Source organism: Bradyrhizobium sp. USDA 4461, from assembly GCF_054055655.1.
In genome coordinates this window covers 1,067,106-1,179,848 of record NZ_JBSRXM010000001.1, presented here as the reverse complement: position 1 = coordinate 1,179,848, position 112,743 = coordinate 1,067,106, and the positions used below count along the sequence as shown (strand labels likewise).

Annotated in this window: 100 protein-coding genes, 1 tRNA gene and 1 pseudogene (1 of these 102 cut by a window edge); 68 read left to right on the top strand and 34 right to left on the bottom strand. The window is 64.7% G+C overall.

Annotated features, from left to right (window positions below; genetic code table 11):
• Positions 1-610, bottom strand: partial view of an SDR family oxidoreductase gene (locus ACVINW_RS05615; RefSeq protein WP_456750378.1) — the 5' portion only. The gene continues 173 nt to the left of window position 1, outside the view; the window shows 610 of its 783 coding nt (coding positions 1-610); its start codon is at positions 608-610; the stop codon falls past the left edge of the window.
• A gap of 136 nt (positions 611-746) precedes the next feature.
• The gene (locus tag ACVINW_RS05610) at positions 747-1,262 is read right to left on the bottom strand and encodes a CvpA family protein (RefSeq protein WP_456750377.1); all 516 of its coding nucleotides are present in this window, start codon (positions 1,260-1,262) and stop codon (positions 747-749) included.
• Positions 1,263-1,384: 122 nt separating this feature from the next.
• Here ACVINW_RS05610 and ACVINW_RS05605 point away from each other — a divergent pair, with 122 nt between their 5' ends.
• Positions 1,385-1,765, top strand: coding sequence for a hypothetical protein (locus ACVINW_RS05605; RefSeq protein ID WP_456750376.1), 381 nt, complete (start codon positions 1,385-1,387; stop codon positions 1,763-1,765).
• Here ACVINW_RS05605 and ACVINW_RS05600 read toward each other — a convergent pair.
• Positions 1,714-3,147: a coniferyl aldehyde dehydrogenase gene (locus tag ACVINW_RS05600; RefSeq protein WP_456750375.1), complete on the bottom strand. Its 1,434-nt coding sequence runs from the start codon at positions 3,145-3,147 to the stop codon at positions 1,714-1,716. The genes ACVINW_RS05605 and ACVINW_RS05600 overlap by 52 nt on opposite strands.
• A gap of 315 nt (positions 3,148-3,462) precedes the next feature.
• On the opposite strand from ACVINW_RS05600, the gene ACVINW_RS05595 reads away from it, so the two are divergent.
• The 5 genes from ACVINW_RS05595 to ACVINW_RS05575 all read left to right on the top strand — a co-directional run bounded on the left by ACVINW_RS05595 (position 3,463) and on the right by ACVINW_RS05575 (position 5,879).
• Positions 3,463-3,539, top strand: a tRNA-Met gene (locus ACVINW_RS05595).
• A gap of 520 nt (positions 3,540-4,059) precedes the next feature.
• Positions 4,060-5,088: a hypothetical protein gene (locus ACVINW_RS05590; RefSeq protein ID WP_456750374.1), complete on the top strand. Its 1,029-nt coding sequence runs from the start codon at positions 4,060-4,062 to the stop codon at positions 5,086-5,088.
• Positions 5,089-5,110: 22 nt separating this feature from the next.
• Positions 5,111-5,290 (top strand): hypothetical protein, encoded by a 180-nt coding sequence (locus ACVINW_RS05585; RefSeq protein ID WP_456750373.1) that lies wholly within the window; start codon positions 5,111-5,113, stop codon positions 5,288-5,290.
• A gap of 44 nt (positions 5,291-5,334) precedes the next feature.
• Positions 5,335-5,466, top strand: a complete 132-nt coding sequence (locus tag ACVINW_RS05580; protein ID WP_456750372.1) for a hypothetical protein — start codon at positions 5,335-5,337, stop codon at positions 5,464-5,466.
• A 95-nt stretch (positions 5,467-5,561) separates the two neighbouring features.
• On the top strand, positions 5,562-5,879 hold the full coding sequence (locus tag ACVINW_RS05575; RefSeq protein WP_456750371.1) for a hypothetical protein: 318 nt from the start codon (positions 5,562-5,564) through the stop codon (positions 5,877-5,879).
• A 27-nt stretch (positions 5,880-5,906) separates the two neighbouring features.
• Here ACVINW_RS05575 and ACVINW_RS05570 read toward each other — a convergent pair whose 3' ends face one another.
• Entirely contained in the window at positions 5,907-6,305 is a 399-nt protein-coding gene (locus ACVINW_RS05570) for a hypothetical protein (protein ID WP_456750370.1), read from the bottom strand.
• Between the two features lie 193 nt (positions 6,306-6,498).
• Here ACVINW_RS05570 and ACVINW_RS05565 point away from each other — a divergent pair, with 193 nt between their 5' ends.
• On the top strand, positions 6,499-7,578 hold the full coding sequence (locus ACVINW_RS05565; RefSeq protein WP_456750369.1) for an AI-2E family transporter: 1,080 nt from the start codon (positions 6,499-6,501) through the stop codon (positions 7,576-7,578).
• The gene (locus ACVINW_RS05560) at positions 7,578-8,015 is read left to right on the top strand and encodes an ion channel (protein ID WP_456750368.1); all 438 of its coding nucleotides are present in this window, start codon (positions 7,578-7,580) and stop codon (positions 8,013-8,015) included. Before ACVINW_RS05565 ends, ACVINW_RS05560 begins: the two co-directional genes overlap by 1 nt.
• An 8-nt stretch (positions 8,016-8,023) precedes the next feature.
• Here the strand turns inward: ACVINW_RS05560 and ACVINW_RS05555 are convergent, their stop codons facing one another.
• The gene (locus ACVINW_RS05555) at positions 8,024-8,692 is read right to left on the bottom strand and encodes a helix-turn-helix domain-containing protein (protein ID WP_456750367.1); all 669 of its coding nucleotides are present in this window, start codon (positions 8,690-8,692) and stop codon (positions 8,024-8,026) included.
• Positions 8,693-8,941: 249 nt separating this feature from the next.
• On the opposite strand from ACVINW_RS05555, the gene ACVINW_RS05550 reads away from it, so the two are divergent.
• The 3 genes from ACVINW_RS05550 to ACVINW_RS05540 all read left to right on the top strand — a co-directional run bounded on the left by ACVINW_RS05550 (position 8,942) and on the right by ACVINW_RS05540 (position 12,082).
• Complete coding sequence (locus ACVINW_RS05550; RefSeq protein WP_456750366.1) at positions 8,942-10,786, top strand: sensor histidine kinase; 1,845 nt, start codon at positions 8,942-8,944, stop codon at positions 10,784-10,786.
• 119 nt (positions 10,787-10,905) lie between these two features.
• The gene (locus ACVINW_RS05545; protein ID WP_456750365.1) at positions 10,906-11,538 is read left to right on the top strand and encodes a response regulator transcription factor; all 633 of its coding nucleotides are present in this window, start codon (positions 10,906-10,908) and stop codon (positions 11,536-11,538) included.
• Between the two features lie 169 nt (positions 11,539-11,707).
• Complete coding sequence (locus ACVINW_RS05540) at positions 11,708-12,082, top strand: response regulator transcription factor (RefSeq protein ID WP_456750364.1); 375 nt, start codon at positions 11,708-11,710, stop codon at positions 12,080-12,082.
• Between the two features lie 15 nt (positions 12,083-12,097).
• Here ACVINW_RS05540 and ACVINW_RS05535 read toward each other — a convergent pair whose 3' ends face one another.
• Both ACVINW_RS05535 and ACVINW_RS05530 read right to left on the bottom strand, forming a co-directional pair.
• Positions 12,098-12,679, bottom strand: coding sequence for an invasion associated locus B family protein (locus ACVINW_RS05535; protein ID WP_456750363.1), 582 nt, complete (start codon positions 12,677-12,679; stop codon positions 12,098-12,100).
• A gap of 28 nt (positions 12,680-12,707) precedes the next feature.
• Positions 12,708-13,595, bottom strand: a complete 888-nt coding sequence (locus ACVINW_RS05530; RefSeq protein ID WP_456750362.1) for an alpha/beta hydrolase family protein — start codon at positions 13,593-13,595, stop codon at positions 12,708-12,710.
• A gap of 297 nt (positions 13,596-13,892) precedes the next feature.
• Here ACVINW_RS05530 and ACVINW_RS05525 point away from each other — a divergent pair, with 297 nt between their 5' ends.
• Positions 13,893-16,643 carry a decarboxylase gene (locus tag ACVINW_RS05525; RefSeq protein ID WP_456750361.1) on the top strand — a complete coding sequence of 917 codons (2,751 nt, stop codon included), beginning with the start codon at positions 13,893-13,895 and terminating at the stop codon, positions 16,641-16,643.
• Between the two features lie 29 nt (positions 16,644-16,672).
• Positions 16,673-17,107 carry a hypothetical protein gene (locus ACVINW_RS05520; RefSeq protein WP_456750360.1) on the top strand — a complete coding sequence of 145 codons (435 nt, stop codon included), beginning with the start codon at positions 16,673-16,675 and terminating at the stop codon, positions 17,105-17,107.
• A gap of 42 nt (positions 17,108-17,149) precedes the next feature.
• Here the strand turns inward: ACVINW_RS05520 and ppk2 are convergent, their stop codons facing one another.
• Both ppk2 and ACVINW_RS05510 read right to left on the bottom strand, forming a co-directional pair.
• The gene (gene ppk2, locus ACVINW_RS05515; RefSeq protein WP_456750359.1) at positions 17,150-17,950 is read right to left on the bottom strand and encodes a polyphosphate kinase 2; all 801 of its coding nucleotides are present in this window, start codon (positions 17,948-17,950) and stop codon (positions 17,150-17,152) included.
• Between the two features lie 23 nt (positions 17,951-17,973).
• The gene (locus tag ACVINW_RS05510; RefSeq protein WP_456750358.1) at positions 17,974-18,429 is read right to left on the bottom strand and encodes a hypothetical protein; all 456 of its coding nucleotides are present in this window, start codon (positions 18,427-18,429) and stop codon (positions 17,974-17,976) included.
• A 155-nt stretch (positions 18,430-18,584) separates the two neighbouring features.
• Here ACVINW_RS05510 and ACVINW_RS05505 point away from each other — a divergent pair, with 155 nt between their 5' ends.
• The 7 genes from ACVINW_RS05505 (at position 18,585) to ACVINW_RS05475 (ending at position 25,254) form a co-directional block, all read left to right on the top strand.
• The gene (locus ACVINW_RS05505; protein ID WP_456756310.1) at positions 18,585-19,025 is read left to right on the top strand and encodes a hypothetical protein; all 441 of its coding nucleotides are present in this window, start codon (positions 18,585-18,587) and stop codon (positions 19,023-19,025) included.
• Positions 19,018-20,250, top strand: a complete 1,233-nt coding sequence (locus ACVINW_RS05500) for an HlyD family secretion protein (protein WP_456756309.1) — start codon at positions 19,018-19,020, stop codon at positions 20,248-20,250. The genes ACVINW_RS05505 and ACVINW_RS05500 overlap by 8 nt, the downstream gene beginning before the upstream one ends.
• A gap of 24 nt (positions 20,251-20,274) precedes the next feature.
• The gene (locus ACVINW_RS05495) at positions 20,275-20,688 is read left to right on the top strand and encodes a hypothetical protein (RefSeq protein WP_456750357.1); all 414 of its coding nucleotides are present in this window, start codon (positions 20,275-20,277) and stop codon (positions 20,686-20,688) included.
• Between the two features lie 75 nt (positions 20,689-20,763).
• Positions 20,764-22,089, top strand: a complete 1,326-nt coding sequence (locus ACVINW_RS05490) for a TAXI family TRAP transporter solute-binding subunit (protein ID WP_456756308.1) — start codon at positions 20,764-20,766, stop codon at positions 22,087-22,089.
• A gap of 86 nt (positions 22,090-22,175) precedes the next feature.
• Positions 22,176-23,879, top strand: coding sequence for a DUF3300 domain-containing protein (locus ACVINW_RS05485; RefSeq protein ID WP_456750356.1), 1,704 nt, complete (start codon positions 22,176-22,178; stop codon positions 23,877-23,879).
• The gene (locus ACVINW_RS05480; RefSeq protein ID WP_456750355.1) at positions 23,876-24,802 is read left to right on the top strand and encodes a DUF2950 domain-containing protein; all 927 of its coding nucleotides are present in this window, start codon (positions 23,876-23,878) and stop codon (positions 24,800-24,802) included. The genes ACVINW_RS05485 and ACVINW_RS05480 overlap by 4 nt, the downstream gene beginning before the upstream one ends.
• Positions 24,803-24,831: 29 nt before the next feature.
• Positions 24,832-25,254, top strand: a complete 423-nt coding sequence (locus ACVINW_RS05475; protein WP_456750354.1) for a hypothetical protein — start codon at positions 24,832-24,834, stop codon at positions 25,252-25,254.
• A 222-nt stretch (positions 25,255-25,476) separates the two neighbouring features.
• On the opposite strand, the gene aspD is transcribed toward ACVINW_RS05475, so the two are convergent.
• Positions 25,477-27,102 carry an aspartate 4-decarboxylase gene (gene aspD, locus ACVINW_RS05470; RefSeq protein ID WP_456750353.1) on the bottom strand — a complete coding sequence of 542 codons (1,626 nt, stop codon included), beginning with the start codon at positions 27,100-27,102 and terminating at the stop codon, positions 25,477-25,479.
• A 362-nt stretch (positions 27,103-27,464) separates the two neighbouring features.
• Here aspD and aspT (ACVINW_RS05465) point away from each other — a divergent pair, with 362 nt between their 5' ends.
• Together aspT (ACVINW_RS05465) and aspT (ACVINW_RS05460) are read left to right on the top strand one after the other, a co-directional pair.
• Positions 27,465-29,156 (top strand): aspartate-alanine antiporter, encoded by a 1,692-nt coding sequence (gene aspT, locus ACVINW_RS05465; RefSeq protein ID WP_456750352.1) that lies wholly within the window; start codon positions 27,465-27,467, stop codon positions 29,154-29,156.
• A gap of 13 nt (positions 29,157-29,169) precedes the next feature.
• Positions 29,170-30,864: an aspartate-alanine antiporter gene (aspT, locus tag ACVINW_RS05460; RefSeq protein WP_456750351.1), complete on the top strand. Its 1,695-nt coding sequence runs from the start codon at positions 29,170-29,172 to the stop codon at positions 30,862-30,864.
• Between the two features lie 81 nt (positions 30,865-30,945).
• Here the strand turns inward: aspT (ACVINW_RS05460) and ACVINW_RS05455 are convergent, their stop codons facing one another.
• The 3 genes from ACVINW_RS05455 to ACVINW_RS05445 form a co-directional block, all read right to left on the bottom strand.
• Positions 30,946-32,655: a SulP family inorganic anion transporter gene (locus tag ACVINW_RS05455; protein ID WP_456756307.1), complete on the bottom strand. Its 1,710-nt coding sequence runs from the start codon at positions 32,653-32,655 to the stop codon at positions 30,946-30,948.
• Positions 32,656-32,966: 311 nt separating this feature from the next.
• Positions 32,967-33,488, bottom strand: coding sequence for an N-acetyltransferase family protein (locus ACVINW_RS05450; RefSeq protein WP_456750350.1), 522 nt, complete (start codon positions 33,486-33,488; stop codon positions 32,967-32,969).
• A gap of 378 nt (positions 33,489-33,866) precedes the next feature.
• Entirely contained in the window at positions 33,867-35,381 is a 1,515-nt protein-coding gene (locus ACVINW_RS05445; RefSeq protein WP_456750349.1) for a helicase HerA domain-containing protein, read from the bottom strand.
• Between the two features lie 194 nt (positions 35,382-35,575).
• On the opposite strand from ACVINW_RS05445, the pseudogene ACVINW_RS05440 reads away from it, so the two are divergent.
• Positions 35,576-36,760: pseudogene (locus ACVINW_RS05440) on the top strand (MFS transporter); the annotation flags it as partial.
• 238 nt (positions 36,761-36,998) lie between these two features.
• Here the strand turns inward: ACVINW_RS05440 and ACVINW_RS05435 are convergent.
• From ACVINW_RS05435 to ACVINW_RS05425, 3 genes are all read right to left on the bottom strand, one after another.
• Positions 36,999-38,171: an OpgC domain-containing protein gene (locus tag ACVINW_RS05435; RefSeq protein WP_456750348.1), complete on the bottom strand. Its 1,173-nt coding sequence runs from the start codon at positions 38,169-38,171 to the stop codon at positions 36,999-37,001.
• A 152-nt stretch (positions 38,172-38,323) separates the two neighbouring features.
• Positions 38,324-38,938 (bottom strand): TetR/AcrR family transcriptional regulator, encoded by a 615-nt coding sequence (locus tag ACVINW_RS05430; RefSeq protein WP_456750347.1) that lies wholly within the window; start codon positions 38,936-38,938, stop codon positions 38,324-38,326.
• Positions 38,939-38,997: 59 nt separating this feature from the next.
• Positions 38,998-39,249: an acyl-CoA dehydrogenase family protein gene (locus tag ACVINW_RS05425; RefSeq protein WP_456756306.1), complete on the bottom strand. Its 252-nt coding sequence runs from the start codon at positions 39,247-39,249 to the stop codon at positions 38,998-39,000.
• Positions 39,250-39,425: 176 nt separating this feature from the next.
• Here ACVINW_RS05425 and ACVINW_RS05420 point away from each other — a divergent pair, with 176 nt between their 5' ends.
• The 10 genes from ACVINW_RS05420 to ACVINW_RS05375 all read left to right on the top strand — a co-directional run bounded on the left by ACVINW_RS05420 (position 39,426) and on the right by ACVINW_RS05375 (position 53,034).
• Positions 39,426-40,529: an asparaginase gene (locus ACVINW_RS05420; protein ID WP_456750346.1), complete on the top strand. Its 1,104-nt coding sequence runs from the start codon at positions 39,426-39,428 to the stop codon at positions 40,527-40,529.
• Positions 40,530-40,660: 131 nt separating this feature from the next.
• Positions 40,661-42,109, top strand: coding sequence for a xylulokinase (gene xylB / locus ACVINW_RS05415; protein WP_456750345.1), 1,449 nt, complete (start codon positions 40,661-40,663; stop codon positions 42,107-42,109).
• Between the two features lie 174 nt (positions 42,110-42,283).
• Positions 42,284-43,807 (top strand): sugar ABC transporter ATP-binding protein, encoded by a 1,524-nt coding sequence (locus tag ACVINW_RS05410; RefSeq protein WP_456750344.1) that lies wholly within the window; start codon positions 42,284-42,286, stop codon positions 43,805-43,807.
• Positions 43,800-44,837: an ABC transporter permease subunit gene (locus tag ACVINW_RS05405; protein ID WP_456750343.1), complete on the top strand. Its 1,038-nt coding sequence runs from the start codon at positions 43,800-43,802 to the stop codon at positions 44,835-44,837. Before ACVINW_RS05410 ends, ACVINW_RS05405 begins: the two co-directional genes overlap by 8 nt.
• A 70-nt stretch (positions 44,838-44,907) precedes the next feature.
• Positions 44,908-45,855 carry an ABC transporter substrate-binding protein gene (locus tag ACVINW_RS05400; RefSeq protein ID WP_456750342.1) on the top strand — a complete coding sequence of 316 codons (948 nt, stop codon included), beginning with the start codon at positions 44,908-44,910 and terminating at the stop codon, positions 45,853-45,855.
• Between the two features lie 21 nt (positions 45,856-45,876).
• The gene (locus ACVINW_RS05395) at positions 45,877-46,683 is read left to right on the top strand and encodes an MBL fold metallo-hydrolase (protein ID WP_456750341.1); all 807 of its coding nucleotides are present in this window, start codon (positions 45,877-45,879) and stop codon (positions 46,681-46,683) included.
• An 85-nt stretch (positions 46,684-46,768) separates the two neighbouring features.
• Positions 46,769-48,634, top strand: a complete 1,866-nt coding sequence (gene htpG / locus ACVINW_RS05390) for a molecular chaperone HtpG (protein WP_456750340.1) — start codon at positions 46,769-46,771, stop codon at positions 48,632-48,634.
• A 238-nt stretch (positions 48,635-48,872) separates the two neighbouring features.
• Positions 48,873-50,078, top strand: coding sequence for a zinc metallochaperone GTPase ZigA (gene zigA, locus ACVINW_RS05385; protein ID WP_456750339.1), 1,206 nt, complete (start codon positions 48,873-48,875; stop codon positions 50,076-50,078).
• 270 nt (positions 50,079-50,348) lie between these two features.
• A complete protein-coding gene (locus ACVINW_RS05380; RefSeq protein WP_456756305.1) occupies positions 50,349-51,680 on the top strand; it encodes an IS1182 family transposase in 1,332 nt (443 codons plus the stop codon).
• Between the two features lie 205 nt (positions 51,681-51,885).
• Positions 51,886-53,034: a DUF3095 domain-containing protein gene (locus ACVINW_RS05375; protein ID WP_456750338.1), complete on the top strand. Its 1,149-nt coding sequence runs from the start codon at positions 51,886-51,888 to the stop codon at positions 53,032-53,034.
• Between the two features lie 51 nt (positions 53,035-53,085).
• Here ACVINW_RS05375 and ACVINW_RS05370 read toward each other — a convergent pair whose 3' ends face one another.
• From ACVINW_RS05370 to ACVINW_RS05360, 3 genes are all read right to left on the bottom strand, one after another.
• Positions 53,086-53,529 (bottom strand): DUF2147 domain-containing protein, encoded by a 444-nt coding sequence (locus tag ACVINW_RS05370; RefSeq protein ID WP_456750337.1) that lies wholly within the window; start codon positions 53,527-53,529, stop codon positions 53,086-53,088.
• Between the two features lie 143 nt (positions 53,530-53,672).
• Positions 53,673-55,058, bottom strand: coding sequence for an MATE family efflux transporter (locus ACVINW_RS05365; RefSeq protein WP_456750336.1), 1,386 nt, complete (start codon positions 55,056-55,058; stop codon positions 53,673-53,675).
• Positions 55,059-55,193: 135 nt separating this feature from the next.
• Entirely contained in the window at positions 55,194-55,724 is a 531-nt protein-coding gene (locus tag ACVINW_RS05360) for a GNAT family N-acetyltransferase (protein ID WP_456750335.1), read from the bottom strand.
• Between the two features lie 150 nt (positions 55,725-55,874).
• Here ACVINW_RS05360 and ACVINW_RS05355 point away from each other — a divergent pair, with 150 nt between their 5' ends.
• The 14 genes from ACVINW_RS05355 (at position 55,875) to ACVINW_RS05290 (ending at position 72,239) form a co-directional block, all read left to right on the top strand.
• Positions 55,875-56,474, top strand: a complete 600-nt coding sequence (locus ACVINW_RS05355) for a superoxide dismutase (RefSeq protein WP_163152911.1) — start codon at positions 55,875-55,877, stop codon at positions 56,472-56,474.
• A 205-nt stretch (positions 56,475-56,679) separates the two neighbouring features.
• A complete protein-coding gene (gene crcB, locus ACVINW_RS05350) occupies positions 56,680-57,066 on the top strand; it encodes a fluoride efflux transporter CrcB (RefSeq protein WP_456756304.1) in 387 nt (128 codons plus the stop codon).
• 1,104 nt (positions 57,067-58,170) lie between these two features.
• Complete coding sequence (gene tolQ, locus ACVINW_RS05345; protein WP_456750334.1) at positions 58,171-58,884, top strand: protein TolQ; 714 nt, start codon at positions 58,171-58,173, stop codon at positions 58,882-58,884.
• Positions 58,885-58,927: 43 nt separating this feature from the next.
• Positions 58,928-59,395: a biopolymer transporter ExbD gene (locus ACVINW_RS05340; protein ID WP_028340645.1), complete on the top strand. Its 468-nt coding sequence runs from the start codon at positions 58,928-58,930 to the stop codon at positions 59,393-59,395.
• Between the two features lie 36 nt (positions 59,396-59,431).
• Positions 59,432-60,367 (top strand): protein TolA, encoded by a 936-nt coding sequence (locus tag ACVINW_RS05335; RefSeq protein ID WP_456750333.1) that lies wholly within the window; start codon positions 59,432-59,434, stop codon positions 60,365-60,367.
• Between the two features lie 73 nt (positions 60,368-60,440).
• Positions 60,441-61,784, top strand: a complete 1,344-nt coding sequence (tolB, locus tag ACVINW_RS05330; RefSeq protein ID WP_456750332.1) for a Tol-Pal system beta propeller repeat protein TolB — start codon at positions 60,441-60,443, stop codon at positions 61,782-61,784.
• A gap of 182 nt (positions 61,785-61,966) precedes the next feature.
• Entirely contained in the window at positions 61,967-64,291 is a 2,325-nt protein-coding gene (locus ACVINW_RS05325; RefSeq protein ID WP_456750331.1) for an EAL domain-containing protein, read from the top strand.
• Between the two features lie 172 nt (positions 64,292-64,463).
• Positions 64,464-65,198 carry an N-acyl amino acid synthase FeeM domain-containing protein gene (locus ACVINW_RS05320; protein WP_456750330.1) on the top strand — a complete coding sequence of 245 codons (735 nt, stop codon included), beginning with the start codon at positions 64,464-64,466 and terminating at the stop codon, positions 65,196-65,198.
• Positions 65,199-65,469: 271 nt separating this feature from the next.
• Positions 65,470-65,952 (top strand): peptidoglycan-associated lipoprotein Pal, encoded by a 483-nt coding sequence (gene pal, locus ACVINW_RS05315; protein ID WP_456750329.1) that lies wholly within the window; start codon positions 65,470-65,472, stop codon positions 65,950-65,952.
• A 253-nt stretch (positions 65,953-66,205) separates the two neighbouring features.
• Entirely contained in the window at positions 66,206-67,228 is a 1,023-nt protein-coding gene (gene ybgF, locus ACVINW_RS05310; protein WP_456750328.1) for a tol-pal system protein YbgF, read from the top strand.
• 50 nt (positions 67,229-67,278) lie between these two features.
• On the top strand, positions 67,279-68,313 hold the full coding sequence (gene tilS / locus ACVINW_RS05305) for a tRNA lysidine(34) synthetase TilS (RefSeq protein WP_456750327.1): 1,035 nt from the start codon (positions 67,279-67,281) through the stop codon (positions 68,311-68,313).
• Positions 68,314-68,570: 257 nt separating this feature from the next.
• Positions 68,571-70,493: an ATP-dependent zinc metalloprotease FtsH gene (gene ftsH / locus ACVINW_RS05300; RefSeq protein ID WP_456750326.1), complete on the top strand. Its 1,923-nt coding sequence runs from the start codon at positions 68,571-68,573 to the stop codon at positions 70,491-70,493.
• A 12-nt stretch (positions 70,494-70,505) separates the two neighbouring features.
• Positions 70,506-70,919 (top strand): DUF3052 domain-containing protein, encoded by a 414-nt coding sequence (locus tag ACVINW_RS05295; RefSeq protein ID WP_456750325.1) that lies wholly within the window; start codon positions 70,506-70,508, stop codon positions 70,917-70,919.
• Positions 70,920-71,039: 120 nt separating this feature from the next.
• Entirely contained in the window at positions 71,040-72,239 is a 1,200-nt protein-coding gene (locus ACVINW_RS05290) for an ABC transporter substrate-binding protein (protein WP_456750324.1), read from the top strand.
• 187 nt (positions 72,240-72,426) lie between these two features.
• On the opposite strand, the gene ACVINW_RS05285 is transcribed toward ACVINW_RS05290, so the two are convergent.
• The gene (locus tag ACVINW_RS05285) at positions 72,427-73,926 is read right to left on the bottom strand and encodes a hypothetical protein (protein WP_456750323.1); all 1,500 of its coding nucleotides are present in this window, start codon (positions 73,924-73,926) and stop codon (positions 72,427-72,429) included.
• Positions 73,927-74,326: 400 nt separating this feature from the next.
• Here ACVINW_RS05285 and ACVINW_RS05280 point away from each other — a divergent pair, with 400 nt between their 5' ends.
• Together ACVINW_RS05280 and ACVINW_RS05275 are read left to right on the top strand one after the other, a co-directional pair.
• Entirely contained in the window at positions 74,327-75,001 is a 675-nt protein-coding gene (locus ACVINW_RS05280; RefSeq protein WP_456750322.1) for a TetR/AcrR family transcriptional regulator, read from the top strand.
• Positions 75,002-75,085: 84 nt separating this feature from the next.
• The gene (locus ACVINW_RS05275; RefSeq protein WP_128971061.1) at positions 75,086-75,514 is read left to right on the top strand and encodes an OsmC family protein; all 429 of its coding nucleotides are present in this window, start codon (positions 75,086-75,088) and stop codon (positions 75,512-75,514) included.
• Positions 75,515-75,539: 25 nt separating this feature from the next.
• Here the strand turns inward: ACVINW_RS05275 and pyk are convergent, their stop codons facing one another.
• Both pyk and ACVINW_RS05265 read right to left on the bottom strand, forming a co-directional pair.
• Entirely contained in the window at positions 75,540-76,976 is a 1,437-nt protein-coding gene (pyk, locus tag ACVINW_RS05270) for a pyruvate kinase (protein WP_456750321.1), read from the bottom strand.
• Positions 76,973-77,581 carry a DUF1036 domain-containing protein gene (locus ACVINW_RS05265; protein ID WP_456750320.1) on the bottom strand — a complete coding sequence of 203 codons (609 nt, stop codon included), beginning with the start codon at positions 77,579-77,581 and terminating at the stop codon, positions 76,973-76,975. Before ACVINW_RS05265 ends, pyk begins: the two co-directional genes overlap by 4 nt.
• A gap of 197 nt (positions 77,582-77,778) precedes the next feature.
• Between ACVINW_RS05265 and ACVINW_RS05260 the strand changes: the two genes are divergently transcribed.
• The 3 genes from ACVINW_RS05260 to ACVINW_RS05250 all read left to right on the top strand — a co-directional run bounded on the left by ACVINW_RS05260 (position 77,779) and on the right by ACVINW_RS05250 (position 80,496).
• Entirely contained in the window at positions 77,779-78,081 is a 303-nt protein-coding gene (locus tag ACVINW_RS05260) for a DUF1244 domain-containing protein (protein WP_456750319.1), read from the top strand.
• Positions 78,082-78,351: 270 nt separating this feature from the next.
• Entirely contained in the window at positions 78,352-78,624 is a 273-nt protein-coding gene (locus ACVINW_RS05255; RefSeq protein ID WP_212016808.1) for a DUF2312 domain-containing protein, read from the top strand.
• A gap of 105 nt (positions 78,625-78,729) precedes the next feature.
• Positions 78,730-80,496 carry an adenylate/guanylate cyclase domain-containing protein gene (locus ACVINW_RS05250; protein ID WP_456750318.1) on the top strand — a complete coding sequence of 589 codons (1,767 nt, stop codon included), beginning with the start codon at positions 78,730-78,732 and terminating at the stop codon, positions 80,494-80,496.
• Positions 80,497-80,526: 30 nt separating this feature from the next.
• Here ACVINW_RS05250 and ACVINW_RS05245 read toward each other — a convergent pair whose 3' ends face one another.
• From ACVINW_RS05245 to ACVINW_RS05235, 3 genes are all read right to left on the bottom strand, one after another.
• On the bottom strand, positions 80,527-82,134 hold the full coding sequence (locus ACVINW_RS05245; protein WP_456750317.1) for a DUF882 domain-containing protein: 1,608 nt from the start codon (positions 82,132-82,134) through the stop codon (positions 80,527-80,529).
• Positions 82,135-82,398: 264 nt separating this feature from the next.
• On the bottom strand, positions 82,399-84,729 hold the full coding sequence (locus tag ACVINW_RS05240; protein ID WP_456750316.1) for a L,D-transpeptidase scaffold domain-containing protein: 2,331 nt from the start codon (positions 84,727-84,729) through the stop codon (positions 82,399-82,401).
• A gap of 315 nt (positions 84,730-85,044) precedes the next feature.
• On the bottom strand, positions 85,045-86,535 hold the full coding sequence (locus tag ACVINW_RS05235; RefSeq protein WP_456750315.1) for a sigma-54-dependent transcriptional regulator: 1,491 nt from the start codon (positions 86,533-86,535) through the stop codon (positions 85,045-85,047).
• A gap of 142 nt (positions 86,536-86,677) precedes the next feature.
• Between ACVINW_RS05235 and ACVINW_RS05230 the strand changes: the two genes are divergently transcribed.
• The 9 genes from ACVINW_RS05230 to ACVINW_RS05190 all read left to right on the top strand — a co-directional run bounded on the left by ACVINW_RS05230 (position 86,678) and on the right by ACVINW_RS05190 (position 95,873).
• Complete coding sequence (locus ACVINW_RS05230; protein WP_456750314.1) at positions 86,678-88,594, top strand: M3 family oligoendopeptidase; 1,917 nt, start codon at positions 86,678-86,680, stop codon at positions 88,592-88,594.
• Positions 88,595-88,854: 260 nt separating this feature from the next.
• A complete protein-coding gene (locus tag ACVINW_RS05225; RefSeq protein ID WP_456750313.1) occupies positions 88,855-89,007 on the top strand; it encodes an aa3-type cytochrome c oxidase subunit IV in 153 nt (50 codons plus the stop codon).
• A 145-nt stretch (positions 89,008-89,152) separates the two neighbouring features.
• Positions 89,153-90,277: a Re/Si-specific NAD(P)(+) transhydrogenase subunit alpha gene (locus ACVINW_RS05220; RefSeq protein WP_456750312.1), complete on the top strand. Its 1,125-nt coding sequence runs from the start codon at positions 89,153-89,155 to the stop codon at positions 90,275-90,277.
• An 11-nt stretch (positions 90,278-90,288) separates the two neighbouring features.
• Positions 90,289-90,606, top strand: a complete 318-nt coding sequence (locus tag ACVINW_RS05215) for a proton-translocating transhydrogenase family protein (protein WP_016841609.1) — start codon at positions 90,289-90,291, stop codon at positions 90,604-90,606.
• A 43-nt stretch (positions 90,607-90,649) separates the two neighbouring features.
• Positions 90,650-92,050 (top strand): NAD(P)(+) transhydrogenase (Re/Si-specific) subunit beta, encoded by a 1,401-nt coding sequence (locus ACVINW_RS05210; protein ID WP_456750311.1) that lies wholly within the window; start codon positions 90,650-90,652, stop codon positions 92,048-92,050.
• Between the two features lie 317 nt (positions 92,051-92,367).
• Positions 92,368-93,174 carry an alpha/beta hydrolase gene (locus tag ACVINW_RS05205; protein ID WP_456756303.1) on the top strand — a complete coding sequence of 269 codons (807 nt, stop codon included), beginning with the start codon at positions 92,368-92,370 and terminating at the stop codon, positions 93,172-93,174.
• Positions 93,175-93,228: 54 nt separating this feature from the next.
• Complete coding sequence (locus ACVINW_RS05200) at positions 93,229-94,326, top strand: calcium:proton antiporter (protein WP_456750310.1); 1,098 nt, start codon at positions 93,229-93,231, stop codon at positions 94,324-94,326.
• 151 nt (positions 94,327-94,477) lie between these two features.
• Positions 94,478-94,762 carry a cupin domain-containing protein gene (locus tag ACVINW_RS05195; protein WP_456750309.1) on the top strand — a complete coding sequence of 95 codons (285 nt, stop codon included), beginning with the start codon at positions 94,478-94,480 and terminating at the stop codon, positions 94,760-94,762.
• 250 nt (positions 94,763-95,012) lie between these two features.
• Positions 95,013-95,873: a hypothetical protein gene (locus tag ACVINW_RS05190; RefSeq protein ID WP_456750308.1), complete on the top strand. Its 861-nt coding sequence runs from the start codon at positions 95,013-95,015 to the stop codon at positions 95,871-95,873.
• 604 nt (positions 95,874-96,477) lie between these two features.
• Here the strand turns inward: ACVINW_RS05190 and ACVINW_RS05185 are convergent.
• The gene (locus ACVINW_RS05185; protein WP_456750307.1) at positions 96,478-97,137 is read right to left on the bottom strand and encodes a tetratricopeptide repeat protein; all 660 of its coding nucleotides are present in this window, start codon (positions 97,135-97,137) and stop codon (positions 96,478-96,480) included.
• A 114-nt stretch (positions 97,138-97,251) separates the two neighbouring features.
• Positions 97,252-97,548 (bottom strand): 30S ribosomal protein S21, encoded by a 297-nt coding sequence (gene rpsU, locus ACVINW_RS05180; protein WP_021078544.1) that lies wholly within the window; start codon positions 97,546-97,548, stop codon positions 97,252-97,254.
• Positions 97,549-97,812: 264 nt separating this feature from the next.
• Here rpsU and aqpZ point away from each other — a divergent pair, with 264 nt between their 5' ends.
• On the top strand, positions 97,813-98,535 hold the full coding sequence (aqpZ, locus tag ACVINW_RS05175; RefSeq protein WP_456750306.1) for an aquaporin Z: 723 nt from the start codon (positions 97,813-97,815) through the stop codon (positions 98,533-98,535).
• A gap of 71 nt (positions 98,536-98,606) precedes the next feature.
• On the opposite strand, the gene ACVINW_RS05170 is transcribed toward aqpZ, so the two are convergent.
• Together ACVINW_RS05170 and purE are read right to left on the bottom strand one after the other, a co-directional pair.
• Positions 98,607-99,710 carry a 5-(carboxyamino)imidazole ribonucleotide synthase gene (locus ACVINW_RS05170; protein WP_456750305.1) on the bottom strand — a complete coding sequence of 368 codons (1,104 nt, stop codon included), beginning with the start codon at positions 99,708-99,710 and terminating at the stop codon, positions 98,607-98,609.
• The gene (gene purE, locus ACVINW_RS05165) at positions 99,707-100,195 is read right to left on the bottom strand and encodes a 5-(carboxyamino)imidazole ribonucleotide mutase (protein WP_456750304.1); all 489 of its coding nucleotides are present in this window, start codon (positions 100,193-100,195) and stop codon (positions 99,707-99,709) included. Before purE ends, ACVINW_RS05170 begins: the two co-directional genes overlap by 4 nt.
• Positions 100,196-100,340: 145 nt before the next feature.
• Here purE and ACVINW_RS05160 point away from each other — a divergent pair, with 145 nt between their 5' ends.
• Complete coding sequence (locus tag ACVINW_RS05160; protein WP_456750303.1) at positions 100,341-101,087, top strand: GGDEF domain-containing protein; 747 nt, start codon at positions 100,341-100,343, stop codon at positions 101,085-101,087.
• A gap of 21 nt (positions 101,088-101,108) precedes the next feature.
• On the opposite strand, the gene ACVINW_RS05155 is transcribed toward ACVINW_RS05160, so the two are convergent.
• The 3 genes from ACVINW_RS05155 to ACVINW_RS05145 form a co-directional block, all read right to left on the bottom strand.
• Positions 101,109-101,360, bottom strand: a complete 252-nt coding sequence (locus tag ACVINW_RS05155; RefSeq protein WP_456750302.1) for a hypothetical protein — start codon at positions 101,358-101,360, stop codon at positions 101,109-101,111.
• Positions 101,361-101,399: 39 nt separating this feature from the next.
• A complete protein-coding gene (locus ACVINW_RS05150; protein ID WP_456750301.1) occupies positions 101,400-101,624 on the bottom strand; it encodes a hypothetical protein in 225 nt (74 codons plus the stop codon).
• A 182-nt stretch (positions 101,625-101,806) separates the two neighbouring features.
• Complete coding sequence (locus ACVINW_RS05145; protein ID WP_024583705.1) at positions 101,807-102,013, bottom strand: YdcH family protein; 207 nt, start codon at positions 102,011-102,013, stop codon at positions 101,807-101,809.
• A gap of 240 nt (positions 102,014-102,253) precedes the next feature.
• On the opposite strand from ACVINW_RS05145, the gene ACVINW_RS05140 reads away from it, so the two are divergent.
• Complete coding sequence (locus ACVINW_RS05140) at positions 102,254-102,439, top strand: YdcH family protein (protein ID WP_050422666.1); 186 nt, start codon at positions 102,254-102,256, stop codon at positions 102,437-102,439.
• A 121-nt stretch (positions 102,440-102,560) separates the two neighbouring features.
• On the opposite strand, the gene ACVINW_RS05135 is transcribed toward ACVINW_RS05140, so the two are convergent.
• A complete protein-coding gene (locus ACVINW_RS05135; protein ID WP_456750300.1) occupies positions 102,561-103,664 on the bottom strand; it encodes an NAD(P)/FAD-dependent oxidoreductase in 1,104 nt (367 codons plus the stop codon).
• Between the two features lie 274 nt (positions 103,665-103,938).
• Here ACVINW_RS05135 and ACVINW_RS05130 point away from each other — a divergent pair, with 274 nt between their 5' ends.
• From ACVINW_RS05130 to ACVINW_RS05120, 3 genes are all read left to right on the top strand, one after another.
• Positions 103,939-106,626 (top strand): sensor domain-containing protein, encoded by a 2,688-nt coding sequence (locus tag ACVINW_RS05130; RefSeq protein ID WP_456750299.1) that lies wholly within the window; start codon positions 103,939-103,941, stop codon positions 106,624-106,626.
• A 290-nt stretch (positions 106,627-106,916) separates the two neighbouring features.
• Positions 106,917-108,497, top strand: coding sequence for an ABC-F family ATP-binding cassette domain-containing protein (locus ACVINW_RS05125; RefSeq protein ID WP_456750298.1), 1,581 nt, complete (start codon positions 106,917-106,919; stop codon positions 108,495-108,497).
• A gap of 57 nt (positions 108,498-108,554) precedes the next feature.
• Positions 108,555-110,009 (top strand): glycerol-3-phosphate dehydrogenase, encoded by a 1,455-nt coding sequence (locus tag ACVINW_RS05120; RefSeq protein ID WP_456750297.1) that lies wholly within the window; start codon positions 108,555-108,557, stop codon positions 110,007-110,009.
• A gap of 186 nt (positions 110,010-110,195) precedes the next feature.
• Here the strand turns inward: ACVINW_RS05120 and ACVINW_RS05115 are convergent, their stop codons facing one another.
• Positions 110,196-111,425 carry a tetratricopeptide repeat protein gene (locus ACVINW_RS05115; protein WP_456756302.1) on the bottom strand — a complete coding sequence of 410 codons (1,230 nt, stop codon included), beginning with the start codon at positions 111,423-111,425 and terminating at the stop codon, positions 110,196-110,198.
• A gap of 412 nt (positions 111,426-111,837) precedes the next feature.
• Here ACVINW_RS05115 and ACVINW_RS05110 point away from each other — a divergent pair, with 412 nt between their 5' ends.
• Positions 111,838-112,497 carry a hypothetical protein gene (locus tag ACVINW_RS05110; protein WP_456750296.1) on the top strand — a complete coding sequence of 220 codons (660 nt, stop codon included), beginning with the start codon at positions 111,838-111,840 and terminating at the stop codon, positions 112,495-112,497.
• Positions 112,498-112,743: the final 246 nt, after the last annotated feature.

The following is a 112,743-nucleotide window of genomic DNA, read 5'->3' as shown; positions in this document are numbered from 1 at the left end:
CGCGCTTCTCGGCCTCGGGCTTGGCGGTGCCGCGCAGGCGGTCGGTGTCGAACGGGCCCGGCAGCAGGCCGTTGATGGTGACATTGTTGATCACGGTCTTGCGCGACAGGCCGGCGACGAAGCCGGTGAGGCCGGCGCGGGCGCCGTTGGAGAGGCCGAGGATCTCGATCGGCGCCTTCACGGCGGCCGAGGTGATGTTGACGATGCGGCCGAACTTGCGCGCCATCATGCCGTCGACGGTTGCCTTGATCAGCTCGATCGGCGTCAGCATGTTGGCATCGATCGCCTTGATCCAGTCGTCGCGGGTCCAGTTGCGGAAATCGCCGGGCGGCGGGCCGCCGGCATTGTTGATCAGGATGTCCGGTTCGGGGCAGGCCCTGAGCACGGCCTCGCGTCCGGCCGCCGTCGTGATGTCGCCGACGATCTCGGTCACCGTGACGGACGGATGGGCCTTGCGGATGTCGTCGGCGGTCTGCTTCAGCGCCTCGGCGCCGCGCGCCGTCAGGGTGACGTGCACCCCTTCATTGGCGAGCGCGATCGCGCAGGCACGGCCTAGTCCCTTGCTCGATGCGCAGACGATGGCCCGGCGGCCTTTGATTCCAAGATCCACGAGTTCACTCCCTGTGATGTCGGGTCGGTTTGTAAGGTTTCGATGGCGCCAGTCTAGCCAGGCTCGGCCGCGGCGATAAGGGAGGTGCAATGCATAAGTGCATGCCGGGCCGGAGCGGCCGGGCCAGCGCAACGGGCTAGATGCGCTGCTCCCGCCGCAGCCGCTCGATCGCCATGGTAGCTTCGGGCGGCAGCGAGCGGAATCCGGCCTGACCCGCCGCGGAGAACAGCGGCCGCAATTGCGATCCGTTGAGGAATTGCGGCTGCTTCGCCAGCGGCACCAGCTGGTCGAACACCAGCACCAGCGTGGTCACCACAAGGCCGACCCTGACCGCGCCGAGCAGCGCGCCGCCCAGCCGGTCGCCGATCCCGATCTCCGCGCCGATGGTGTCGTCGAGCATCGTCCGCGCCATCTTTCCGAGGATGACGCCGGTCAGCAGGAACAGGCCGAACAGCAGCACCCCGTTGGGCGGAAACGGCGACGACGGCAGCGTCGCGATGTGTGGCCCGATCATCGCCAGCACCGCGACCGCAATCGGCATGGCGACCAGATAGGCCAGGATGGTGACCGCGCTGCGCAGCAGGCCGGTGGTGAAGCCGGTGACGACTGCGAACAGCAGCCCGAGGATCACGACGATGTCGAAGAGGTTCATGGATGACGATTTCCTGCCCCGATCTCCTACGGTTCCCAGGTTGATGAAACCGGTTTGCATCGAGGACAATTGTAGCAATCAATCGTCCGTGTTCCGCAACCTGTCGATGTCCGGCCTATGCGATGCCGGTAAAGAAATCATCCTCCTCGCCCGCCACAGGCGTCATTCCGGGCGCGACGAACGTGCGAGTTCGTAGCCCGGATGGAGCGCAGCGCAATCCGGGGAGCCTGTGCGCGAAATCCCGGATTACGCTTCGCTTCATCCGGGCTACGATGTCTCGTATTGGCCGCGATCGTTACCGCGCCCGCATCTCCGCCCTGGTCATATCGGCCGCCTTCCGCCGGCGTGTCGAGCAGCCGCCTGGTCATCTTGAAGCCCGCGACCATGGTCTCGACGTCGCTGTCCTCGCCGTGTCAGTCACGTATGTTTCCCCCACTCTCTTGCCGTTCGGCTACGACAACATCCGCATCAGCTTCTCCAGTCGCGCGACCTTCGCGCCATAGGGCGGATAGAGATCGGCGAGCCGGTTGAAGCGCGAGCGGTAGAACACCGGCTTCAGCTTGGTCAGCGTCTTGAATCCCCATTCGCCGTGATAGGCGCCGGTGCCGGACGCGCCGACGCCGCCCATCGGCTGATAGGCCTGCGCGAAATGGAACAGGCAGTCGTTGACGGTGACGCCGCCGGACACCGTGCGCGCCAGCACCGCGTCGCGGGCGGCATTGTCGGTGCCGAACCAGTACAGCGCCAGCGGGCGGTCGCGCTTGTTGATGAAGGCGATCGCCTCATCGGTGTCGCGGGTGCCGATGATCGGCAGCAGCGGTCCGAAGATCTCCTCCTGCATCACGGTCATCTCGGGCGTCGCATCGACGATGACGGTGGGCGGAAATTTGCGCACTCCCTTCCATTCGGGATCGTTCGGCGCCGCCGGCTGCATGATGGTCGCACCCTTTGCGGCGGCGTCGGCGACGAGGCGTTCGAGCCGGGCGTAGTGCCGGTCCGAGACGATCGAGGTGTAGTCGGGATTTTTCGGATTGGTACCGAACATGTGCTGCATATGGCCCAGCAGCCGCATCGCGAACGGCTGCACCGCGGCTTGCGGCAGCAGCACGTAATCGGGCGCGATGCAGGTCTGCCCGGCATTGAGCAGCTTGCCATAGGCGATGCGCTGCGCGGCCTCGTCGATGTCGGCGGAGCCGTCGACGATCGCGGGCGACTTGCCGCCGAGCTCGAGCGTCACCGGCGTCAGATTGCGGCCACAGGCTTCCGCGACCAGCCGGCCGATCCGGGTCGAGCCGGTGAAGATCAGATGGTCGAACGGCAGCGCGGCGAAGGCCTTTGCAACGTCGTCGTCGATCGCGGTGACCGCGAGCTCGGTGGGGTCGAATTTCTTTTCAATCGCCTCGGCCAGCAGTTCGGCGAAGCGCGGCACCAGCTCGCTCGGCTTGATGATGGCGCGGTTGCCGGCCGCGATCGCGGCGACCGCAGGCGCCAGCGTCAGTTGCAGCGGATAATTCCACGGTGCGATGATCCCGACCACGCCGAGCGGCTGCGGCATCAGCCGGTTCTTTGCCGGCGCGAACTGCATGGTGGTCGGCACCTTTTGCGGCGCCATCCACGACTTGAGGTGCTTGGCCGCGTGCTTGATCTCGCCGAGCACCAGCATGGTCTCGGCGATCGCGGTCTCGACGGTGGAGCGGTGGCCGAAATCGGCCGAGATCGCCGCCTCGAATCGCGCCTCGTTCTCGGTCAGGGCGGCGCGCAGGCGGCGCAGCCGGTCGAGCCGCGCCTGCAATGTCGGCGCCGGCTCGCTCCGTGACAGCTCGATCTGGCGGTGAAAGGTCTCCTCAAGCGCGTACAGCCCCGGGCTCTTCAACAGCCGGTCCATGGCGTTCCCCCTCGGATGACATTTCCTTGACGGATTTTGTTGGCGCCAAGCTCCGCTTTTGCGGGCGGTCTGGCAAGCCCCGGTTCCCGGCGGTCATTTTGTCAGGAAAACCGGTGATCTGGACGTCACAAAATCCTCAAAAACCCGCATCCGGGGCTTTCCAAACCCACTTCACATTGATACATACGCCCCGCACCCGACGGCTTCGGCCCGGGTCGCCTTCTCAGGAAGCCCTCCGGACGGATCGATCGGCGCCGTTAGACGCGTTGGCCGGCAGGTTCGGGCACTCTTTCTGCAAGGCACGCAACGGTTTAACGCGGGGTGGAGCAGCCCGGTAGCTCGTCAGGCTCATAACCTGAAGGTCATAGGTTCAAATCCTATCCCCGCAACCAAGTCGGTCAAAAGCCCCAGCAACCTCAATGGTTTGCTGGGGCTTTGTTTTGCCGTCCAATCGAGCGTAACAGTCTCAGTGACTTAGCTCGTAGGTTCAAATCACCCCGCAACCATCAGCCGACGAGCCATAGCGCGGAGCCCCTTTTACCTCGGCTGTTTTGTCGTGTGTGGCGCGTGCTGAATCAACCTGAGTCGGCAGCCGCGTCGATCACGAGGGCCGTTGCATGCGAGGCGCGATGCGTCGCCTCGCAGGTCAGCAATTGCATTCATCCGACGGGCTTCCCGCGCGTTTGCCCCTTCGTCAAGCCCCCAGCATTGTGCCGAGTGTCTGCAGACGCCTGCGAACGGCACCGTCGTCGCCGCGCGACAAGAAGCTACCGGCGACCTGCTGACCTTCAGGACTCAATGGCATCGTCGTGGACCCTGCCTGCGAAGTTGTTGGTTTGATTCAGATCAAGCTACGGCGGGCTTCCATGTTCTGTCTTTCGTGCGAGATCCAGGGTCAAATGGGGGAGCGCCGTGGAAGCCAAGACGCACGCTTTGAGAGTCCTCAGCGCGCTATTTTCCGATGCCTACGTAAAGAGCCGGAATGCCTCGCAGTGCTGTCTGGATCTGCTCGGATTGGCGATGCGACCTTGTCGTGGTCGCTCGATGCCGGCTACCGCCCTCGTCTTGAACATCGCGGTCGCATTGTTCGCGACGACCTGTCTCGCGATGGAATTTTCCCGTGTCCCCGGGTGCTTCGGCGATGTCTTGAAACTCAGGGATGACATTCGGGATGGGGACTTTGTCCGTTTCCGCGGTTACCTTGGTGCAGAGCGACGGATCGTCGGCCTGGATCTCGATTCCGGCGGAGGCTCTCTCTACGAGGGTTTCCGGATCGCCATGCTTGTACACCAGAAACAGTTCGCCACTTACGTTTCCGGAGAATGCGACTCGGCATGCGCTTTTATCTTCCTGGCGGGCGCGAAGCGTTACGTGGCGCCGGACGGCAAGATCGGCGTCCATTCGGTTTCCAACATGCATGGCAACGAAGACCTTGGTACGCTTCGCGACACGATCAAGCTGGCAAGGCTATCGGCCAAGCTCCGTGTTCCTCCGTCGGTGATTGGAAAGATGGTGATGACCCCGCCAGGAAGGATGGCGTATTTGAATAGGGAAGAGCTCGCTTCGCTGAAGGTTGTGGAGCGGAACCCGTTTGATCGCGTCGCTCGCACGGCGACCTCTGGATCAAAGAGCTCCATATGTGGCGCGATGCCCTCGAAGAGCGCGTCGGAAGAGGAACGTCCGATTCGGATTACCGCAGACTCGAAAGGAAGCTTAGAGACGGACCTCCGCCAAGCGAGAAGCGAACGTCAGGCGAGGTGTCCCGAGATATGTCGTTCCGGCTTGAGCGATCCGGCTCTGGTGGTGGGCCGCCAAGCCGCTAATGCATTGTCTCAGCATGTTGCGGCGGCACCGGGCAGGCCGCATAGCCAAATTGGGTCATCGAATCTGCCGCATCTGGGTTTGATGGATTGGCACAAGCTGCACTGGTCATCCTGTTGAACCATGATCCACAGTGGCAATCATGGGGTACGACCGCCATAAGTTTTGGCAAGTGCATGGCGCAGGCCGGCAGGCTGGCGTTCGCAATCGGCTGCGTGCTTGGTTCGACGTGGTCGACGGTGATATTGCCTTCAGGGTCGTAGTCATGACCGCCGGGATGCTGTCGAGTGTGGCGATCGCCTTTGGATTGCTGTCATCCTGAACGGCACCTTATTTGAAGTTGAGCGATCTGATGTCAGCGACGACATGCGCATCCTCGCCGATCTGGTCAATCATCGGGGCGATCATGCCGATCAGGATGTCGACGGGCCGGCGCTTGCTGCGATCGCCTCATCGATGACCGCTTCGCTTCACAAGCTGCGCATAATCCGTGCGTGATGCTGAAATCGCCGTATTCAGGTGCGTCGCCCGCGAAGCTCAGGCAATATGAGCAGGATTTTCAGCACGACACGGATCACTCCCGGCGGCAATGAATGCGCTTCAGATTAGCTGCAAATTCGATCGGACGTCGAGATTGCCCGATCGCAAGTTTAGGCGTCGGGGCTTGGGCCGCAATCGTCCTGCTTTGCTGCGCACAACAGGCGATTGCGCTGCCGCTGACGCCTTTCCGGTATGAGGCTCAGGCCCAGCGGCATTGCCCCGGCGATAGCGTGGTCTGGCTCGATTTTCACCGTGGCCGTTATTACCTCAAAGAGCAGCGACGCTATGCCAAGGGCTTTAGTGGCAGCTTCGTGTGCAGGAATGAAGCGCGCGAGAGCGGCTATCGGCGTTCGCTCCTCGGCCTTCGGTGACATCACCGAAGGGCCGGATGCGCTGGCCTACCAGCCGTAGTAATGCGGTTGGTAGTAGCCGTAGCCTCCGCCGGGCGGGCAATAGCCGTATCCGGAGCCATAGCCGTAACCATATCCGGTGCCGTAATAGGGATATCCACCGTAATAGGCCGAGCTTGTGATGGCTCCGCCGACGATTGCGCCAGCAGCAGCCGCGCCCCAACCGCGATAACCCCATCCTCGATATCCGCCCCAGCCGCCATAGCCGCGCCAATCGCGGTAGCCCCAGCCGCCGCCCCAGCCACCCCACCGAACCTGAACGGTGGCATTGTCGACCGCGCCCTTCATCGCGGCGATGCTGGTCGGTAGTGGGGCTGCCTGGCCGGCGTCAATACCGATCGTGCTCGCAAGCAGGGTCAGGGCCAGCAAGGTTCTGGTGTTCATCATGACGTCCTCCACATCGGGTGACACAGGCAGTCGTGATCGCATGGCAGCCGAAAGGGAAGCCGGCTTTTCGATCGTGCGCAGCCAAGCTTCGCAGCCTGGGGCGAGCCGGCGCTTGATCTGGATCAAGCCGTGCGTTCCAGGGCGATGGCACCGATTCCTGCGTGCCTGCTGACGCTCAATCGAAAGCACGCCCTTGAAAACCCTTCGCCAGCTCGTGGCCGGAGACGAGTTCATTCAGCTCGCAATTCGCCTCGGATTGCTGGCGCTGTTAATCGCCTGGTCGTTCGTTCTGGTTCGGCCGTTCGTGCCGATCCTGGCCTGGAGCGTGGTGCTGGCGGTCGCGCTCCATCCCGTCTTCAATTGGCTTTTGGGCATGCTCGGCGGCCGCGCCGGCATCGCGGCTCTCGTCTTGACCTTGGCCTCGCTGGGCGTCGTCATCGGGCCGGCGACCTGGCTGGGGATTGGAGCCGTCGAGGGGGTGAGGGAGCTCGCCGGGCAATTGAGCGCCGGCAACGTGGTTGTGCCGTCGCCGCCGCCGGAGGTGAAGGATTGGCCGCTGGTCGGCGGGCCGCTCTATGAGGTCTGGGATCGGGCGTCGACCAATCTGCGCGCCGTGCTGCGCGAGGTCGTTCCGCATCTGAAGCCGTTAGGCGGGACCTTGTTTGCGTTTGCGAGCAATGCCGGGGTTGGGATGCTGAAGTTTCTGCTGGCGGTCGTGCTCGCAGGGTTTCTGTTTCCGCATGGCTTGCAGCTTGCCGCGGTGTGCCGAAGCTTCCTGTCCCGCATCGTGCCGGAACAGAGCGAGCACTTCCTCGGCCTTGCAGGCACAACCATTCGGGCGGTCTCCCGGGGCGTCATTGGCATCGCCGTTCTGCAGTCCCTGCTGGCCGGCATCGGCTTCAAGCTGGCTGGAATTCCGAGTGCGGGGCTCGTGGCGTTTGTCGTGATGCTGCTGGCGATCGTGCAGGTCGGGGCCGCGATCGTGCTCGTTCCAATTATCATCTGGCTCTGGTCGGCCAAGGACTTCACGACGGCGCTTGCGTTGACGTTGTTCTTCCTGGTTGTCGGTGTCCTCGACAATGTGCTGAAGCCGCTGGTGATGGGGCGGGGCCTGACCACACCGGCACCCGTCATCCTCGTCGGGGTGATCGGCGGCACACTGGCCCATGGCATGGTCGGCCTGTTCATAGGTCCAATCATTCTCGCGGTCGCCTGGGAGTTGGTCACGGCGTGGATACGGGACGATCGCGCGCGGCTGCTGGGAGAGCGATGATGTTGCTTCAGCTCCTCGTAGGATCGGCGGTCAGTGCGATCAACATCGTGATCCATTCGCTGTGGACTGTTGCGGCCATCGGGTGGCTTCGCAACATCGGCTTGACTACGTCCGGCCGGGCGTGGCTAGAACTCAGCGGCGTGATGGTCGCAACCGCGCTTGCGCTGATGCTGGCTCACACGCTTGAGATCGTGGTCTGGACTTTGGCCTACTGGCTGCTCGGCGCAGCATCCGGCGGCAGCAATCTGCTCTATTTCGCTTTCGTGAATTACACCACGCTCGGCTATGGCGACATCACCCCGGTCAAGCAGTGGCTGCTGGTCGGGCCGATGGCGGCCATGAATGGCATCCTGATGTTCGGCTGGTCGACGGCGGTCCTGTTCGAAGTGCTGCAAAAGACCATCGAACGCCAGGGGATGCTCGCGAAATCCTCGTAACGCCGCGCTCAGTTGTCCAGCCTGGCCAGCTGGTCACGGTCGACCAGCATGATTTCGCGCTGGTTCGAGCCGAGGAAGTCGAGTGCTCCATAGCTGTGCAACTTGGACAGCGCACGCGATACCGTCTCGAGGGTGAGCCCGAGGTAATCGGCGATATCGCGCCGGCACATCGGCAAGGCGACGACGCCGACCCCGGTCAGCCGGCGATCCATTTCGAGCAGGAACGCGGCGACCCGCTCCAACGCGGTTTTGCGGCCGAGCAGCAGCATGTGATCCTCGGCGTGCCGCAGGTTGCTGGTGGTCATGATCAGCAGGTTGCGAGCCAGGGCGAAATCGGAATCAGCCACCCGTTCGAGGCTGGTCCGCCTGATCAGGCGCACATCAGTGTCGACGATGGCCTCGGCCGTGAACCGGTGTGTTTCGGCATTCTCTAGGCCGAAAATGTCTCCGACGAGGTGAAAGGCGCCGATCTGACGGCGTCCGTCGGACAGGAGCTTGTAGCTACGGACTGCCCCTGAAACGACCTGGTAGACGTACTCCGCCGGCTCCTTCTCTCCGTAGATCTCGGTGCCTTTCCGGTAATGGAATTCGCTGGTGATGCAGTTGGTATGCTGGGCGGTCAGCCCGCCGAGGATGCTCGGTATATTGGCCGGTCTGACATTGACGCGAGCGAACATGGACCAACTCTCTTGGATAACGACTGTTGCAGCGTCCGTGGCGGCTCGAAATGCTTGTCCGCGCGCAATCTCTACGACAGGGCCCGGTCAGTCTCTATTGGTCCTGAGGGCATTGTCCCAAAGGACAGGGTGCGCGAAATGCGGCAATTTGTTCGTAATTGATGCGCACCGTCTTAGATTACTTTTCAATTTTCACGACGATAACCGGGTGCTAGGTTTTCAACTTGTTGGTCTCCGGCTCCGAACGCCATGGGCAGTGCAATTCGGCTCTCTGGACTGATCATCCTGCTGGCTGTGTTGTTGGCGCCGGCTGGTCTGCGGGCGCAACAGATGCGCCCCCATTCCATGCTGGTGCTGGACCAGTCCGATCGGCGTGGGCCGTTCTATTACCAGGTGTTCGTTGGGCTGAGGGACGCTGTGAGCGCCCACGGTCACGCGCCGACCACCGTCTACACCGAGAGCCTCGACCTCAATCGCTTCGGCGGTGAAGCCTATCAGGAGGATTTCCGGCGGTTTCTCGAGGCGAAGTATCGCGATCGGCCGATCGGCGTCGTGGTTACGGTTGGGGCGGCTGCGCTGGAGCTTGCACTCCGCTGGCGCCCGCAGCTTTGGCCCGACACGCCAATCGTGTTCGCACTGGTCGAAGAGGCCGATTTCAAGCGATTGCGTCCGCCGGCCTATGTCACCGGCGGGATCGTGACCTCGAAGCTCAGGGACGCCGTCACCGTCGCCCGCGCCGTGGTGCCAGGTCTCAGGTCTGTGGTGTTTATTGGTGCGGAATGGGATAGGCAGGTTCTATTCCGGAATTGGAAGGACGAGGCTACGGCTGGCATTCCGGGTCTCGACATCATCGAGATTGTCGGCCATCCGATGTCTGACGTCGTTGAGCGCGTCAAGGCGCTCCCCGATCATAGCGCGATCATCTACACGGGCCTCTATAGCGACGGCAAAGGCAATTACTATCCGCCCTCGGACGCCCTCGCGTTTGTCGCGGCAAGAGCAAATCGGCCGATCATCGTTGCGTCGGAAACTTTCCTCGACGCCGGCGGCATCGGCGGATTCACCATTGTCCCCTCGCTGATCGGCGCCGAGGCGGCGCGGCGGTCGCTGCGAATTCTGGATGGCGAGGCGCCGGAAAGCCTGCCCCCGTCGGTGGTCGATGCCGTGAAGCCGATCTTCAACTGGCGGCAGATGCAGCGCTGGAATGTCAGCGAAGCGAAGCTGCCGAAAGGCAGCGAAATTCGCTTTCGTGAGCCGACCTTCCTGGAAAAATACCGCTGGCGGGCGATCGCCCTTACCACGGCGCTCGTGGTTCAAACCACACTGATTGCATTCCTGCTGCACGAGCGGTTCATGCGGCGCAAGGCCGAGGTCGAATCCCGCAATCGTCTGTCTGACCTTGCCCATATCAACCGACAGGCGACTGCGGGAGAACTCTCGTCCTCGATTGCCCATGAGCTGAACCAGCCGCTGGGCTCGATCCTGACCAATGCCGAGAGCGCGGAGTTGATCCTGGCCTCGCCAGCTCCCGACCTCCATGAGGTGCGGGAGATCATTTCCGACATCAAGCGCGACGATCTCCGTGCAAGCGAGGTGATCCGCAGGATGCGCAGCCTGCTGAAGCGTGCGCCATTTGAGAAAAAGGAGATCGATCTCAACCAAATCATGCGGGAAGCGTTTGACTTCCTCAAGCTGCAGGCGTCCGCGCGCAACGTCGCAATCTATTTGCAGGCCTCACCGCAGACTCTGCCGGTGAAAGGTGATCCGGTGCAGCTGCAGCAGGTGATCCTCAACCTTGTGGTCAATAGCATGGATGCGATGGCCAAAATGCCCTACGGACGCACGATCATCGGCCGGACCGAGGTCAACGGCGATGCGTCGGCGGTGATTTCGATCTGCGATTCCGGTCCTGGAATTCCGCAGGACAGCCTGAACGATATTTTCGATCCGTTTTTCACCACGAAGGAGCAGGGGATGGGCATCGGCCTGTCCATCGCACGGACGATCGTTCTGGCGCATAGCGGCCAGCTCTGGGCTGAGAATCAGTCCGGCGGAGGAGCGGTATTTCACCTCTCGCTGCCACTGGCGGCTTAGCGCGTTTGGGTCTTGCTTGCCGAAACGTAAGGTCGGATTTACGACGAACGCAGCATTTTTCAGATTGCCGCTGATCATCATTCTACAGATAGCGGCGATCATCCGGCGGTGGAGCGATAATGCACGCTTACGTGCACATAGTCGACGACGACCCCTCGTTTCGCGCAGCTCTTGAGCGCCGGCTGAAGCTCGCAGGCTATTGCGTTGCCACATATGCATCGGCGCGGGAGTTGCTCGATCGATCGCCCGACGACGAGAAGACCGGCTGTATCCTGCTCGACGTCCGCATTCCCGGAATCAGTGGCCCGGAGTTGCAGCGTCGTTTGAACGAGCTGGGGTCGACGCTTCCGATCGTATTCCTGACCGGACATGCCGACACCGCGACGACTGTCCAGGCCATCAAGGCCGGTGCCGAGGATTTCCTGACCAAGCCGATCGCCTCCGACCAGCTGATCGAGGCAATCAATCGTGCCGTCGCGCGGCATGAACGAGCCCTTGGCCAGCGAAACAGGCTCGATTCACTCCGCGCGCTGCTGGCGAAGCTGACCCCGCGCGAGCGGCAGGTGTTCGATCTGATCGTGTGCGGCCGGATCAACAAGCAGGTTGCGCACGAGCTTGGCACCACCGAACGCACGATCAAAGCGCATCGTCACCAGGTCATGGAGAAGATGCAGGTGCAGTCACTCGCCGAGCTGGTTTCGATCGCGGAGCGGCTCGGCACGCGCGCATCCGGTGATGAAATCAAGGCTTGATCCACCGGGAGCTCTGCTCGTCCTGTCCCATGGTACAATATGAAAGCTCTGTGACGGAGCGTATCTCCGCCATTGGCTGCGACGATGTTGCACGCCGATAGCCGCTTGACATGTCCCTCGTCTACAGGCGGATGAAGGTCATTCAGCGATCAGGACGAGGCCTCAGGATTTGCCGACCGCGAAATTCGTCTTCGTCGTGGATGATAATCCCTCGATGCTCCGTGGGATCGGACGGCTTCTGCGGCAGTATGGATTTGCATCCAGGCTGTTTGAGACCGGGAGCGCCTTGCTGAGGGATGGCAGCTTTGAAAGCGTGGTGTGCCTGGTCCTGGACATCAATCTCAGCGATGGTTCCGGAATCGAGTTGCGCAATCGCCTCGCGGATCTGGGCATCGACGTCCCGGTCATCTACATCACCGGAAACGACAACCCGGCGACTCGCATGGCCGCGATGGCATCGGGATGCGTGGCCTATCTGACCAAGCCGTTCACCGCCGATTCGCTGATTCAGCCGATCGAGCGGCTGTTGGAAGGCGTCGCCTAGCGATTGCGGTCCCGATTATTCATCAATGGCCTGATCGAGCGTCAGCGCCGGGACGCCCTTGCGCACGGCCGCAAAGCGGTCAAGAGGCACCGAGGTCGTCATCGTCAGAATGCTGCTATCGACAACCTCGACTGAGAGCGCTTTCCCGCCATCCATGTCCTCGAGCAGCTTGGGATCGGCGACATCTGCCGCAATGCACATGTTAGTCACGCACCAGGTATAGGGCAGGCGATGAACGGCCTTCTGGTCGACCGATAGCTTGACCCCTGCCTGCAGATACATCCCGACCGGGAGGAAGAGCTGGACGCGGTCGCTGCCGTCCTCGCGTTCGACCAGATCGACGCGAACCGCGGTCTGGCCGGTAGCGAAGGTGCCGGTGATCGTCGTTCGGCACAATGTCTTGGCGCCGGCGGCGTTGAAGCAGAGCTTTCGCCACTCGCCATACTTGATGTCCCGGACCAGCGAGCGCGCCCCCCGCGGGGCTACCTCGCCGCCGTGCTTGACCGCGGCGGGCGGTGAAGGCGCCTGTTGGCCGTGGGCCGCACTGATGCCGGCCGCGAACAGCATCAACTTGGCCAAGACTTCATATCGGACCATGGATGCTCCTCCAGCGGGGCGTGATTACCTAGCGAACGTTGCCCAGAAATCGTTCGACCAATGGCGACCAGGTGGGAATGGAATCGGGAGAACCGATGAGGAAGTGCCCTTCGTCGCCGAACGGCGGCAACAGATGGTACTCGGCACGGCCGCCAGCGGTGGTGAAGGCCTCGTGCATTCGTTTCGATAGAACCGGCCCGAAGAACGTGTCGTTCTGGATGTAGAGCCACAGCATCGGCACCCGCGAGGTGTGCCCGAACGCGCCCGTCGCTTCGACCAGTTTGTCGGGATTGCAATTGTTGTTAGGCTTGCCATCGACACGGCCGCCCCGGCCTGCCGCGAAGGTAATGATGGCCTTGACTTGGGGTGGATTGAGGCTCGACAGCGCGATCGCCGCCCAGCCGCCGGCCGATTGTCCGACCACGATGACGTCTTTCGGCACGATGCGCTGCTCGGCCGCTAAATAGTCGATGATCCAGAGATCGACCTGCGCGACGGCGAGGCCCGGATCGAGGAAATTCGGATTAGTGCATTTGCCGATCTTGGAGAAGAACGGGCCGTAAATCCCGCGTTCGGGAATATCGATCGCTGCCGCGCCATAGCCGGTCCCGACCGGCGCTACCACGAGATAGCCGCGCCGTGCGAACCACATCGCGGCATCGCGGAATTCGACCAGCGGGAAGAAGCTGCGATCCCTGGGTTTGAGCGAGACGCCATGGTTCATGATGACCAGCGGCAACGGGCCGTCGCCGACCGGACGAACCAGATAAGCGAACATCGGCAGTGGAAGCGGCAACACCCAGATCTCTTCCTGGAGGCGCTCGGGCGAGCCCTTGTCGTCGACGCGCGCAGGTGAGGTCAGGCCGAGCAGTAGAAGCGCACAGATTGTGAAGGCCCGTAAGCGGTGCTGACGCATGCAACCTCATCCAACGGTCATCGAGCTGGGCACGACAGCAGCCACGTCACCGACCGCGAGGCCTTGATCTGAATCAACGCGTATCGGCTTCGTCGGCGCAACCGCATGCAGTCACTGCGGCTTTATACGGCGGGCTTGAATGTCGATCCGGGGGAAGGCGAGTGGGTGCGCTAGTTTCCGCCGGCGAACTAGCTCGTTAACCGGCCCGATTGGGCTGCGGTTTGACTTGGATCAAAGAGGACGATGATCGCGGTTCTTACGATTGGACAGCACCAGCGCTAAGATCGGGAGACAATAATGGCAAACGAGGCGAAGCCGGCACAGCAGCGCATCGACCAGTTCTTCTCGGGACCCGGCGGGCGAGCCGACAATTGGCGCGATCTCGTCGAGGCGGCCAAGATGTGGAGCAGCGGTGGCGACCTTGCGGCATATGAGGCCGCGCTGTCGGCGCTTGCGGTGACGGAGGAATTTCACGGCTACCCGGGCTTGCGTTTGATGGCCGCGCTGAAGGAAGCCGCGGTAGCAGGCGACGCCGCTACCTCGCATATGCTCGTGGCGCGGATCGCCCAAGCGCTTCAGACCAAATCCTTCCGCCAGCACGCCAGCGACTGGAGCACGCAGGATGAGGGCAATGGCGATGTTCCCGATCTTCTCCCGCCGACTCTCGGACTATCGGCGGCGCGCCGTCCCTACTTCGAAACGTTGATCGTGACCGGTGTGCCGGCCGGAAACTGGCCGGGGCTCCTGTCGGAGTGGCGCAAGCTGCGGCGTCCGGTCGACGCCTTCATCTATGAGCCTGTCGTGGTGGGCAATCTCGAGGACGCCTTCTGTGCGGCCATGCTCAACCCCAATATTGCGGCGGTCGTGATCAACGAAGGCTTTGGACTGCGCTCGCGACACGATGCGCCTGTGCTTCGTGCCATGACTGGCGCCATGGGCCTCAACGACGAGTCGGATGCGTCCGCACTGCGGCTCGCCCATATCCTGAAGCGGGTCCGTCCCGAGCTTGACCTCTACCTCATGTCCAATCGCGACGTCGAGGAGCTGGCAGGCAATCCCGAGGCCGACGTTGTGCGCCGAGTGTTCTACTCGGTCGAGGACATTCTCGAACTGCATCTTTCAATTCTGGAAGGCGTGCAGGACCGCTTCGACACGCCGTTCTTCGACAATCTGAAAAAGTACGCGCAGCGGCCGATCGGTACCTTCCACGCGCTGCCGATCGCGCGCGGCAAGTCCGTGTTCAAGTCGGACTGGATCCGCGACATGGGGGAATTCTACGGGCTGAACCTGTTCCTAGCGGAGAGTAGCGCTACCACCGGCGGCCTCGACAGCATGCTCGAGCCGACCGGCAACATCAAGAAGGCGCAAGAGAAGGCCGCGCGTGCCCTCGGCGCCGACCGCGTCTACTTCGTAACCAACGGCACCTCGACATCGAACAAGATGGCGGTGCAGGCACTGCTCGGCCCCGGCGACATCGCGATCGTCGATCGCAACTGCCACAAGTCGCACCACTACGGCATGGTGCTGGCCGGCGCGCAGCCGCTCTATGTCGAGGCATTTCCGATGACGGAATACTCGATGTACGGCGCGGTGCCGCTGAACACGATCAAGCAGGCGCTTCTGAACGCCAAGGCCGATGGCCGCCTCGACCGGGTCAAAATGATCGACCTGACCAATTGCACGTTCGACGGTCACATCTACAACACGCGGCGGGTAATGGAGGAATGCCTCGCCATCAAGCCGGACCTGATCTTCCTGTGGGACGAGGCCTGGTTCGGCTTCGCGCGGTTCTCACCGTTCCTGCGGCGGCGAACCGCGATGGGGGCGGCAAACCAGATCGAGGCCTGGATCCGCGATCCCAAATCGGTCGCCGCCTACGAGAAGCAGCAGGCCGAGCTCGGCAAGAACCCTTCCGATGAGGTTCTGCTCAAGACCAGATTGATCCCCGATCCGCGCAAAATCCGACTGCGGGTCTATCAGACCAACTCGACGCACAAGTCGATGTCGGCGATCCGGCAGGGCTCGATGCTGGCCGTCAAGGACATCGAATTCCAAACCGTCGAGGCGCAGTTCAAGGAGGCGGTATTCACCCACGCCTCGACCAGTCCGAACCAGCAGCTGATCGCGAGCCTCGACGTCTCGCGCCGGCAGATGGAACTCGAGGGCTATGGACTGGTCGCTAATGCCATGGAGATCGCGTTCGCGATCCGCAATGCGGTCAACACCAACCCGCTGATCTCCCGGTATTTCCGCGTGCTCGGCGCCGATGCCATGGTGCCGAAGCAATATCGCCAGAGCGGGTTCACGGATTATCTGGCTGATGGCACGAACTGGGCGAGCGCGCTGAAGAGCTTGAACGACGACGAGTTCTGTCTCGATCCGACCCGCATGACGCTGGTCTGCGGCACGGCCGGGTACGACGGTACGCAGTTCAAGGGACTGCTCGCTAGCCGCTATAACATCCAGGTCAACAAAACCTCGCGCAACTCGGTCCTGATCCAGTCCAACATCAACAACACGCGGAGCGATGTCGCGCATCTCGTCCGGGTGCTGGCAGAAATTGCCGGTGAGATCGATCGCGGGCTCGCCAAGGCCGGCGCGACCGCCAGGGTCGATTTCGACATGCGTGTCAACAGCCTGATGAAGGACGTGCCCGACCTGCCGAACTTCTCGCATTTCCACGCCGCCTATCGCAGCGACGCCGGCACCAAGACAAACGAGGGCGACATCCGCGGCGGGTTCTACTCGGCCTATGACGCCGCGGGATGCGAATATATTCGCCTGAACGATCCCGAGATCGACCGGCGTCTGAAGGATGGGCCCGATCTCGTCTCGGCGAATTTTGTCATCCCCTATCCGCCTGGCTTCCCGATTATGGTGCCCGGCCAGGTGATCACACAGGAAACCATCGATTTCATGCGCAAGCTGGATGTGAAGGAGATCCATGGCTACGACGCGGCCGAGGGCTTGAAGCTCGTGACGGCCGAGGCGCTCGCCAGGAAAGGCAGGCCGAAGACGGCAGCGCCGAAGCTGAAGGCTGCTTCATAGTATTCGACACAACAGGTCCTGGAGGGAACATGAGGAAGGCGGGTTTGATCGGAGCTCTTGCTGCACTGGCGATCGGCGTGGCCGGATTCAGCGCGCCATCGTTGGCTGAAACCGGCTCGGTGGCTGTCATCTTCACCAAGGGTGGTTTCATCGTCGGCGTCGGAGGCGGCGAGGGCGTCCTAACGCTGCGCGGCAAGCATTATCCGTTCACGGTGTCGGGTATGAGCGTCGGCTTCACGATCGGTGCTTCGACCACCAAGCTTGTCGGGCGTGCCATCAACCTCAGGGGACCCGCCTCGATCGAAGGCTCCTACAGCGTCGCAGGCGCCGGCGGAGCAATTGCCGCGGGCGCCGGTGGGGTGCAACTGCAAAACGCTAACGGCGTGATCCTGCAGCTCAGCGGCCCGAAGGTCGGCGCCGAGGTCTCGGCCGCTGTGGGCGGCGTTTCCATCCGCTTGAAGTAGGTTCGAGAGACCCAGGTCGCACGCTCGCCGCGGCCTGGCCTTTCAGTAGCGCTCCTCGACGAACTTCATCCCGCGGAGACCGGCCTGATCATTGTAGCGGCCCTTGGTTGAGCGCTTGGGCAGCTTGACCTTGTCGCGCTTGATCCGTCCGTGGGGAATGTTCTTCAGCAGGAACGAGATGCAGTTCAGCCGTGCCCGCCGCTTGTCGTCGGATCGGATCACGTTCCAGGGCGCGTGCTTCGAGCTCGTGGCCTTGAACATCAGGTCGCGCGCGCGCGAGTAATCGTACCAGCGCCGGTAGGATTCCGTGTCCATCGGGCTCAGTTTCCACTGCCGCATCGGATCGTCGATCCGCGCCCGAAAGCGCCGTTCCTGCTCGTCCATCCCGACTTCGAGCCACAGCTTGATCAGGATGATGCCGCCCTCGATGATGTATTGCTCCATCTGCGGACAAAGCGACAGAAACCGCTTGTGCTCCTCCGGCGTGCAGAACCCCATCACATATTCGACGCCGGCGCGGTTGTACCAGCTGCGATCGAAGATCACGATTTCCCCGCCAGCCGGAAAATGCTGCATGTAGCGCTGGATGAACAGCTGGGACTTCTCGCGATCGGACGGGGCGGGGAGGGCGACCACGCGAAACACACGCGGGCTGACCTTCTCGGTGAGGGCCTTGATCGTTCCGCCCTTGCCAGCAGCGTCGCGTCCCTCGAACAGGATGATGACCCTGAGCTTGTTCGCCTGCACCCAATCCTGGAGACGGCAGAGCTCGACCTGTAGCTTCTGCAGCTCTTCTTCATAATCCTTGCGCTTCATCTTATCGGCGGGTTTGTCTTTCGCCATGGATACCCCGTCTATCGTTTGAGCTAGTCGCCCCAGGCAATGACGATGCCGATGTCGCCAGGCATGCCGCCGGGGTAATCGACGACCTGATAGAGGATGCGGTAGCCGCGCGGCTGCAGGTAGTCGGACCAGAGCTGGTATATCTCCCTGGGTATACCTGTCAGCGTCTTCTCCCAGCCGGCCTCCATCTGATTGATGGCCCGCCCCTTGTCGGTGCACAGCGAGTTCGGGAAACGATAGACCTGAACTTCGCTCAAGCCGTTGCGCACCGCGCGCTGAATCACCGTCGACGCCAGCTTGACCTTCTCGTCCTCGGTGAGCCCGGAGGGCTTGCTGAGCCGCTCGATCAAGGCGAGTTTCTCAGCTTCGATGGCGGCCGCACGCTTCGCATGCTCCTCGGCCTTTTCGGCTTCCTTGGACGCGGCCTGCTTCTGGATCTCGTGCGCGTTCGGGATCAGGTCATCGATCTTGTCTCGCATGGCTGGGGACTCCTAAGGCCCGATCTTCCACCTTGCGCTTCAAAGGTAGGGACCAGCCAACCGCCATCCTTGATCCAGATCAAATCGGGGCGATAGGAGGGCACCCAATGTCGTTCGAGGGTCGCGGCGATTTGATCGCCGCAGGGAGGCTTGGCTTGAGCGAACAGATGCATCCGCTGGCTCCGCACCATCTGCCGTTCTTCATGCCCGGCGCCGACGGCTCGGACACCCTGACGGTCGTGATGGGCATTTTCCTTGTCGGCACGGTCCTATGGGTTGGCACCCTCTACTGGAAGCTGCACAGTTTGCCGGAGCGCATGGCGCACAAGTCCCAGAAGCTTCAGTTCGAGATCGTCGGCGTTCTCGGCCTGATTTCGCTTTTCACCCATATGCATATCTTCTGGGTCGCCGGCCTGCTGCTGGCGCTCATCGACCTGCCGGATTTCGGCACGCCGATCCGCAGCATAGCCGACTCCGTCGAGCGCATTGCCGACGCCGCACCGGGCACGCCCGCTGCCGAAGCCGAGGCCGAGGTACCCGGCGGCAGCTCCGACGTCCAGGCCGCGGCGAAGCTGGAGGTGCTCAACCATGCTTGAGCTCATGATCTGCTCGCTGGTGACGATCCTGCCGGATTACCTCTACCGTCGCTATCGGCAGGGCAAGCGGTTCGGCAAGGAGATCACGTTCTTCTCCGTCTGGTACGAACTTCGGTGGGGTATCACCGGCTGCCTGATGCTCACGATCTCCCTGATCACGATGATCTTCTACTTCCATCCCTCGACCACCAACGCAGCGATCTATTTCAGGACCGTGCCGATCTTGCCTGAGGGTTCCGGCCGTGTCGTCGAAGTCAACGTCGACTTCACCGCGGCGGTGAAGAAGGGAGACGTTCTGTTCCGGCTCGACAGTTCGAAGCAAGAGGCTGCACTCGAGACCGCCAAGCGAAAGATCGCCGAAGTGGATGCGTCGTTGATCGCGGCGCAGGCCGACGTCGTGAAGGCGGACGCTCAGATCGGCGAGGCGAAAGCCTCCCTGCAGCAGGCCAAGGACGAACTGGACGTGAAGAGCGATTTGCAGCGCCGCAATCCCGGCATCGTGCCGCAACGTGACATCGAGAAGCTGCAGGTTCTGGTTGATCAGCGGCAAGCCGGCGTCGATGCCGCCAGCGCGGCCAAGGAGTCGGCGACATTGCGCATCTCCACACTGCTGCCGGCCGAGAAGGCGAGCGCCGAGGCCGCGCGCGCACAGGCGCAGGTCGATCTCGACAAGACCTTCGTCCGTGCCGGCGTTGACGGCCGCGTCGAGCAATTCCTCGTTCGTCCCGGAGATCTCGTCGCCCAGATCATGCGGCCGGCCGGAGTCATGATACCCGAGGAAGCAGGTCGCAACAGGCTGCAGGCGGGGTTCGGGCAGATCGAGGCCCAGGTGATGAAACCCGGTATGGTCGCGGAAGCCACTTGCATGTCGAAGCCCTGGGTTATCATTCCGCTGGTCGTCACCAGCGTGCAAGATTTCATCGCCACGGGCCAGTTTCGGGCCAGCGAGCTGTTGATCGACCCGAAGAATCTGGACCAGCCGGGTTCGATCCTCGTGTTCCTCGAGCCGCTCTACAAGAACGGCCTCGACGGCGTGACGCCGGGCAGCACTTGCATCGTCAATGCCTACACGAGCAACCACGACCAGATTGCCGATCCGAAAACCGGCGCGTTGAAGGGCTTCGCCCTGCACGCCGTCGATGCGACAGCCCTCGTTCATGCATTGCTTCTTCGGATCCAGGCTCTGCTGCTGCCGATCAAGACGCTAGTGCTCAGTGGTCACTGACGGGCGAGAACAGGGAGACGCCGGATGAAGCCGGGCCGCAAGCTTCGCGCAATCGTGGCGACGGGCATGACCTTCGCAGTGCCAGATCATGCGCTGGCGTTCGATCTTACAGGGGCCTGGGCGACGAGTGCGGCCCAATGCGGGAAGGTGTTCGTCCGCAAGGGCAGGGCGAACCAACTGACCTTCTCGAACTTTTCGGGCGTGTATGGCGGAGGATTCATCGCCGAGGCTGATCGCCTCAGGGGCAAGTTCGAGAACTGCAAGATCAAATCGCGCAAGGACGACGGCCAGAACATCAACATCATCGTCGGCTGCGCGTCTGGAATCATGGTATCGAATGTGCAGTTCTTCCTGAAGGCTGTCGACGACGATACGATCACGCGCCAGTTCCCGGGCATCGAGGGGATGGAGGTCAACTATCACCGGTGCAAGTTCTAGAAACGTCCGGCCCCCGCACCGACTCAGTCTATAAGACCGTTGTTGGCTGACACCGAACCGATGGGGTGGTGCGACATGGATCCGAGCAGGTTGCCGAGGTCATTGCGCATCGCCCTTGTGGTTGGGCTTGTTCTTTTGGCAGCCGGCGCCGGCCTCCTTGGCTATCGCTGGTATGAGCAGCCGACCACCCTGACGATCGCGGTGGGGTCGCTGGATGGCGAAGCGGGCAGGCTGGTGTCGGCGATCGCTGCAAAATTCGCACAGTCGAAAGCGCCTGTTCGACTCAGCCTGGTCCAGACCCCGGGACCGCTCGAATCCGCCGCAGCCTTCGCGTCCGGAAAGGTCGACCTTGCCGTCGTCCGCGGCGATGTCGGTGATCTCTCGCAGGCTCAGGCCGTCATCGTGTTGGCGCACGCCACCGTGCTGATGGTCGCGCCGCCCGGCGCGTCGATGTCCGATGTGGCGGAGCTTAAGCGCACCACGATCGGCGTGATCGGGGCCGAGGCCAGTCAGAAGCTGATCAAGGTGCTGACCGATGAGTACGACCTGACGCGCGCGGGCGTGACGTTCAAGCCGCTGGCCCCCGCGGACGCGCGCCGGGCGCTCGAGACCAAGGAGGTGCGGGCGATCCTGCTCGTGATGCCTTTGACCGAGAAATACCTCGCGCTGCTGCGCAATTTCTTCCCGCACACCGGGAAAGCCGGCCCGGTCATGATCGCGATCGAGTCCGCGGGTGCGATCGCCGAAAAGGAGCGCGCTTATGAGAGCTTCGATGTACCGAAGGGAACCCTGCGCGGCTCGCCGCCGATTCCTGCTGACGATCTGACAACACTACGGACGTCGTTCTATCTGGTGGCGCAGAAGAAGCTCGGTAACGACGTGATCGGCGACCTCACGCAGTCGATCATGAATGCGCGGCGGGACTTGCTTGCCGAACTGCCGGCGCTTTCCCAAATCGCCACGCCCGATACCGACGCGGGTGCGTACATCCCCGTGCATCCCGGGGCGGCCGCGGTCTACGAGGGGACCAGGGAGAGTTTTCTCGACCAATGGGGCAACGCGATCTTCCTGGCGCCGATGATCGCAGGCGCCCTTGCGTCTGTGCTCGCGGCGGCGTGGAAATTTCTCCACTCGAGCGAGACACCGAGCCGGAAGGAGGCGCTCGACGCACTTTATGCATTGGCGGCCCGGATTCGGGTCGCTGGGCAGGAAGCGGAACTGACAGAGATCGAGCGCGAAATCGACCAGGTATTGCGGACGCAGCGCGAGGAGCCGGTCGCTGACGACAACGCCGAGCGCACAGTGACGGCGGTCAACGTTGCCGCTCACCGGCTCGAGAACCTGATCCACGATCGCCGCATCCACCTCGCGTCGCAGCAGCCGGGCCAGATCGGAAGCTGAGCGGACGACATTTTCCTTGATCTCGATCAAAGAGGGCGCATGGCCGTGGCCGATGGTGTCGACCGTTGGTGTCGATGGAGGTCGCGATGGTCCGTTGGGGCAAGACTTTGATCGCGGTTGTGCTGGTCTCGATGACGTCAGTCGCCGCATTCGCGGAGACGGCTGACAAACCGACCGCCCAAACCAGTCAGCCCGTTCAGGCCAACCAGCCGGCCGCGGCGGCACAACCGGCCGACCAGCTGTTGAAGCCTGAACAGGTGGAAGCGCTGGTCGCACCCATCGCGCTCTATCCGGACTCGCTGCTGGCCAATGTGCTCGCGGCATCGACCTATCCGCTCGAGGTGGTGCAGGCCGATCGCTGGCTGAAGGAGCGCAAGAGCCTGAAAGGAGACGCGCTGAAGACCGAGGTCGACAAGCAGGCCTGGGACGACAGCGTCAAGGCACTCGCAAGCACCGCCGACGTGCTCGCGATGATGAGTGACAAGGTCGATTGGACCAAGAATCTCGGCGATGCCGTGCTGGCCCAGCAGGCCGACGTCATGGATGCGATCCAGCGGCTGCGCAGCAAGGCGCAGGCCAACAACAAGCTGGTGACGACCAAGCAGCAGAAGGTCAGCGTCCAGACCCAGGAGAACAAGCAGGTCATCGTCATCGAGCAGACCGATCCGAACACGATCTACGTTCCCTATTACGATCCGGCCACGGTCTATGGCACGTGGCCCTATGCGGCTTACCCGCCGTACTATTTTGGCTATCCGTCCTATATCGGGGCGGGAGTCGTCGCGGCAGGCCTCGCTTTCGGCGCCGGATGGGCGATCGGACGCTGGGGCAATTACTGGGGCGGCGGCTGCAACTGGGGCAATCGCAACGTCTATGTCAATCACCGGACCACCAACGTCGGAAATGGCTGGCAGCACAATCCCACGCATCGCCAGGGCGTTCGCTACAACAACAGCAACGTGCAGCGGCGCTTCGGCGGCAACAACAACCGGGCCGGTGTCAGCGACCGGATGAATTATCGTGGCCGCGACGGTCAACAGGTCCTCAATCCGGGCGGCGATCGCCAAGGTGCGGATCGTGCAGGTGACCGGGCGGGAGACCGCGCGGGTGATCGCGGCGGAGATCGTGCCGGCGATCGTGGAGGCAACCGCGCCGCCGATCGCGGCAGAGATGGCGACCGGGCCGGTGCGGGCGATCGCGCCAAGGGTGGCGACCGCGCGGGTGCGGGCAACAGGGGCGGTGGCGATCGCGCAAAGGCCGCCAACCGCGGCAATACGGGTAACCGCGCGGCGGCGGCTAATCGTGGCGGCGGCAATCGCGGTGGCGCGATGAATGTGTCATCCGGGCGGGCAGCCGCGGCGGCATCGGCGCGCGGGCGATCGAGTATGGCCAGCATGCCGCGCGGCGGCGGCGGCAGTTTCGCCGGCCGTGGTGGCGGTGGCTTCGGTGGAGGCGGCGGTGGCTTCCGCGGCGGAGGCGGAGGTGGTGGTTTCCGTGGTGGCGGCGGCGGTGGCCGACGTTCCGACATCGCGCTCAAGCACGACATCGAGCTGCTTGGGTATCTCGCCAACGGTCTCGGCTATTACCGCTTCAGCTATCTCGGCAGCAGCAAAGCCTATGTCGGCGTGATGGCGCAGGAGGTCGCGCAGGTCATGCCGGCGGCGGTGACACGCGGTGGCGATGGCTATCTCAGGGTCTATTACGACAAGCTCGGGATCAAGTTCCGCAGTTATCACGACTGGCAGGCGGCCGGCGCGAAGATTCCGTCCTCGTCGGAGGCATCACGATGACAAACTATTCGCGATTGAACCATATTGCTTCCATCAGCTTGGCTGCAGTCACGGCGCTTGCCGTGCTGCTGTCTCCGGCTCGTGCCCAGCAGGGCTTCCCCAACCCTGAAGCCGCGGCGTCTGCCCTAGCAGCCGCTGTCAAGGCAGGCACGAGCCGGGCCATGCTGAAAGTGCTGGGCCGCGACGCTACCGACATCATCGAGTCCGGCGACGATGTTGCCGACGCCAATGCGCGAGAGAGCTTTCTTTCAGCCTACGACGCGAGGCATTCGATCAAGGCCGAAGGCAACAAGAGGGCTATCCTGATTCTGGGTACGGACGATTTCCCGTTCCCGATCCCACTCGTCAACAACGCCGACGGCTGGAGTTTCGACGCCGATGCAGGTCGGCGCGAAATCCTCTACCGCAGGATCGGCCGCAACGAGCTGGCCGCGATCCAGACCTGCCTGGCCTATGTCGACGCGCAGAACGAATACGCCGAGAAGGATCGCGGGGACGGCGTCGGCGCCTATGCCCAGCGCATCGTCAGCAGGCCGGGTAAGACGGACGGATTGTTCTGGCGCGACGACAAGGATCCGAGCCCGCTCGGTGCGTTGGCGGCCCAGGCCGCGGCGGAAGGCTACAAGGTCGGCGAACAGCCCGAGCCTTACCACGGATACTACTATCGCATCCTGAAGGCCCAGGGCTCCGATGCCCCGGGCGGTGCGCTGAACTATGTTGTCAAGGGCAAGATGATCGGCGGCTTTGCCCTGGTGGCCTGGCCTGCCGAATACGGCAATTCCGGCGTTATGACCTTCCTGGTCAATCACGCAGGCACGGTCTACCAGAAGGATCTCGGCTCACGCACCGACTTCCTCGCCAAGCGCATGATCGTGTTCGATCCGGATCACACCTGGAAGAAAGTTGAGCCGACAAATCCTTGAGCAAAGAGGGGGCCGCAGCGATGCATGGCATGATCCGTTCCGCCATATTGACGCTTGTTGCAATGGTTCTGCTGACCGCGCCATGCATGGCCCAGGCGACCGGCCACGTTCAGGTCAAATTCGTGAAGGCGGCTCTCGTCGTGGGTGGCGGCGGAGGGACCGGCACGCTCACTTACCGCGGGCGGCACTATCGGTTCACCGCGTCCGGCTTCAGCCTCGGCGCAAGCGCGGGCACCTCCGTGAGCTGGCTGGAAGGGACCGCCTCCGGCATCAAGGACGTCCACGATTTCGCCGGCAGTTACACGCTGGTCGGAGGAGGCGGCGCATGGGGGGCCGGCGCAGGAGGGGTGTCGCTGCGCAATGAAAATGGCGTGGTTCTCATGCTCAAAGGGCCGAAAGCAGGACTGGAGTTCGCCGCCAATGTTGGCGGCCTCACGATTACGCTGCGGTGAGCCGCAGCCGGCTCTCATCGGCATCGTGCAAACAAGATGCTGACGCAGCCGAGAACTCCGGTGCTCGTCGGTCCGAGCCGCTCGACAAAGCGTTCGCTTGCGGAATTCCAAGTATCGGGCGCCTTGACCAGGATCAAGGCACCACCGGGGCCGGGATAGTGCAGCCGGACGCAGTAAGTACACGGCGCGATGCCGTCACCTTGCCGAAGTCTCAGGCGGCCGTCACCGCTTCGCGGCTCCGCCCTTCGCGGCGTCGTAGGCGTCGCGATAGCCCCTGGCGATGGTCCGGACACCGCGTCCGATATCGTCATAGACATCGTCAGGCAGGTTCGCGAGCGACACGCGAAGCGACCATTCTGGCGCGTCGAATCCGCCTCCGTTCAGCAGCACGATCCCGTGGGCTTCGGCCAGCCTGAACGCGAGGTCCAGCGGGTGAACGTTCTTCTTCAGGTATTCGACGGCATCGTCGCCGATGTTCTTGCGGGCCCAGAATTCGAAATCGATCAGGGCGTAATAGGCATCATAGTTCGGATTCGGGCTCAGCTTGTCGGCCAGCCCGAGACCGTCGAGCATCGACCACAGGCGCTTGTTGACGATTTCCATGCAGGCTGCCTGATAGGCCTTGTTCACGTCCATCATCTCCGCGAGCGAAAACAGGCTCATCATCACCTGCTGCGGCAACGACAATCCGGCGGTGTGATTGAGCGCCACGTCGCGGCTGTCGGCGACGATGCGGTCGATCAGCTTCAGCTTGCGCGGCTCGAGCGTGAGCGGCCCGTAGCGCTTGTCGAGCGCCTTCACGGCCTCGTCCGGGAGATTGGCGATCTTCTTGTCGAAGATGTTGTCTTCGTGGATCGCAATGGCCCCTAACCGCCATCCCGTGCAGCCGAAATACTTCGAATAGGAGTAGACGCCGATGGTGTTGTGCGGCAGCTCGCCGAGCAGCGAACGGAAATTGTGCACGAAGGTTCCGTAGACGTCGTCGGTGAGGATCATCAGGTCGGGACGCTTGGTCCTGACCAGATTGGCCAGCTTGGCAACCGTCTCCTTACTCAACGCCATCCCCGGCGGGTTGGACGGATTGACGACGAAGAAGGCCTTGATCTTCGGGTCTTCCAGCTTCCTGATTTCCTCGTCGGTGAATTGGAATTTGTTTTCCTGCGGCGCCCTGATCTGAACGACCTTCAGGTCGTAGTCCTCAAGGTGCGTCATCTCGATGTAGGGCGTGAATATCGGCGTCGCCAGCGCAATCGTATCGCCGGGCACCAGCAGCCGATTGGCCTTCAGCGACTTGAACAGGTAGCACATCGCCGCTGTGCCGCCCTCGACCGCATAGATGTCGAACTTCCCGGCCGGCCGGGGCTCGCCGCAAACCGCCCACATCAGGTATTCGTGCACGATCCTCTCGTTGTGCACCAGCATGCGGTCCGGCACCGGGTAATTGTCGCCGATGATCGAATCGACAAGTTCATGGACGAAGGCATCGGGATCGAAGCCAAATTTCCTGACCGTAAAGGCCAGCATCTCGGTCAGGAAGCTCGCGCCGGGCATGTCGTGGTGCTGCTTGAGCCAAGCCTCGAACCGTCCGGCGATGCCTTTTGCCTGAGGCATGCCGCCGATGCCCGCGGGGTGTCCCATCACCCGCTTGCTCTCGGTGATGGCGAATTGTCCCAGCAAGAAGAAGCCTTCGCGCGGCGTCGTGGCGACCCAGTTCGGATTGCCGCGCCCGGCGTTCAGGAAGGGCATCTGACTTCGCTTTGAATTGGTCTTGGCGAGGTTGATCAGCTCGTCCTTGATCTCGAAGGGGCTCAGCGCCTCGAATTTCTTTAAGGTCAGAAGATCGGCCATTTTGACACTCCCGGGGCGATGCAGGCTGCTGGACTGGACGCGACAGGCTCTGTTGCCTGCGCGATCGCGCGCAGCATGATCGGCAGCCGGTAACGGCCCTTGATCTATGTCAACGGTCTCGCGAGCGTCATGCACGCACCGAAGGACGGTCGCGTCGGGCTGCATGTGCGAATCCATGCCCTTGACAGACGATGGAGCTGCAAGGCAATCGCCCGTTGTGATTGACATAGATCAACATCCGTCTTGCCGACCGTTGCCTGATGTCCCCGACACATGATCGCTTCGCCCTGCTTCGGCGCGCCCCGCGCTGGATCGAAGCGGGCGCAAGCCGAGGCTCCGGGACAGCATCAACGGGTGACATCATGATCGATTGGCTTTTCCAGACTCTCCGCACCTATCCCGAAATCGCGATCTTCCTGTCGCTCGCGCTGGGCTATTATTTCGGATCCTTCACCTATAAAGGCCTCGGACTCGGCGCGGTCACCGCGACGCTGATCGCTGCCGTCATTATCGGCCAGATCGGAATCACGATTTCAGGTCCGCTGAAGCCGTTCTTCTTTCTGATGTTCCTGTTCGCCATCGGTTATGGCGTCGGACCGCAATTCGTGCGGGGCATCGCGCAGGACGGCGTTCCGCAGGCGATTTTCGCGGCCGTAGTCTGCGTCTTCTGTCTGCTGTCCGCCTATCTCGGCGCCAAGATCGCCGGCTACGACGTTGGATCAGCGATCGGGCTCTACGCCGGCTCGCAGACGATCTCCGCGTCGATGGGTCTCGCAACCGACGCCATCAACCGTCTTGGTCTGCCGGCGGATGAAGCCAAGAAGCTGCTCGATGCCATGCCGGTCGCCTATGCCGTGACCTATATCTTCGGCACGGTCGGCTCGGCGATCGTCCTGGCCCTGCTCGGACCGGTGCTGCTCGGGATCGATCTCGAGAGCGCTTGCAAGAAATATGAGGAGGAGCATGGCGGCAAGAAACAGCTGGGCGGCCCCGGCACGGCCTGGCACCAGTTTGATGTGCGCGCCTATCGCGTTCATGAGCGCGGACCCGTCGCCGGCAAGACGGTCGGGCAGGCCGAGGCGCTGCTTCCCGACCATCGCACCTTCGTCCTCCGGCTGAGGCAAGGTGGCAAAATCGTTGAGGCAACCTCGGACACCGTGATTCATGCCGGCGACATCGTCGCCGTTGCAGGCCGCCGCGACGTGCTCGTGCAATTGATCGGCGAACAGGCCGAGGAAGTCGACGATCGCGAGCTATTGGCGGTGCCGATCGAGGGCGTCGATGTCTACGTGACCAGCAAGGACGTCGATGGCAAGACGCTCGAGGAGCTGGCGAAGGAGCCGGCCTCCCGCGGCGTCTTCCTGCGCAAGATCGCCCGCGGCGCGATCGCGGTCGAGATTCCGATCCTGCCGAACACTAAGATCAACCGGGGCGACATTGTCACCCTGGTGGGCCGCACGTCCGATGTCGCTGCCACCACGAAGATGCTGGGCCGGCCGGACCGCGCGACCGACGTTGCCGACGTCGCCTTCATCGGGGCCGCCATTGCGATCGGCGCCCTAGTCGGCGCCTTCGTCTACAAGATCGGAAGCGTGCCGCTCACGCTGTCCACCTCCGGCGGCGCGCTGATTTCCGGCCTGTTCTTCGGCTGGCTCCGATCGGTGCACCCGACCTTCGGCCGCATTCCGTCGCCCACCGTGTGGTTCATGAACTCGGTCGGCCTGAATGTCTTTATTGCCATTGTCGGCATCTCCTCGGGCCCGGGATTTGTCGCCGGCCTGCAGAAACTCGGCTTCAGCCTATTCCTCTGGGGCGTCGTCGTGACCACGGTGCCTTTGATCCTGGCGATGTTCGTCGGCAAGTACGTATTTAGATTCCACGACGCGATCCTGCTGGGATGCTGTTCCGGCGCGCGCACGACGACTGCTTCGCTCGGCATGATCAACGACCGCGCGAAAAGCCAGATTCCCGGCCTCGGTTATACCGTCACCTACGCGGTCGGGAACACGTTGCTGACGATCTGGGGCATGGTGCTGGTCATGATGATGACATAGCCGCGGCTCGACGATGTTGGCGTGGCTGCAGCAGTTTCTCGTCCGCTATCCGGAGCTCGCGCTGTTCCTGGTGATCGCGGCGGGCTACTGGATCGGAAGCTTCAGGATCGGCGCTTTCAGCCTTGGCCCGGTGACGGGATCTCTGTTCGCGGGGCTCGCGGTCGGCGATTTCGCGCACGTCCCCGTCTCCGGCATGACCAAATCGTTCCTGTTCCTGCTGTTCCTGTTCGGCGTAGGCTATTCGGTCGGCCCGCAGTTCGTGCTGGCGATGAAGCGCGATGGGCTGAAGCCGATGCTGATGGCCATTGTCGTGAGCCTCACCGGTCTTGCGGCAGCGATCGTCGTAGCACGCGTACTGCAGCTTGACGCCGGCTTTGCGGCCGGGCTCCTGTCGGGGGCGCTCAGCCAGAGTGCCGCGATGGGTACGGCGACCGACGCGGTCAATGGGCTGGCCGTTCCCGAAGCACAGCGCGCGTTGCTTGTCTCGCATATCGCGGTGGCGGATGCGGTTTGCTACATCTTCGGCTATGCCGGCGTGATCACGTTCTGCACGATCGTCGTTCCAGCGCTGCTGAAGATCGATCTGAAGGCGGAAGCGCTCAAGCTGGAACAGGCGTTGGGCATCACGCGTGCGAAGCCCGGCCTGGCATCCGCCTGGCGCAAATTCGAGCTGCGCGCCTACCGGCTGGACGATCACGCGGCGCTCGCGGGACTGACGGTTGCCGCCGCCGAAGCCCGGGTGCCCGGCCAACGCGTGTTCATCCACCGCATTCGTCGCGGCGAGCGTGTCCTCGAGGCGGAACCTGGAACGGTCCTCTCGGCCGGCGACGTCATCGCGCTGTCGGCGCCGCGCCAGATCATCGTCGAGCTGGTCGGACAGCGAGGCGAGGAAGTGGAGGACAAGGAGCTGCTCGATATCCCCGTGGTCTCGACCGACGTTTTCCTGATCAACGCGAAGCTCGCAGGCAGCAGTCTTCAGCAGGCGTCGGAACAAGATTGGGCGCGCGGTCTCTATTTGCGCTCGGTGAGCCGGGGCGGTGAAGCTCTCCCCATCCCGGCCGGAGTGGTCCTTGAGCGCGGCGACTTGCTTCGCATCGTCGGACCCGAAGCCGTCGTGCAGAATGCGGCCAAGAACATCGGCGTCATAGTCGCACCGAGCACCAGCATCGATTTCGTGGTATTGGGGCTCGCGATTTTCTTCGGCGGTCTCGTTGGAGTTTTCGTGAGCTTCTCCGTTAGCGGTGTGACGATCTCGTTGAGCACCAGCGTCGGCACGCTGCTCGCCGGACTGCTGGTCGGCTATCTTCGCACCCATTTACCGTATTTCGGCCGGATCCCCGACGGCGCCATCAGCCTGATGACGTCACTCGGACTGGCTGCCTTCGTCGGTCTGACCGGAATTCATGCCGGGCCGATCTTCCTTTCCGCGATACGGGAGTCTGGCATCGGCCTGCTTCTGGGCGGCGTGATCGTCACGCTGCTGCCGCAGATCGTCGGCTTCTGCTTCGGCCATTTCGTGCTGCGTATGAGCCCGATCCTCTTGCTTGGCGCATTGACCGGAGCACAGACGGTAACGGCCGCGATGGCCGCCATCCAGGAGCGCTCGGGCAGCTCCGTGGTGGTGCTCGGGTATACGCCCGCCTATCCGGTCTCGAACATTCTGCTGACGACCTGGGGATCCGTCATGGTCGTCGTCTTCGCTGGTTGAAGCGCCAGGCATGCCCTCTGCAGGCCAAACCAAAATTCAGCCGCCTCCGTCTCCCGACGGACGACCCCTGAGATTCGGTACCTAGTCCTCCCAATCTTCCCATTCGACCTTGTTGATTTCCAAATAGCCGGAAACCGCCGAGCCGATCGTCGGGAAGAAGTAGCCTTCGCCGAGCTGCGCGAACAGTCCAAATCGCTTCAGCTTGTCTTTGACCGGGTCCTTGAGTTCAGCAAAGCAGAGTTCGATCCCTTTCTCGTGCAAAGCTTCGTCCAGTTCAGCAACGGTATCGCAGGCCGTGACGTCGACGCTGGTGACTGGCTCTGCCGCGACGACCAGCCAGCGAACCGGCGTGGGCGACGTCGCCACCGCGTGCAGGACGCGTTCCTTGAAGAACTCGGCGTTGGCAAAGAACAGCGGCGCGTCCCACCGGAATAGGACCAGCCCCGGGATCTGGCGCGCATCGGGGTATCGCGTGATGTCGTGATAGCCCTTGACGCCGTGGGCACGGCCCAGCACCGCGGAGTGCGGTCGCCATCCGTCCCACAGGAACTCCGCGATGGCCACGGCGATTGCAAGACCGATTCCTGGAATCGCGCCGAACACAGCCACGCCGACGAAGCACAGCACGATCAACCAGAATTCCCATCTCTGGATGCGATAAATTCGCTTGAGGTCGGTGATCTCGAACAGGCCGATCGCCGCGGCGATGACGACGGCGGCCAATGCAGCGTTGGGCAAATGCTGCAGAAGGTTTGGCGCCACGACGAGAAGGAATGCGATGGCGAGCGCGCCGACGATGCTGGTCAGTTGTGTGCGAGCACCGGCGGCCTCCGCCACCGGAGTGCGCGAAGAGCTGCTGCTGATCGGGAAGCCCTGAAAAAAGCCGGTTGCTAGGTTGGCGGCCCCGAGCCCCACCATCTCCTGGTTCGGATCGACCTTGTCGCCCAGTCGCGCGGCGTAGGTTCGCGACAGCACACTGGTGTCGGCAAATGAGACGAGCGCGACGGCGCTTCCGCCGATTAGTACCGGAACCAGATCGCCATAGCTGATCCAGGGAACGGCAAGCGCCGGCAGACCCTGAGGAAGGGGGCCCAGGACCTTCACGCCGTAGCTGGCCCCCAGATCGAGCGCACCGACGACGAGAGTTGCCCCGACAACGGCAATCAGAATACCCGGCAGCCGCTTGTTGTCCTTGAGCAGCAGGATGACGATCAGCGTTGCGAGCCCAACCGCGAAAGCAACCCAGTTTGTCCTGCCGGCGAGGATCGCGCCGCCGATTTTCCACAGGTCCCGCAATGGTCCTTCGTTCTCAATCGAGAATCCGAGGAGCTTTGGCAGTTGGCTGATCAATACTGTCAGCGCAATTCCGTTCATGTAGCCGTAGCGGATCGGCTTGGAAAGAAGCTCGGTCACGAAACCGAGCCTCGCGAAGCCTGTCAGCATGAGCACTGTTCCCGAAACGAGGGCCATCATGGCGCCGAGTGTCGCCGCGCGAAGGGGATCGCCACCGGACAGTGGGGCGACCACACCGAGAATGACAGCTGCGAGGGCCGAGTCCGGTCCGAGCACGATGATGCGGCTTGGGCCGAACACCGCGTAGGCCAGGAGCGGGATGATGGTTGCGTAGAGACCGTGGATGCCCGGCAGGCCCGATGCCGCCGCATAGGCGATACCAACCGGGACCAGCATTGTTGCAAGGACTAGGCCGGCAAAGATGTCGTGCGGTAGCCACGCCGCCTCGTATCGGCGGAGGGTGCCGACGCCGGGCGTCCAGCGTATCCAACGGCTCATTTGGCGAGCACTCCCGGGCTCGGTCGAGCGCATGGCAAACACTCCCAGTCCGGCCAGAGCAATCGGCCGACGAATTGACCGGAAGCCAATTTGCACTAGCGTTTGCCAGGCTGAGCGTTGATCTATCTCAAGCCGGCTCGCAACGATGGCCAGTTCCCTGGGTGGCGCATCGTCAGTATGGAACAAGTGGGCTCTGTGAACGGAAGCTTGGTGTGCCGCAACGCGGCGCGCAGCGGCGGCTATCGGCTTCGTTGATCGCGACGCCAAGAGTGCCTGCCGTCCCCGGGCCAGGGACACGTGCTTTGTCCCGTTCAGGAAAGCTTCAACGTCAAGTGTCTGACTTGCCGGTCGCCGCCGGCGCTCGAACGGAACCCGAAGCGGCTGAATATGCTGAGCATCGCCACGTTCTCGGGCAGGACTTCCGCGGTTAGTTCTTTCAGCCCTGCATGGCGCGCGATCACCAGCAAATGGCGCATGAGCGCCGTGCCGATACCCTTGCTCTGATAGGCATCTATCACGACGAAGGCCAACTCAGCCTGGCCAGGCTGCGCGACGATGTAGCGGCCGCCGCCTGCGACGACCGGTCGGCCGTCCTCGTCGATCTGCGCAACCAGCGCGACATGATCGGCGAAATCGATATTCATGAAAAACGCGATCTCTTTGTCGGAGAAGCTGCGCTTCGGGGCGAAAAAGCGGCGCTGTCGCGATTGGACGCTGGTGCGGCCGACCGCCGCGAGCATGTCGTCCCGGTCGTCCGGCCGGAGCGCCCGAACTTCGATCCTGCTGCCGTCACGCAAATGCTCGATCGCAGAATAATCGGCTGCACCTGGCATCGTTGTCCTCGCAAAGATCGTTGCCGGCGATACAACCTTGCGAACTTAGGGGAGTGGTCGTCCTCGCCGAGAGAGACCCGCATTCCGACAAAGAAGGAAGCGATTGTTGCGTCAATGTAGGCTTTCGACCCAATTTCCGGAATGGCCACTGATTTTCCGAGAGAATGATACGTCTCTTAATCGCGAGCCCTGACTGAGCGCCTTCGGGACGCGAGGATGCCCACGCTCAGATCGCAACCTGAACCGAATGTCGGTATCGGTGGTTGCGCCTCCCCGCAACCAAATCTCTTAACCGGCAGAGATGAAAAGCCCGCCTTTCGGCGGGCTTTTTCGTGCGGGGCTGTATCTCTATCGTGCGCTTCGCTGCTCCAGCTCCAATCACAGTGGTGAGCAGCTCGCGGCTGTCTCCCCCGGCACATCATCCGCATTCGGATCGGCCGCCGCGGTCGCCCAGGCGAGTTCGACGAGGGTCACGATCCGCCGGCCGGCGCCGTCGAGCTGGCAGACGATCAGGCCTTGCTCCTCGATGTAGGTCAAAAGGTGCCGGGCGCGACGCAGCGAGTGGGTGCCGTAGGCGCGGGCGATGGCGGCATCGCCCGGGCAGGGCCAGCCCTCCTTCGCGGCGCGCGCGATCATCATGAAGACACCCTGCATGTCCTCGGGCAGGATGGCGGCACGCAGCGCGACGTCCTGCCAGGCATCGTCTTCCGCCATGTCGGCGCCGAGCCCGGCGCGGGCGCGCGTCAGCATGCGGCGGAAATCGGTCAGCTCCGGCACCACGGCACCGAGCCCCTCGATCCGGCAGCGCACCACGAATTCCTGATAGAGCACGCCGATGGCGCGGAAGCCGGCGTCGGGCTCGGCAAGAATGGCGCGTAGGATGCGGTCCAGCCGCTCACGCCGCTCGGCCAATTGCTCGGCGCTCGGCGGTGGCTCCGCGCTTTCTGGATCCGGCTCCGGTGCCGCCGGTTTGGCGGCCATCAATTGGCTGAGCAGGTCCGGCGCCGGCGCCCGGCGTGGTGGCCGCGTTGTCTCGGGCGGCGGCGCGGCCAGGATGATGGCGCGTGCGTCCTCCAGTGCCGCCTCCGGCAGTGGCATCAGCCGCGGCGCTGCGTTGCGCGGCTGAGTGTCGGTTGGACCGATGCGCAGGCGGAGCGGACGGCGCGAGAGCGCCGGTCCCAGCGCCATGAACTGTCCGCGTTCGAGATCGCGGAAGGCCTCCGCCTGCCGCCGCTCCATGCCGAGCAGGTCGGCGGCGCGCGCCATGTCGATATCGAGGAAGGTGCGGCCCATCAGGAAGTTCGACGCTTCGGCGGCGACATTCTTGGCGAGCTTCGCCAGCCGCTGGGTTGCGATGATGCCGGCAAGGCCGCGCTTGCGGCCGCGGCACATCAAATTGGTCATCGCGCCGAGCGAGAGCTTGCGCGCCTCGTCGGTGACTTCGCCTGCGACCGCCGGCGCGAACAGCTGCGCCTCGTCCACCACCACCAGCATCGGATACCAGTGGTCGCGGGGCACCTCGAACATTCCGCCGAGGAACGCCGCCGCGCGCCGCATCTGGTTCTCGGCGTCCAGCCCCTCGAGATTGAGCACGGTGGAGACGCGATGGATGCGCACGCGCTCGCCGGCGACCTGCAGGCTGCGCTCGGTGTGGTCCTCGGCGTCGATCACGAGGTGGCCGAAGCGTTCGGCCAGGGTGACGAAGTCGCCTTCGGGATCGATGATGGCCTGCTGCACCCAGGGGGCGCTCTGCTCCAGCAGCCGCCGCAGCAGATGGGACTTGCCGGAACCCGAATTGCCCTGCACCAGCAGGCGCGTGGCCAGCAGCTCCTCGAGGTCGATGGCCGCCGAAGCGCCGGCCGTCGTCTGTCCCATCTCGATCGCTACGGTCATCTGCCCCGACTCAAATTGTCCTTGCGGAGACGCGGCTTAACAAGCCGATCGCGCCCCGTCGAGCCGACCGCAACATCATCCCCAGACACGGCGCGGGACAATCTGGACATCATTCACCGTGAAGCGCCGCCGAATCTGCGAGCAACGTTCGCGCCGCGCAGGAATGTCGAAGCTAAAACGATGCCGCTATTCTGATGCCGGATACCTCCGTCCCGTTTGCCGGTGGTGTCTCCTCGCGCAAACCCCGTCATAGTCCTCAGCACAAAAGAAACGTGCGAGGAAACATGACTGAGAGCATCGTTGATGCCGTCGCGCCGTCGGTCGCGACGCCTGGTGCGGTGTCGCCGCGAAAAGTGTTTTGGGCGACCTGGTTCGGCTGGATGCTCGATGGCTTCGATTCCTCGATGTACAGCTACATCCTGGTCAGCGCACTGAGCGAACTATTGCCCGCGAGCGGCATCGAGCCGAGCAAGGCCAATATCGGCATCTATGGTGGGCTGTTGTTCTCGATCTTCATGCTGGGCTGGGCCTGCTCGATGGTCTGGGGCTGGGCCGCCGATCGTTACGGGCGGGTCAGGATCATGTGCTGGACGGTGCTGGTCTACTCGCTGTTCACGGCGTTGTGCGGGCTTGCGACCGGGATCGTGATGTTCGCCTTGTTTCGGTTCGTTGCCGGTTTCGGCATCGGCGGCGAATGGGCCGCGGGCACGCCGTTGCTCCAGGAATCCGTGCCGGAGGCCACGCGGGTACGGCTCGCCGGCTGGCTGCATACGGCCACGCCGACCGGGCTCTTCCTCGCCGCCGCCGTGACGCTCGCGATCGGCAGCACGCTCGGCTGGCGCGGCATGTTCCTGCTCGGCATCCTGCCCGCGCTCTTGATTGCGTATCTGCGCAGCAACATTCCCGAGCCGGAACACGGCGCGTCGCGCCCGCAGCCGCGGGTCTCGGCCTTGTTCGCCGGCGACCAGGCGCGCACCACCTGGGCGGCCGCGCTGATGATGGCCTGCATCATCTTCGGCCTGTGGTCGTCGAACTTCTGGGCGCCCACCGTGATTGCGACCAAGCTGGTCGCCGCCGGCGCGACGCCTGCGCATGCGCAGGAGATGGGCGCAGTGGCGGGCTTGATCACCAATGTCGGCACCTTGATCGGCTGCCTCCTTGTCCCATGGCTCACCGGCTGGCTCGGCAGCCGGCGCCGCACCGCGGTGCTGTTCTTCATCGGCGGGCTGGTCTCCGTCGTGGCCTGCTACGAGGTCGCGATCGAATGGCTGGATAGTCTGGTGCTGTTCATGGTGCTGCTGCCGGTGCTCGGCTTCTTCACCAATGGCGTGTTCGGCCTGTTCACGATCTGGCTGCCGGAGATGTTTCCGTCCGCCCTGCGCGGTTCGGGCTCCGGCTTTGCCTTCAGCATGGGCCGGGTGCTCGGTGCAGCCGGCCCGTCGCTGATCGGCGCGCTCGCGGCCCCGCACCGGCAGTTTTCCGCTGGCGATCTCGATGCTGTCGCTGATCTATGTGATCGGCTTGCCGTTGATCCGGCTCGCGCCGGAGACCGCTGGCAAGCCGCTCGCGAAATAGCGAGCGCGTCGGCCACCCGGCGGCGCTCGTACACGGAAAGGGCTATTCCGCCGGCTTCACGGCCACCGCCGCCGGCGCAGCCGCCGCTGTCCTCGGGGGCGCCTTGTCGACCTTCTTCGACCACGAGCGGTAATAGGCCAGCACGGTCATCAGCACGATGCCGACCACGCTGACCATGATCTGCATCCACAGGCTGCCGGAGACCTCGACCAGCACCACATGTGCGACCACGGCGAGGAACACGCCCGAGCAGAACACCTCGAGCGACTGCTGGCCGCATTTGATGATCGGCTGGAAGATCGGCCATTCATATCCCGGCCATTCGCGCGGCAGGAAGCGGGTGACGAAGAAGGCCAGCACGACGAAGTGCAGCACGCGATAGGGCGCGAGGTTGGTCTTGTCGTTCGGATTGAACGCATCATAGAGCCAGCCCGGCATCGCCTGCCCGAGCTCCGGGAAGCGGCCCGCCAGCGTCATCACCAGAGCGAACAGCAGATAGGCGCCGCCGAGCCAAAGGAAGGCGCGCGAGCGGATGAAATTGATCGACTCGCTGGCGCCGCCGAGCGCGAACCAGCCGCCGAACACGAACAGGAACTGCCAGCAGAACGGATTGAAGTACCATGTGCCGGACGGATAGGCCGGCAGATTCCAGCCGAAATGACGTGCGGCGAGATAGAGCAGGAACGAGGCCAGCAGCGTCAGATTGAGCTTGCGCAGCATCGCCCACAGCACCACGGGATAGACCAGCATCAGCGCGATATAGAGCGGCAGCACGTCCATGTTGACCGGCTTGAACGCCAGGATCAGGCCCTGATAGAGCGTCTCGGCCGGGTTCTGCATGAAGCCCGCGACGTTGAACTCGTTCTGCAGATTGGGGTCGTGATAGCGCTGGGCGAGATAGCCGATCTCGGCGATGTAGATCACGAACAGCAGAACGTGCGCGACGTAGATCTGCCAGGCCCGCTTGATCAAGCGGGTGGCGCCGATCACGGTGCCGCGCTCGAGCATCATTCGCGCATAGACGAAGGATGCGGTGTAGCCGGAGATGAAGACGAACAGATCGGCGGCGTCGCTGAAGCCGAAATTCTTCTGCGTGATCCAGTTCACCGCATTGTTCGGGATATGATCGAGATAGATCGCCCAGTTGGCGAAGCCGCGCAGCAGATCGAGGCGGTAGTCGCGGCCACGCGGCGGCAGAACAGCCTTGACGTCCATCGGTTCGCTCCCATCCCCATTTCCCGCGTCCGGCCGCGGGTTCGCGACGTCATACTAGAACAGGATTTCGACGGCTGTGTATCGGTTTTCCGGGAAAGGATCGTCTCAACCGCGGGACAAACAACGCTGAATTTGGATCAAATCGTTCGCAGCTAGTGCTGCACGAACCCGTTATGCAGCGTGGTGAACAGCGTCCGGCCCTTCTTCACCAGATCATATTTGCGGCCATAGAGCAGCCACACCGCGGTGAGGTGGCACATGCCGCCCATCATCAGCGACATCGCAGTGTAGGGATCGAGATTGCGGCGATAGATGCCGGCGCGGCTCGCCTGCCTGATCAGCTGCACATAGCGCAGCGCGTATTTGTCGACCGCTTTCTTGATCCGGGGTTCGGCGGCAAGCACGCTTGGCCAGATCTCCAGGAAGAACACGCGGCCCCATCCCGGATTGTCCTTGATGTATTGGAAGTTGGTCAGGAAGATGATGCGAAGCTGCTCGACCGGATCGCCACCCTTGAGCAGCAGCGGCTCGGTCTTCTGATATAGCGCTTCGAAATTGCCCTCGGGCACATCGAGGACCAGCGCGCGCTTGTCCTCGAAATAGTCGTAGAGGCTGGAGAGCGGCACCTTGGCCGCCGCGGCGATGTCGGTGAGCGAGGTGCCGTCGATGCCCCTCTGGCCGAACAGCCTGGTCGCCGCCGACAGGATCTGCTCGCGCCGGTCGCGACTGCGTTGTTGCTTGAGCTTGAGCGTCGTCCCCGAAGCCACGATCGTCTCCAAGAGCGTTTGCGCGCGAAGTGGATACCGGTTCGCGCAAGGAGAACGCGTCAAAACAAGAATCTCGTCCCGCAAAAACAGTAAGGCAGCGGGATCGGAACACAAGCGCTCCTGCTGCGGCATACAGCGTAAGATTGTCGGCTAGATCGGCGCGTTCCGCCGTCCCGATTGCCGAACGCGTTGCGGGCGATGATCTGGCGCATGATCTCGGATGTGCCGTCGAGAATGCGGACCACACGCGTTTCCCGCCAGATACATGGGCCCGTAAATTCGAACAATAACCGAAAAATGTGTGACGTCATTCCGGCGCTGTCGAGATTTCGGGCAGGCGCTGAAAAATCGCGGCACTCGCCTGATGACGCGACCCACGCGGGATCGGCGGGAAATATTGCCGCCGGCGTTTCCGCCGCAAGTTTGTCCATTTCTTACGCGACAAAACCATGAGTTGTGGGTAGATAGCTTGTCACTGAGGGAAGAAATGATGCAGCAGTACTCGCTTCGATCGACCCGCTCCGGACGCACGATCTTCGGGCTCGCCGCAGCCCTCATGATCGGGCTTGCGTCGTCGGCTATCGCACAGCAGTCGCCCGGCGGCAGCACACTGGCCAAGGTGCTCGTGCTCGGCACCGGCGGCACCATCGCGGGCCAGGCCAACGCGCGTGCCGGCAATGCCTACGATTCGGGCAAGGTCAGCGCGGCAAACCTGATCGCGGCGATTCCGGGCATCGACCAACTCGCCCAGATCTCGGCCGAGCAGATCTCCTCGATCGGATCGCAGGACATGAACGACAAGGTCTGGTTCGACCTCGTCAGGCGCATCCGCGCCGCCATCGACAACAAGGAAGTCGACGGCATCGTCATCACCCACGGCACCGACACGATGGAGGAGACCGCGTTCTTCCTGCAAAACGTGCTGGACACCGACATGCCGGTGGTGCTGGTCGGCTCGATGCGGCCCTCGACCGCGATCGGCGCCGACGGGCCGGCCAATCTTTACGACGCGATGCGGGTTGCATCGGCGCCGGAATCCCGCGGCCGCGGCGTGCTCGTGGTGCTCAACGACACCATCCACGGCGCGCGCTGGGTGCAGAAGACCAATACGACCAGCGTCCAGACCTTCCGCTCGCCCGATGCCGGGCCGGTCGGTTACGTCGACACCGGCTCCCTGCGCTTCCTGGCGGCGGCCCCAGCCAACGGCGCCAAGCTGAAGCTGCCGGACGCACCGCCGCTGCCCCGGGTCGACATCATCTACTCGCACGCCAACATGGACGCCGCCGAGGTCGAGGATGCGGTCAAGCGCGGCGCCAAGGGCATCGTGCTGGCCGGCGTCGGCGACGGCAATTCGTCGAAGGGCGCAATCGATGCGCTGGCGGCGGCGGCAAAGCAGGGCGTCGTCGTGGTGCGTTCGACCCGCGTCGGCTCGGGCTATGTCAACCGCAACGTCGAGGTCGAGGACGACAAGCTCGGCTTTGCGGTCTCGCTCGATCTCAATCCGCAGAAGGCGCGCGTCCTGCTCGAACTCCTGATCGCCAACGGCATCACCGATCCCAAGGCGGTGCAGCAGGCCTTCGCCCAGCCGTGATCGCACGACGTGAGGTGAGCACGGTCGTCAGGCTCCCTCTCCCGCTTGCGGGGGAGGGCTGGGGTGGGGGTCTCTCCACGAGTCGCCTTGCGGAAGCAGCCCTCACCCGGATCGCGTAGACACGAGGCGTCATGTATCTCGGGATCGATCTCGGTACCTCGGCGGTCAAGACCGTACTGGTCGACGCAGGCCAGCGCGTGGTGGCGAGCCGCAGTCAATCGCTGACTGTGGCCTCGCCGTATCCGGGCCATAGCGAGCAGGATCCGGCGCAGTGGATCGACGCCGCGTTCGCGACGCTCGACGCGCTGAAGGCGGATCATCCGGCCGAGCTGGCTGCAGTCGACGGCATCGGCCTGTCCGGCCAGATGCACGGCGCGACGCTGCTGGACGCGAATTGGAAGCCGTTGCGGCCCTGCATTCTCTGGAACGACGGGCGCTCGGCTGCGGAATGCGGCGAGCTGGAGCGGCGCTGGCCGGCGCTGCGCGCGACCACCGGCAACAAGGCGATGCCGGGCTTCACCGCGCCCAAGCTGTTGTGGGTCGCCAAGCACGAACCGGAGGTCTTCGCGGCCACCCGGCTGGTGCTGCTGCCGAAGGCCTACCTGCGCCTGGTGCTGACCGGCGAGGCGATCGAGGATATCTCGGACGCCTCGGGCACGCTGTGGCTCGATGCGGCGCGGCGGGACTGGTCGGATGCGGCGCTCGACGCGACCGGCCTGTCGCGCCGGCATATGCCGCGTCTCGTCGAGGGCTGCGCGCCGTCGGCGCGGCTGTTGAGCGAACTCGCGCAGCGCTGGGGCATGACCAGGCGGCCGATGATAGCCGGCGGCGCCGGCGACAATCCGGCAGGCGCCATCGGCATCGGTGCGATTACCCATGGCTCGACCTTCGTCTCGCTCGGAACCTCCGGCGCGCTGCTGGCGCCGACCGGTGCGATCGCCAGCAACCCCGAACGCGCCGTGCACACCTTCTGTCATGCCATTCCAGGAATGTGGATCCAGGCCGGCGCAATCCTGTCGGCGGCGTCGTGCCTGGCCTGGATCGCGCGGCTGCTGCAGACCCCCGAGGGCGAATTGCTGGCGCCGCTCGGCGCGCAGCCGAGGGCGCCGTCGCCGGTCAGCTTCCTGCCCTATCTGTCCGGCGAGCGCACGCCGCATGACGATCCCGATGTGCGCGGCATGCTCGAGGGCATCAGCCACGGCACCGACCGTGATGCCATCGTGCAAGCCGTGCTCGAAGGCGTCGCTTTCGCGTTGGCGGATTGCCGCGACGTGCTTGCCGACAGCGGTGTGGCGATCACCGCAGTCGATGCCATCGGCGGCGGCTCGCGTTCGCGGTTCTGGCTTGCGGTGCTCGCCAACGTCCTCGACATTCCGGTGCATCGCTTTGCCGATGGCGAAACCGGGGCCGCCTTCGGCGCCGCGCGGCTCGGACGCCTTGCCGTCAGCGGCGAGGCGATCGAGGCCGTCTGCACCGCGCCGCAGCGCGTCGAGACGTTCGAGCCCGACCGCGCCCTTGCGCAAGCCTATGCGGAGCGGCTGCCGAAATGGCGCAGCCTGTATCGGCCAAAACACCGATGAGACGCTGAACGGCAGCAGCGCAACTCGGGTTCCGCGCACCAATCCGATTCCAGCCTTGTGATCATCGGAAGGTATTGCCCTACGCAGCGGCCTTTTGTTTAATGCGGCCACGCGCGCGAGGAACGAACACAACTTGCGGGTGCGGCGCAACGTCGTCGGCACTGGGGAGGCAGGATGAGCGACCCGATCCTCGAGATGCGCCGGGTCTCCAAGTCTTTCTTCAGCATCAAGGCATTGCGCGGCGTCGACCTCACGGTCTATCCCGGCGAAATCCACGCTTTGATGGGCGAGAACGGCGCCGGCAAATCGACGCTGATGAAGATCCTGTCGGGCGCCTACCGGCCCGATCCGGGCGGCGAGATCCGCATCGAGGGCAAGCCCGTGAGCTTCAACGGCCCGCATGCCGGCCGCGCGGCGGGCATCTCGATCATCTATCAGGAGCTGTCGCTCGCGCCCAATCTCAGCGTGGCGCAGAACATCTATCTCGGCCGCGAGGTCTCGCGCTTCGGGATGCTGGCGCGCGAGGCGATGGAGGCCGGCGTCGGCCCGATCCTCGAACGGCTCGGCGCGGACTTCGCGCCGTCGACGCTGGTGGCCGGTCTGTCGATGGGCCAGCGCCAGCTGGTCGAGATCGCCCGCGCGCTGCACGCCCGCTCGAAAATCCTGATCATGGACGAGCCGACCACGGCGCTGTCGGCCGGCGAGAGCGAGCGGCTGTTCGGCCTGATCCGTCGGCTCCGCGCCGAGGGCCTTGCCATCATCTACATCTCGCACCGCATGGATGAGGTCTATGCGCTCGGCGACCGCGTCACGGTGCTCCGTGACGGCACGCTGGTCGGTTCGCTCGACAAGCCGGAGATCCGCGCCGACACCATCGTCCGCCTGATGGTGGGACGCGACGTCTCGTCCTTCTACAAGAAGGAGCATGATCCGCGCGCGATGCACGGCGCGCCCATGCTCGCGGCCGTCGACCTCGCCGACGGACGGCGCGTCAAGGGTTGCTCGCTGACCGTGCATGCCGGCGAGGTCGTCGGCCTCGCCGGACTGGTCGGCGCCGGCCGCACCGAGCTTGCGCATCTGATCATCGGCGCGGCGGCAAAGACCGCCGGCCATGTCGAGATCGAGGGACGCGCGGTCGACATCCGCAACCCCGGCGAGGCGCTCGAGGCGGGCATTGCCTACCTCACCGAGGACCGGAAGGCGCTCGGCCTGTTCCTGGACATGTCCTGTCTCGACAACATCAATCTCGCGGTGCTGGGCCGCGATGCCAGGCTCGGCGCCATCCTGGATCGCGACAAGGCGCGCGACCGCGCCAGCAAGGCATTCGCTGCGTTAGGCATCCGCGCCGCGGATATCCGCGTTGCGGCCGGTGGCCTCTCCGGCGGCAACCAGCAGAAGGTGCTGCTGTCGCGCCTGCTTGCGACGACGCCAAAGGTCTTGATCCTCGACGAGCCGACGCGCGGCGTCGATGTCGGCGCCAAGTCCGAGATCTATTCGATCATCGACAACCTTGCCAAGGCGGGCACCGCGGTGCTGGTGATCTCATCCGATTTGCCCGAGATCATCGGCATCTGCGACCGCGTCATCGTGATGCGCGCCGGGCTGCTTGCCGGCGAGATCAAGCGGACGACGGCAGCGCCGCTCGACCAGGAGCAGATCATGGCGCTCGCAACCGGAATGGAGCAGCTCGATGCCTGATGACGGGGCTTCCGCAAAGGCCACCGCCGCGGTCGGCCTCGTCGCTGCGCAGGAGACGCGGCGTCAGCGCACGCGGCTGCTGATCCGTTCGGCCGGCATGCTGCCGGTGCTGGTGCTGCTGTGCATCGGCTTTCATCTGCTGTCGGATGGGCGCTTCTTCACCGCGCAGAATCTCGGCATCGTGGTACAGCAGGCCGCCGTCAACACCGTGCTGGCGGCGGGCATGACCTTCGTGATCCTCACCGGCGGCATCGATCTGTCGGTCGGCTCGATCCTGGCGGCTTCGGCGATGGCCGGGCTGATCATCTCCAAGTTTCCCGATTTCGGCGCGTTGTGGTTGCCGGCTGCGGTGCTCACGGGCGCAATCTTCGGCATCCTCAATGGCGGTTTCATCGCGCTGCTGCGGCTGCCGCCCTTCATCGTGACGCTGGGCTCGCTCACCGCGGTGCGCGGCGTGGCGCGCCTTCTGGGTGCCGACACCACGGTGTTCAATTCGGAGATTCCCTATGCCTTCATCGGCAACGGTTCGCTGACGCTCATTCCCGGCGTGCTCTCGATCCCCTGGCTTTGGGTGATCGCGCTGCTCGTGATCCTGGTCTCCTGGCTGGTGCTGCGCCGCACCGTGCTCGGCGTGCACATCTACGCGGTCGGCGGCAATGAGAGCGCAGCCCGTCTTGCCGGCATCAAGGTCTGGGCGGTGCTGATCTTTGTCTATGGCGTGTCGGGGCTGCTTGCCGGTCTCGGCGGCGCCATGCAGGCGGCGCGGCTCTATGCCGCCAACGGCCTGCAGCTCGGCCAGTCCTACGAGCTCGACGCGATCACCGCCGTGATCCTCGGCGGCACCTCCTTTGTCGGCGGCATCGGCTCGATCTGGGGCACGCTGGTCGGCGCGCTGATCATCGCCGTGCTGTCGAACGGGTTGATCCTCACCGGCGTCTCCGACGTCTGGCAATATGTGATCAAGGGCCTCGTGATCATCGGCGCGGTGGCGCTCGATCGCTACCGGTTGCAGGGCTCGGCGCGCACCTGAGGCACAACAACAGTCCGTCGCGATCACTGGTCGACGTGGCGGAGCTTCAAGCAGACCAGGGAGGAAGCCAATGTTGAAGTCGATCTCGCTTGCCGGCGCCGCCGTCGCGCTTGTCTTGAGTTCCGTCCCGTCCTCGGCCAAGGAGCTGAAGGCGATCGGCATCTCGCTGGGCTCGCTCGGCAACCCGTTCTTCGTCGCGCTGTCGAAGGGCGCCGAGTTCGAGGCGAAGAAAACCAATCCGAACGTCAAGATCACCACCGTCGGATTCGAATACGATCTCGGCAAGCAGGTGACCCAGATCGACAATTTCATCGCCGCCGGCGTCGATCTGATCCTGCTCAACCCCGGCGATCCCAAGGCCGTCGGGCCGGCGATCAAGAAGGCGCAGGCCGCCGGCATCATCGTCGTCGCCGTCGACACCGCGGCCGAAGGCGCCGATGCCACGGTCACCACCAACAACGTCCAGGCCGGCGAGATCTCCTGCCAGTACATCGTCGACAAGCTCGGCGGCAAGGGCGACGTGATCATCGAGAACGGGCCGCAAGTCTCCGCGGTGATCGACCGCGTCGTCGGTTGCAAGAACGTGTTCGGCAAGAACCCGGGCATCAAGGTGCTGTCGAGCGACCAGGACGGCAAGGGCTCGCGCGAAGGCGGCCTCACCGTGGCGCAGGGCTATCTGACCCGCTTCGCCAAGATCGACGCCATCTTCGCCATCAACGATCCGCAGGCGATCGGCACCGATCTCGCCGCGCGCCAGCAGAACCGCAGCGGCATCGTCATCACCGCGGTCGACGGCGCGCCCGACATCGAGGCCGCGCTCAAGGATCCCGGCTCGCCGCAAATCCAGGCGTCCTCCTCGCAGGATCCGTTCTTCATGGCGCGCCGCGCCGTGCAGATCGGCGTCGGCCTGCTCAACGGCCAGAAGCCTGCCTCGACCGTCGAGCTGTTGCCGTCAAAGCTCGTGACGCGCGACAACATCGCCGAATACAAGGGCTGGACCTCGAACCGTTCGCAATAGCAATACGAAAGACGATCGACCATGCCCCTCTGGACCTGCGAACAATGCGGCGCGCAGTTTCCCGAAACCGCGGCGCCGCCGCCGGCTTGCCCGATCTGCGAAGACGAGCGGCAATATGTGAACTGGAAAGGGCAGACGTGGCTGACCCGCGAGGAGCTCGCGCAGCGGCACAAGCTGGCCTGGCGCGACGATCTCGGCCTCGTTGGACTGGCGCTCGAGCCGTCCTTTGCGATCGGGCAGCGCGCGCTGCTGGTGCCGGATCGCGGCGGCTGCGTGATGTGGGACTGCGTGCCGCTGGCCACGGCCGAGGCGATCGCGCATGTCAAATCGCTCGGCGGCCTGAAGGCGATCGCGATCTCGCATCCGCATTATTATGGCGCGGTCGCCGACTGGAGCGCGGCGTTCGACGACGCGCCGGTCTATCTGCACGGCGACGACGCGCAATGGGTGATGCGGCCCTATCGGTCGATCGTGCCGTGGCAGGGCGACAGCCACCGCGTCTCCGACGATATTGTGCTGCTGCGCGCCGGCGGACACTTCGCCGGCGCCACCATGCTGCATTGGCGCAACGGCGCCGACGGGCGCGGTGCGCTGCTCACCGGCGATATCGCGATGGTCGCGATGGACCGCCGCTCGGTCAGCTTCATGTATTCCTATCCGAACTACATCCCGCTCAATGCGTCGGCGGTCCGCCGCATCGCGCGGGCGGTCGAACCGCTGGCGTATGATCGGATCTACGGCGCCTGGTGGGGCAAGAACATCGCTGCCGATGCCAAGGCGGCGTTCGACCGTTCGGTCGAGCGCTATATCGCCGCGATCTCGGACTGACGGTTCCCCGCGCTCGGCTTGCCAGCCGGCATGATCGCGCTATATCAGGGCTTTCCCGCCACCCGAGGTTTGTCCGAGTTTCCGCATGACCAGCACTGCCGCCGCCGAATCCCAGCCGTTCCAGGCCGAGGTTGCCGAATTGCTGCACCTGATGGTGCATTCGGTCTATTCCGAGACCGATATCTTCCTGCGCGAATTGATCTCGAACGCGTCGGATGCCTGCGACAAGCTGCGCTACGAGGCGATCGCCAATCCCGGCCTGATCACCGACGGCACGCCGCCGGAGATCCGGATCATTCCGAACAAGACGGCCAACACGCTCTCCGTGGTCGATACCGGCATCGGCATGGATCGGACCGAGCTGATCGACAATCTCGGCACCATCGCGCGCTCCGGCACCAAATCGTTCCTGTCGAAGCTGACCGAAGCCAAGGACGGCGCCAATCTGATCGGCCAGTTCGGCGTCGGCTTCTATGCCGCGTTCATGGTCGCCGAGAAGATCGTCGTGACCAGCCGCCGCGCCGGCTCCGATGAGGTGTGGGTGTGGTCGTCGGAAGGCGGCAGCGGGTTCGAGATCGCCCCCGCCAGCGAGGAAGCGGCCAAGCGGGTCGCGCGCGGCACCGAGATCGTGCTGCATCTGAAAAAGGACGCCGCCAAATATCTCGAGGCTTACGAGATCGAGCGCATCGTCCGCGAATATTCCGACAACATCCAGTTCCCGATCCTGCTGGTGCCGGAGGAGGGCGAGCCGCGCCAGATCAACTCGGCGAGCGCGCTGTGGCAGCGCTCGAAATCCGAGCTCAAGCCGGAAGACTATGCGCAGGCCTACAAACAGATCGCGGGCGCCTTCGACGAGCCGGCGATGACGCTGCATTACCGCGCCGAGGGCCGGCAGTCCTATGCCGTGCTGCTGTTCGCGCCGTCGCAGAAGCCGTTCGACCTGTTCCAGGTCGAGCGCAAGGGCAAGGTCAAGCTCTATGTCCGCCGCGTCTTCATCGCCGACGACGCCGAGCTGCTGCCGGCCTATTTGCGCTTCATCCGCGGCGTGATCGACAGCGAGGACCTGCCGCTCAACATCTCGCGCGAGATGTTGCAGAACAATCCGCAGCTCGCGCAGATCCGCAAAGCGGTCACCGGTCGCGTCGTCGGCGAGCTCGAGACGCTCGGCGAAAAGGAGCCGGAGACGTTTGCAAAGATCTGGGACGCGTTCGGCCCGGTCATCAAGGAAGGACTGTGGGAAGACTTCGAGCGCCGCGAGAAGCTGCTGGCGCTGGCGCGCTTCACCACGACCTCGGGCGAGAACCGCTCGCTGAAGCAAATTGTCGACGACTTCAAGCCGAACCAGACCGAGATCTACTATCTGGTCGGCGACAGCATCGAGCGGCTGAAGTCGAACCCGAAGCTGGAATCGGCGCGCGCCCGCGGCATCGAGGTGCTGCTCCTGACCGATCCGGTCGATGCGTTCTGGACCTCGGCGCCGATCGATTTCGGCGGCAAGCCGCTGAAGTCGCTGAGCCAGGGCGATATCGACTTCGGCCTGATCCCGCTCGTCGACGACAAGGCCGATGAGAAAAAGGACCAGCCCGAGGCCGATGCCGCAACCACCATCGCGGTGATCAAGGATGCGCTCGGCGAGCGCGTATCCGATGTCCGCGCCTCGCAGCGGCTGACCGCGAGCGCATCGTGCCTCGTCGCCGGCGGCGACGCACGCGACCGCGCGCTGGAGCGGCTGCTGGCCCAGCAGAATCGCGGCGCGATCACCAAGCCGGTGCTGGAGATCAACCTGCGGCATCCGCTGGTCGCGGCGCTCGCGACCGACACCGCGCAGGCCAGGGACCTGTCGCTGCTGCTGTTCGAGCAGGCGCAGATCCTCGACGGCGAGATGCCCGACGATCCCGCCGCGTTCGCCGGTCGTATCAACCAGCTCGTGCTGCGCGGATTGGCGAAGTAGGGGCAACCGTAGCCCGGATGGAGCGAAGCGCAATCCGGGTCGATCGGCGGATCGTGCGGCCCCGGATTGCGCTGCGCTCCATCCGGGCTACGCATCTGTGACAACGGCAAAGCTGATCGCGCGCCGCACTTCGGCGCTTGACAAGCGCTACGGCTGTTGATGTTATGTTATAACATTACATTAAGCGAATGCCGCATGTCCCGCCGCCGTCCATCCCTCCAGCAACTGTTTGATCTCGATGCAAAAACTCCCCGTCACCATCTTGTCCGGCTTCCTCGGGGCTGGAAAGACCACTTTGCTGAACCACGTCCTGAACAACCGCCACGGCCTGAAGGTTGCGGTAATTGTGAACGACATGAGCGAGGTGAACATCGACGCCGACCTCGTGCGCGATGGCGGTGCGAACCTGTCGCGGACTGACGAGAAGCTGGTCGAGATGAGCAATGGCTGCATCTGCTGCACCCTGCGCGACGATCTCCTGAAGGAGGTGCGCGCGCTCGCCGAGAGCGGCCGCTTCGACTATCTGCTGATCGAATCGACCGGGATCTCCGAGCCGCTGCCGGTCGCCGCGACCTTCGAGTTTCGCGATCAAGACGGCGAGAGCCTGTCCGACGTCGCGCGGCTCGACACCATGGTCACGGTGGTCGACGCCGCCAATCTGCTGAAGGACTACGCCTCGACCGATTTCCTCAGCCAGCGCGGCGAGGCGCTCGATGGCGACCGGCGCACGCTGGTCGACCTTCTGGTCGAGCAGATCGAGTTCGCCGACGTTGTCGTGCTGAACAAGATCGACGCCGCGACGCCTGCGCAGCGCGAAGCCGCCCGCACCATCGTGCGCGCGCTCAATCCCGAGGCCGACCTCGTCGAGGCGAATTTCGCGCAGGTGCCGTTCGACCGCGTGCTCGATACCGGCCGCTTCGCCTATGAGCGCGCGCAGCAGCATCCGCTCTGGCACAAGGAGCTGTACGGCTTTGCCGAGCATGTGCCGGAGACGGAGCAATACGGCGTCACGAGCTTCGTCTATCGCGCGCGGCGCCCGTTCGATCCGGTGCGCTTCCACAGCTTCCTGCGCGAGAGCTGGGGCGGGGTGATCCGCGCCAAGGGCCATTTCTGGATCGCGACGCGCCCGGACTGGTGCGGCGAGCTGAGCCAGGCCGGCGCCATCGTCCGCACCGAAGGCCTCGGCTCCTGGTGGGCGGCGATCCCGCGCGAGCGCTGGCCGGATCATCCGGACTGGAAGCTGATGATGCAGCGAAGCTGGAACGAGCTCTATGGCGATCGGCGCCAGGAGCTGGTCTTCATCGGCTCCGGGATGAACGAGGACGACATTCGCCGTCGTCTCGACGCCTGCCTCGTCAGCGGCAAACCGGGCATGGACCCGCAGGCCTGGGCAGGATTGCGCGATCCGTTTCCGCCGTGGCGACGGGCCGGCGAGGCGGCGTGAGGTCGCCGCATCTCTCCATCTCCGTCATCCCCGCGCAAAGGCTTCGCCTTTGTCGCTGGAGGAGCGCGAAGCGCGTCTCGAAGGATGAACCGGCCCCGGATATCTTCACGGGGCACCGTCCGTTCGTGGGGCAGTCGGGCCGTCGACCCTTCGAGACGCGCGCCTAGGCGCGCTCCTCAGAGGGTGTGATTTTTTTGGGGTTTCAGCGAGCATTATAGCCGAAAGCCGGCGCGGTGTGATTCTCTGGCGATGATGGATTCGCGGGAGGTGATGTTGGCTGCCGATGAGTTGTTTGGGGACCTGCCGGAGCAGGCGAAGCCACCAGTCGAAGCGGGCTTGCCCGGCGCTCCGCGGCTGCGTGAGCCCCAGCGCGACCAGATTGCGCTGCGAGCGGTTGATATTGAGAGCCTGATCGGGGAAGACCATCCGGTGCGGCTGATCTGGTCTTATGTCGAAGAGCTTGATCTGAGTGAGTTGGAGGACCGGATCAAGGCTCGCGGCGATCGTCCCGGTCACCCCGCGACCTCGCCCCGGCTTTTGCTGGCGCTGTGGCTCTATGCCGCCAGCGAAGGCGTTGGCAGCGCGCGGGCGTTGGAGCGGCTGTGCGAGAGCCACGATGCCTATCGCTGGCTGTGCGGCGGGGTGTCGGTGAACTATCACCTGCTGGCGGACTTCCGGGTCGGCAACGCCGATCTGCTTGACCGACTGCTCAGTGAGCATCTGGCAGCGTTGGCAAAGGCCGGTCTCGTCGATCTGGAGACCTTGGCGCAGGATGGCATGCGGGTCCGGGCCAGCGCCGGGGCCGCCTCGTTCCGGCGCGAGGCGACGCTGGATAAGCATTTGGCGCAGGCTGAGGCCGTGGTGGAAGACCTCAAGCGCGAGGTCGACACACGCTCGGACGCCAGCAATAAGCGTGCCCGGGCAGCCAAGGAGCGGGCCGCGCGGGAACGCAGCGCGCGGGTGAAGGCGGCGCAGACGGCGCTCGCCGAGATCAAGCAGCAGCGCAAGGAGCGCGAAGAAAGTCGCGGCAACGGCAAGACGCCGAAGGAGCCGCGGGCCTCCACGACGGACGCCTATGCACGGGTCATGAAGATGGCGAACGGCGGCTTCCGCCCCGCCTACAACGTGCAGGTGACGAGCGTGGCCGGCGAGCAGATCGTCGTCGACACCAGAATTTGCAACATCGGATCCGATCGCGGCCTGATGCGCCCCATGCTGGAGCGGCAGCGTGCGCGGCCCGGAGGGTTGCCCAAGGACCATCTCGTCGATGGCGGCTTTGGCAGTGCCGAGGACATCGAATGGGCCTATGCCGAGGGCATCGATATCTTTTGTCCGCCCACTCAATCCAAGCACGGTACCGATCCCTATCTACCGCGGCGCGGCGACGGTCCGGGGGTGTTGGCCTGGCGTGCGCGAATGGCGAGCGAAGAGGGCAAGGCCCGATACAGGTCCCGGTCGATCTGCGAGTGCATCCATGCCCGCTGGCGCAATTGGGACCTGCGGCAATTGACCGTGCGCGGCATCGAAAAGGTCCGTGCCGTCGTGCTCTGGTACGCCCTCGTCAACAACATCCTGCAAGGCAACCGCCTCTCCAGAGCCTAAACAACGGGTCATCGCCGAACTCGAACTCAAACCTGCCAATTGCTGCGACGAACAGCCGCCAAAAACTCCGCAGGAGCCGAATCCGTCACAAGCTCTCAGGGTGACGGTGAACAGAGGGCGCGGGCTTCGCTGCAAAACCCGATCTAAAACTGTCGCGTATCTGCTACAGAGTCTGCTCTGGGCAAGGAAACAACACGGCGTTGCGATGGCTGGCGGCAGCGAGATCTTCTACGGCGGCATTCCGGTGTTTCGCGGCTTCGCGCGGCTGATGGATCCGGCGCTGTATGCGCCATTGCCCGATGACTGGACGGTCGGCGTCGCCGATATTGTGGAGTCCACCAAGGCGATCGCGGCGCAGCGCTACAAGGCGGTCAACATGGCCGGTGCCGCGGTGGTCGCTTCCGTCACCAATGCGCTCGATGGCCGCGAATTCCCCTTCGTGTTCGGCGGTGATGGCGCAAGCTTCGCGGTCTCTCCTGCCGATCTCGACAAAGCGCGAGAGGCGCTGGCGGCGACCGCGCGCTGGGTTCGCGACGATCTCGATCTGGTGCTGCGGGTGGCGCTGGTGCCGGTGGCCGCGATCCGCGCCGCGGGCGCCGATGTCCGCGTCGCGCGGTTCGGGCCGTCGGCCAATCTGTCCTACGCGATGTTCTCCGGCGGCGGTCTCGCCTATGCCGACGCCGCGATGAAGCGCGGCGAGTTCGCGGTCGATCCGGCGCCGCCGGGCACGCAGCCCGATCTGTCGGGCCTGTCCTGCCGCTTCGAGGTGATGCCGTCCGCGCGCGGCGTCATCCTCTCGGTGCTGGTGCTGCCGGCGAAGGACGCCGATCCCGCAGCCTTCCGCAAGGTGATCGAGGACATCGTCGTCCGCATCGAGAGAAGCCCCGATGCCGGCCGGCCGGTGCCGCCGGGCGGCCCGCCGCTGCGCTGGCCGCCGCAGGGGATGGAGTACGAGGCGCGGGCGCGGCGCGGAGGCTCGCTCGCGCTGCGCCGTGCCACGGTGCTCGCGTTTGCGCTGTGGGCCTACACGCTGATGCGCTTCAATATCCCGGTCGGCAAGTTCGTGCCGAAAAACTACGTGCGGCAACTGGTCGAGAACTCCGACTTCCGCAAATTCGACGACGGCCTGCGCATGATCCTGGATTGCACGCCGGAGCTTGCCGCCGAGCTCGAGCAGCGGCTGGTCGCCGCCGCCGCGCAGGGCGTGGTGCGCTACGGCCTGCACGAGCAGGATGCGGCGATGATGACCTGCTTCACCCCGTCGGTGATGCGCGCCGACCACGTCCACTTCATCGACGGCGCACGCGGCGGCTACGCCTCGGCCGCGACCGTGCTGAAGGCGCGCGTGGCGTAGATTCGCGGGAGAGGGGACGCAGTCGCTTTGCTGTCAGAGTTCGGTCAGAGATTATTTCCCGACCCGCGTCCAGGTCTCGCCGCCGCACAGCGCGCCGACGCAGCCTTCGACGCGCAGCGTGCTCTCGCCGGTCACCGAGATGCTGCTCGCATAGGTGCCGCCGTCGTCGGCATTGTAGATATGGCCCGACCATTTGCCCGCGGCCGCGGGCTGCATGCCGGAGAACAGCGGCAGCCCGATGATCGGCCGGTTGGCCAGCGAGGGATTGGGATTCTTGTTGTCGACCTGCGGCTTGCCGGTCATCGGATCGATCGGCTCGCGCAGGCTCACCACCACGCCGCAGATGCCGCCGCCGCATTTGCTGATCTTGACGCGGGCATCGCCCGCCTGGGTCTGCCAGACGCCGACAGGCTCGGGCGCGCCCTGCGCCTGCGCGGCGGGCGCGGCGAGTGCCGTCGCGATGATGGCGATCACGAATCCGAGTTTGCAGGCCATGGCTGTTCCCTAGAGGTTGGCCTGCATAACAAGTCGAAAGATTTCTGCAATGTCATATTCGCGCGATCAGGCGCACGGTACCCGGAAAAATTTTGTTGCCTGTTTCGGCGGCGGTCATGCTCAGGCAACGCGCGTGGCGGTGCTTATCCCCAGCGGGTCAACCGGATCGAGATGATGGTGGCGAGACCGAATGCCACCATCGCAGCGCCAACCAGCGCAAACAGCGTCCAGGCCGGTGCGCTCACGGAGGCGAGCCACCAGCCCCCGATGCCGACCAGCAGCAGGCGGATGGTGCCGGCCAGCACCGGTCCGCCGACCTTGGCCGCGCCCTGCGAGGAAAAATACAGGCAGACGCCGACACCGAAGAAGCCGAAGGCCGGACCCGCCAGCGCGAAATAGGACGAGGCGGCCGCAGTCACGCCGGGATCGGTGGTGAACAGCGCAATCCACAGCGTCGGCTTCAGTGCGACCACAAGTCCGACCAGCCCGACGACAAGTCCGGCGACTGTGCCCGCAGTCCACGCCACCTTGCGCGCCCGCGTCACCAGTCCGGCACCAATCGCCATGCCGACCATCGGCACCGAGGCGACGCCGACCGCGAATGCGATCGGGATCAGCAGGAATTCCAGCCGCGAGCCCATGCCATATCCGGCCAGGGTCTCGGTGCCGAAGCCGGCCAGGATCTTGGTGAAGATCAGGATGGTCAGCACGCTCTGCAACGGCGACAGACAGGAGATCGCGCCGACCTTCAGGATGTCCAGGAACATCGCGCGCTGGAAGCTGAACGCCGCGAAGTCGAGCTTCAGCCGGCTGCGGCCGGAGGCGAGATACCAGGCGAGGAAGATCGCACCGCATGTGAAGGCCGTGAGCTGGCCCGCGGCGACGCCGCGCATGCCTAGGCCTGGCATACCGAACAGGCCGAGACCGAGCACACCGCCGACCGCGATCTGGATCAGCGACGTCGTGATCAGCGTCATCGAGGGAATCCGCATGTCGCCGGTGCCACGCACCACGGAGGCGAGCGTGTTGACCAGCCAGATCGAGGTCGCGCCGGAGAACAGCACCTGCGAGTAGCGCATCGACTGCTCGAGCACGCCGCCGCGACCACCAAGCAGCGCATAGAAATCGCGGCCGAAGCCCAGCATCATCACGGTGAAGAACAATCCGGCGCAGGCCCCGATGATCGCCGCATGCAGCGCGAGGTCGGCGGCACGGTCGCGGTCGCCGGCGCCGAGCGCGCGGCTGATCGCCGACGAGACGCCGCCCCCCATCGCACCGGCCGACATCATCTGCGTCAGCATCGCGAACGGAAACACCAGCGCGATACCGGCCAGCGGCTCGGTGCCGAGCCGGCCGATATAGGAGGTTTCGGCGACCGCAACCAGCGTCGAACCGAACATCGCGATGGTGTTGGGGAGGGCGAGCCTGAGCAGCGTCGGCAGGATCGGCGCCGTGAGAAGGTCGTTGATCGGCGTGGCGGGCGCAGCCGCGGTGGGGTTGGCGTCCTCGATCGAGGCTTCGATGGTCATGCGTTCACGGCTCACTTCGCAAGCGGGAAAGGGGCGCACTGCAATTCGACGCCGGTGGACCAGGCTCGTTCAAGAAATGATGGTCAACATGTTACGAGGTTGAGCTGCCCCTCGCCACCCGCGCTCGCGCAGGGGTCACCACGGCAGGCCGCATAGGTCGATCTTGCCCTGGCGCGGCGCGCGGACGATGTCGTTGACGAACGGCGCCATCGCCTCGAAGCGGACCTGTCCCGACGGCTGTTCGCACATGATCTCGCCGGTGAAGGGATGCCAGCCGCGCGCCTGGTAGAATGCGAAATTGTGCGGTTCGCAGAATAAGATTGCAAATTTCACCGCATCATTGGCACGAATCGTGTGCACGGCGGCGTCGAGCGCGAGTGACGCATAGCCGCGGCGTCGGCAGTCCTCGCGGGTCGAGACTCCGCCGATGCCGCCGACATGCACCTTGTGGCCATTCCAGGTGATGGTCCGGAAATAGATACCGACATGGCAGGCCAACCCGCCGTCATCGGGTGCGTCGAGCAGCACGCGCAAATCCGCGTGAGCCCATTTGATACCGGCCCAGCCCTTGTTCGCCATGACCTCAGGGCTCCAGACCGCCCGAAGCAGCGGCTCGGCGCGCTGCCATGACGCAGCTCCGTTGAGAATGTCGATTTCGATGCTCATCGTCGCCGTCCTGGGTGTCGCCTTGGGTCTGCTTCGGGCCGTGCCGATCTGTCATACACGATCTGAAAATGCGGTGTTTCTCCGTCGTGGAACCTTCTATAAGGGGGACCCGTTAAGTGTAGTCTCCCACCCTCTGTTGGACATTACCCCATGACCTTCACGCTACCCGATCTGCCCTACGCCCACGACGCCCTTGCGCCCTACATGTCCAAGGAAACGCTGGAGTTTCACCACGACAAGCATCACCAGGCCTACGTCACCAACGGCAACAACGCGATCAAGGGGACCGAATTCGAAGGCAAGTCCCTCGAGGAGATCGTGAAGGGCTCGTTCGGCAAGAACGCGGCCGTCTTCAACAATGCCGGTCAGCACTACAACCACATCCACTTCTGGAAGTGGATGAAACCGAATGGCGGCGGCAGCAAGCTGCCCGGCCGGCTGGAAAAGAAGATCAACGAGGACCTCGGCGGCTTCGAGAAGTTCAAGGCCGACTTCGCCGCCGCCGGCGTCGGCCAGTTCGGCTCCGGCTGGGCCTGGCTGCAAGTCAAGGGCGGCAAGCTCGAGATCGCCAAGACCCCGAACGGCGAGAACCCGCTGGTTCACGGCGCGGTGCCGATCCTCGGCGTCGACGTCTGGGAGCACTCCTACTACATCGACTACCGCAACCGCCGCCCGGACTATCTGAAGGCGTTCGTCGACAGCCTCGTCAACTGGGACTACGTCGACGAGCTGTTCGGCAAGGCCGGCTGAGCATAGTGGCCGTCATTCCGGGGCGACGCGCAGCGTCGAGCCCGGAATCCATCGAGCCGCGGGTTCGGTGGATGAATGGATTCCGGGTTCGGTCCTGCGGACCGCCCCGGAATGACAAACGAGAGTTTTTGAGACGGGCGGCAGCATCAATTGCCGCCCTTTTTGTTTCCTTGCGACAACGGCCGCCATGCGGCACAAAGCCCGCATGGGGCAACTGGCAAGCTATCTCCTCGTCTTCTTCGGCGGCGGTCTCGGCGCGACGCTGCGCCACCTGATCAACGTCACCTGCGCGCGCTGCATCGGCACGGCGTTTCCCTACGGCACCTTCATCATCAACATCACGGGCTCGACCGTGATGGGCCTGATCGCCGGCTATCTCGCCTTCAAGGGCGAGGCCTCGCAGCCCTGGCGGCTGTTTTTGATGACCGGCATCCTCGGCGGCTACACCACCTTCTCCGCGTTCTCGCTCGACGCCGCGCTGCTCTACGAGCGCGGCGAGCTCGGCCTTGCCGCGCTGTACGTCGTGGGCTCGGTGGCGCTGTCGATCGCGGGATTGTTCGCCGGGCTCGCGATCGTGCGGCATCTGACGTGAGTCGAAAATCCTTCACCCGTCATTCCGGGGCGCGCCCCTTGGCGCGAACCCGGAATCCATTTCTCCTCGCTTGATGTGGCTCAATGGATTCCGGGTTCTCGCTTCGCGAGCCCCGGAATGACGGGGATGGAGGGGCGGCCCATACATCTGATTTGCCCGACGGCGCAAGCCCCCGCAGCGAAAATATTTCGCTTTATCCGAAGCGCGACTCAGTGCTATAAATCCGAAGTCTCGCCCGATCGAGGGGCGCTTCGCGGTCGTCACGAACGCGGGTCGAGATGCGGTGGACGCTGATTGCGCAACTGACGAGTGCGCATGAGGCGGACGGCGAAGTCGTGCAGGCCTGACGCCCTAGCGGTAGGTGTCTCTTCCGATTGCGCAAATGCGCGTTGTGAAGACGGTGACAACAAAGCCAAGTCTCGCCGGGGAGAGCACGTATAAGCCGTAACCCATCGCGCAGGGAAAGCCGGATTGCTCCGGTTACACCTGTGGTCCTACCCCCGTGCTTTCTACCCATTGCACGGGGCCCATGGGTGCGATCGGCACCCGGCTTTCCCTGCGCCCTCACCAACGGAGAGGGCGGAACGAGAAGCAAGACTCGGACAAATCATGTCGCGAGAACGCGAAGCTGTATCCCATCCTCATTGTCGTCCTGGCGAAAGCCAGGACCCATTACCCCGAATGCGCATTGTTGCACGACGCTGGGGCCGCGATCCCGTTCATCACCGAACGTGGTGGTTATGGGTCCTGGCTTTCGCCAGGACGACGCGCGGGAGGAGCCGTCCGCTACCCTCCCTCCGGCGGCATCCCATTCATCTCCGGAACCCGCCAACCGGCTCCGCCGGCGGCATTTCCCGCCTTCAAATTTCCCTTTGGTAACCTCGCCTTAACCATGATTAGCGTTTGGTTAGGGTCGGAATGCCGCGTGAAAAGCCCTCGTTTTGACATGTTGGCAGGGGAAGCAGGGCCCGGCTTTGGACGGGCCCCCCATGCGACAGATGTAAGAGGCTCTCGCGCAGTTTTGCCGCGCGGGGCGCGGCCGTGGAAGGGATGCCGATTGGCGGCCCGCCGAATTGGGACACTTGCGTTGAGAGGATATTGCCGATGAATCCCGCCGACGTGGCTCAATCTAGTCTGCCACTGGCATCGAGCGATGTGTCGCTCATCGCGTTGTTTTGGCAGGCTCATTGGGTCGTCAAATGCGTGATGCTGGGACTTCTGTCCTGCTCGGTCTGGGTCTGGGCGATCGCGATCGACAAGGTCCTGCTGTACGCCCGCACCAAGCGGGCAATGGACAAGTTCGAGCAGGCCTTCTGGTCCGGCCAGTCGATCGAGGAACTCTACCGGGCGCTCTCGGCCAAGCCGACCCAGTCGATGGCGGCCTGTTTCGTGGCGGCGATGCGGGAGTGGAAGCGCTCCTTCGAGAGCCAATCGAGGTCCTTTGCCGGCCTGCAGGCCCGAATCGAGAAGGTCATGAACGTCTCGATCGCCCGGGAGGTGGAGCGGCTGGAACGCCGGCTCCTGGTGCTGGCGACTGTCGGCTCGGCCGGCCCCTTTGTCGGCCTGTTCGGCACCGTCTGGGGCATCATGTCGAGCTTCCAGTCGATCGCGGCCTCGAAAAACACCTCCTTGGCGGTGGTGGCGCCCGGCATCGCGGAAGCGCTGTTTGCCACCGCAATCGGCCTGATTGCCGCAATTCCGGCGACTATTTTCTACAATAAGTTCACCTCGGAGGTGAACCGGCAGGCCGCCCGCCTGGAGGGGTTCGCCGACGAGTTCTCCGCCATCCTGTCGCGTCAGATCGACGAGCGGGGCTGAGATCAATGATGGTCACGATGATCACTCTTGTGAGCGCACGATCATGGCGATGAGCATGGCAGGGTCCGGCGGTGGTGGCAGACGCCGCCGCGGGCGCAAGCCGGTCATGGCCGAGATCAACGTCACGCCGATGGTCGACGTGATGCTGGTGCTCTTGATCATCTTCATGGTCGCGGCGCCGCTGATGACGTCGAACATCGACATCGACCTGCCGGTCGCGAGCGGCGGCAAGTCGATCTCGTCGAACCAGCCCCCGCTGACATTGTCGGTCAAGCGCACCGGCGGCGGCTGCAACTCGAATGTCGAGCTCTATCTGGGCGACGCGCCGGTCACGGCCGCCGATTTCCCGGCCAAGATCAAGGCGATCGGCGACGCACGCTCGGATGCCGAAAAAGTGGTCTACCTGCGTGGCGACAAGGACGTCTGTTACACGGATATGATGAAATTGCTCGGCGAGGTCCGGGCCGCGGGATTCAAGGCGAATATCGTCATCATCCCGGAGGGTGGCTAACGACCATGTGCGGCAAGAGGCACGGGGAAGCCTGATTTGAAGGTCAAGGTCGACAAGACTCTGGCGGCATCGATTGTCCTGCACGTCCTCGTGATCGGGTGGGGCCTCGTGTCGTTTTCGACCCGGGCGTATGTGATGCCGGAAGAGGAATCGGTCGCCGTCGACGTGATCTCCTCCGACCAGCTCTCGCATGTGATGTCCGGCCAGAAGGACGGCAAGAAGGAGAATCCCAAGCCGCTGGTCGACAAGGTCGCCGAGGCCAAGCCGGTCGACGACATGGTCGGCAAGGTCGAGGAAAAGAAACCGCCGGTCGTGACCGAAACCGCGCCGCAGCCGACACCGAAGGTGGAGAAGCCGGAAGACAAGAAGCCGGATCCGCCGAAGAAGGTCGAGAACAAGCCGAAGGAAGAGCCGAAGCCGGTCGAGAAGAAGCCCGATCCGGAGAAGCCCGACCCGATCGCGGAAGCGATCAAGAAGGAAGAGAAGAAGCCGCCGCCGAAGCCGGTTCAGCAGGCCGCCAAGCCGCCGCCGGAGCAGAAGCCGAAGGATCGCGTGTTCGACCAGAGCAAGATCGCAGCGCTGCTCGACAAGCGCGACCCGACGCGCGCCGCGGCGACCGGCGATGCGCTCAATGCCAACGCCGCGCTCGGCACGGCGAAGGGCAAGGCTGCGGACAACTCCGCGACCTGGGGCGCGATGTTCCGGCAGCAGGTCGAACGGTGCTGGAAGAACAAGCCCTACGGCAGCATCGAGGAGCAGCGGACCCAGGTGGTGATCGACGTCGATCTGAAGCGCGACGGCACGCTGGCGCGCATGCCGGTCGCGGAAGGCTCGCCGAGCACGCCCTACATGCGCGTCTATCAGGAGAGCGCCTTGCGCGCGATCATCGCATGCCAGCCCTACAACCTGCCCGCGGGCTGGTTCGACGAATGGAAGGCATTCGCACCGGTGTTCAAAGAGAATAATACTTGAGATCAGACGCGACGCTTTGGCCAATAGCAGACAAAGTCCACCGACAATGACCGATAACAATGATTTGCGTGCAATGATGTTTCGCCTCGATCGACGACAGATGATTTCCGGCATGGCCGCGCTTGGTGCGCTCGCGGCGGCGCCGCTCCGTCAAGCCTTCGGACAGGAAGGCGGGCGCAAACAGATTCCGGTCCCGGGCGGCGAGTTCGCGCCGGTGCCGATCGCGATCCCGAATTTTTCGGCCGGCACGCCCGGCGACACCGAAGTCGGCGTCGGCGTCGCGCAGGTCATCACCAACAATCTGAAGCGCAGCGGCTTGTTTGCGCCGATCGATCAGTCGGCCTATCTCGAAAAGCAGGTCAACATCGACGCGCCGCCGAACCTGAACAACTGGGCCAGCATCAAGGCGCAGGCGCTCGTGGTCGGGCGCATGACCCGGCAGGGCAACGGCCGGGTGAAGGCGGAATTCCGGCTCTGGGACGTCGGCACGGGGCAGCAGCTCGCCGGCCAGTCCTACGACACCTCGGCCGAATACTGGCGGCGCATCGCCCACATCATCTCCGACCAGATCTACGAGCGCATGACCGGCGAGAAGGGCTATTTCGATACCCGCGTCGTGTTCGTCGACGAGAGCGGCTCCGCGGACCGCCGCGTCAAGCGCCTCGCACTGATGGACCAGGACGGCGCCAATGTGCGCTATCTGACCCGCGGCTCGGACCTCGTGCTGACGCCGCGCTTCTCGCCGTCGACCCAGGAAATCACCTATATGGAGTTCGGGCAGGGCGACCCGCGCGTCTATCTGCTCAACATCGAGACCGGCCAGCGCGAGATCGTCGGCAACTTCCCCGGCATGTCGTTCTCGCCGCGCTTCTCGCCCGATGGCCAGCGCGTCATCATGAGCCTGCAGCAGGGCGGCAACTCCAATCTGTTCGTGATGGATCTGCGCTCGAAGTCGATGACGCGGCTGACCGACACGCCGGCGATCGACACCTCGCCGTCCTACGCGCCTGACGGCACGCGGCTCTGCTTCGAATCCGACCGCGGCGGCAAGCCGCAGATCTACGTGATGCCGGCAACCGGCGGCGCCGCGCAGCGCATCTCGTTCGGCGACGGCACCTATTCGACGCCGGTGTGGTCGCCGCGCGGCGACTACATCGCGTTCACCAAGCAGGGCGGCGGGCAGTTCGCGATCGGCATCATGAAGCCGGACGGCTCCGGCGAGCGCATCCTGACCTCGGGCTTCCACAATGAAGGCCCGACCTTTGCGCCGAACGGGCGCGTCGTGATGTTCTTCCGCGATCCCGGCGGCAACAGCGGCCCGTCGCTGTTCACCATCGACGTCTCCGGGCGCAACGAATTGCGGGTGCCGACCCCGGGATTCGCCTCCGACCCGGCCTGGTCGCCGCTGTTGTCGTGAGTCATGCAGGGCTGCCCCGAGGAACCTTTGGGCGACCGGCAGTTCTTACCTAGCGCATTGTTTCTTATTGTGAATCCCGGTAGCCGATCGGCTACGGCAACGACTCGCTAACGATGTTCCCTCAGAAAGACTTCACCTGCCATCGGTAAGAGTGCGAGCTGAAAAGGACGCGCGCTCTCACAATGCAGTTTGCAAGTCAGACGGGAGACCCGGACCAGTCAATGTCGCCGACGATCTCCGCGGCGCTGGTCGATTCCCTGTTCATGAACCCCGCGCCCATGATCTTCGGCGCCTTCGGCCCCGCCATTGCGGGCGCCGTGATTGCGTTCGTCACCGGCAATCTGTTGTCCTGGCTGTGCGTGCCGCTGTTCATCGTGGTGGGCCTGGCGCGCGCGTGGCAGATGTACCGCTACCAGCAGCGCAATTCCCGGCTCACCATCGAGGAGTCCGTGACCTGGGAGAAGCGCTACCGGATCGGCAGCCTCGCCTACGGCATTGCGCTCGGCCTGTGGGGCGCCGCCGTCCTGGTCACGACCAACGATGCCGCCGCCCACATGCTCTGCGTGACCACGGTTGTCGCCTACACCTCGGCGGGGGTCGGTCGCACCTTCGGCCGGCCGCAGATCTTCCATCTGCATCTGTTGATGTCGATCGGTCCCCTGATCGCCGGGCTGATGTATGTCGGCGGTCCCTATCACATCGCGCTTGCGCTGCTCAGCCTGGTGTTCTTCAGCGCCATCCGCCACCTCACCACGAGCCTGCAGCGCATCTACGTCAATGCCTGGATCGCCAAGGAGCGGGAGGCGGCGCTGGCGGGCCAGTTCGACACCGCGCTCAACAACATGCCGCACGGCCTGTGCATGTTCTCGGCCGACGGACGCCTTGCGGTGATGAACCACCGCTTCATCGAGATGATGGAGCTGTCGGAGGACTTCGTGCAGCGCGGCGCCAGCGCGACCGATATCTGCAATGCCTGCGTGCTGTCCGGCGCGATCTCGGCCGCCGCCGCGCACCAGATCCTCTACGAGATCGAGAGTTCGCAGCGCGGCGACATCGTCACCAGCGACCCCGATCCGGCGCAGAACCGGTCGCTCGACTGGACGTTCCAGCCGATGGCCGGCGGCGGCACGGTGGTGCTGGTCGAGGATATCACCGAGCGCAAGGACGCCGAGGCCCGGATCAGCCATCTCGCGCGCTACGACGAGCTCACCGCGCTGCCCAACCGCGTCAATTTCCGCGACGAGATCGGCCGGCTGCTCGCCATGCAGCACGGCGAGCATCGCTCCGCATTGCTGTTCGTCGACCTCGACCAGTTCAAGCAGGTCAACGACACGCTCGGCCATCCCTGCGGCGACCAGTTGCTTTGCGCGGTCGCCGAACGGCTGCGCGAGATGCTGCGGCCGGAGGATTTCGTGGCACGGTTCGGCGGCGACGAGTTCGTCGTGTTCCAGCAGAACATCCACTCGCATGAGGACGCCGCCGCGCTGGCGCGGCGCATCGTCGACCGGCTCAGCGAGCGCTACAAGATCGACAACCATCTGGTCGAGATCGGCGCCAGCGTCGGCATCGCGATGACGGCGCCCGGGGTCGGCGCCGACACGCTGTTGAAGAACGCCGACATGGCGCTCTACCGCGCCAAGGCCGACGGCCGCGGCACCTTCTGCTTCTTCCGCGACGAGATGGCGCAAACCGTCGAGGCCCGCCGCATCCTCGAGCTCGACCTGCGCAAGGCGCTGGCCAACGAGGAATTCGAGCTGTTCTATCAACCGCTGATCAACCTGAAGTCCGGCAAGGTCTCGACCTGCGAGGCGCTGCTGCGCTGGAACCACCCGGCGCGCGGCACGGTCTCTCCGGTCGACATCATTCCGGTCGCCGAGGACATGGGCCTGATCGTCGATCTCGGCCGCTGGATCCTGCGCAAGGCCTGCATGGAATGCATGAAGTGGCCCGAGGCGGTCAGCGTCGCGGTCAACTTCTCGCCGCAGCAGTTCCATCAGCGCGACGTGCTGAGCGAGGTTCGTTACGCGCTCGAGGTTTCCGGCCTGCCGGCGCACCGGCTGGAGATCGAGATCACCGAATCCTCGCTGCTGCACAATACCGAGCTGACCCACGATGTCCTCTCGCAGCTGCGCTCGCTCGGCGTGCGGATCTCGCTGGACGATTTCGGCACCGGCTATTCGTCGCTCAGCTACCTGCACAATTTCCCGCTGCAGAAGGTCAAGATCGACCGCTCCTTCCTCGAAGGCATCGACAGCGATCGCCCGCTGACCCTGCTGCGCGGGGTGGCGCGGCTGTCGGCCGATCTCGGCATGTCGGTCGTGGTCGAGGGCATCGAGACCAACGAGCAGCTCGAGCTGATCAGCGCCGACGGCGCGGTGACCGAAGCACAGGGATACCTGTTCAGCCGGCCGGTTCCCGCGGTGCGCATCCGCCAGCTGCTCAACGCCTCCCACGGCCGGCGGGCCGACGAGCAGCTGCATGTGGTTCCCTCGCGCTCGATTGCTTGATCCAGCGCAACAACTCAATCGATAGTTGTGGCGACTCTCTACTGCACGAGATGAAGTGCACTGTTGCGGTCAGAGGTTAACCGTATTGCTGCGATTGCTTTGACGAAAATTAAGAAGCTGTTAATCTTTTGGCACGCGCGTTGAAGTTGTTGGGTTGTTCAGGGAGTACCAAATGAGGTCCGCGGCCGAAGCCATCAAGCCCGCGACAGGAAGGCTTGCGGACCCTCTCGATCAAGTCGACTACCGCCTCGCTCAGACCCCGGAACAGAAAGACGAGATCTACCGGCTCCGCTATCGCGCCTATCTGCGCGAAGGCGCGATCCGGCCTTCGGCCGACGAGCGCGTTGTCGATGCGTTCGACGATGCGCCGAATGCCTGGGTGTTCGGCGTCTACCTGCAAGGCGAGCTCTGCAGCTCGATCCGCATCACCGTGGCGACGCCGGAGTGGCGCTCCTCGCCGACGATCGAGGTGTTCGGCGACGTGCTGCTGCCGAAGCTCGACCAGGGTCTCGTCTTCATCGATTCGACGCGCTTCGTGGCGGATCCCGACAAGGCGCGGAACAATCCCGAACTGCCCTATGTCACGGTGCGGCTCGGCTCGACCGCGGGCGTGCATTTCAATGCCGATTACGGCTTAGCGCCGGTCCGGCCGGAGCACATGGCGTTCTATCGGCGCGTGTTCCTGCACGAGACCTGGTCGGAGCCGCGGCTCTATCCCGGCCTCGTCAAGCCGGTCGGCTTGATGGCGTCGCATCTGCCGACGGTGCGGGAGCGCGTGCTTGCCCGCTATCCGTTCCTGCGCTCGAGTGCCTTCGAGCGGCGGATGCTGTTCGACCGGGAGGGCCAGCTGCAGCCCGACGGGTTTGTCCGGCCGTTCGAGCGTGCCTCGATCGTGCCGAATCCCTGAGAAAACCGGCGTTCTGATCGATCTGGCGCTGACCACCTGTTGCGCGCAGGTCAAATTGCCCTGCAAAAGCGGCCGGTTCCGGCGAACCTTGCCTTCCCTTCACCATCGCGCCACATTTGCCACCCATTAACCATCGGGGGCGCTTTTCGCCATTGCCTGGCATTTGATGGGGTCCAGCAAGGTCTCGTCAAGGTTGACGGAACGTTCGCTTAACCATCGCCCTGTAGACCGATTGGGTAGTACGAAGAGCGTGAGCGTGGAGGCTCCGGGAATGAATTATCTCCAGGGTATGAAGCTGGTTGCGGTTCTGGCGGTGGCGCTGTCGATGGGCGCCTGCGCCAACAAGAACCCGTTGGACGCCAATGGCGCAATCGGGGGCGCCGCGGCCCCGGGCAGCCAGCAGGATTTCGTGGTCAATGTCGGCGATCGCGTATTCTTCGAGAGCGATCAGACCGATCTCAGCCCGCAGGCGACGGCGACCCTCGACAAGCAGGCGCAGTGGCTGCAGACCTACAACCGCTATTCCTTCACCATCGAAGGTCATGCCGACGAGCGCGGCACGCGCGAATACAACATCGCGCTCGGTGCTCGCCGTGCCCAGTCGGTTCGCGCCTACCTCGCCTCGCGCGGCATCGATCCGAGCCGCATGCGCACCATCTCCTACGGCAAGGAGCGCCCGGTCGCGGTCTGTAACGACATCTCCTGCTGGTCGCAGAACCGCCGCGCCGTCACCGTGCTGAACGCCAGCTCCTGACGCGATCGCTGGATCGATTTTCCGAGCCGGCGCCTTCGGGCGCCGGCTTTGTTTTTGACCGCGCGAAAGCCTGGCACGCCGCCGTCATCAAGATGAACGAAGCTGCGCGCAATTGGCCGCTTGCTTGTTCCACCGTCCGTACTAAACCGGTATCTGCGACGCTGCGGCGGATTTGAACTGCCAGTCACAATTCCGGCGTACTCCGTCCCTCAATGTCGCTCGCTTTTCACGTCGATCTCGTCGTCAGGGCAAAATGTCATCCAGGCTTCATTTCCTTTCTTCCGCCGCGGCGATCGCGGCGCTGTTCGCCGTTTCCGCACCGGTGTTTGCCCAATCAGACGATTCCGATGCGGAGATGCGGATCGAGCGGCTCGAAAATCAGCTGCGACAGCTGACCGGCCAGAACGAGGAGCTACAATACCGCAACCGCCAGCTCGAGGAGCGGCTGCGTCAGCTTGGCGGCCAGCCGCCCGGCGCTCCCGGCCAGGCTCCGGCAGCCCAACCCAACGTCGCGGCGGTGCCGCCGGCGCAGCAGCCGCAGGCCTATCCGCAAGCTCAGCCCGGCTACGGCCAGCCGCAGCAGGGCTATGGCCGGCAGCCGCAGGGCGGCTATGAGCAGCAGCAGATCGCCGCGCCCGCGCCGATCGTGCAGGAGCCTGCGCCGGCAGCTTCGCCCGGCCGCCGCAGTCGCGGCGATGCCTTCGATCCGAGCCAGAACCCGAACGCCCCGGGTGCGCCGCGCGCCCTCGGTGGCGGCCAGATGCCGATGCCAGGCGATGGAGCGGTCGGTGCGCCCGGCGGCCGCGGGGCGGGCGAGCCGCTCGAACTCGGCAACACCAGCCCGCAGCGCGCCCCCGGCGCGAGCGCAGCGCTGACCACATTGCCGCCGTCGGCGACGTCGAAAGACGAGTTCGACCTCGGCATCGGCTACATGCAGCGCAAGGACTATGCGCTCGCCGAAGAGACCATGAAGAACTTCGCCCAGAAATATCCGAGCGATCCCTTGGTGGCGGACTCGCAATACTGGCTCGGCGAAAGCTATTTCCAGCGTCAGCAGTATCGCGACGCGGCGGAAACCTTCCTCGGCGTGACCACCAAATACGACAAGTCCGCGAAGGCCCCCGACGCCCTGCTGCGGCTCGGCCAGTCGCTGGCCGCGCTGAAGGAAAAGGAAGCCGCCTGCGCCGCGTTCGGCGAGATCACGCGGAAGTATCCGCGCGCCTCCGGCGGGGTCAAGGCTGCGGTTGACCGCGAGCAGAAGCGCGTGAAGTGCTAAACCGGCAAGGGAAGGCCGCTTCCGGCCTTTCCGCGAATGCTGGTCTTGCGATGCCTGACGACCAAACCGCCATCCGGGCCAAGGACGCCAAGCGCCTGTTCGCGGGCCTTGCGTCGGCGCCGGCGATCGTGCTCGCGGTGTCCGGCGGTCCCGATTCAGTCGCGCTGATGTGGCTCGTCGCGCGCTGGCGTCGCGCGCTGGCGCGAGGACCAAATCTGGTGGCGGTCACGGTCGATCACGGCCTGCGTCCGGAAGCGGCGCGCGAGGCGCGCGACGTCAAGCGCCTCGCGCGCAGCCTCGACCTGCCGCATCACACGCTTCGCTGGAACGGGCCGAAGCCCGCGACCGGCGTGCCCGCCGCAGCACGCGCGGCGCGCTATCGCCTGCTCGCGCAGGCCGCGCGCAAGCACGGCGCCACGCACATCCTGACCGCGCACACCCGTGACGACCAGGCCGAGACGCTGTTGATGCGGATGCTGCGCGGCAGCGGTGTCGCGGGCCTTGCGGCGATGGCGCGCGAGACCGAGCGCGACGGCATTGTGCTGACGCGGCCGCTGCTCGATGTCTCCAAGGCGCAATTGATTGCAACGCTGAACAAGGCGCGGATCGGCTTTGCCGACGATCCGACCAACCGCGATGTGTCCTTCACGCGGCCGCGGCTGCGCGCGCTGATGCCGCTGCTGGCGGAGGAGGGCGGTGACGCGCGGAACCTGGCACGGCTTGCGGCGCGGATCGCGCGCGCCAATGCCGCGTTGGAGGTGCTGGTCGACGGCGCCGAGCGCTATCTTGCGTTGAAAAGCGAGGATAACCTTGGTGCCGGTTTCGACGCTGCCCTGTTCGCGGTGATGCCCGACGAAATCCGTCTTCGCCTGCTGAAGCGCGCCATCGACCGCACCGGACATGAGGGGCCGGCCGAACTCGGCAAGGTCGAAACCCTGCTCGCGGCCGTCGATGAGGTGCTGGATGGGGCTTCGGGACAACGCGAATCCAGGCTGAAACAGACCCTTGCCGGAGCGGTCATCAGCGTCGCCTCCGGGCGCATCAGGATCAGCCCGGCGCCGCCCCGCCGGGCACGTTCCGGCTAGGCCGGGTTCGATTGGTTCAATCGCTGTCATAATCCGGCAAGGTGGCTTAACCACCCCGGAAAAACACCGGATTCTGCGTCATTTTTTGACCGGGAATCGGGCTAGGATGCGGTAAATAGTCGTGCGCAGTTCCCTTGGCATCGACCCCTGCGGCACCTAGATTGTATGCCATCACGGGATGGATTCCCTGGGGATTCCCACAGAGCCTGCCCAAGGATAGAGAGAGGCCGCGATCCGCGCGACCACGAAGGAAGACCATGAACGCCAATCTGCGGAATTTCGCCCTCTGGGTCATCATTGTCCTGCTGCTGCTGGCGTTGTTCACGCTTTTCCAGAATCCTGGCCAGCGCTCGTCGTCCTCGGAGATCTCGTTTTCGCAGCTTCTGACTGAAGTCGATCAGGGCCATGTCCGCGACGTCGTGATTCAGGGGCCGGATATTCACGGCACGTTCAACAACGGCACCAGCTTCCAGACCTACGCGCCGAGCGATCCGACGCTCGTGAAGCGGCTCTATGACGCCAAGGTGCAGATTTCCGCGAAGGCGCCCGGCGACAACGTGCCGTGGTTCGTCTCGCTTCTCGTCTCCTGGTTGCCGTTCATCGCGCTGATCGGCGTCTGGATCTTCCTGTCGCGACAGATGCAGGGCGGCGCCGGCAAGGCGATGGGCTTCGGCAAGTCGCGCGCCAAGATGCTGACCGAAGCGCATGGCCGCGTCACCTTCGAGGACGTCGCCGGCGTCGACGAGGCCAAGCAGGATTTGCAGGAGATCGTCGAGTTTCTCCGCGACCCCGGCAAGTTCCAGCGGCTCGGCGGACGGATTCCGCGCGGCGTGCTGCTGGTCGGTCCTCCCGGCACCGGCAAGACGCTGATCGCGCGCGCGGTGGCGGGCGAAGCCAATGTGCCGTTCTTCACCATCTCCGGTTCTGACTTCGTCGAAATGTTCGTCGGCGTCGGCGCGAGCCGCGTCCGCGACATGTTCGAGCAGGCCAAGAAGAACGCGCCCTGCATCATCTTCATCGACGAAATCGATGCGGTCGGCCGTCATCGCGGCGCCGGTCTCGGCGGCGGCAATGACGAGCGCGAGCAGACGCTGAACCAGCTGCTGGTCGAGATGGACGGCTTCGAGGCTAATGAAGGCGTGATCCTGATCGCGGCGACCAACCGTCCCGACGTGCTCGATCCCGCGCTGCTGCGTCCCGGCCGCTTCGACCGTCAGGTCGTGGTGCCGAATCCGGACGTCGTCGGCCGCGAGCAGATCCTCAAGGTGCACGTCCGCAAGGTGCCGCTGGCGCCGGATATCAACCTCAAGACCATCGCGCGCGGCACGCCGGGCTTCTCCGGAGCCGACCTGATGAACCTCGTCAACGAGGCTGCGCTGACCGCCGCCCGCCGCAACAAGCGGATGGTGACGCAGGCCGAGTTCGAAGAGGCCAAGGACAAGGTGATGATGGGTGCCGAGCGCAAGTCGCTTGTCATGACCGAGGAAGAGAAGCTGCTGACGGCCTATCACGAGGGCGGCCACGCCATTGTCGGCCTCAACGTCGTCGCCACCGATCCGATCCACAAGGCGACCATCATTCCGCGCGGCCGTGCGCTGGGCATGGTGATGCAGCTGCCGGAGCGCGACAAGCTGTCGATGTCGCTGGAGCAGATGACCTCGCGCCTCGCCATCATGATGGGTGGCCGCGTCGCCGAAGAGCTGATCTTCGGCCGCGAGAAGGTGACCTCGGGTGCCGCCTCCGACATCGAGCAGGCAACCCGCCTGGCCCGCATGATGGTGACGCGCTGGGGCCTCTCGGAAGAGCTCGGCACCGTCTCCTATGGCGAGAACCAGGACGAGGTGTTCCTCGGCATGTCGGTCTCGCGCACCCAGAACGCGTCCGAGGCGACCGTCCAGAAGATCGACTCCGAGATCAAGCGTCTGGTCGAGGAAGGCTACAAGGAAGCGACCCGCATCCTGACCGAGAAGCACGACGATCTCGAAGCCCTCGCCAAGGGTCTGCTCGAGTTCGAGACGCTGACCGGCGACGAGATCATCGACCTCCTGAAGGGCAAGAAGCCCAACCGCGAGTCGGTGCTGGAGCCGTCGACGCCGCGCGCCTCCGCCGTGCCGCCGGCCGGCAAGCCGCGCCCGCGTCCCGATCCGGACACCGGCCTGGAGCCGCAGCCGCAGGCGTAAGCCTCGCCAGCCATGGCCGGCTATTCCGGCAAACCGATTGTGCAAAAGCTCGGCCTCAAGCCGGGCTTTTGTATTTTTGTCGACGGCTTGTCCGTGCCCTATCGCGACATCGTCGGCGAGCTGCCCGCCGGCCTGACGATAGTGAACACCGCGGCGGCGCCGCTCGATGCCGTGCATGTGTTCGCCGCCGGGGCCAAGGGGCTTGCCGCCAAGCTGCGGCGCTACCGCAAGGCGATTGCGCCTGACGGCATGATCTGGGTGTCATGGCCGAAGAAGAGCTCAGGCGTCGCGACCGATCTCGACGACAGGGTCGTGCGCGAGGCCGGGCTCGCGTCCGGCCTGGTCGACATCAAGGTCTGCGCCGTCGATGCGACGTGGTCGGGACTGAAATTCGTGATCCCCGTCAAGGAGCGCGGCAAGCGCTGAGATCGGCGCCGCGAATCTGCTTGGCCTCGATTGCGGCGTCGTGGCATCCTCGCGCCAAGCCGTCAAACGGCATCGCCGCGTCGTCCTGGACGCGCGGCAGAAAAAGGGGAGGGGAGGCCGATGCGCAAGGCAGTCGGCGCGCTTGGCGCCATTTCGTTCCTGCTGTTGCCCGCCGTTTCGTTCGCCGCCGAGATGCGCGGCGTCACATCGACCGAAATCAGGATCGGCCAGACCATGCCCTATAGCGGGCCGGTGTCGGCGTTCGGTGCGCTCGGCAAGGGCGAGGCCGGCTATTTCAGGATGCTGAACGAGCGCGGCGGCATTAACGGGCGCAAGATCAACTTCATCTCGCTCGACGATTCCTACGCGCCGCCGAAGACGGTGGAGCAGACCCGCCGTCTCGTCGAGAGCGACGAGGTCGCGCTGATCTTCTCCTCGATCGGCACCGCGCACAACACCGCGATCGCAAAGTACCTGCAGGCCAAGAACATCCCGCAACTGTTCCTGGCCTCCGGCGCCTCGAAATTCGGCGACATCGCGCAATTCCCGCAGGCGATCATGGGCGTGCAGGCGCCGTTCCGCTACGAGGCGCGGCTCTACGCGCGCTATGCGCTGGCGAAGAATCCGAACGCGAAATTTGCCGTGATCTCGCAGAACGACGATTACGGCCGCGACTATCTCGCGGGCCTCAAGGACGTGCTCGGCGAGAAATATGATTCCGTCGTCACCGTTGCGACCTACGAGATAGCGGACCCGACTATCGACTCGCAGATCGTCAAGCTGAAGGCGACCAATGCCGACGTCTTCGTGATCGCGGCGACGCCGAAATTCGCGGCGCAGTCGATCCGCAAGGCCTATGAGATCGGCTGGCGGCCGATGACCTTCCTGTCCAACACCGCGGTGTGGATTTCGACCGTGATGCAGCCGGCCGGTTTGGAAGCCGGCACCGGCATCATCTCGACGGCCTATGTGAAGGATCCGGACGATCCGGCCTGGAAGAACGATCCCGGCATGAAGGGCTGGCGCGACTTCATGACCAGATATTTGCCCGACGGCGATCAGCACGACACCAACTACGTCAACGCCTACAACAGCGCGATGGCGCTGGAGGCCGTGCTGAAGGCCTGCGGCGACGATCTCTCGACCGAGAACATCCTGCGGCAGGCGTTCGCGATCAAGCAGCTGGAGCTGCCGATGCTGCTGCCGGGCATCAGGGTCAATACCTCGCCGTCCGACCACGTGCCGGTCGACCAGATGCAGCTGATGCGCTTCAACGGCAAGACCTGGGACCGGTTCGGCGAGTTGCAGACGGGGAATTAGGTCGAGATCGATGGCACCTTGGGTGCGCGTTCCGCGCCTTAATCCGTCATCCTGAGGAGGCGCGAAGCGCCGTCTCGAAGGATCGACGGCCCGACTGGTGGCCGATACATCCTTCGAGGCTCGCTCCGCTCGCACCTCAGGATGACGGGACGAGTGGAGCTGCGATTCTTGCGCGGAATAGGATGGCCTACTTCGACCCCTCAGCCGTCGGCGCGGCGCCCGCCCTCTCATCCAATCGCACATGGATGACGGCAACGTCATCCTTGTAGAGCTGCTTCCAGCCCTTGAGGTGATCCAGCGCGTTGCCGGCCGGCGAGTCCGCGCTCAGCAGCGTAGCGTCGATGCGGTATTTGTCGAGCAGGGCCAGCAGCCGCCCGACGTCGCGGGCATCGAGCGCATCGTAATAGTCGAGCACGAATTGCTCGCCATAGAGCTCGGCGCGGCCGTCGATGAACACCTTCATGTCGCGGCTCACCATGTAGCCGCCGAACGGCGCGGTGCTGAACACGCGCTCTGCCTTGTGCTGCTGCAGCACGTCGACCGCGGCGACCGGCGAGAACATCGGCAGGAACTTGAACTGATGCTGCGCGACGAACATCGTCGTCGTCACCCACGCGCCGATCACCATCGCGACCGCAGCCAGGATCATGACGATTGGGAGGGAGCGGGTTTCCTCGAAGCGGGAGGTGGGAGCGCCTGCCGTTCCCCATTGTTCTGATATCGGCTTGGCGAGCACCAATGGCGCGATGAACGCGAACACCTCGATGTTGCGGACATGGCTCAGCGCCATCCAGATCAGTCCGAGCAGCAGCAGGATCCGGGGCACCGACAGCGTCAGCCTGCGATAGCAGATCAGGCCGATCAGGCCGAGCAGCGTGGCCTCGAAGAAGCTGGGCTTGCTGAAATCCGCGGGCTTCCATTCGCCGATCAGCGTCAGCAGCTTGCCGAGGCTGAGGATCTTGGTTGCGCCCAGCACGCTGTTCCAGCCATAGGGCGTCACACAGCTTGCGGCGAGCGCTGCGACGCCGAACAGTGCCCATCGCATGATGAGCTGACGGCGGCGGCTCGGCTCCGCATTCCAGATAGCCTCCAGTCCGATCGGTCCGATCAGCGCCAGGCCGAGAACGAAGCCGCCGTGCAGATTGGCCCACAGCGTCATTAGCGGCAGCAGCCACCATGACGGGAAGGTGCGGCGATCTGCGGCCACGAGCAGGCCGCCGATAAACGCCAGCAATACCGGCAGCGCCAGCATGTGCGGCCGCGCCAGGAAATGGATCGTCGACAACAATAGCGCCAGCGCCGCGATCAGCAATGCGCGCGCCGGATCGAAATACGGGCTCAGCAGATGCAGGAAGACCGCGACTGTCACGCCGATCGCGATCGAGGTCAGGATCACCGGCCCGGCCCAATCGCCGCCATACACGAGGGCGTAGGCCACCTGCGACAGCCACGAGCTCGAAATCCACGGCTCGCCGAAACGGGTGAATGAAAACACGTCCGACGTCGGCATCGCGCCGTGGTCGAGGATCCACTGACCGACCTTGATCTGCCACATCGTGTCGGTGTCGCGCAGCTGGATCTCGCCGGCCGAGAGATAGAACAGATAGGCGCCCACTGCAGCGCAGAGCGGCAGCAATCCGCGCGTCGCAGTGCGGCTGGTCACGCTGCTGGTGATGGAGAGTGACATGCGCTTTCTGGTTTCGGCCGGAGATATCAACGCCACGTGTGACGCTTCGCGCGCACTCGACCACGGCTTCCGATAAATTCGGGTAAATGCGGCCGCGATATCGCGGGGCCGCCGCGAGACCGGACGGCTCGACGTCGAGCGATCTGGTTAGCTGGCGATTCACCATCGCAAACCTGTCGTCCGGCCCCGGCCGACCGGCGCTTGCTCGGGCCTCGGCGCCCTGGCTCAATCGGAGGTGGAACAGGGGCGTCGCAAATTCCTTACAATTCCAGCTTGTCATTCGGCCTGAATAGTTGTTCACTTCTTCAGGCGATTGCGGGATCAATCGTACAAAACATTGAAGTCGCGTGTGTTCTGCCGGTGGGCGCCGGCCGGGACGCACGATGGGGGACGGAACGCCATGGTCTATCGGCGAACTCATCAGGTTGTGAAACGGCTGGCTGCCCGACGCAGCGCCATCCTGTCGGCTGCGCGTGACGCGGCGGCGGCGGGCGGCATGGCGGCGGTCCAGATCGCACCGGTCGCGGTGCGGGCCAATGTCGCGGCTGGCACCGTCTATCGCTACTTCCCGTCCAAGGCCGAGCTGATCTCGGAACTGATCACGGAAGTCTCGCGCGACGAATTGACGGCGATCCGGCGCGCCGCCGATGCCGCGCCGGGGCCGTCGTCGGCGCTGGCCGCCGCGGTGACGACGATTGCCGTCCACGTGCTGTCGCAGCGCAAGCTCGCCTGGGGCATCCTGGCCGAGCCTGTCGATGTCGACGTCACCGCCTCGCGCCTTGCCAGCCGCCGCGACATCTCCGGCGAGCTTGCCAGCCGCATCGATGCCGCCGTGCGCGCCGGTCATCTGCCGGCGCAGGATACCGCGCTTGCCGCCACCGCCTTGCTCGGCGCGCTGCATGAGGCGCTGGTCGGCCCGCTGGCACCAAGCAATCTCGACGACCCGATCAAGCTGCGCGATGCGGTGCAGACCGTGACGCTGCTCGCATTGCGCGCGGTCGGCGTGATGGACGCGCGTGCCCGCGGCCTCGTGGTGCAGGCGACTACGCCAGCAAAGGCGCTGGTCGGCGCTTAGCGGTCGAGCGCGCGGCGAACGCTTCCGTCGCATTGGCGTTGTAGCTTTGCGGGCTGGGTTCAACCCATCTCAGGGAGCTACAACATGACGACGACCCATGGCTCGGCCAAATGGCAGGGCGGCATCAAGGATGGCAAGGGCGCGATCTCGACCAAGAGCGGCGCGCTTGCGGATTATCCCTATGGCTTTGCCAGCCGCTTCGAGGGCAAGCCTGGCTCAAATCCCGAAGAGCTGATCGGCGCGGCGCATGCCGCCTGCTTCACGATGGCGCTGTCGCTGATCCTCGGCGAAGCCAAGCTCACCGCCGAACACATGGAGACCAAGGCCGACGTGACGCTGGAGAAGGTCGCCGACGGCTTTGCGATCACCGCGGTGCACCTGACGCTGTCGGCGAAGATCCCGGGCGCCGACAATGCCGCGTTCCAGGAACTGGCGGGCAAGGCCAAGGCCGGATGCCCGGTGTCGAAATTGCTCAACACCAAGATCACGCTCGACGCGTCGTTGCAGGGCTGATCGCCTGAGCCGGATGGCCTGATCGTCAGGCCTGCGCGTCGCCGTTCGGGCCGACCGAGGCGATGCGCAGCATGTTGGTGGTGCCGGGCGCGCGCAGCGGCACGCCGGCGACGATGATGACGCGCTGGCCGGCCCTGGCGAAGCCGTCGCGGAAGGCAATCGAGCCGGCGCGGTCGACCATGTCGTCGAGATCGTGCGCGTCCTCGGCGACCACGCAATGCACGCCCCACACGACGGCCAGCTTGCGACCGGTGACGAGGTTCGGCGTGATCGCGACCACCGGCACCTTCGGGCGCTCGCGCGCCACCCGGATCGCGGTCGAACCCGACGACGTCCAGCAGATGATCGCCGACAGGTCCAGCGTCTCGGCGATCTGCCGCGCGGCATCGGCGATGGCGTCGCCCACCGTCGGCTCCGGATCGGCGCGCTGCGCGTTGAGCACGCCGCGATAGGTCGGGTCGCGCTCCACTTCCTCGCCGATGCGATTCATGGTCGAGACCGCTTCCACGGGGAATTTGCCGGCAGCGGATTCCGCCGACAGCATAATGGCATCGGCGCCTTCGTACACGGCGGTGGCGACGTCGGAGACTTCGGCACGGGTCGGCACCGGGGCCTGGATCATCGACTCCAGCATCTGGGTCGCGACCACCACCGGCTTGCCGGCGCGGCGCGCCATTCTGGTCATCTGCTTCTGCAGGCTCGGCACCCGCTCCAGCGGCAGCTCGACGCCGAGATCGCCGCGCGCCACCATCAGCGCATCCGATGCTTCGATGATGTCGGCGAGGCGGTCGATCGCCTGCGGCTTCTCGATCTTGGCCATCACGGCGGCGCGGCCGCGGATCATCTTCTTGGCCTCGAGCACGTCCTCGGCCCGCTGCACAAAGGACAGCGCAACCCAGTCGATCCCCTCGGGCAGCGCGGCTTCGAGATCGGCGCGGTCCTTCGGGGTCATCGCCGAGACCGGCAGGTCGGTGTCGGGCAGGCTGACGCCCTTGCGGTCCGACATCTTGCCGCCGATCACCACGCGCGTCACCGCGCGGTCGGGCGAGGTCTCCTCGGCGATCAGCCGCACCTTGCCGTCGTCGAGCAGCAGCGCGTGGCCGGGCCGCAGCGCCGCGAGGATCTCCGGATGCGGAAGCTGGACGCGGCTGTTGTCGCCGGGCGTCTTGTCGGAATCCAGAGTGAAGCTCTGGCCGTTCTTGAGCTGGGTCGAGCCCTCGGCGAAGGCGCCGAGCCGCAGCTTCGGGCCCTGCAGGTCGACCAGGATGCCGATCGGCCGGCCGTAGCTCGATTCGACATTGCGGATGGTCTTGACCAGCTCCCGCATCTTGTCATGCGGGGTATGGCTCATGTTGATGCGGAACACGTCGGCGCCCGCCTCGAACAGCTTGCGGATCATCGCGCTGTCTGAGGAGGCCGGGCCGAGCGTTGCGAGGATCTTGATTCGGCGCAGTCGTCTCATGGTTTGTTTCCGGGCGTTGCGGCTGGCGGCAGACCAGACGCGCCCGGAGGCGCTGCGCCCGGCGGCGGGTTGGGCAGGCCCGGCATCGCGCCGGGGCTTCCCGGGGCCACGCCGCCCGGCATTCCCGGTACTTTCTGCGGCTGTTGTTCGTTGGCTTCGGTCAGTTGGACGGTCCATGCACGCTGCTCGCCGGTGTCGACCTCGAAGAAGCCGGTGCGGTCAAAACCGCGGGCTAGGCAATTCTCGGTACCCTTGATGGTGAATTCCTTGTCGCGCGAGCACATGAAGGCCTGGCCGGACCATTCGCCGCCGCGATCGTAGTCAAGAGCGTAGATGTAGTAGTAGCGCGCGACAAGGTTGCCGCGCAGCAGGGTCTCGCAGGTCCGCGACGACACGTTCCACCAGCCTTCGGTGGTCCAGCCCTCGGCGTCCTTGTAGCCGAGCGCGATCCCGACCCGGCTCGAGGTATTGTTGCAGAGCCGGAAATCGGCCGCGGCCGGGCTCGTCCACAGGCATGCCGCGACGAGCGTCAGCACCGGCAGGAGGCCGGCGAGCGTCAGTCGGATGGCGCGGGGAGCTGAGGCGAGAGAATCTATTGGGCTCATGCGGCGAGGCTATATCAAATCATTGACGATTTCGCGTGCCCGGCAGGCACTGTCAACGGGCGGGCGCCCGTCTCCCACGCTGGGGGACCGTGGCAAGTATGGCCTGACAGGCCCGTATTGCGCGCGGATATGGCAAAATCTGTGACAATTCCCACCTGATATCAATATGGTGAACGCCATTCACCGGGATCACGATCATGAGCATTGACGACAAAACCAGAACAGAACTAGAGGCCGCGGTGTTCCGGCGGCTCGTCGATCATCTGCGCAACCGGACCGATGTGCAGAACATCGACCTGATGAACTTGGCCGGCTTCTGCCGCAATTGCCTGTCCAATTGGATGAAGGAAGAGGCCGACGCCAAGGGTGTTGCGGTGAGCAAGGACGAGAGCCGCGAGGCGGTCTACGGCATGCCCTACGAGGAATGGAAGGCCAGATATCAGGGCAGCGCCACACCGGAGCAGCTTGCGACGATGAAGAAGGCCCAAGGCGGGCATTAGCCGACGGTGTCGTTCCGGGATGGTGCGCTAGCACCAGACCCGGAATCTCGAGATTCTCGGTGCGCAACTGCGCACCTGAGGGTTCGATGCTGCCGCATCGCCCCGCAATGACAATTGTTCCGTGGTCGCCCGCATCTCCTGTGGGCGCGCTGTGGATGAGCGCGATGTTTCCTTGACGGAACGCGCGCCAAAATCGAGGGTCGCCCGCAGCAAGCGGTGCGCGTGGCGCGTATTCGCGCGACCTTTCAAATGCCATTTCAGGAGTACGCGATGGCCACCGCATCTGCCGCCGTTCAGGACGAGCCCGCAACGCGTTTTGCCAAGGACCAGCTCAGGTCCATCATCGAGCGCATCGAGCGGCTGGAAGAAGAAAAGAAGACCATCTCGGACGACATCCGCGACGTCTATGCGGAGGCCAAGGGCAACGGCTTCGACGTCAAGGCGCTGCGCACCATCGTGCGCCTGCGCAAGCAGGATGCCAATGAGCGCCAGGAGCAGGAAACCATCCTGGAGACCTATATGCAGGCGCTCGGGATGCTCTGAGGCCGGCAGGCGGCCCAAGCTACCCCTTCCGGGCCGCTGTCGAGGCTTGGGTGACATCGCGGGATTTGCTAGACTGCGCGCGAGGTACCCAGGCAGATCGTTGACATGGACGTGCCAGGACCAGAGCGCCGGCTCGCTGCGGTCCTCGCCGCCGACATGGTCGGCTTTAGCCGCCTCATGGAGGCTGACGAGACGGGCACCCTTGCGCGTCTGAAGACCCATCGGATCGAGCTGATCGATCCGGCCATTTCCAAAAATCGCGGCCGCATCATCAAGACCACGGGCGACGGCTTGCTGGTCGAATTCCACAGCGTCGTCGACGCGGTGCTGTGCGCGGCCGAGGTGCAGCGCCGGATGGCCAAGCGCAACGCCGATGTCGCGCCGCCGCGGTGGATGCAGTTTCGCATCGGCATCAATCTCGGCGATGTGATCGTCGACGGCGCCGATATCTTCGGCGACGGCGTCAATGTCGCCTCCCGCCTGGAGACGTTGGCCGAACCCGGCGGCATCTGCATTTCCGGCGCGGTCCGCGATCAGGTCGGCGATCGCCTCGAAGACCTCAGCTTCGAGGATCTCGGCGATCAGACCGTCAAGAACATTGCGCGCCCGATCCGGGTCTTCCGCATCCACCTCGGAACGGAGCCCGGCAGCGCTTTCGAGCCGGTGAAGAGCGCAACAGCGACCTCCGTCGTCGCCAAGAAGCCTTCGATCGCGGTGCTGCCGCTCGCCAACATGAGCGGCGATCCCGAGCAGGAGTTCTTCGCCGACGGTCTTACCGAGGACATCATCACCGAGCTGTCCCGCTTCCACGATCTGCTGGTGATCTCGCGCAACTCGACCTTCGTGTACAAGGGCAAGGCCGTGAAGGTGCAGGACGTCGCGAAGGAATTCGCGGTCGACTACGTGCTGGAGGGCAGCGTGCGCAAGGCCGGCGGCCGGATCCGGGTCACGGTGCAGCTGATCGATGCCGAGGCCGACCGGCACGTCTGGGCCGAGCGCTATGACCGCGAGCTTGCCGATATCTTCGCGATCCAGGACGAGATGACACGCGCGATCGTGGCGATCTTGCCGGGGCGGGTCGAGGCCGCCGCGCATGACCGCGTCAAGCGCAAGCCGACCGACAACATGGCCGCCTATGAGTGCGTGCTCGCCGCCAAGGTGCTGCATCACCGCTCGGCCCGGGACGACAATATGGAGGCGCAGCGGTTGCTGGAGCGCGCCATCGTGCTCGATCCCAACTATGCCCACGCCCACGCCTGGCGCGCCTGCGTGCTCGGGCAGACCTGGGTCTACAATTGGTGCGAAGACCGCGACGCGACCTTCGCGCAGGTGGCCGGCGAGCTCGAGATCGCGCTCAAGCTCGATGACAATGACAGCGACGTGCACCGGATCCTCGCCGCGCTGAACCTCAACCGCGACGACCATGACAAGGCAACGTTCCATCAGGAGCGCGCGCTCGCGCTCAATCCGAACTACGACCTCGTCGTCGTGCAGCAGGGCGAGTTGCTGACCTGGCTCGGGCGGCCGGAGGAGGGCATCGACTGGATCAAGCGGGCGATGCGGCTCAATCCGTTCCATCCGGAGCGGTTCTGGAGCCATCTCGGCCGGGCCTGCTATTGCGCCGAGAAGTACGCCGACGCCGCCGAGGCGTTCTCGCGGATCACGCGGCCCGATCACACCCACCACGCCTTCCTGGCGGCGACCCTCGCGCAGATGGGCAATTCGGTTGCGGCCTCGGCGCATGCCGCCGAGGTGCTGAAGCGCGAGCCGACTTTCTCGGTCGCCGCGCATCTTTCAACCCAGCACTACAAACGCGAGCCCGACCGGGCGCGCTACGAGGCCGGCCTGCTCAAGGCAGGGCTGCCGGCCTGACCGGCTTGATCAAGGGCGTTTCCGGAAAAGTCAGCGCAGCGAGGCGGTGCGCAGCACGAAGGACTGGGTCGTCAGGAGCGCGGTGGCCGAGCCCGAGAACCGGTCGCAGGTCATGCCCATCATCGGATCTTCCGAGAAAGTCATGGTGACGGAGGCCTGCGGCTTCACGAAGTGAGTCCGCATCGCGCTCATGTCGGTGTCGCCGAGCACCGTGGTCAGCATGCCGGTGCTGGCGCTCGGCGCCAGCATCACGACGCGCATCCAGATGTCGTTGCCCTTGGCGGCCGAGATGCGCGCCGACGTGGTGATCACGCCCGGTGTGCCCTTGGCAACGACGGTGTTGATTTCGGTGGCCGGCGCCGCCGCGTTGCGGGTCGGGCGCACATTGCGCGGGATCGGCGCCGTTGCCGCGACGATGTTGGCGCGATCCACCGGCGAGGACACAGCCGGCGCATAGGCCAGCGCCTTGTTGAAGTTCTCGCTCGCGCTGGCGGTGGTCTGCGGATCGGCAGTGCCGCCAACCGCTTCACGAGCCTTCAGTGCGGCGATCTGCGCGTCCGACGCCTGTTTCGGCGCGGCATCGTCACCCCAGAAGCCGCGGGCATTGATGATATCGGCGGGCGATTGCGGCGCGGTGTTCTCGGCGGTCTGAACCACCTGCACGGCCGGCTTGGCCTTCGGCATCGGGACGATCTGCGCGTCGGCGGCGGCGAGCTGGATCGCGGCGGCGAACTGCTGCGGCTTGGCGCGCGGCAGCGGAATCGGATCGGCGGATTTGGTGTCGGCAGGTTTGGCGGGTGCTGCGGCGGCAACCACGGTATTGGCGGTGGGCTTGTCGTTCACGGCAGCCCCGCCCTCGTCTTCATCGTCGCCCGACTTGCCCGCGCCGAACAGCTTCGCGAACAGGGTCGGCTTGCTGATTGTGGCCGCATCGTCGCCATTGCCGCGGCGCTCAATGTCGGCCTTGGCGAGTTCATAGCCCTTCAGCGGCGTGCCGTCGGTCGGGATATGGACGGTGCGGCCGTCAGGGAACACCTTGACCAGCTGATCGTGGGTCATGCGCGGCCAGTGGCGAATGCCGCCGGTGTCGAGATGCACGAACGGCGAGCCGGAGGTCGGATAGAAGCCGACGCCGCCGCGCTGCAGGCGCAGGCCGGCGTAGCGGATCTGCTCCAGCGGAACGCCCGGAATGAAGAAGTCCATCGCATGCCCCAGCATGTGCTGGCTGTGGCGCGCAACGCCTGAGGAGCGGCGCCGGAGCATGGCATTGGTGGCGGGGGCGCGATAGGCGGAGACGATCTGGATCGGCTGCTTGCCGCCGACGTCGTTGTAGACCTCCCAGAGGATATCGAAGAGGTGACGGTCCATCACCGTCTCGTCCTGGGAGCGCCAGTCGCGCAGGAAATGATTGAGCTGCTTCAGCGCGGCTTCGTCGTAACGGCCGTCGCGCTTGAAGGTGATGGTGAGGTCTTCGTTGGAGTGGGTGTGGTGGAACGAGAGGGTGCGGGTCTGGTTCAGGGCCGTCGCATCGTGCACGGATCCGGCGCCCGCCAACAGCAACAGCGCGGTCAGGCCGACTTGGTACCCGGCCTTAGGCAGCGATAGCGGATTGTAGCGGCGTGCGAAAACAGCCAGCACTATGAGCCCACCCAGTCGACGAGCGTTCGGTCGGCATCTTCGCAGACCCCCTGCGGAAGACGGTGAACGCTTTCTTAAAGCGGGAGGGTTAACCGAGGTTTACCGACCCGCCCCCAAGTTAGGCTTAACTAACTGGGGGAGTGTGGCAAAAGATAGCCCTGCTCCCCGGCGGGCACCGGAAATGGTTAACGTAAACGATCTCGCTTTTTGGGCGAGATCGTTGATTTTGCTTCAAAATTTAGGCCAATCGGGCGAAGAGGCAGATCAGCGGGTGATCACCCGGCGCTGCTGCTGGGCCTGGCCGCGGCGGGCCGGCTGCGGCTCCGGCTGTCCGAATCCTCCGAACAGGCGCTCGAAGAAATTCGGTCCGGACGAACCAAAGCCGCTGTTGTCGCCGGCGACATTGACGCCTGCGGGCAGGCTGCTGCTCGGCGGGCGCGAATAGCTCGGCTGGGCGTGCGCCACCACCGTTTCGAGATCCTTGCCGCGGCTGTTCTTGAGCAGCGAGAGCATGGTGGCGTCGCGGCCGTAGATGTCCCTGCGGATTTGCAGCTTGCCGGCATCATCGACGAACGCGGTCTGGTAGGTGATGTTGACCGGGATCGGCGTCGGGAATTTCAGATCGACTTCGGTCGAGCCGTACATGCTGCGGATCCGCTCCGGCGTGTAATGCTGGTTCGGCTCGGTGATGTTGAGCAGCACGGACGCGTACTGATCCGGATTCTGCACGCGCATGCAGCCGTGGCTGTAGGCGCGCTCTTCCTTCGCGAACAAATACTTGTCCGGCGTGTCGTGCTGATAGACCAGGAACTTGTTCGGGAAGTTGAAGCGGATGCGGCCGAGCGCGTTGGCTTCACCGGGCGGCTGCGAGATATGGATCGAGCCGTCGCGGTTGCGCTCGAGCTTGAGGCCCATACGCTGCAACACCGTCGGATCCTGCTGCAAGGCCGGCAGATACTCGTTGTAGATGATCGACGGCGGCACGTTCCAGGTCGGGTTGACCGTGATGTATTTCATCGTCTCGGTCAAAAGCGGCGTGGCATGCTGGCCGGGCTTGCCGGTGACGACACGCGTGGTCCAGACCTGCGCGCCGTTCTGCATCACCTTCAGCGTGTAGTCGGGGATGTTGAGGATCACATAGGCGTTGCCGACACTGGCCGCGCCGAGTTGGCGCGGCAGCCAGCGCCAGCGTTCCATGTTGACGAGCACGGTATCGATCTGGCGATCGCGCTTGGGATTGTTCAGCGCCTTGACCGTGCGCTCGTCGAGCACACCAGTCGGCTTGAGGTCGACGCTGCTCTGGAATTTCTCGACGGCGCGCGCAACCGTCGCATCATACTTGGTGCTGTTGGCATCCTCGGTGATGCCGAGCTTGTTGCGCAGGTCCGGCACCCGCGGATCGTCCATCTCGACCGCGGCCTGCTTCTTGCGCGCCGGCACGTATTTCAACGTCGGGCCGTCGGCGATCGTGATAACAGGGCCGTCGCCCTGGCCGCGCAGCTCGGCGAGCTTCTTCTTCAGCTCCTTGTAGAGCTTCTGCGGCGGGTTGTAGCCGTCGAGCGCGGCCGAGGCGTCCTTGGCGGAGGTCACGTTCGCGAACACTTCCGCCGGATCGGTCGGATGCTCCGGATACAGGATGTCGGCCGACACCTGCGACCAGTGCATGCGACCGCTCTGCGCCTGGCGCGCATAGTCCAGCATGCTGGCGGCAAGCTTCAGCTCGGCATCCGCCAGCGCGTCCGGCGTGGTCGCCGCGGCGAAATCCGGCACCGGATAGTCTGATGCATCGAGGCCGTCGGCGGCGGCATCCTTCAGGCGGGCGATGACGCCCTTGCCGGTGTCGGTGAGCTTGCCGGCCTTGGTGAACACGGGCGCGTAGTCGCGCGCCGAATAGAACTTCTCGGCAGCGGCGCGCTCGTTCTTGCGGTCGAAGGTCCGCAGCGTCTTGCTGGCGAGTTGCTCGCGCAGCCTATCGGCGACCGGCTGATCTTCGGAGGCGACATTGCTCGCGGCCTTCGCGGGCTCGGCAGCCGGAGCTGCGGCCGTCGCGGGCGCAGGAGCTGCGGCGGGCGCGGTGGCCGTTGCCGGCGCCGGGCTCGCGGACGGCGCGGTTGCGGTGGCCGGCGCGGGCGGAGTTGCAGATGGCGCGACCGCGGTGTCGGCCTTCGGTGCGTCCGCCTTCGTCGCGTCAGCAGGCTTCGTCGCGACATCGGCGGGCTTCGGTTCGACGGCCTTCGCCGTGGCCGACTCCGCCGGCTTTGCATCGGCAGGCTTTGTATCGGCTGGCTTTGTATCGGCTGGCTTTGTATCGGCGGGCTTGGCCTCGGTGGCCTGCACGTCGGAGGGCTTCACGTCGGCCGGTTTGGCGGCGTCGGGCAGCGCGGCGGTGGTGTCGGCCTTGAAATCGCTCGCGGTGGGCGGTGGGACATTGGCGGGCTCGGGACGGGGGATCGCGGCGTCGATCGCGAGTTCCGAGGTGCTGGAGCGGGGCGTGTCCTGCGCGAAGGCCGAGGTCGCGGACACCGTGAGGAAGGTTGCCGCGACGGCCGTCAATACGCGGTCAAATCCCCGACGGTTGTTCGAACAGTCACGCATTGTCACACCCCCTGGGTGGAACTGCCCTGGTCAAACTGGAACAGTTCAAATCAGTATTGTTTCATAGCTTGCGCGAAAGCGCCGGCTTCTCGATCGACTCGCACGCCTGCACGCAACGAACGCAGACGATACATTTGCCCCTCTTATGCAGCCAGCGCCATGCGGGGCAACTCACGACAAACTGACCTCGAAGCAACTGATTTCGCTCGGGCCGTGCGTTTTTGCCACGCGGCACAGCCTTTGTCTGTCACCGCCACGACACGGTTCAAAAGGTTCCCTGGTATTGTCGGGTCGGCCCCAAGGCCGAAGCGGCGTCTAGCCGGCGTCGCTTGCGCGCGTGCCGGCCGCGGCTTCGTCGAGCTTGCGGTAGAGCGTCGAGCGGCCGATCTTGAGGCGGCGCGCGACCTCCGACATCTGTCCGCGATAATGCGAAATCGCGAAGCGGATGATCTCGTTCTCGAGATCTTCTAGCGGGCGCACCTCGCCCGCGGCATTGAGCATCGTCAAGCCGCCCGCGGTGGGGAGGACGGTCGGTGCCGGTATCTCGTTACCAGATATCATGGCGGGCGCCGTGGACGGCGACACCACCAGCGGCTCGGCCTGCAACGATTTGCCGTCCGGCGCCGGATGCGCGGACCCTTGCGGGAAATCGGCGAGGGCGAGCTGGTCGCCGTCGCTCATCACCACGGCGCGATACACCGTGTTCTCGAGCTGACGGATATTGCCCGGCCAGTCGAGCTGGGACAGATGGGCCATCGCATCTCCGCTGATGCCGGTGATGTTGCGGTTCTCCTCGGCGCAGAACCGCGCCAGGAAATGCCGCAGCAGATGCGGAATGTCCTCCCGCCGCTGCCGCAGCGCCGGGATGGTCAGCGGCAGCACGTGCAGGCGATAGAACAGGTCCTCGCGGAACTGGCCGGCCTTCACGAGATCGAGCAGCCTGCGGTTGGTCGCCGAGATGATGCGGACATCGACCTTGACCGGCTTGCGGCCGCCGACCGCCTCGACGGTCCCTTCCTGCAGCGCGCGCAGCAGTTTCACCTGCGTCGCCAGCGGCAATTCGCCGACCTCGTCGAGGAACAGCGTGCCGCCATGGGCCTCGACGAACTTGCCCTGATGGCGTTCGGTGGCGCCGGTGAAGGCGCCCTTCTCGTGGCCGAACAGGATCGATTCGACGAGATTGTCGGGGATCGCGCCGCAGTTCACCGCGACGAACGGCTTGGCCTTGCGCTCGCTGCTGCCGTGGATGGCGCGCGCGAACAGTTCCTTGCCGACGCCGGACTCGCCCTCGATCAGCACGGGAATCGTCGAGGATGCGGCCTTCTGCGCGGTGCGCAGTACGCCTGCCATCGCCTCGCTGCGGGTGATGATGTCGGAGAAGGTCAGCCGGCCCTCGCGGCTATGGCGGATGCGCTGCAATTCGCCCTTCAGCGCCGAGGCATTGAGGGCGTTGCGCAGCGAGACCTGCAGCCGCTCGAAGCCGACCGGCTTGACGACGAAATCCTGGGCACCGGCGCGCATTGCCGACACCACATTGTCGATGCCGCCATGCGCGGTCTGGACGATGACCGGGACGGTCAAACCAGCTTCACGAATCTTTGCGAGGACTCCAAGTCCGTCGAGGCCCGGCATCACGAGGTCGAGCACGACGGCGTCAATCGCCTGCGTCTCGGATGCGGTCAGGGCCGCTATCGCCGCGTCGCCACTGTCCACGACGAGGGGCTCATAGCCGCACTTCTGCACCATGTTTTCAACCAAACGACGCTGTACTGCGTCGTCATCGGCGATCAAAATGGTGGCAGCCATGGTTTTCCCCGCACGCTACGATTATTTGTCTCGAATCGGGGCACTGTCGCCGATGCCGATTAACGCACTCTTAAACGTTGCAAACCCGCTTTCATTCCGCCGCCGCCGACATCTTTCCGACTGAACCAAGGTTACGAACAAGATGACCTCGCGCTCCAAGACTGCCTCCTCCAAATCCGCTTCCAGCAAGGCCGCTCTCCGCAAGGAGGCCGCGCTGCGCAAGTCGTCGGCGCAACGCAAATCGACCGCGGCCGGCCCGGTGGCGAAAAAGGCGGCCAGCAAGACCGGCAAGCTTCCGGAATGGAATCTGGCAGATCTCTACGCCGGCATCGACGCACCGGAGGTCGCGCGCGACCTGCAGAAAATGGATGCAGATTGCGTCGCGTTTGAGACCGACTACAAGGGCAAACTGGCCGAAAATACCGGTAAGGAAGGCGGCGGAAAGTGGCTCGCCGAGGCGATCCGGCGCTATGAGGCGATCGACGACCTGGCCGGCCGTCTCGGCTCCTATGCCGGCCTGATCCATGCCGGCGACAGCGTCGATCCCGCGATTTCGAAATTCTATGGCGATATTTCCGAGCGGCTGACCGCCGCCTCGGTGCATCTCCTGTTCTTCTCGCTCGAGCTCAACCGGGTTGACGATGACGTGATCGAGCGAGCGATGGCCGAGCCGGCGCTCGGGCATTACCGGCCGTGGATCGAGGATCTGCGCAAGGACAAGCCGTACCAGCTCGAGGATCGCGTCGAGCAACTCTTCCACGAGAAGGCGCAGAGCGGCTACGCGGCCTGGAACCGGCTATTCGACCAGACCATCTCCGGCCTGCGCTTCAAGGTCGCGGGCAAGGAGCTCGCGATCGAGCCGACGCTGAACCTGCTGCAGGACAAGGCGGGCGACAAGCGCAAGGCGGCGGCGCAGGCGCTTTCCAAGACCTTCAAGGACAATGAGCGCACCTTCGCGCTGATCACCAACACGCTGGCCAAGGACAAGGAAATCTCCGACCGCTGGCGCGGCTTCCAGGACGTCGCGGATTCCCGCCATCTCAACAACCGCGTCGAGCGCGAGGTGGTCGATGCGCTGGTGGCTTCGGTGCGCGCGGCCTATCCGAAGCTGTCGCATCGCTATTACGCGCTGAAGGCCGGCTGGTTCAAAAAGAAGAAGCTGCCGCATTGGGATCGCAACGCGCCGTTGCCGTTCGCGGCGACCGGCACGATTGCCTGGCCGGAGGCGCGCAACATGGTGCTGTCGGCCTATAACGGCTTCTCGCCGAAGATGGCCGCGATCGCCGAGCGCTTTTTCGACGATCGCTGGATCGATGCGCCGGTCCGTCCCGGCAAGGCGCCCGGCGCGTTCTCGCATCCGACCACGCCGTCGGCGCATCCCTATGTGCTGATGAACTACCAGGGCAAGCCGCGCGACGTGATGACGCTGGCGCATGAGCTCGGCCATGGCGTGCATCAGGTGCTGGCGGCGAAGAACGGCGCGCTGATGGCGCCGACGCCGCTGACGCTCGCGGAGACCGCCAGCGTGTTCGGCGAGATGCTGACCTTCAAGCGGCTGCTGTCGCAGACCAAAAACGCCAAGCAGCGCCAGGCGCTGCTCGCGGGCAAGGTCGAGGACATGATCAACACCGTGGTGCGGCAGATCGCGTTCTATTCGTTCGAGCGCGCGGTGCATACCGAGCGCAAGAATGGCGAGCTCACCGCCGAGCGGATCGGCCAGCTCTGGCTCAGCGTGCAGGGCGAGAGCCTCGGGCCCGCGATCGAGATCAAGCCGGGCTACGAGACGTTCTGGATGTACATCCCGCACTTCATCCACTCGCCGTTCTATGTCTACGCCTATGCGTTCGGCGACTGCCTGGTGAACTCGCTCTATGCGGTCTACGAGCACGCCTCCGAGGGCTTCGCCGAGCGCTATCTCGACATGCTCGCCGCCGGCGGCACCAAACACTATTCCGAGCTGCTGCGGCCGTTCGGGCTCGACGCCAAGGACCCGACATTCTGGGACGGCGGCCTGTCCGTGATCGCCGGCATGATCGACGAGCTGGAGGCGATGGGCTGAGGCCCATCGGCGTTCCGCCGTACGGTCGGCCGGGCCGGGCGGGAAGGCCCTGCATTTTTTGCGCCGGGCGGTATGATCATTCCATGACAACGTCGTTTCGGGGATCAATCCTGCCCGCGCGCGAGCGGCGGACCGTCGCAGCACGACCCGGAGCGGGGACAAGTTGCGCTTCCCATCACCCGATCGGGACCGCGCCGTTGCCCTGCCAACCCGTTTGCGGTAATGGCTCGCGGAACGCGAATTTCTGACTGGGGATAGCGATGGCAGACCATAGCGAAGTGGCCTACACGACCGCCGACGGCAACGATTACGTGGCGCATGAGCAGACCTATGAAGGGTTTCTCACGCTGGTCAAATGGGGCACCATCAGCGTCGCCATCCTCCTCGCTTTGATGGCCTATTTCCTGGTCTGATCCCTGACCGGCTGACGGTGTCGCCGTCCTGCTGCGGTGCCGGAATTTCTGATCGAGCCCGGCTGCAAATACCGGGTATCCAATCTGGCGAAAATAACGCTAGTTTGAAGACGCGTGCGGCGCTTGCGCCGCCGGGGGAGGGCCCATGAAGATTGCCGTTGCCAAGGAAATCGATCCGTCCGAGCCGCGGGTTGCGGTTTCGCCCGATACGATCAAGAAGTTCAAGGCGATCGGCGCCGACGTGGCCGTCGAGCCCGGCGCGGGCGTCAAGTCGGGCCTGCCCGATTCGGAGCTGACCGCAGCCGGCGCCACCGTCTCGGCCGACGCGCTCAAGGACGCCGACATCGTCATCAAGGTGAAGCGGCCCGAAGCCTCCGAACTCTCCAAATACAAGCGCGGCGCACTGGTGATCGCGATCATGGACCCCTACGGCAACGAGGCCGCGCTGAAGGCGATGGCCGATGCCGGCGTCTCGGCGTTTGCGATGGAATTGATGCCGCGCATCACCCGCGCCCAGGTGATGGACGTGCTGTCGTCGCAGGCCAACCTCGCCGGCTACCGCGCGGTGATCGAGGGCGCCGAGGCGTTCGGCCGCGCCTTCCCGATGATGATGACCGCCGCCGGCACCGTTCCGGCCGCCAAGGTGTTCGTGATGGGCGTCGGCGTCGCCGGCCTGCAGGCGATCGCGACCGCGCGGCGACTGGGCGCCGTCGTCACCGCGACAGACGTGCGGCCCGCCACCAAGGAGCAGGTGGAGAGCCTCGGTGCGAAATTCCTCGCGGTCGAGGACGAGGAGTTCAAGAACGCGCAGACCGCGGGCGGCTACGCCAAGGAAATGTCGAAAGAGTACCAGGCCAAGCAGGCCGCGCTCACCGCCGAGCACATCAAGAAGCAGGACATCGTGATCACCACCGCGCTGATCCCGGGCCGTCCGGCGCCGAAACTGGTGTCGGGCGAGATGGTGAAATCGATGAAGCCCGGCTCGGTGCTGGTCGACCTCGCGGTCGAGCGCGGCGGCAATGTCGAGGGTGCCAAGCCCGGCGAGGTGGTCGAGACCGACGGCATCAAGATCGTCGGGTACACCAATGTCGCCGGCCGCGTCGCCGCCTCGGCCTCCAGCCTGTATGCGCGCAACCTGTTCTCGTTCATCGAGACGATGGTCGACAAGGCCAAGAAGGAGCTCGCGGTCAATTGGGACGACGAGCTGGTGAAGGCCACCGCGCTGACCAAGGACGGCGCCGTCATCCATCCCAACTTCCAGCCGAAGTAAGGAGACAAGCCATGGAGCATCTCGCGCAGGCCGTTGATCCCTTCGTGTTCCGGCTGTCGATTTTCGTCCTCGCCGTGTTCGTCGGCTATTTCGTGGTGTGGTCGGTGACCCCCGCGCTGCACACGCCGCTGATGAGCGTGACCAACGCGATCTCGTCGGTGATTGTGGTCGGCGCGCTGCTCGCGGTCGGCGTCGGCATGGTGTCGAGCGGCTCGGGCTGGGCCCGCGGCTTCGGCTTCGTCGCGCTGATCTTCGCCTGCGTGAACATCTTCGGCGGCTTCCTGGTCACCCAGCGCATGCTGGCGATGTACAAGAAGAAAGCCAAGTAAACGGCACCACCTCGGGGTGATGTAAGAATTGGGGGGACCTGAGATGAGCGCCAATCTCTCTGCACTGTTGTATCTCGTGGCGGGGGTGCTGTTCATCCTGTCGCTGCGCGGCCTGTCGAGCCCGGCGTCGTCGCGCCAGGGCAACATGTTCGGCATGATCGGCATGGCGATCGCGGTCGCCACCACGCTGGCGAGCCATCCGCCGGCCGATGGCGTGGCCTGGGTCCTGGTCATCCTCGGCATCGCGATCGGCGGCGGCATCGGTGCCGTGATCGCGCGCCGGGTGCCGATGACCTCGATGCCGGAACTCGTCGCCGCGTTCCACTCGCTGGTCGGCATGGCCGCGGTGCTGGTCGCCGCCGGCGCGTTCTATGCGCCCGAGGCGTTCGACATCGGCACGCCCGGCAATATCCATCCGCAGAGCCTGGTCGAGATGTCGCTCGGCGTCGCGATCGGCGCCCTGACCTTCACCGGCTCGGTGATCGCGTTCCTGAAGCTGTCGGCCCGGATGAGCGGCGCACCGATCATCCTGCCGTTCCGCCACGTCATCAACATCGTGCTGGCGCTGGCGCTGGTGTTCTTCATCGTCGGCCTCGTGCTGAGTGGCAGCGCGTTCGACTTCTGGATGATCACGATCCTGGCGCTGGCGCTCGGCGTCTTGATGATCATCCCGATCGGCGGCGCCGACATGCCGGTCGTGATCTCGATGCTGAACTCGTACTCCGGCTGGGCTGCCGCCGGCATCGGCTTCACGCTCGGCAATTCGGCGCTGATCATCACCGGCGCGCTGGTCGGCTCGTCGGGTGCAATCCTGTCCTACATCATGTGCCACGCGATGAACCGCTCGTTCATCTCGGTGATCCTCGGCGGCTTCGGCGGCGAAACGGCTGCGGCCGGCGGCGGCTCGGGCGAGCAGAAGCCCGCAAAACTCGGCTCGGCCGACGATGCGGCCTTCATCATGAAGAACGCCTCCAAGGTCATCATCGTGCCCGGCTACGGCATGGCGGTGGCGCAGGCCCAGCATGCGCTGCGCGAAATGGCCGACCTGCTGAAGAAGGAAGGCGTCGAGGTGAAATACGCCATTCACCCGGTCGCGGGGCGCATGCCCGGCCACATGAACGTGCTGCTGGCCGAAGCCAACGTGCCCTATGACGAGGTGTTCGAGCTCGAGGACATCAACTCGGAGTTCGCCCAGGCCGACATCGCCTTCGTGATCGGCGCCAACGACGTCACCAACCCGGCGGCGGAAGAGGACAAGACCTCGCCGATCTACGGCATGCCGGTGCTGCAGGTCTGGAAGGCCGGCACCGTGATGTTCATCAAGCGCTCGCTGGCCTCGGGCTATGCCGGCATCGACAATCCGCTGTTCTATCGCGACAACACCATGATGCTGCTCGGCGACGCCAAGAAGGTCACCGAGAACATCGTCAAGGCGATGGCCTGACGCTGATGGCGTTGAACCGGGAGTGGCATCGAGACCATCGCATGCCGCCCCGGGCCACGCGCCAGCAGCGCATCGCGTGGCATGTGGCGCATGCGAAGGTTTGCGCCTGCCGGCCGGTTCCCGACAGCGTCAGGCTCGAGGTCGAAGCGCTGCTCAATGCGAGGCGCAGGCCGCTCTCGGCGGCCGCCAAAAACCAGGAGCGGGAGCCAAAACTGCGAAAACAACCCCATGCAAAGTAGCAATGGGGCCTCGCATCATCTCGACACACTAAATCTAGCGCGGAAATTGAGAGCGGCAGGCGGGATTTGCGCGTGGTTCTGACGATCCTGAAATGGCTGCTGATCGTCGCCGCGGTGGTCTATCTCGGTGGCCTTGCGGTGCTGTTCGTCAAGCAGCGCGAGATGCTGTTCCCGATCCCGCCGGTGGGGCGGACCGCGCCGGCGGCGGCAGGCCTTCCCGAAGCGGAAGAGCATGTGCTGACCACGGATGACGGCGAGAAGGTCATCGTCTGGCATGTGCCGGCGAAGCCTGGCCGGCCTGTGGTGCTGTTCTTTCCCGGCAATGGCGATTTCCTGGCCGGCCGCGTCGCGCGCTTCAAGGCGATCACCGCCGACGGCACCGGACTGGTGGCGCTGTCGTACCGCGGCTACGCCGGCTCGAGCGGATCGCCGAGCGAAGAGGGCCTGCTGCAGGACGCAGCAGCAGCCTACGCGTTCACCACCGCGCGCTACCGTCCCGCTGAGATCGTGGCGTGGGGCTTCTCGCTCGGCACCGGCGTTGCGGTCGCGCTCGCCGCCGAACACCCGGTTGGCAGGCTGATCCTGGAGGCGCCGTACACCTCGACGGCCGAGGTCGCCGGCGCGCTGTTCTGGTACGTGCCGGTCAGCCTGCTGATGCGGGATCCATTCCATTCCGACCGGCGAATTGCCGGCGTCACGGTGCCGCTCTTGATCATGCATGGCAGCGACGATCGGGCGATCCCGATCCGCTTTGGCGAGCGGCTGTTCGGCCTCGCCCACGAGCCCAAGCAGTTCGTGCGGCTGCCCGGTGCCGGGCACGACAATCTCGACGATTTCGGTGCGATGGCGACGGCGCGGCCGTTCATCGGCGCCGCAGGAGGCTGACGGCGGCGATTGTCTGTCGCATAATCGCGGCAGTCGAATGAGGGGGCTGACGATATGAGCGCACACGGACCGATGCCACGGTCGGCCTGGCTGTATCCCGTTCTGGCGGTGCTGCTGTTTGGCGCGGTCACCGTCACCGGTTATGCCTTCGCGCCATCGGCGGCCGGCTGGGTGTTCGCAGCCGTGCTGCTGGTGATCCTGTTCGGCACCGTGTTCGCGGCCGTTCATCACGCCGAAATGATCGCCGAGCGGATCGGCGAGCCGTTCGGCACGCTGCTGCTGACGCTCGCGGTGACCATCATCGAGGTCGCCCTGATCTCGACCATCATGCTGGGCGACACACCGGCGCCGACCTTGGCGCGCGACACGGTGTTTGCGGTGGTGATGATCGTCTGCAACGGCCTGGTCGGGCTCTGCATCTTCATCGGCGGCATCCGCTACCGTGAGCAGGATTTCCAGATCACCGGCGCCAACCTCTATCTCAGCGTGCTATTCGTGCTCGCGACCATCACGCTCGACATGCCGAATTTCACGCTGACGGCGCCGGGCCCGATCTATTCCACGGCCCAGCTCGCCGTGATCAGCGTCGTGACCCTGCTGCTCTACGCCGTGTTCCTCTACACCCAGACCATCCGCCACCGCGATTACTTCATCAGCGGCGCCAATGAGGCGGCGGCGCATGGCGAGGTGATGTCGGACCGCGACACTGCGATCAGCATCGTCCTGCTGCTGGTGTCGCTGCTGGCGGTGGTGCTGCTGGCCAAGAAATTCTCGCTGGTGGTCGATGTCGTCACCGTCAAGATCGGCGCGCCGCCGGCCTTTGCCGGCCTGGTGGTGGCGGCGCTGATCCTGCTGCCGGAGAGCGTTGCCGCGGTGTCGGCGGCGCGCAAGAACGACCTGCAGAAGAGCATCAACCTCGCGCTCGGCTCCTCGATCGCGACCATCGGGCTCACGGTTCCCGCGGTGGCCGCGGCTGCCTATGTGCTGGACAAGCAGCTGGTGCTCGGGCTCAGCAACCAGCATATGCTGATCCTGCTGCTGACCTTCATGGTCAGCATGCTCACCTTCGGAACCGGCCGCACCAACATCCTGTTCGGGCTGGTTCACATGGTGGTGTTCGCGGTGTTCGTATTCATGGTCTTCGTGCCCTGAAGCGCGATGAGATTCGCGCTTCAGCCTTTTGTTTGCGCATGATCTCCGCGCAAACGCGTTCCGCGTTTGTCGCGAGGGAAAACCGCTTCGCACTTTTCCGGATCATGCGTTAGAGCATGATCCGCTCAACAAGGAACTTGGAGACGTGACGATGCTCAGCGCCAAATCGGACGTGCAGGTGGATACGGCGGAGGTTCGCGTGACCGAATGGCGGCTCGCGCCCGGCAGCGCCACCGGCCACCACACCCATGAGATGGACTATGTCATCGTCCCGATCACGTCCGGCGAGATGACGATCGTGGCGCCGAACGGGGAGCGCTCGAAGGCCCAGCTCGGGGCCGGCAAGTCCTACTTCCGCAAGGCGGGGGTCCAGCACGACGTGCTGAACGAGACGGCCAGCGAGATCGTGTTCCTCGAGGTCGAACTCAAGCCCTGACGCGGACGGTAACCCTGCGCGCGCTGAATGGCAGCTCCGAGCAGCCGCGGCTGTGGAAATTCATAACCCGTTAACGGCTGCACGATGAATTAGGAGGTGGATGCGGCCTGCGCAGGGGGCGCCTCCGCTGAAACCAAAGTGACACCAAAGGTGACGTCGGAACGGGGGTTTGCCACCGATCCGACGCAGTTGATCCCTGAATGTGCCTCAAAGTTCCAGCATGAAATAACGGGGCGGGGAGTGGCAGGTCATGCTGAGTTACCTGAAGAAATTCGTGATGGACATCTTACCCTCGGTGGCAGCGACCATCATCGGGGCGTACATCGTCAATCACTACATCGTGGCCAAGCCGGAAGCACCCGCCACCGCAGCCGTGACCGCCGTCGATCCGAAAGCCGCTGCCAAGCCCGCCACCGTCGTCAGCAGCCTCCCCGAAGCCGGCGTCAAGGCCAAGGGCATGTCCGAGCGGACGCTGATCGAGCGGTCGGCGTTCGAGAAGGCCACCGTCACCGAGAAGCCGGCCGAGAAAGCCGCCGACCAGAAGCCTGACGCGCCGGCCGATACCGCCAGCATCCCGACCGACACCCGCCACCACACGGCGGCGCCGAAGGCCGTCGCCAAGGTGACGCCCGCCGCGCCGCAGCCGGCTGCGCCTGCCACCGCGGCGGCACCGGCCGAAGCCGCCGCCGCGCCGGACGAGAACCGCGACGCCAACGATCTCGCGCGCGCCGCGATCGAGCGGCTGCGCAAGGAGCGCCCGCAGGAGGCCGCACGCGCCCAGGACGCCGCGCGCACCGATCTCGCCCGGCTGCCAGAGGCGCAGCGTCCGGCAGCGCAATCTGCGATCCGGCCGTTGCCGCCGCCGATCATGGTGTCGAACCCCTCCACCGAGAACGTCGACCAATCCTCGCAGCAGCGTCCGCCCTACGCCAACGCCCAGGATTCGAATCGGCTGACGCCGCCGGCCGACATTCCGGTGCCGGTGATCCAGGCGCCGCTCGACCTGCGCGCCGACGCGGCTATGGCTGCGCCGAAGAGCGACCACACCTCGGTGACCGACGACATGTTCTCCGGCATGAAGTCGATGTTCCACGCCGTCCTGCCGAAGTAGGCCCTGCCTAAGCCTGCCGAGTAAGTTGATAAGCTAAAGCGGGATGGAATTGGTTGAATTGAGCTGGCGCGGTCCTGTTCACCTCTCGCCGGCGGGGAGAGGTCGGATTGCGCCTAGCGATGCGAAGCATCGTCCAGAGGAGTCCGGATCGAATTGGAGGATGGTCGCGTCTAGGTTCTCCAAGTCCAAAACCATCTTCCGCAGGGCTTCGTGGGTGTTTTCGATGTCGCCAGCTAGCTGGGCCCGGCGCTTCACTAGCCCATTCAGGACAAATTCGTTCAAGGCTTCCTGCCCGTCAAAGGACGACGGATGCAAAGCGTTATCCCGGCCACTCCAAAGATGACGACCACCGGAAGCGCAAAGACGATAAGGAGTAAGAACGCCCAAATCAGAGCGTCTTTGCCGATCCAGAATATCCCATAAAGCACTCCCAGGATCAGCTCGGCTAACAGGGCCAAAAGCACGGGGCCAAATGGGTGGAGTGGCTGCCCCTGGCGTTTCATGCCGCAGATGTTAGCAAGGCTGGCAGCTTAGGTCGCCATACGTCTTGGTGAGTTTGCTGCCTAATGCCGGAAAACCGCTTCGCACTTTTCCGGATCATGCTTCAGCCGCCGGTGCGCGCCAGGCCGCTGCGCGCGTTGCCGTCGTTGGGCCGTAGCGCGAGCGCGCGATTGTAGGAGGCTGCCGCCTTGGCCTTGTCGCCGAGCCGCTCATAGGCTTGGCCCCGGGCGCTCCACGCCGCAACATTGTTGGGATCGGCCTGCACCGCCTCGTCGAGGTCGGTGGCGGCCTGCTTGGCCTTGTCGAGCGCGAGATAGCTCGTGGCGCGGCCGACCAGCGGCTCGGCCTTCTGCGGCGACAGCCCGCTGGCTGCGGTGAAATCGTCGATCGCCTGCTGGTGCTGGCCGCGGCCCTGATAGATCAGGCCACGGCCGTACAGGGCCTGGATGTTGTAGGGATCGCTCGTCAGCGCCTGCTCGAACTCCGCCAACGCCTCGTCGAGCTTGCCGGAATGCGCCAGCACCTGGCCACGCGTCGCATGATCCCTGGCGCTGTTGACGTCCTGCGGCGTGATGGCGTCGGCGGCCGGCCTATCGGTGGTGGCGACCGGCTTCGGCTTGTCGTCCGAGCCCCACGATCCCAGGTCGAAGGAGCATGCCCCGAGCGGCGGGCCGAGCAGCAGTACAGCGATGACGAGGTGCAGCGCGCGACGGCGATGCGCTAGCTCCGGGAGCCGGGAGCGGGGTGCCGGAGCAACCGTCATGCAAATTGCTCTTGCCGGTGGTTTTGCATGGGATCCCCGGAACGCGGGCCTGCTTCAAAACGACAACGCGGGCCCGTGGCCCGCGCTGTTAGACTTCCGGATCAGCAAAACGGTTCAGCGGGGGCCGCGACCGGCGCCTGCACCACCGGGACGGCCGCCGCGGTCGCCACCGGGACCAGCGCCGAACACCGGCTTCGGCTTCATCGGCAGCAGGCCTTCGCGCTGCAGCTTCTTGCGCGCCAGCTTGCGCGCACGGCGCACGGCTTCGGCCTTTTCGCGAGCCTTCTTCTCGGAGGGCTTTTCGTAATGACCGCGGAGCTTCATCTCGCGGAAAATGCCCTCGCGCTGCATCTTCTTCTTCAGCGCCTTCAGGGCTTGGTCGACATTGTTATCGCGGACGAGAACCTGCACGCGGCATCCTCTTTTGAATTGATCGGTTCGGAATTCTGGCGAGGTGAAGGGGCGGCAAAAGGCCTGCCTCTTAACCCCAGGCGCGCGCATGTATCAGACAAACGCGCAGATGTCCACCGGTCGAGTGACTTTCGGGCCTAGTAAAGCCACGAAATGGGGCGAAAATGCCTTTGTGCGGCCCTGATTTGGGTGGTTTGGCGCCCAGATGAAGGCCGCTCCCGGCGTTTTGGACAACCCGGACATTGGAAATAGGGGAGATGCCACATGGATATGAAGAAATACACTGCCGAGCTGATCGGTACGTTCTGGCTCACATTCGCGGGCTGCGGCAGCGCGGTGATCGCGGCCGGCTTTCCACAGGTCGGGATCGGCCTGGTCGGCGTGTCGTTGGCCTTCGGGCTCAGCGTGGTGACCATGGCCTATGCGATCGGCCATATCTCGGGCTGCCACCTCAACCCGGCCGTGACGGTCGGGCTCGCCGCGGGCGGGCGTTTCCCCGGCGGCCAGGTGCTGCCCTACATCATCGCGCAGGTCATCGGTGCCATCGTTGCGGCCTGGCTGCTCTATGTGATCGCGAGCGGCGCGCCCGGTTTCGATGTCAGCAAGGGCTTTGCCTCCAACGGCTATGATGCGCACTCGCCGGGCCAGTACAGCATGGTGGTGTGCTTCATCATGGAGGTCGTGATGACCATGATGTTCCTGTTCATCATCATGGGATCGACCCATGGCAAGGCGCCCGCCGGCTTCGCGCCGCTCGCGATCGGCCTCGCGCTGGTGATGATCCATCTCGTCAGCATTCCCGTCACCAACACGTCGGTGAATCCGGCGCGCAGCACCGGACCGGCGCTGTTCGTCGGCGGCTGGGCGCTGGCGCAGCTCTGGATGTTCTGGGTGGCGCCGTTGATCGGCGGCGCGCTTGGCGGCGTGATCTATCGCTGGCTCAGCGACGAGCCGACCGGCGTCGTCGCCGGCGTCAAGACGGCGTGACATGATTGGCGAATGGGATCGTGGTCGTCACGATCCCATTTCCCTCGATGCGCCGAAGCGGTTCTGTGGAATTATGATTTGCGCGGCGGCGTCACTTCGGTGACGTGGCCCATCTTGCGGCCGGGGCGCGGCGTGCCCTTGCCGTACAAATGCACGGTGGCGCCGGGAACGCTGAGCCACTGCTCGTAGCTCAGGATGTCGTCGCCGATCAGGTTGGTCATGGTGACCTCGCCATGACGCACCGGCTTGCCCAGCGGCCAGCCGGCGATCGCGCGGATGTGCTGCTCGAACTGCGAGATCGAGGCGCCGTCGAGCGTCCAGTGGCCGGAATTGTGCACCCGCGGCGCGATCTCGTTGACCAGCACCGTTGCCTTGCCGTTGCCGGGCACCACGAACAATTCCACCGCGAGCACGCCGACATAGTCGAGCGCCGTGGCGATCTTTTCGGCGATCGCGCGCGCCTCTGCGGCAAGCTGTTCGGGGATCGCAGCCGGCACGCGGGAAAATTTCAGGATGTGGTCGCGATGCTCGTTTTCGGTGACGTCGAAGCACGCGACGTCGCCGGATGCGGAGCGCGCTGCGATCACCGAGATCTCGCGCTCGAACGGCACGAAGGCCTCGAGGATCGCCGACTTGGTGCCGAGATCGTCCCAGACCTGCTCGATGTCGTCGCCCTGGCGGATGATGGCCTGGCCCTTGCCGTCGTAGCCGAAGCGGCGGGTCTTGATCACAGCAGGCAGGCCGATCCGCTCGATCGCGCTGCGCAGCGTCGCGACCGAGGAGACGTCGGCATAGTCGGCGGTGCCGATGCCGAGCTTGCTGACGAAATCCTTCTCGTACAGCCGGTCCTGCGTGGTCTCGAGGATCTTGTACGCGGGCAGCACCGGGCGGCGCGCGGCGAGCACCATCGCGGTCGCGGCCGGCACGTTCTCGAACTCATAGGTGACGACGTCGACGTCGTTGGCGAACAGCTCGAGCGCCTCGACGTCGGCATATTCCGCGCAGGTCGCGTGCTGCACCACGTCGAAGGCCGGCGAGTCCGGATCCGGAGAGAACACCTGGCAGCGCAGCCCGAGGCGCGCTGCGGCCATCGCCAGCATCCGGCCCAATTGCCCGCCGCCGAGGATTCCGATGGTGTCGCCCGGCTTCAGCCTCACAGGGTTGGAAGCCGTCACGCCGTGCCCTCCGGATGGTCCTTGACCGCATCGGTCTGCTCGGTGCGCCAGGCCGCGAGGCGGGCCGCCAAAGCGGGATCGCTGAGCGCGAGCACGCTTGCCGCGAGCAGCGCGGCATTGATCGCGCCGGGCTTGCCGATCGCGAGCGTTCCGACCGGAACGCCGGCCGGCATCTGCACGATCGAATAGAGCGAATCGACGCCGGACAGCGTCCTGGATTCGACGGGAACCCCGAACACCGGAAGCTCGGTCAGCGCCGCCGTCATGCCCGGCAGATGCGCGGCGCCGCCGGCGCCGGCAATGATCACCTTGTGGCCGGCCGCCTTGGCGCCCTTGGCAAAGGCATAGAGCCGATCCGGGGTGCGGTGGGCCGAAACGATGCGCGTTTCGCAGGCAATCCCCAGCGCGGCCAGGGTGTCGGCGGCATGGCGCATGGTTTCCCAGTCGGACTGGCTTCCCATGATGATGGCGATCGGAGCGGTCATCTCTTCAATTCTGTTCAGGAATCCAAAAGCATAGGCCGATTATAGGGGCGGCCCGGTTCTCATCCAAGGCGTGGCAAGGGAGATAGGATGGACTATCCTGTCTTGGTGAATCCCGGCAAGCCTTCATAAGCAAGCCTCAACAAAGATGCGCATGAAGAAGAAGACCACCGCGGCCGCCTCCGGGGCGGCCAAACGGCGAAAAGCCGCGGCTGCCGCGAGCAAATCCGCACCCGGCCGAACTGGAACCCAAAAGACTGGCGCAAAAAAAACCGGCGCAAAGGCGGCTGGAACCAAAGCGTCCGGAACCGGTATTGCCAGGCGTGCCTCGGTCACCTCCGGCGACAAATCGACCATCCGCAGGCTGCGGGCGCAGCTGGCGCGGGCCCAGGCCCGGATCGAGCAGCTTCAGGCCTCGGCCGAGACCGACTTCCTGCTCGACATCCTGAACCGGCGCGGCTTCGAGCGCGAGCTCGCCCGTTCGCTCTCCTTCATCAAGCGCTATCAGGCCTCCGGCGCGCTGATCGTGCTCGACGTCGACCGCCTCAAGCCGATCAACGATGCGTTCGGGCACGCGGCCGGCGACGAGGTGCTGAAGGCGATCGTTGCCGCGATCTCGGACCAGGTGCGCGCCTCCGACGTGATCGGCCGGCTCGGCGGCGACGAGTTCGCGCTGCTGCTGTGGAATCTCAGCGAGACCGACGCCCGCGCCAAGGCGGCTGCGCTGGAAGAAGCGATCGACCGCCTGACCTTCGTGTTCCGTGACTGCCAGGTCTCGGCGGGCGCCTCCGCAGGCGTTGCGATCCTCACTGCGCATTCGGATCTCGATCGGGTTCTCGATGAGGCCGACCGCGCGATGTATGTGCGCAAGGCGCAGCGGCGCCATGAAACCTAGATCTCAGAGAATCCCGGGGGATTACAGCGCGCTCAGGTCTTCAGGCACGCTGCCGTAGGCCCGCAGCAGCTTGGCATCGCCGAATTCGCCGATCGCGGGATCGCCGGTGCGGCTGAATGCGACGGCGCCGATGCTGCCCGGCATCCGCGACATCGCCTCCGCCCGGCGCAGCGCGATCGCCGAGCTCTGGCATTCCTCGGCATTGCCGGCGACCGGCGTGCCGTCGTCGTCCTGCATGAAGGGCAGTGCCACGTAATAGGTCACATCGGCCATCGCTGTGCTCCCTGATGGTCAGGCCAACAATCGCAGGAATCAGGCAGCGTCGCTCGCCACGTCGCTTGCCACTTGGGGGCGTGCCGGCACGCAGCCGGCGGTGATCGCGGCCTGCAATTCCTCGAGCTCGGCCTCGAGATATTCGTTGGCCATGATCAGCGCCTTGATGGTGCTGCGCAGGTTGCCGTCGCACATCGCGATCGCCTGATCGCAGGCCTTCTCGTAGCGGCTGTTGTGGTCGGGCAGGGACGGGGGGACGGACATGGCGAAACTCCCTTCGATGGCTGGCGGCTGGATCGAAATGTTCTCTTTTTGTTCTGATAGAGTCAAGCGCCGAGAAACGGGAGAACATCCGTTGCCGGGAATGTGAAGCCGAGGGGGCGTTGTGGATGACGGGGAAAACCGCCGGATCGAACCGAACCAGGGGCCGCGAGGCGGCGCGTGGCTCAGGCGATGATGTCGGGCGTGATCTGGTCTTCGATGAAGGCGATGCGATCGCGCAATTGCAGCTTCCGCTTCTTCAGGCGCTGCAGCATCAGGAGATCCGGCGCCGGCGACTGATGCAGCGCGTCGATCGCGGCGTCGAGGTCGCGGTGCTCTTGTTGCAGACGCGCAAGCTCGGCGAGGAGTTCGCGCTCATCCTGATCGTTCATGGTTGTGTGTTAACTGGTAAGCACGACGAAGCTGTTGCGGCCGAAGCAGCCGCTCGCGGGAATATCCTCCCTCGGCGCGCGCCGCGCAAGCCGAACCGGTTCCCTGATCACGATTGGTTACAGATAAACCGAAATGCGTACGTGCGGCATATCGCGTCCCCTATCGACAGGCCCGTCCACTCGTGTACACTTGTTGGTCCGGATCGACCCTGAGGTTTAACGCACCGAGGAGTGTTCGCAATGGCAATACAGGCCCATCTCGTTGAGTTGGAGCGTAAGCACAAAATACTCGAGAACGAACTGCACGAAGCGCTCGTTCACCCCTCCGTAGACGATCTCCACATTTGCGAGCTGAAGCGCCGCAAGTTGATGGTCAAGGACCAGATCGAGCGGTTGAGACTGTCCGCCGACGACACGGTCCACTAAGCCGGCCCCCGCAAATCAGCAAACAATCCTGACCTTTTCACCGAGGGATGAACGCCGCAGCGCGCATCCCCCGGGAGGTCATGCTGCATGTGCTCAGCCGTATTTGCCAAGCCGAATTTGTTCAGTGTCCTGTCAGCTCGCCGACATGGTCGGCGACCGCGAGCGACGACGTCAGCCCCGGCGATTCAATCCCAAACAGGTTGATCAGCCCGGCGACGCCGTGGTCGGCCGGCCCCTGGATCAGGAAGTCCTGGGTCGCCACCGCCGGCGGCACGATCTTGGGCCGGATTCCCGAATAGCTCGGCATCAGCGCGCCATCCGGCAGCGTCGGCCAGTATTTCCGGATCGCCGGATAGAACCGCTCGGCCCGCGCCGGGTCGACCGCGTAATCGATCTGATCGATCCATTCGACGTCGGGACCGAACCGCGCCTGTCCGGCCATGTCGAGCGTCAAATGCACGCCGAGCCCACCGGGCTCCGGCACCGGATAGATCAGGTGCGAGAACGGCGCCCGGGCGCTGCAGCTGAAGTAATTGCCCTTGGCCAGATAGGCCGTTGGAATCAATTCGATGGGCATGCCCTCGACATTGCGCGCGACCGCCGTTGCGCCGAGCCCTGCGGCATTGACCAGCAGGTCGCAGGCGAGCGCCGTCGGCGTCGCGCCGCCGGCCTCGATCTCGAACCCATTGCCGGTGGCCCGGGCGTGGAGCAGCGGCGTATGGAACGCGAAGGCCGCGCCCGCCTCCTCGGCGTCGCCGCGCAGCGCCAGCATGTAGGCATGGCTGTCGATGATCCCGGTCGAGGGCGACAGCAGCGCCGCGTCGCAACTCAGCGCCGGTTCCAGCGCACGCGCCGCAGCGCCGGACAGCAGCTGCATGTCGTCGACGCCATTGGCCGCGGCATGGGCGCGGATCGATTGCAGCTTTTCGGTTTCCGCAGGTGTGGTGGCCACGATCAGCTTGCCGCAATTCCTGTGCGGGATGCCGTGCTCGGCGCAATAGCGGTACAGCGCCCGCTTGCCGCTGACGCACATCCGCGCCATCAGGCTGCCGGCCTTGTAGTAGATCCCGGCATGGATCACCTCGCTGTTGCGCGACGAGGTCACCGTGCCGATGGCTTCGGCCTCCTCGATCACAATCACCTCGCGGCCGGCCTGTGCCAGCCTCCGCGCCACGGCGAGGCCGATCACCCCCGCCCCGACGATCACGCAATCAACCCTGTCCATCTCGTCCTTCAGGTCCGACAATTTCCGCGCGATCGCGCCCCCGGCCGTCGCCGCCAACATCGTTCAGCCGATCCGATCGCTTTCGGCAAGTGCTTATTAGCCAAGTGCTTGGGCCATCTCAAAGAGTTGGGGAGCCATGCCCTGTTAGTGCAGCATTAATCATGTCAGGGCAATTGCCGCAAATTGCGCCACGTTTACCGGTTGCATCCTGGCGCGTTTACCCGATCCAAACCGCCAAAGCCGGACACTCGCCCTGGAAATCCGCGGGTGATCGATGGCTGGCAGGAAGTGGCAGGCGGGCGGGAAGAATTCGATTCCGGCAAGGGCCGTGCTTTGCCTGATCGCTGCCGTCGTGCCGCACGCCGCAGCCCGCGCCGGCACCGGCGGATTCGCGCCATCGAGCTATCTCGGTGATCTCGATCCCGGCGTGGTCTGGGAGCTCCTGATCGGCAGCGTGGTGGCCGCGTCGTTTTTCGGCGCGATCGGATTGTGGATCCTCTCGGCGCTGCGCAAGGCCAAGCGCGCCCAATTGCGGCGCAACGCTTTCGTCTCCTCGGCGCTCAACCATCTGAACCAGGGCGTGGTGATGACCGATGCGTGCGAGCGCATCGTGTTCTGCAACGACCGCTATCTCGACATCTACGGCCTGTCGCGCGCCGACATCCGGCGCAACATGACCGGCACCGAGCTTTTGGAGCTGCGCCGCGACCGCGGCGTGCTCGACATCAGCGCCGCGGATTTCTTTACCCGGGCGGCGGCGCCGGAAGGCCTCGTCACCGAACTGCCCGGCGGGCGGTCGGTGCTGGTGAAGTATTTCCCGCTGCCGAACGGCGGCTCGGTCGCCACCCATCTCGATTGCACCGACCAGCGCCAGCTGTCGCGCAAGCTCGCCTCGACCACGCAATTCCTGGAATCGGTGCTCGACAACGTCCCGGTCTGCGTCGCCGCCAAGAACATCGAGGACGGCCGCTACATCTTCGCCAACCGCGCCTTCGAGCGCTTCTCGCGGTTCTCGCGCGATCACATCGTGGGCAAACGCGCCGACGAGATCTTCCGTCCCGAGACCGCGGTCAGCATCGACACCGCCGACCGCGCCGCGCTGGATGCGCCGCAAGGCTATCACCGCAGCGAGTTCTTCGTCGAACGCGGCTCGGAGAAGCGCATCCTGGCCTCCAACCGGGTGATCGCCCGCAACGAGGCCGGCGCGCCGGAATTCCTGATCGCGCTGTTCGAGGACGTCACCGACCGCCGCGCGCTGTCGCGCGAGCTCGAGAACAACAAGAAGTTCCTCGAGCTCGTGGTCGACAACATCCCGGTCTCGCTGATCGTGCAGCGCGTGAGCGACGGCCGCTATCTTTTGGCCAACCGCAGCGCCGAGACGATCCTCAACCGCCGCCGCGAGGACGCCGCCGGCCTCACCGCGTCCGACATCTTCAACGCGCGCGAAGCCAAGCTGATCGTCGCCCGCGACGAGGCCGCGATCAGAAAGCGCAGCATGATCGCCGAGGAGCATCCGATCTCGACCAAGGACGGTTTGCGGCTGTTCCTGACCCGCCGCATGACCGTGCTCGACGATGACGGCGAGCCGCAATACCTGATCAAGACCCATGAGGACGTCACCGACCGGCGCCAGACCGAGTCGCGGATGGCGCACATGGCCTATCATGACGGCCTGACCGATCTGCCGAACCGCGCCGCATTCCTGCAGGCGCTGACCCAGATGATCGAGGCCTGCGACGGCACCGGCGAGGAGTTTGCCGTGCTCTGCGTCGATCTCGACGGGCTGAAGGAGATCAACGACGTCTACGGCCATGCGATGGGCGACAAGGTGCTGATCGAGGTCGCGCAGCGCCTGCAGACCGTGGCGCGCGGCGGCGTGGTGGCGCGGCTGTCCGGCGACGAATTCGGCCTCATCATCGACGGCCAGCAGCCGGCCGCCGGCATCGCGCTGGCCGAGCAGGCCGCCGAGGCGCTGGGTGGGGATTTCGCGATCGACGGCAAGTCGGTGCGCACCGGCCTCACCGCCGGGATCGCGGTGTTCCCGCACAACGGCACTGATGCGGCCTCGCTGCTGGCCAATTCCGGCGCGGCGCTGTTCCGCGCCAAGGCGAAGTCGCGCGGCACGATCTCCATCTTCGAGCCGGAGATGGACCAGCAGATCCGCGATCGCCGCGTGCTGCACCAGGAGCTCTCGGTCGCAATCAAGAACGGCGAATTGTCGCTCTATTACCAGCCGCAGGCTGCGGCGGGCGGCAGCGTCGCCGCGAGCCAGATCATCGGCTTCGAGGCGCTGGCGCGCTGGCACCATCCCCTGCGCGGCTTCGTGCCGCCCGGCGACTTCATCCCGCTTGCCGAGGAAAGCGGCCTGATCGTCGAGATGGGCGAATGGATCCTGCGCGAGGCCTGCCGGGAGGCCGCCTCATGGGCCGTCCCGATGCAGATAGCGGTCAATCTGTCGCCGGCGCAATTCATCCATGGCGACCTCGTCGGCCTGGTCCATTCGATCCTGCTCGAGACCGGGCTGACGCCCGACCGGCTCGAACTCGAAATCACCGAAGGCGTGCTGATCGAGGATTTCGACCGCGGCCTGTCGCTGCTGCGGCGGCTGAAGGCGCTCGGGGTCCGCATCTCGATGGACGATTTCGGCAGCGGCTATTCCTCGCTGAGCTATCTGCAGGCGTTTCCGTTCGACAAGATCAAGATCGACCGCGCCTTCGTCATCAATCTCGGCCGCAATCCGCAATCGGCCGCGATCGTGCGCGCGGTGATCGATCTCGGCCACGGCCTCGAAATGTCGATCGTCGCCGAGGGCGTCGAGACCGAGGCGCAGCTCGGCTTCCTCTCCGAGGAAGGCTGCGATGCGGTGCAGGGCTATCTGATCGGCCGGCCGGCCCCGATCGGTCAGTTTGCCGCGCTGGTCGGCGGCGACCGGCTCGCCGAAACCGTGCGCAAGGCCGGATAAGCCGGCGGGTCGGCCAGGCCGGCTGCGCTTGCCATCGGTTGCACGTCCGGTTACCGTCCGACCACCACATCATTTCGGCCGAGAAAGGAGGGCTGCGTCGTGGCGAGATCTAGCGATCCCCACCTCAAGCGTGGCCCCGTCAACGCCCTGCAAATGCGTTTGCAGGGCTGACCGGAAACTCGGCTAGAATCTTGTCCTGGTCTGCCCTTCGTGGCCGTGCGGCACCGAACCTTTGAACGTTCGCGCCTGCACTCAAATTCCTCGCCGCGCTTCGACACGCACATCCGTTGATGGCTGCATGCCCACGCGATGACGTGATTGCCGGCAAGACCAGAGAATTGATCGTGACCCTCATGAATGTCCGCAATCTCGGCGTGACGCTGAACGCGCCGCTGTTTTCCGACCTGAATTTCGTCGTCAATGCCGGCGACCGCATCGGCCTCGTCGCCGCCAACGGCCGCGGCAAGTCCACCCTGCTGCGCTGTATCGCAGGCAGCATGGAACCGAATGCGGGCGACATCAGCCGCGCGCGCGGACTGACCGTCGGCCATGTCGAGCAGGATGCGCCGGCGGGGCTGATGGACATGCCGTTCCATGCCGCCGTGCTGGAGGCGCTGTCCGCCGGGCAACGCGACAGCGAGAGCTGGCGGGTCGACATCGCCCTGCAATCGCTCGACGTGCCCGACGAGCTGTGGCAACGGCCGCTCAGGCAATTGAGCGGCGGCTGGCTGCGGCTTGCGCTGCTCGCCCGCGTGCTGGTGACCGAGCCCGATGTGCTGCTGCTCGACGAGCCGACCAACCATCTCGACCTCGCCAAGATCGGCCGGCTCGAGGCCTGGCTGAATGCGCTGCCGCGCGAGATGCCGGTGGTGATCGCAAGCCACGACCGCGCTTTCCTCGATGCGACCACCAACCGGACGCTGTTCCTGCGCCCGGAACGCTCGCAGCTGTTCGCGTTGCCGTACACGCCGGCGCGCACGGCGCTCGACGAATGCGACGCCGCGGACGAGCGGCGCTTTACGCGCGACATGAAGGCGGTCCGGCAGCTGCGGCAGCAGGCCGCCAAGCTGAGCAATCTCGGCATCAATTCCGGGAGCGACCTCCTGCTGTCGAAGACCCGACAACTGAAGCAGCGCGCGGAGCGATTGGAGGAGACCGCGAAGCCCGCGCATCTGGAACGCTCCGCCGGCACGATCCGGCTCGCCAACCGCGACACCCATGCCAAGGTCCTGATCAGGCTGAACAACGCGGTGATCGCTACGCCCGACGGCAGGCCGCTGTTCCGTACCGGCCCGCAATTCATCTGCCGGGGTGACCGGATCGCGCTGCTCGGGCCGAACGGCGCGGGCAAGACCCGGTTCGTCGCGGCGCTGCGGCTGGCGATCGAGAACTCCGCGGCGGCAGTCGCCGAGATCCGCGCCACCGAGTCATTGGTGCTGGGCTATTGCGACCAGGCACTGGCCGATCTCGCCGATGGCGACACCCCGATGCGCATGCTGACGCGGCGCTTTGCGGTCGGCGATCAGCAGGCGCGCGGCCTGCTCGCCGGCACCGGGCTCTCGATCGAGATGCAGGGCCGTCCGATCGGGCGGCTGTCCGGCGGGCAGAAGGCCCGGCTCGGCATGCTGGTGTTGCGGCTCACCGAGCCGAACTTCTATCTGCTTGACGAGCCGACCAACCATCTCGACATCGAGGGCCAGGAGGCGCTGGAAGACGAGCTGATGCAGCAGCAGGCCAGCTGCCTGCTGGTGTCGCACGACCGCCGGTTCGTGCGGACGGTGGCCAACCGGTTCTGGGTGATTGAAGGCAAGAAGCTGATCGAAGCCGATGGGCCCGAACACTTCTTCGCCTCGGTCGGCGCTGCGCCCTGACGCATTTTTCGTGCGAACACGTATTTCGTTCGCAATGAAATGCGATAGGCGTTGGGCATGGCGGACTATGACGTTGCGATCATCGGCGGTGGCCTCAACGGCACGAGCATCGCGCGTGATGCGGCCGGTCGCGGCCTGCGCGTGATCCTGCTGGAGCAGGGCGATCTCGGCTCCGGCGCGTCGCAGGCTTCGCCGCGGCTGGTGCATGGCGATCTCGCCGGGCTCGAGCGCCGGCAGTTGTTCCGCGTCCGGACCGCGCTCAGGGAGCGCGACGTCTGGCTGCGTATCGCGCCGCACTTGGTTCGGCCCGCGCGCTTCGCGATCCCGGTTCATGCCGGGGAGCGGCCGGTGTGGCAATTGCGGTCGTTGCTGCTGCTTTACGAGCGGCTCGCCTCGCGCAGCGGCCTGCCGCGCTCGGCCACCCTCGATGTCACTCACCATCCGGTCGGCAATGCGCTGAAGCGGCGGTTCGGAACCGCGTTCGAATATTCCGATTGCGTCGTCGACGATTCCCGGCTCGTCGTGCTGAATGCGGTCGACGCCGCGGCGCGCGGCGCCGATATCCGCACCGGCGCGCGGGTGACCCGAGCCGAGCGTAGTGACACCTGGCGGCTGATCGCGACCGACCGCGGCTATCGGCGGGTGATCACGGCGCGGGCGCTGGTCAACGCGACCGGCGCGTGGACCGCCTCGGTCGCCGACACCGTGTTGCGCGTACCGGGGCCGCCGCTTGCCACCGTGCAGATCGGCCAGATCGTGGTGCGCCGCCTGTTCGACTGCGACAACGTCTATGCGTTCCAGAACTCCGACGGGCAATTGATCTTCGCCAGTCCCTATGAGCGCGACTTCACCCTGATCGGCCATGCCTTCAAGGGTGATCCCGCCATTGTCGCGATGGATGCGCGGGAGGTGGCCTATCTCTGCGACGCAGCCAACCGTTACTTTCGCGAGCAGATCACCCCGGCCGATGTGCTGCGAACGGTCTCCGGTGCCAATTCCGTCGTCGCACCCGCGCGCTGGCGACGCGCTGGCACAGTGTCGCCCGACTTCAAGCGCGGCAGGGCGCCGCTTCTCACGATCTTCGGCGGCGACGTCACGACGTCGCGGCGCCGCGCCGAGCGGGCGGTTTCGAAGTTCGCGCGGTTCTATCCGATGGGGCCGCGCTGGACCGCGACGGCGCCGCTGCCGGGCGGCGAGTTCGCCTGGCAGCGTTTTGAAACCGAGGTCGACATCGCCCGCGACCGCTGGCGCTTCCTCAGTGAAACGCAGGCGCGGCGGCTGGTGGCCGCCTATGGGCTGAACGTGAAGGATATCCTGGGTGACGCGAAGACGAAGGCTGATCTCGGCCCGGCCTTTGGTGCTGAATTGACCGGCGCGGAGGTGCGTTATCTCATGCGCAAGGAATGGGCGCGCTTTCCCGATGATATCCTGTGGCGCCGCTCCAAGCTCGGGCTGACCATGCCGCAAGCCGATCGCGATGCGCTTGCCGCGTTCATGGTCAAGGCGGATTGAGCGCGATTAGCAGCGGTGTTTCCGCGCCGTCATGGCCGGGCTTGTCCCGGCCATCCACGTTTTTCTGTCGCGGAGACCAAGACGTGGGTGTCCGGCACAAGGCCGGGCATGACGAGTTTGTGGAGCTATCGAGTCCATATGCGAAAGCCCGGCGCTTGCGGGGGGAAGGGACAGCTCCAACAGCTTCTATTGCCGTGCCGCCTCCTGCGACCAGGCGAGATCGCGCCTGGACGGGCGGCGATGCAGCCGGTCCGAGATCAGGCTCGTCGCTTGCCGGCCCTGGCCGGCGCGCAAGCAGGCGACGATGAAGGTGTCCTCCCACAATTCGCGCTGGGCATGGCTGCCGCCGATCCGCACCAGCTCGGGCATCAGCGGTGCCAGGATGCGCACGGCGCCCTCGTGATCCCCGGCGGCGAAGGCCGCAACGCCTCGGCCGAGCCCGATCGCGGCCGGGCCGGGCGCCAGTTTGCCGTCGGCGTCGCGCGCCGCCATCTCGGCCAGCCGCGCTTCCAGTGCATTGTTATTCGTCGTGGCTGCGACCAGCGCGTGGTGCACGTCGGCGAAATGCGCGCCGGCCTTCGGGAAATAGCTGTCGCCATAGGCGGCGACATCCTTCCAGTGCGCGTCGAGGCCGGTCTTGCCGGCGACCGCGAGACGCCACAGCAGCGAGGCCGTGTCGGTATAGATGTTGAGCGGCGGATAAGGGCGGCCCGCCGGCTTGATGTGCTGCTCGTAGATAGCGAGCGCACCGTCGGCGTCGCCCTCTTCGATCGCGATCAAGGCGAGGTGCCAGGCGAGATGGCCTTGCAGGAAGGTCGTCCGATCATTCGCCGGCAGCCACGCGGAGAGGAAGCTGCGGCCTTCGGCGCCGTCGCCCTGTTCGAACAGCGCATGCGCCAGCGCGTGCGCGGCGCCAGCATTCTCCGGCTTCAGCGCATAGCCGCGCTCGGTGATGGCGCGGCCCGCGACGACGTCGCCGGCCTCGGTCTTCGACCAGCCGAGATAGGTGAGGAACCACCAATCGTCGCCATAATCCTTGGCGTAACGTTCGGAGATCGCGAGCCGCGCAGCGTCATGATCGGGCCGGCCGGAGAAGGCGTAGAGGCCGAACGCGCCGAGCAGCAGCGAAAGGATCTGCGCATCGCGCGGATATTCGGCGAGGTGTTGCTCGGCCGCTGTCATCGCCTTCTTGCCCTGGCCTTCGATCACGGATGCGATGATCTCGATGTGCTGGCGCTCGCGCGGGCTTGCCGCTGCGGCGAGCTTCCGGGCTTCGGCCGCCTTGGCGCGGGCCGCGGCGCCCTCCATGTTGAGCTGGTGCACGCGGGCGCGGCCGAGACGGGCCAACGCGAAATCGGGGTCCGCGGCGATCGCCGCCTCGAACGCCACATCGGCGCCGTGTAGCGCCGCCAGCATCCGATCGACACCGTCGACATAATAGGCGGCGGCGCGGTCCGACGTGGTCGTCAGCGGCAGGCCGTAGCGGTCGCAAATCATCGGTTGTCCTCCCGAATTCGGCTGCGAAGTCTAGGGCATGTCCTCATAAAGGCAACGAGCCCCTCGGGGCTCACGTCTGCTTAGCCCTCGATAGCATCGCAAAAGCGAACATCGCGGAGGTCCGAGTTGGGCCATGAGCGGACGTCGTTCATCGGAACACGGTCGGTTCGGTCCGGTCCGAAGGGAAGGTGACCGGCGTTTGCGAATGCAGCCAGAGATGGCACGAAGGTCTGATGCCTGTTCGCCTGGCCGATTTTCCGCGTCGCTTTCCCTAACGGTTGTGTTCGGTAAATTGCGCCTGCTAGGATTGAGAGCAGTTGCGGGAGGTACTATGGCGATGAAGCGTATCACTCTTCTGGCTGTCTGGCTCGCGGTCGTCGCTTCAGTGACTGCTGCTCGGGCACAAAGCGGAGACGTTCTGCGACCGGAGGATGGTTTGCCGGTTGACGAACACATCGCCCGAGAGCTGCAAGAACATCGAGGTGTGGTGATCGTTGACGCAATCCTCATGATGTCAAATATCGGTGGGGGTCTCACGCGTTGTGTCTTTCCTGTAGTCACTCTCGGCCAAACTCTCGACAAGAGCGCGCCGACGAAAACGATCAGAGTCAGCGTGATCGGAGGAGGAAAGTTGACGGCGTTTGGCGGGATTACCTCACTTCCTCCGGGCGAGTATCTTTTGCTGAGCATAAGGTGCGACAATATAAATGCCGGGTATGGTGGCCCTCATGCCAAATTCCAGGTTCGCGCTGGAGAAATCGTCGACATCGGCGCACTTCGGCTTGATCACGAAGGCGGCGGGCTCTTTTCGAACGCCGGAAAGATGCACCGGTCTGTGGGAGACATAAGTCCCGAGGTCGTGGCTTTTCTGAAGGCACGTGCGCCCCGGGCCATGACCCACATGGTTAGACGTCCGATGACCATGATAGGTCCGCCTGATTCCGTGACCCGCACCAGCATTCGGCGGTGTGGTATCATCGGATGCTTTTGACAGGATCGCGATCCCCAGATCCGGTTTCGGCCTTGGGTACGAGGTGTTCCAGGTCGCGTGATACGGCGAGTCAGAGCGCGCGACAGCGAGACGTCGTTCGCCGTTGATCGCTACCTCCGTGCATTGTATCGCCGTCTGCTGGAGCGTTCTCTACCTTTTTGGCGCTGGTCGTCAGACAGTCGTTCTTCAAGATCGAATGTATTGCTACTATCAGCACAAGGACAAGTGCTGGGCCACCAACTGAGG

What these genes read in the sequence shown, in the direction of transcription:
- ACVINW_RS05155 (WP_456750302.1), bottom strand. Translation starts at nt 101,360, where the DNA reads ATGGCCGATGTGACCTATTACGTGGCACTGCCCTTCATGCAGGACGAC.
- ACVINW_RS05285 (WP_456750323.1), bottom strand. Translation starts at nt 73,926, where the DNA reads ATGTCACTCTCCATCACCAGCAGCGTGACCAGCCGCACTGCGACGCGC.
- htpG (WP_456750340.1), top strand. Translation starts at nt 46,769, where the DNA reads ATGACCAGCACTGCCGCCGCCGAATCCCAGCCGTTCCAGGCCGAGGTT.
- ACVINW_RS05200 (WP_456750310.1), top strand. Translation starts at nt 93,229, where the DNA reads ATGAGCGCACACGGACCGATGCCACGGTCGGCCTGGCTGTATCCCGTT.
- ACVINW_RS05585 (WP_456750373.1), top strand. Translation starts at nt 5,111, where the DNA reads ATGGGGTACGACCGCCATAAGTTTTGGCAAGTGCATGGCGCAGGCCGG.
- ACVINW_RS05365 (WP_456750336.1), bottom strand. Translation starts at nt 55,058, where the DNA reads ATGACCATCGAAGCCTCGATCGAGGACGCCAACCCCACCGCGGCTGCG.
- ACVINW_RS05560 (WP_456750368.1), top strand. Translation starts at nt 7,578, where the DNA reads ATGTTGCTTCAGCTCCTCGTAGGATCGGCGGTCAGTGCGATCAACATC.
- ACVINW_RS05185 (WP_456750307.1), bottom strand. Translation starts at nt 97,137, where the DNA reads ATGACGGTTGCTCCGGCACCCCGCTCCCGGCTCCCGGAGCTAGCGCAT.
- ACVINW_RS05295 (WP_456750325.1), top strand. Translation starts at nt 70,506, where the DNA reads ATGGCCGGCTATTCCGGCAAACCGATTGTGCAAAAGCTCGGCCTCAAG.
- ACVINW_RS05340 (WP_028340645.1), top strand. Translation starts at nt 58,928, where the DNA reads ATGGCGATGAGCATGGCAGGGTCCGGCGGTGGTGGCAGACGCCGCCGC.
- ACVINW_RS05140 (WP_050422666.1), top strand. Translation starts at nt 102,254, where the DNA reads ATGGCAATACAGGCCCATCTCGTTGAGTTGGAGCGTAAGCACAAAATA.
- ACVINW_RS05320 (WP_456750330.1), top strand. Translation starts at nt 64,464, where the DNA reads ATGAGGTCCGCGGCCGAAGCCATCAAGCCCGCGACAGGAAGGCTTGCG.
- ACVINW_RS05435 (WP_456750348.1), bottom strand. Translation starts at nt 38,171, where the DNA reads ATGGACGTCAAGGCTGTTCTGCCGCCGCGTGGCCGCGACTACCGCCTC.
- ACVINW_RS05255 (WP_212016808.1), top strand. Translation starts at nt 78,352, where the DNA reads ATGGCCACCGCATCTGCCGCCGTTCAGGACGAGCCCGCAACGCGTTTT.
- ACVINW_RS05530 (WP_456750362.1), bottom strand. Translation starts at nt 13,595, where the DNA reads ATGCGTCAGCACCGCTTACGGGCCTTCACAATCTGTGCGCTTCTACTG.
- ACVINW_RS05495 (WP_456750357.1), top strand. Translation starts at nt 20,275, where the DNA reads ATGAAGCCGGGCCGCAAGCTTCGCGCAATCGTGGCGACGGGCATGACC.
- ACVINW_RS05375 (WP_456750338.1), top strand. Translation starts at nt 51,886, where the DNA reads ATGGCTGGCGGCAGCGAGATCTTCTACGGCGGCATTCCGGTGTTTCGC.
- ACVINW_RS05410 (WP_456750344.1), top strand. Translation starts at nt 42,284, where the DNA reads ATGAGCGACCCGATCCTCGAGATGCGCCGGGTCTCCAAGTCTTTCTTC.
- crcB (WP_456756304.1), top strand. Translation starts at nt 56,680, where the DNA reads ATGGGGCAACTGGCAAGCTATCTCCTCGTCTTCTTCGGCGGCGGTCTC.
- ACVINW_RS05500 (WP_456756309.1), top strand. Translation starts at nt 19,018, where the DNA reads ATGCTTGAGCTCATGATCTGCTCGCTGGTGACGATCCTGCCGGATTAC.
- ACVINW_RS05555 (WP_456750367.1), bottom strand. Translation starts at nt 8,692, where the DNA reads ATGTTCGCTCGCGTCAATGTCAGACCGGCCAATATACCGAGCATCCTC.
- ACVINW_RS05380 (WP_456756305.1), top strand. Translation starts at nt 50,349, where the DNA reads ATGTTGGCTGCCGATGAGTTGTTTGGGGACCTGCCGGAGCAGGCGAAG.
- ACVINW_RS05425 (WP_456756306.1), bottom strand. Translation starts at nt 39,249, where the DNA reads ATGACGTCACACATTTTTCGGTTATTGTTCGAATTTACGGGCCCATGT.
- ACVINW_RS05370 (WP_456750337.1), bottom strand. Translation starts at nt 53,529, where the DNA reads ATGGCCTGCAAACTCGGATTCGTGATCGCCATCATCGCGACGGCACTC.
- ACVINW_RS05225 (WP_456750313.1), top strand. Translation starts at nt 88,855, where the DNA reads ATGGCAGACCATAGCGAAGTGGCCTACACGACCGCCGACGGCAACGAT.
- ACVINW_RS05520 (WP_456750360.1), top strand. Translation starts at nt 16,673, where the DNA reads ATGAGGAAGGCGGGTTTGATCGGAGCTCTTGCTGCACTGGCGATCGGC.
- zigA (WP_456750339.1), top strand. Translation starts at nt 48,873, where the DNA reads ATGCAAAAACTCCCCGTCACCATCTTGTCCGGCTTCCTCGGGGCTGGA.
- ACVINW_RS05355 (WP_163152911.1), top strand. Translation starts at nt 55,875, where the DNA reads ATGACCTTCACGCTACCCGATCTGCCCTACGCCCACGACGCCCTTGCG.
- ACVINW_RS05125 (WP_456750298.1), top strand. Translation starts at nt 106,917, where the DNA reads ATGGCTGCATGCCCACGCGATGACGTGATTGCCGGCAAGACCAGAGAA.
- ACVINW_RS05455 (WP_456756307.1), bottom strand. Translation starts at nt 32,655, where the DNA reads ATGAGCCGTTGGATACGCTGGACGCCCGGCGTCGGCACCCTCCGCCGA.
- ACVINW_RS05220 (WP_456750312.1), top strand. Translation starts at nt 89,153, where the DNA reads ATGAAGATTGCCGTTGCCAAGGAAATCGATCCGTCCGAGCCGCGGGTT.
- ACVINW_RS05235 (WP_456750315.1), bottom strand. Translation starts at nt 86,535, where the DNA reads ATGGCTGCCACCATTTTGATCGCCGATGACGACGCAGTACAGCGTCGT.
- pal (WP_456750329.1), top strand. Translation starts at nt 65,470, where the DNA reads ATGAATTATCTCCAGGGTATGAAGCTGGTTGCGGTTCTGGCGGTGGCG.
- ACVINW_RS05525 (WP_456750361.1), top strand. Translation starts at nt 13,893, where the DNA reads ATGGCAAACGAGGCGAAGCCGGCACAGCAGCGCATCGACCAGTTCTTC.
- ACVINW_RS05445 (WP_456750349.1), bottom strand. Translation starts at nt 35,381, where the DNA reads ATGACCGTAGCGATCGAGATGGGACAGACGACGGCCGGCGCTTCGGCG.
- ACVINW_RS05420 (WP_456750346.1), top strand. Translation starts at nt 39,426, where the DNA reads ATGATGCAGCAGTACTCGCTTCGATCGACCCGCTCCGGACGCACGATC.
- xylB (WP_456750345.1), top strand. Translation starts at nt 40,661, where the DNA reads ATGTATCTCGGGATCGATCTCGGTACCTCGGCGGTCAAGACCGTACTG.
- ACVINW_RS05135 (WP_456750300.1), bottom strand. Translation starts at nt 103,664, where the DNA reads ATGGACAGGGTTGATTGCGTGATCGTCGGGGCGGGGGTGATCGGCCTC.
- ACVINW_RS05480 (WP_456750355.1), top strand. Translation starts at nt 23,876, where the DNA reads ATGACAAACTATTCGCGATTGAACCATATTGCTTCCATCAGCTTGGCT.
- ACVINW_RS05510 (WP_456750358.1), bottom strand. Translation starts at nt 18,429, where the DNA reads ATGCGAGACAAGATCGATGACCTGATCCCGAACGCGCACGAGATCCAG.
- ACVINW_RS05150 (WP_456750301.1), bottom strand. Translation starts at nt 101,624, where the DNA reads ATGTCCGTCCCCCCGTCCCTGCCCGACCACAACAGCCGCTACGAGAAG.
- aspT (WP_456750351.1), top strand. Translation starts at nt 29,170, where the DNA reads ATGTTGGCGTGGCTGCAGCAGTTTCTCGTCCGCTATCCGGAGCTCGCG.
- ACVINW_RS05600 (WP_456750375.1), bottom strand. Translation starts at nt 3,147, where the DNA reads ATGGACCGGCTGTTGAAGAGCCCGGGGCTGTACGCGCTTGAGGAGACC.
- pyk (WP_456750321.1), bottom strand. Translation starts at nt 76,976, where the DNA reads ATGAGACGACTGCGCCGAATCAAGATCCTCGCAACGCTCGGCCCGGCC.
- ACVINW_RS05550 (WP_456750366.1), top strand. Translation starts at nt 8,942, where the DNA reads ATGGGCAGTGCAATTCGGCTCTCTGGACTGATCATCCTGCTGGCTGTG.
- ACVINW_RS05110 (WP_456750296.1), top strand. Translation starts at nt 111,838, where the DNA reads ATGGCGATGAAGCGTATCACTCTTCTGGCTGTCTGGCTCGCGGTCGTC.
- ACVINW_RS05265 (WP_456750320.1), bottom strand. Translation starts at nt 77,581, where the DNA reads ATGAGCCCAATAGATTCTCTCGCCTCAGCTCCCCGCGCCATCCGACTG.
- ACVINW_RS05360 (WP_456750335.1), bottom strand. Translation starts at nt 55,724, where the DNA reads ATGAGCATCGAAATCGACATTCTCAACGGAGCTGCGTCATGGCAGCGC.
- ACVINW_RS05195 (WP_456750309.1), top strand. Translation starts at nt 94,478, where the DNA reads ATGCTCAGCGCCAAATCGGACGTGCAGGTGGATACGGCGGAGGTTCGC.
- ACVINW_RS05605 (WP_456750376.1), top strand. Translation starts at nt 1,385, where the DNA reads ATGCCGGTAAAGAAATCATCCTCCTCGCCCGCCACAGGCGTCATTCCG.
- ACVINW_RS05215 (WP_016841609.1), top strand. Translation starts at nt 90,289, where the DNA reads ATGGAGCATCTCGCGCAGGCCGTTGATCCCTTCGTGTTCCGGCTGTCG.
- ACVINW_RS05475 (WP_456750354.1), top strand. Translation starts at nt 24,832, where the DNA reads ATGATCCGTTCCGCCATATTGACGCTTGTTGCAATGGTTCTGCTGACC.
- ACVINW_RS05545 (WP_456750365.1), top strand. Translation starts at nt 10,906, where the DNA reads ATGCACGCTTACGTGCACATAGTCGACGACGACCCCTCGTTTCGCGCA.
- ACVINW_RS05535 (WP_456750363.1), bottom strand. Translation starts at nt 12,679, where the DNA reads ATGGTCCGATATGAAGTCTTGGCCAAGTTGATGCTGTTCGCGGCCGGC.
- ACVINW_RS05260 (WP_456750319.1), top strand. Translation starts at nt 77,779, where the DNA reads ATGAGCATTGACGACAAAACCAGAACAGAACTAGAGGCCGCGGTGTTC.
- tilS (WP_456750327.1), top strand. Translation starts at nt 67,279, where the DNA reads ATGCCTGACGACCAAACCGCCATCCGGGCCAAGGACGCCAAGCGCCTG.
- ACVINW_RS05395 (WP_456750341.1), top strand. Translation starts at nt 45,877, where the DNA reads ATGCCCCTCTGGACCTGCGAACAATGCGGCGCGCAGTTTCCCGAAACC.
- ACVINW_RS05160 (WP_456750303.1), top strand. Translation starts at nt 100,341, where the DNA reads ATGCGCATGAAGAAGAAGACCACCGCGGCCGCCTCCGGGGCGGCCAAA.
- purE (WP_456750304.1), bottom strand. Translation starts at nt 100,195, where the DNA reads ATGACCGCTCCGATCGCCATCATCATGGGAAGCCAGTCCGACTGGGAA.
- ACVINW_RS05580 (WP_456750372.1), top strand. Translation starts at nt 5,335, where the DNA reads ATGCGCATCCTCGCCGATCTGGTCAATCATCGGGGCGATCATGCCGAT.
- ACVINW_RS05610 (WP_456750377.1), bottom strand. Translation starts at nt 1,262, where the DNA reads ATGAACCTCTTCGACATCGTCGTGATCCTCGGGCTGCTGTTCGCAGTC.
- ACVINW_RS05490 (WP_456756308.1), top strand. Translation starts at nt 20,764, where the DNA reads ATGGATCCGAGCAGGTTGCCGAGGTCATTGCGCATCGCCCTTGTGGTT.
- ACVINW_RS05275 (WP_128971061.1), top strand. Translation starts at nt 75,086, where the DNA reads ATGACGACGACCCATGGCTCGGCCAAATGGCAGGGCGGCATCAAGGAT.
- ACVINW_RS05280 (WP_456750322.1), top strand. Translation starts at nt 74,327, where the DNA reads ATGGTCTATCGGCGAACTCATCAGGTTGTGAAACGGCTGGCTGCCCGA.
- ACVINW_RS05145 (WP_024583705.1), bottom strand. Translation starts at nt 102,013, where the DNA reads ATGAACGATCAGGATGAGCGCGAACTCCTCGCCGAGCTTGCGCGTCTG.
- ACVINW_RS05325 (WP_456750331.1), top strand. Translation starts at nt 61,967, where the DNA reads ATGCAGTTTGCAAGTCAGACGGGAGACCCGGACCAGTCAATGTCGCCG.
- ACVINW_RS05450 (WP_456750350.1), bottom strand. Translation starts at nt 33,488, where the DNA reads ATGCCAGGTGCAGCCGATTATTCTGCGATCGAGCATTTGCGTGACGGC.
- ACVINW_RS05240 (WP_456750316.1), bottom strand. Translation starts at nt 84,729, where the DNA reads ATGCGTGACTGTTCGAACAACCGTCGGGGATTTGACCGCGTATTGACG.
- ACVINW_RS05290 (WP_456750324.1), top strand. Translation starts at nt 71,040, where the DNA reads ATGCGCAAGGCAGTCGGCGCGCTTGGCGCCATTTCGTTCCTGCTGTTG.
- ACVINW_RS05405 (WP_456750343.1), top strand. Translation starts at nt 43,800, where the DNA reads ATGCCTGATGACGGGGCTTCCGCAAAGGCCACCGCCGCGGTCGGCCTC.
- ACVINW_RS05190 (WP_456750308.1), top strand. Translation starts at nt 95,013, where the DNA reads ATGCTGAGTTACCTGAAGAAATTCGTGATGGACATCTTACCCTCGGTG.
- ACVINW_RS05400 (WP_456750342.1), top strand. Translation starts at nt 44,908, where the DNA reads ATGTTGAAGTCGATCTCGCTTGCCGGCGCCGCCGTCGCGCTTGTCTTG.
- ACVINW_RS05570 (WP_456750370.1), bottom strand. Translation starts at nt 6,305, where the DNA reads ATGATGAACACCAGAACCTTGCTGGCCCTGACCCTGCTTGCGAGCACG.
- tolQ (WP_456750334.1), top strand. Translation starts at nt 58,171, where the DNA reads ATGAATCCCGCCGACGTGGCTCAATCTAGTCTGCCACTGGCATCGAGC.
- ACVINW_RS05250 (WP_456750318.1), top strand. Translation starts at nt 78,730, where the DNA reads ATGGACGTGCCAGGACCAGAGCGCCGGCTCGCTGCGGTCCTCGCCGCC.
- aspT (WP_456750352.1), top strand. Translation starts at nt 27,465, where the DNA reads ATGATCGATTGGCTTTTCCAGACTCTCCGCACCTATCCCGAAATCGCG.
- aspD (WP_456750353.1), bottom strand. Translation starts at nt 27,102, where the DNA reads ATGGCCGATCTTCTGACCTTAAAGAAATTCGAGGCGCTGAGCCCCTTC.
- ACVINW_RS05130 (WP_456750299.1), top strand. Translation starts at nt 103,939, where the DNA reads ATGGCTGGCAGGAAGTGGCAGGCGGGCGGGAAGAATTCGATTCCGGCA.
- ppk2 (WP_456750359.1), bottom strand. Translation starts at nt 17,950, where the DNA reads ATGGCGAAAGACAAACCCGCCGATAAGATGAAGCGCAAGGATTATGAA.
- aqpZ (WP_456750306.1), top strand. Translation starts at nt 97,813, where the DNA reads ATGGATATGAAGAAATACACTGCCGAGCTGATCGGTACGTTCTGGCTC.
- ACVINW_RS05210 (WP_456750311.1), top strand. Translation starts at nt 90,650, where the DNA reads ATGAGCGCCAATCTCTCTGCACTGTTGTATCTCGTGGCGGGGGTGCTG.
- ACVINW_RS05120 (WP_456750297.1), top strand. Translation starts at nt 108,555, where the DNA reads ATGGCGGACTATGACGTTGCGATCATCGGCGGTGGCCTCAACGGCACG.
- ACVINW_RS05115 (WP_456756302.1), bottom strand. Translation starts at nt 111,425, where the DNA reads ATGCTGGCGGCGCTACACGGCGCCGATGTGGCGTTCGAGGCGGCGATC.
- ftsH (WP_456750326.1), top strand. Translation starts at nt 68,571, where the DNA reads ATGAACGCCAATCTGCGGAATTTCGCCCTCTGGGTCATCATTGTCCTG.
- ACVINW_RS05575 (WP_456750371.1), top strand. Translation starts at nt 5,562, where the DNA reads ATGCGCTTCAGATTAGCTGCAAATTCGATCGGACGTCGAGATTGCCCG.
- ACVINW_RS05485 (WP_456750356.1), top strand. Translation starts at nt 22,176, where the DNA reads ATGGTCCGTTGGGGCAAGACTTTGATCGCGGTTGTGCTGGTCTCGATG.
- ACVINW_RS05230 (WP_456750314.1), top strand. Translation starts at nt 86,678, where the DNA reads ATGACCTCGCGCTCCAAGACTGCCTCCTCCAAATCCGCTTCCAGCAAG.
- tolB (WP_456750332.1), top strand. Translation starts at nt 60,441, where the DNA reads ATGATGTTTCGCCTCGATCGACGACAGATGATTTCCGGCATGGCCGCG.
- ybgF (WP_456750328.1), top strand. Translation starts at nt 66,206, where the DNA reads ATGTCATCCAGGCTTCATTTCCTTTCTTCCGCCGCGGCGATCGCGGCG.